General features: G+C 59.6%; 103 protein-coding genes, 1 tRNA gene and 1 pseudogene (2 of these 105 running past the window's edge). 41 read left to right on the top strand and 64 right to left on the bottom strand.

Features of this window, described 5'->3' with window-relative positions:
• The 5 genes from MQW23_RS06385 to betT form a co-directional block, all read right to left on the bottom strand.
• Window positions 1–726: the beginning of a CocE/NonD family hydrolase gene (locus MQW23_RS06385; protein WP_252107013.1), read on the bottom strand. 1,098 nt of this gene lie to the left of the window's left edge; 726 of the gene's 1,824 nt are visible here — the first part of the coding sequence; its start codon is at window positions 724–726; its stop codon lies beyond the left edge, outside the window.
• Between the two features lie 296 nt (window positions 727–1,022).
• Complete coding sequence (locus MQW23_RS06380; protein WP_252107012.1) at window positions 1,023–3,161, bottom strand: TonB-dependent siderophore receptor; 2,139 nt, start codon at window positions 3,159–3,161, stop codon at window positions 1,023–1,025.
• A gap of 221 nt (window positions 3,162–3,382) precedes the next feature.
• Window positions 3,383–4,153: an MBL fold metallo-hydrolase gene (locus MQW23_RS06375; RefSeq protein WP_252107011.1), complete on the bottom strand. Its 771-nt coding sequence runs from the start codon at window positions 4,151–4,153 to the stop codon at window positions 3,383–3,385.
• A 138-nt stretch (window positions 4,154–4,291) separates the two neighbouring features.
• A complete protein-coding gene (locus MQW23_RS06370) occupies window positions 4,292–5,050 on the bottom strand; it encodes an SDR family NAD(P)-dependent oxidoreductase (protein ID WP_252107008.1) in 759 nt (252 codons plus the stop codon).
• Between the two features lie 298 nt (window positions 5,051–5,348).
• Complete coding sequence (betT, locus tag MQW23_RS06365; protein ID WP_252107006.1) at window positions 5,349–7,370, bottom strand: choline BCCT transporter BetT; 2,022 nt, start codon at window positions 7,368–7,370, stop codon at window positions 5,349–5,351.
• Window positions 7,371–7,899: 529 nt separating this feature from the next.
• Between betT and MQW23_RS06360 the strand changes: the two genes are divergently transcribed.
• Window positions 7,900–8,793 (top strand): LysR substrate-binding domain-containing protein, encoded by an 894-nt coding sequence (locus MQW23_RS06360; protein ID WP_252107005.1) that lies wholly within the window; start codon window positions 7,900–7,902, stop codon window positions 8,791–8,793.
• Window positions 8,794–8,857: 64 nt separating this feature from the next.
• Window positions 8,858–9,379 carry a hypothetical protein gene (locus MQW23_RS06355; RefSeq protein WP_252107004.1) on the top strand — a complete coding sequence of 174 codons (522 nt, stop codon included), beginning with the start codon at window positions 8,858–8,860 and terminating at the stop codon, window positions 9,377–9,379.
• Here the strand turns inward: MQW23_RS06355 and MQW23_RS06350 are convergent.
• Window positions 9,376–10,674 carry an MFS transporter gene (locus MQW23_RS06350; RefSeq protein ID WP_252107003.1) on the bottom strand — a complete coding sequence of 433 codons (1,299 nt, stop codon included), beginning with the start codon at window positions 10,672–10,674 and terminating at the stop codon, window positions 9,376–9,378. The two genes, MQW23_RS06355 and MQW23_RS06350, sit on opposite strands and share 4 nt — an antisense overlap.
• Window positions 10,675–10,938: 264 nt before the next feature.
• Here MQW23_RS06350 and MQW23_RS06345 point away from each other — a divergent pair, with 264 nt between their 5' ends.
• From MQW23_RS06345 to nadS, 4 genes are all read left to right on the top strand, one after another.
• Window positions 10,939–12,786, top strand: a complete 1,848-nt coding sequence (locus MQW23_RS06345; RefSeq protein WP_252107002.1) for a 3'-5' exonuclease — start codon at window positions 10,939–10,941, stop codon at window positions 12,784–12,786.
• A gap of 41 nt (window positions 12,787–12,827) precedes the next feature.
• Window positions 12,828–13,937 (top strand): DUF8606 domain-containing protein, encoded by a 1,110-nt coding sequence (locus MQW23_RS06340; protein WP_252107001.1) that lies wholly within the window; start codon window positions 12,828–12,830, stop codon window positions 13,935–13,937.
• Window positions 13,938–14,270: 333 nt separating this feature from the next.
• Window positions 14,271–14,609: a type II toxin-antitoxin system RelE/ParE family toxin gene (locus tag MQW23_RS19510; RefSeq protein WP_252106999.1), complete on the top strand. Its 339-nt coding sequence runs from the start codon at window positions 14,271–14,273 to the stop codon at window positions 14,607–14,609.
• Window positions 14,606–14,890, top strand: coding sequence for a NadS family protein (nadS, locus tag MQW23_RS06330; RefSeq protein ID WP_252106997.1), 285 nt, complete (start codon window positions 14,606–14,608; stop codon window positions 14,888–14,890). Before MQW23_RS19510 ends, nadS begins: the two co-directional genes overlap by 4 nt.
• Before the next feature lie 12 nt (window positions 14,891–14,902).
• Here the strand turns inward: nadS and MQW23_RS06325 are convergent.
• From MQW23_RS06325 to MQW23_RS06275, 11 genes and pseudogenes are all read right to left on the bottom strand, one after another.
• Window positions 14,903–15,028, bottom strand: a pseudogene (locus MQW23_RS06325) (IS630-like element ISHsp2 family transposase); the annotation flags it as partial.
• 86 nt (window positions 15,029–15,114) lie between these two features.
• Window positions 15,115–16,395 (bottom strand): hypothetical protein, encoded by a 1,281-nt coding sequence (locus tag MQW23_RS06320; protein WP_252106995.1) that lies wholly within the window; start codon window positions 16,393–16,395, stop codon window positions 15,115–15,117.
• A complete protein-coding gene (locus MQW23_RS06315; protein ID WP_252106994.1) occupies window positions 16,385–17,623 on the bottom strand; it encodes an AAA family ATPase in 1,239 nt (412 codons plus the stop codon). The genes MQW23_RS06320 and MQW23_RS06315 overlap by 11 nt, the downstream gene beginning before the upstream one ends.
• Complete coding sequence (locus tag MQW23_RS06310; protein WP_252106993.1) at window positions 17,616–18,812, bottom strand: hypothetical protein; 1,197 nt, start codon at window positions 18,810–18,812, stop codon at window positions 17,616–17,618. The genes MQW23_RS06315 and MQW23_RS06310 overlap by 8 nt, the downstream gene beginning before the upstream one ends.
• Window positions 18,809–20,227: a DNA methyltransferase gene (locus MQW23_RS06305; RefSeq protein WP_252106992.1), complete on the bottom strand. Its 1,419-nt coding sequence runs from the start codon at window positions 20,225–20,227 to the stop codon at window positions 18,809–18,811. The genes MQW23_RS06310 and MQW23_RS06305 overlap by 4 nt, the downstream gene beginning before the upstream one ends.
• A complete protein-coding gene (locus MQW23_RS06300) occupies window positions 20,224–21,618 on the bottom strand; it encodes a TRM11 family methyltransferase (protein ID WP_252106990.1) in 1,395 nt (464 codons plus the stop codon). The genes MQW23_RS06305 and MQW23_RS06300 overlap by 4 nt, the downstream gene beginning before the upstream one ends.
• A gap of 275 nt (window positions 21,619–21,893) precedes the next feature.
• On the bottom strand, window positions 21,894–22,391 hold the full coding sequence (gene radC / locus MQW23_RS06295) for a RadC family protein (protein WP_252106988.1): 498 nt from the start codon (window positions 22,389–22,391) through the stop codon (window positions 21,894–21,896).
• 89 nt (window positions 22,392–22,480) lie between these two features.
• A complete protein-coding gene (locus MQW23_RS06290; protein ID WP_252106987.1) occupies window positions 22,481–23,092 on the bottom strand; it encodes a lambda exonuclease family protein in 612 nt (203 codons plus the stop codon).
• A gap of 39 nt (window positions 23,093–23,131) precedes the next feature.
• Window positions 23,132–23,923 (bottom strand): ERF family protein, encoded by a 792-nt coding sequence (locus MQW23_RS06285; RefSeq protein ID WP_252106985.1) that lies wholly within the window; start codon window positions 23,921–23,923, stop codon window positions 23,132–23,134.
• Between the two features lie 62 nt (window positions 23,924–23,985).
• Window positions 23,986–24,180: a hypothetical protein gene (locus tag MQW23_RS06280; protein ID WP_252106984.1), complete on the bottom strand. Its 195-nt coding sequence runs from the start codon at window positions 24,178–24,180 to the stop codon at window positions 23,986–23,988.
• A 124-nt stretch (window positions 24,181–24,304) separates the two neighbouring features.
• Entirely contained in the window at window positions 24,305–25,273 is a 969-nt protein-coding gene (locus tag MQW23_RS06275) for a DUF932 domain-containing protein (protein ID WP_252106983.1), read from the bottom strand.
• A 1,086-nt stretch (window positions 25,274–26,359) separates the two neighbouring features.
• Between MQW23_RS06275 and MQW23_RS06270 the strand changes: the two genes are divergently transcribed.
• Window positions 26,360–27,046, top strand: coding sequence for a YagK/YfjJ domain-containing protein (locus MQW23_RS06270; protein WP_252106982.1), 687 nt, complete (start codon window positions 26,360–26,362; stop codon window positions 27,044–27,046).
• 483 nt (window positions 27,047–27,529) lie between these two features.
• A complete protein-coding gene (locus tag MQW23_RS06265; RefSeq protein WP_252106981.1) occupies window positions 27,530–28,984 on the top strand; it encodes a YfjI family protein in 1,455 nt (484 codons plus the stop codon).
• A 47-nt stretch (window positions 28,985–29,031) separates the two neighbouring features.
• Here MQW23_RS06265 and MQW23_RS06260 read toward each other — a convergent pair whose 3' ends face one another.
• Window positions 29,032–30,111, bottom strand: coding sequence for a hypothetical protein (locus tag MQW23_RS06260; RefSeq protein WP_252106980.1), 1,080 nt, complete (start codon window positions 30,109–30,111; stop codon window positions 29,032–29,034).
• A gap of 440 nt (window positions 30,112–30,551) precedes the next feature.
• Between MQW23_RS06260 and MQW23_RS06255 the strand changes: the two genes are divergently transcribed.
• Window positions 30,552–31,550, top strand: coding sequence for a tyrosine-type recombinase/integrase (locus MQW23_RS06255; RefSeq protein WP_252106979.1), 999 nt, complete (start codon window positions 30,552–30,554; stop codon window positions 31,548–31,550).
• Between the two features lie 39 nt (window positions 31,551–31,589).
• On the opposite strand, the gene MQW23_RS06250 is transcribed toward MQW23_RS06255, so the two are convergent.
• Window positions 31,590–31,666, bottom strand: a tRNA-Ile gene (locus MQW23_RS06250).
• Window positions 31,667–31,793: 127 nt separating this feature from the next.
• Between MQW23_RS06250 and MQW23_RS06245 the strand changes: the two genes are divergently transcribed.
• Window positions 31,794–32,369 (top strand): hypothetical protein, encoded by a 576-nt coding sequence (locus tag MQW23_RS06245; RefSeq protein ID WP_252106978.1) that lies wholly within the window; start codon window positions 31,794–31,796, stop codon window positions 32,367–32,369.
• A 3-nt stretch (window positions 32,370–32,372) separates the two neighbouring features.
• Here MQW23_RS06245 and MQW23_RS06240 read toward each other — a convergent pair whose 3' ends face one another.
• From MQW23_RS06240 to MQW23_RS06225, 4 genes are all read right to left on the bottom strand, one after another.
• Window positions 32,373–33,185, bottom strand: a complete 813-nt coding sequence (locus MQW23_RS06240; RefSeq protein WP_252106977.1) for an ABC transporter ATP-binding protein — start codon at window positions 33,183–33,185, stop codon at window positions 32,373–32,375.
• Window positions 33,182–34,315: a FecCD family ABC transporter permease gene (locus tag MQW23_RS06235; RefSeq protein ID WP_252106976.1), complete on the bottom strand. Its 1,134-nt coding sequence runs from the start codon at window positions 34,313–34,315 to the stop codon at window positions 33,182–33,184. Before MQW23_RS06235 ends, MQW23_RS06240 begins: the two co-directional genes overlap by 4 nt.
• A gap of 96 nt (window positions 34,316–34,411) precedes the next feature.
• Window positions 34,412–35,380: a FecCD family ABC transporter permease gene (locus MQW23_RS06230; RefSeq protein WP_252106975.1), complete on the bottom strand. Its 969-nt coding sequence runs from the start codon at window positions 35,378–35,380 to the stop codon at window positions 34,412–34,414.
• A gap of 56 nt (window positions 35,381–35,436) precedes the next feature.
• On the bottom strand, window positions 35,437–36,411 hold the full coding sequence (locus tag MQW23_RS06225; RefSeq protein WP_252106974.1) for an ABC transporter substrate-binding protein: 975 nt from the start codon (window positions 36,409–36,411) through the stop codon (window positions 35,437–35,439).
• 315 nt (window positions 36,412–36,726) lie between these two features.
• On the opposite strand from MQW23_RS06225, the gene MQW23_RS06220 reads away from it, so the two are divergent.
• The gene (locus tag MQW23_RS06220; RefSeq protein WP_252106973.1) at window positions 36,727–38,940 is read left to right on the top strand and encodes a TonB-dependent receptor domain-containing protein; all 2,214 of its coding nucleotides are present in this window, start codon (window positions 36,727–36,729) and stop codon (window positions 38,938–38,940) included.
• 224 nt (window positions 38,941–39,164) lie between these two features.
• Here MQW23_RS06220 and MQW23_RS06215 read toward each other — a convergent pair whose 3' ends face one another.
• Entirely contained in the window at window positions 39,165–41,153 is a 1,989-nt protein-coding gene (locus MQW23_RS06215; protein WP_252106970.1) for a ligand-gated channel protein, read from the bottom strand.
• Between the two features lie 201 nt (window positions 41,154–41,354).
• Between MQW23_RS06215 and MQW23_RS06210 the strand changes: the two genes are divergently transcribed.
• From MQW23_RS06210 to MQW23_RS06190, 5 genes are all read left to right on the top strand, one after another.
• Window positions 41,355–42,269: a LysR family transcriptional regulator gene (locus tag MQW23_RS06210; RefSeq protein ID WP_252106969.1), complete on the top strand. Its 915-nt coding sequence runs from the start codon at window positions 41,355–41,357 to the stop codon at window positions 42,267–42,269.
• A gap of 109 nt (window positions 42,270–42,378) precedes the next feature.
• The gene (locus MQW23_RS06205; RefSeq protein WP_252106968.1) at window positions 42,379–43,254 is read left to right on the top strand and encodes an AEC family transporter; all 876 of its coding nucleotides are present in this window, start codon (window positions 42,379–42,381) and stop codon (window positions 43,252–43,254) included.
• 69 nt (window positions 43,255–43,323) lie between these two features.
• Entirely contained in the window at window positions 43,324–44,490 is a 1,167-nt protein-coding gene (locus MQW23_RS06200) for a PQQ-dependent sugar dehydrogenase (RefSeq protein ID WP_252106967.1), read from the top strand.
• Between the two features lie 57 nt (window positions 44,491–44,547).
• Window positions 44,548–45,996 carry a sensor histidine kinase gene (locus MQW23_RS06195; protein ID WP_252106966.1) on the top strand — a complete coding sequence of 483 codons (1,449 nt, stop codon included), beginning with the start codon at window positions 44,548–44,550 and terminating at the stop codon, window positions 45,994–45,996.
• 11 nt (window positions 45,997–46,007) lie between these two features.
• Window positions 46,008–47,405 carry a sigma-54-dependent transcriptional regulator gene (locus MQW23_RS06190; RefSeq protein WP_252106965.1) on the top strand — a complete coding sequence of 466 codons (1,398 nt, stop codon included), beginning with the start codon at window positions 46,008–46,010 and terminating at the stop codon, window positions 47,403–47,405.
• A gap of 78 nt (window positions 47,406–47,483) precedes the next feature.
• On the opposite strand, the gene MQW23_RS06185 is transcribed toward MQW23_RS06190, so the two are convergent.
• Together MQW23_RS06185 and MQW23_RS06180 are read right to left on the bottom strand one after the other, a co-directional pair.
• Complete coding sequence (locus MQW23_RS06185; protein ID WP_252106964.1) at window positions 47,484–47,681, bottom strand: hypothetical protein; 198 nt, start codon at window positions 47,679–47,681, stop codon at window positions 47,484–47,486.
• Window positions 47,682–47,932: 251 nt separating this feature from the next.
• Entirely contained in the window at window positions 47,933–48,370 is a 438-nt protein-coding gene (locus MQW23_RS06180; RefSeq protein WP_252106963.1) for a hypothetical protein, read from the bottom strand.
• Between the two features lie 427 nt (window positions 48,371–48,797).
• On the opposite strand from MQW23_RS06180, the gene MQW23_RS06175 reads away from it, so the two are divergent.
• The 4 genes from MQW23_RS06175 (at window position 48,798) to MQW23_RS06160 (ending at window position 53,684) form a co-directional block, all read left to right on the top strand.
• On the top strand, window positions 48,798–50,000 hold the full coding sequence (locus tag MQW23_RS06175; RefSeq protein WP_252106961.1) for a quaternary amine ABC transporter ATP-binding protein: 1,203 nt from the start codon (window positions 48,798–48,800) through the stop codon (window positions 49,998–50,000).
• Window positions 50,000–50,836: an ABC transporter permease gene (locus tag MQW23_RS06170; RefSeq protein WP_252106960.1), complete on the top strand. Its 837-nt coding sequence runs from the start codon at window positions 50,000–50,002 to the stop codon at window positions 50,834–50,836. The genes MQW23_RS06175 and MQW23_RS06170 overlap by 1 nt, the downstream gene beginning before the upstream one ends.
• 161 nt (window positions 50,837–50,997) lie before the next feature.
• On the top strand, window positions 50,998–51,867 hold the full coding sequence (locus MQW23_RS06165; RefSeq protein ID WP_252106958.1) for a glycine betaine ABC transporter substrate-binding protein: 870 nt from the start codon (window positions 50,998–51,000) through the stop codon (window positions 51,865–51,867).
• A gap of 176 nt (window positions 51,868–52,043) precedes the next feature.
• Entirely contained in the window at window positions 52,044–53,684 is a 1,641-nt protein-coding gene (locus tag MQW23_RS06160) for a BCCT family transporter (protein ID WP_396237802.1), read from the top strand.
• A gap of 125 nt (window positions 53,685–53,809) precedes the next feature.
• Here the strand turns inward: MQW23_RS06160 and MQW23_RS06155 are convergent, their stop codons facing one another.
• The 3 genes from MQW23_RS06155 to MQW23_RS06145 all read right to left on the bottom strand — a co-directional run bounded on the left by MQW23_RS06155 (window position 53,810) and on the right by MQW23_RS06145 (window position 57,023).
• Window positions 53,810–54,535: a 3'-5' exonuclease gene (locus MQW23_RS06155; RefSeq protein WP_252106956.1), complete on the bottom strand. Its 726-nt coding sequence runs from the start codon at window positions 54,533–54,535 to the stop codon at window positions 53,810–53,812.
• 10 nt (window positions 54,536–54,545) lie between these two features.
• Complete coding sequence (locus tag MQW23_RS06150) at window positions 54,546–56,447, bottom strand: DUF294 nucleotidyltransferase-like domain-containing protein (protein WP_252106955.1); 1,902 nt, start codon at window positions 56,445–56,447, stop codon at window positions 54,546–54,548.
• A 183-nt stretch (window positions 56,448–56,630) separates the two neighbouring features.
• A complete protein-coding gene (locus tag MQW23_RS06145) occupies window positions 56,631–57,023 on the bottom strand; it encodes a DUF4168 domain-containing protein (protein WP_252106954.1) in 393 nt (130 codons plus the stop codon).
• A 130-nt stretch (window positions 57,024–57,153) separates the two neighbouring features.
• On the opposite strand from MQW23_RS06145, the gene MQW23_RS06140 reads away from it, so the two are divergent.
• Entirely contained in the window at window positions 57,154–58,095 is a 942-nt protein-coding gene (locus MQW23_RS06140) for a DMT family transporter (RefSeq protein ID WP_252106953.1), read from the top strand.
• On the opposite strand, the gene mtgA is transcribed toward MQW23_RS06140, so the two are convergent.
• From mtgA to MQW23_RS06125, 3 genes are all read right to left on the bottom strand, one after another.
• Window positions 58,077–58,793 (bottom strand): monofunctional biosynthetic peptidoglycan transglycosylase, encoded by a 717-nt coding sequence (gene mtgA, locus MQW23_RS06135; RefSeq protein ID WP_252106952.1) that lies wholly within the window; start codon window positions 58,791–58,793, stop codon window positions 58,077–58,079. The two genes, MQW23_RS06140 and mtgA, sit on opposite strands and share 19 nt — an antisense overlap.
• Before the next feature lie 10 nt (window positions 58,794–58,803).
• Window positions 58,804–59,658 (bottom strand): S-formylglutathione hydrolase, encoded by an 855-nt coding sequence (gene fghA / locus MQW23_RS06130; protein WP_252106951.1) that lies wholly within the window; start codon window positions 59,656–59,658, stop codon window positions 58,804–58,806.
• 89 nt (window positions 59,659–59,747) lie between these two features.
• Window positions 59,748–60,857, bottom strand: a complete 1,110-nt coding sequence (locus MQW23_RS06125; protein WP_252106950.1) for an S-(hydroxymethyl)glutathione dehydrogenase/class III alcohol dehydrogenase — start codon at window positions 60,855–60,857, stop codon at window positions 59,748–59,750.
• Window positions 60,858–60,991: 134 nt separating this feature from the next.
• Here MQW23_RS06125 and MQW23_RS06120 point away from each other — a divergent pair, with 134 nt between their 5' ends.
• Both MQW23_RS06120 and MQW23_RS06115 read left to right on the top strand, forming a co-directional pair.
• Window positions 60,992–61,879 carry a LysR family transcriptional regulator gene (locus MQW23_RS06120; protein WP_252106949.1) on the top strand — a complete coding sequence of 296 codons (888 nt, stop codon included), beginning with the start codon at window positions 60,992–60,994 and terminating at the stop codon, window positions 61,877–61,879.
• Between the two features lie 145 nt (window positions 61,880–62,024).
• A complete protein-coding gene (locus tag MQW23_RS06115) occupies window positions 62,025–62,684 on the top strand; it encodes a hypothetical protein (protein ID WP_252106948.1) in 660 nt (219 codons plus the stop codon).
• A 111-nt stretch (window positions 62,685–62,795) separates the two neighbouring features.
• On the opposite strand, the gene rpoD is transcribed toward MQW23_RS06115, so the two are convergent.
• The 4 genes from rpoD to MQW23_RS06095 form a co-directional block, all read right to left on the bottom strand.
• On the bottom strand, window positions 62,796–64,652 hold the full coding sequence (rpoD, locus tag MQW23_RS06110; RefSeq protein ID WP_252106947.1) for an RNA polymerase sigma factor RpoD: 1,857 nt from the start codon (window positions 64,650–64,652) through the stop codon (window positions 62,796–62,798).
• Between the two features lie 321 nt (window positions 64,653–64,973).
• On the bottom strand, window positions 64,974–66,815 hold the full coding sequence (dnaG, locus tag MQW23_RS06105) for a DNA primase (protein ID WP_252106946.1): 1,842 nt from the start codon (window positions 66,813–66,815) through the stop codon (window positions 64,974–64,976).
• A gap of 166 nt (window positions 66,816–66,981) precedes the next feature.
• Entirely contained in the window at window positions 66,982–67,197 is a 216-nt protein-coding gene (rpsU, locus tag MQW23_RS06100) for a 30S ribosomal protein S21 (protein WP_016416934.1), read from the bottom strand.
• 251 nt (window positions 67,198–67,448) lie between these two features.
• Window positions 67,449–68,873: an amidohydrolase family protein gene (locus tag MQW23_RS06095; protein WP_252106945.1), complete on the bottom strand. Its 1,425-nt coding sequence runs from the start codon at window positions 68,871–68,873 to the stop codon at window positions 67,449–67,451.
• Window positions 68,874–69,042: 169 nt separating this feature from the next.
• On the opposite strand from MQW23_RS06095, the gene tsaD reads away from it, so the two are divergent.
• Window positions 69,043–70,089 carry a tRNA (adenosine(37)-N6)-threonylcarbamoyltransferase complex transferase subunit TsaD gene (gene tsaD, locus MQW23_RS06090; RefSeq protein WP_252106944.1) on the top strand — a complete coding sequence of 349 codons (1,047 nt, stop codon included), beginning with the start codon at window positions 69,043–69,045 and terminating at the stop codon, window positions 70,087–70,089.
• Here tsaD and plsY read toward each other — a convergent pair.
• On the bottom strand, window positions 70,086–70,664 hold the full coding sequence (gene plsY, locus MQW23_RS06085) for a glycerol-3-phosphate 1-O-acyltransferase PlsY (protein WP_252106943.1): 579 nt from the start codon (window positions 70,662–70,664) through the stop codon (window positions 70,086–70,088). The two genes, tsaD and plsY, sit on opposite strands and share 4 nt — an antisense overlap.
• Window positions 70,665–70,769: 105 nt before the next feature.
• Between plsY and folB the strand changes: the two genes are divergently transcribed.
• Together folB and folK are read left to right on the top strand one after the other, a co-directional pair.
• Window positions 70,770–71,150 (top strand): dihydroneopterin aldolase, encoded by a 381-nt coding sequence (folB, locus tag MQW23_RS06080; RefSeq protein WP_252106942.1) that lies wholly within the window; start codon window positions 70,770–70,772, stop codon window positions 71,148–71,150.
• Window positions 71,147–71,659 carry a 2-amino-4-hydroxy-6-hydroxymethyldihydropteridine diphosphokinase gene (gene folK / locus MQW23_RS06075; RefSeq protein WP_252106941.1) on the top strand — a complete coding sequence of 171 codons (513 nt, stop codon included), beginning with the start codon at window positions 71,147–71,149 and terminating at the stop codon, window positions 71,657–71,659. Before folB ends, folK begins: the two co-directional genes overlap by 4 nt.
• Here the strand turns inward: folK and MQW23_RS06070 are convergent.
• Entirely contained in the window at window positions 71,656–72,777 is a 1,122-nt protein-coding gene (locus MQW23_RS06070; RefSeq protein ID WP_252106940.1) for a tRNA nucleotidyltransferase/poly(A) polymerase-related protein, read from the bottom strand. The genes folK and MQW23_RS06070 overlap by 4 nt on opposite strands.
• 1 nt (window position 72,778) lies before the next feature.
• Window positions 72,779–73,594, bottom strand: coding sequence for a symmetrical bis(5'-nucleosyl)-tetraphosphatase (locus MQW23_RS06065; RefSeq protein WP_252106939.1), 816 nt, complete (start codon window positions 73,592–73,594; stop codon window positions 72,779–72,781).
• Between the two features lie 221 nt (window positions 73,595–73,815).
• Here MQW23_RS06065 and MQW23_RS06060 point away from each other — a divergent pair, with 221 nt between their 5' ends.
• A complete protein-coding gene (locus MQW23_RS06060) occupies window positions 73,816–74,046 on the top strand; it encodes a hypothetical protein (RefSeq protein ID WP_252106938.1) in 231 nt (76 codons plus the stop codon).
• Window positions 74,046–75,485 carry an FAD-dependent oxidoreductase gene (locus MQW23_RS06055; RefSeq protein WP_252106937.1) on the top strand — a complete coding sequence of 480 codons (1,440 nt, stop codon included), beginning with the start codon at window positions 74,046–74,048 and terminating at the stop codon, window positions 75,483–75,485. The genes MQW23_RS06060 and MQW23_RS06055 overlap by 1 nt, the downstream gene beginning before the upstream one ends.
• Here the strand turns inward: MQW23_RS06055 and apaG are convergent.
• The 5 genes from apaG to MQW23_RS06030 all read right to left on the bottom strand — a co-directional run bounded on the left by apaG (window position 75,482) and on the right by MQW23_RS06030 (window position 81,386).
• Window positions 75,482–75,859 carry a Co2+/Mg2+ efflux facilitator ApaG/CorD gene (apaG, locus tag MQW23_RS06050; RefSeq protein ID WP_252106936.1) on the bottom strand — a complete coding sequence of 126 codons (378 nt, stop codon included), beginning with the start codon at window positions 75,857–75,859 and terminating at the stop codon, window positions 75,482–75,484. The genes MQW23_RS06055 and apaG overlap by 4 nt on opposite strands.
• Window positions 75,856–76,689 (bottom strand): 16S rRNA (adenine(1518)-N(6)/adenine(1519)-N(6))-dimethyltransferase RsmA, encoded by an 834-nt coding sequence (rsmA, locus tag MQW23_RS06045; RefSeq protein WP_252106935.1) that lies wholly within the window; start codon window positions 76,687–76,689, stop codon window positions 75,856–75,858. The genes apaG and rsmA overlap by 4 nt, the downstream gene beginning before the upstream one ends.
• Window positions 76,690–76,747: 58 nt before the next feature.
• Window positions 76,748–77,806 (bottom strand): 4-hydroxythreonine-4-phosphate dehydrogenase PdxA, encoded by a 1,059-nt coding sequence (gene pdxA, locus MQW23_RS06040; protein WP_252106934.1) that lies wholly within the window; start codon window positions 77,804–77,806, stop codon window positions 76,748–76,750.
• Window positions 77,806–78,837, bottom strand: coding sequence for a peptidylprolyl isomerase (locus tag MQW23_RS06035; RefSeq protein WP_396238184.1), 1,032 nt, complete (start codon window positions 78,835–78,837; stop codon window positions 77,806–77,808). Before MQW23_RS06035 ends, pdxA begins: the two co-directional genes overlap by 1 nt.
• 101 nt (window positions 78,838–78,938) lie before the next feature.
• On the bottom strand, window positions 78,939–81,386 hold the full coding sequence (locus MQW23_RS06030) for an LPS-assembly protein LptD (protein WP_252106932.1): 2,448 nt from the start codon (window positions 81,384–81,386) through the stop codon (window positions 78,939–78,941).
• 70 nt (window positions 81,387–81,456) lie between these two features.
• Here MQW23_RS06030 and MQW23_RS06025 point away from each other — a divergent pair, with 70 nt between their 5' ends.
• The 5 genes from MQW23_RS06025 (at window position 81,457) to speD (ending at window position 85,061) form a co-directional block, all read left to right on the top strand.
• The gene (locus tag MQW23_RS06025) at window positions 81,457–82,464 is read left to right on the top strand and encodes an aminoglycoside phosphotransferase family protein (RefSeq protein ID WP_252106931.1); all 1,008 of its coding nucleotides are present in this window, start codon (window positions 81,457–81,459) and stop codon (window positions 82,462–82,464) included.
• Window positions 82,461–83,144, top strand: coding sequence for an N-acetylmuramate alpha-1-phosphate uridylyltransferase MurU (gene murU / locus MQW23_RS06020; protein ID WP_252106930.1), 684 nt, complete (start codon window positions 82,461–82,463; stop codon window positions 83,142–83,144). The genes MQW23_RS06025 and murU overlap by 4 nt, the downstream gene beginning before the upstream one ends.
• On the top strand, window positions 83,141–83,530 hold the full coding sequence (locus MQW23_RS06015) for a gamma-glutamylcyclotransferase family protein (protein ID WP_252106929.1): 390 nt from the start codon (window positions 83,141–83,143) through the stop codon (window positions 83,528–83,530). The genes murU and MQW23_RS06015 overlap by 4 nt, the downstream gene beginning before the upstream one ends.
• A gap of 169 nt (window positions 83,531–83,699) precedes the next feature.
• Window positions 83,700–84,125, top strand: a complete 426-nt coding sequence (locus MQW23_RS06010; protein ID WP_252106928.1) for an OsmC family protein — start codon at window positions 83,700–83,702, stop codon at window positions 84,123–84,125.
• Between the two features lie 144 nt (window positions 84,126–84,269).
• Entirely contained in the window at window positions 84,270–85,061 is a 792-nt protein-coding gene (speD, locus tag MQW23_RS06005) for an adenosylmethionine decarboxylase (RefSeq protein WP_252106927.1), read from the top strand.
• 243 nt (window positions 85,062–85,304) lie between these two features.
• On the opposite strand, the gene lpxL is transcribed toward speD, so the two are convergent.
• From lpxL to MQW23_RS05945, 12 genes are all read right to left on the bottom strand, one after another.
• The gene (gene lpxL / locus MQW23_RS06000) at window positions 85,305–86,219 is read right to left on the bottom strand and encodes an LpxL/LpxP family Kdo(2)-lipid IV(A) lauroyl/palmitoleoyl acyltransferase (RefSeq protein WP_252106926.1); all 915 of its coding nucleotides are present in this window, start codon (window positions 86,217–86,219) and stop codon (window positions 85,305–85,307) included.
• A gap of 14 nt (window positions 86,220–86,233) precedes the next feature.
• Window positions 86,234–87,328 carry an alanine racemase gene (alr, locus tag MQW23_RS05995; protein WP_252106925.1) on the bottom strand — a complete coding sequence of 365 codons (1,095 nt, stop codon included), beginning with the start codon at window positions 87,326–87,328 and terminating at the stop codon, window positions 86,234–86,236.
• A 167-nt stretch (window positions 87,329–87,495) separates the two neighbouring features.
• On the bottom strand, window positions 87,496–88,470 hold the full coding sequence (rpoS, locus tag MQW23_RS05990) for an RNA polymerase sigma factor RpoS (RefSeq protein WP_252106924.1): 975 nt from the start codon (window positions 88,468–88,470) through the stop codon (window positions 87,496–87,498).
• A gap of 162 nt (window positions 88,471–88,632) precedes the next feature.
• Complete coding sequence (locus MQW23_RS05985) at window positions 88,633–89,724, bottom strand: peptidoglycan DD-metalloendopeptidase family protein (protein ID WP_252106923.1); 1,092 nt, start codon at window positions 89,722–89,724, stop codon at window positions 88,633–88,635.
• A gap of 17 nt (window positions 89,725–89,741) precedes the next feature.
• On the bottom strand, window positions 89,742–90,698 hold the full coding sequence (locus MQW23_RS05980; protein WP_252106922.1) for a DUF368 domain-containing protein: 957 nt from the start codon (window positions 90,696–90,698) through the stop codon (window positions 89,742–89,744).
• Window positions 90,695–91,327 (bottom strand): protein-L-isoaspartate(D-aspartate) O-methyltransferase, encoded by a 633-nt coding sequence (locus MQW23_RS05975; RefSeq protein WP_252107660.1) that lies wholly within the window; start codon window positions 91,325–91,327, stop codon window positions 90,695–90,697. The genes MQW23_RS05980 and MQW23_RS05975 overlap by 4 nt, the downstream gene beginning before the upstream one ends.
• A 31-nt stretch (window positions 91,328–91,358) precedes the next feature.
• Window positions 91,359–92,105 (bottom strand): 5'/3'-nucleotidase SurE, encoded by a 747-nt coding sequence (surE, locus tag MQW23_RS05970; RefSeq protein ID WP_252106921.1) that lies wholly within the window; start codon window positions 92,103–92,105, stop codon window positions 91,359–91,361.
• A gap of 88 nt (window positions 92,106–92,193) precedes the next feature.
• A complete protein-coding gene (truD, locus tag MQW23_RS05965) occupies window positions 92,194–93,231 on the bottom strand; it encodes a tRNA pseudouridine(13) synthase TruD (protein ID WP_252106920.1) in 1,038 nt (345 codons plus the stop codon).
• The gene (gene ispF / locus MQW23_RS05960) at window positions 93,231–93,710 is read right to left on the bottom strand and encodes a 2-C-methyl-D-erythritol 2,4-cyclodiphosphate synthase (RefSeq protein WP_252106919.1); all 480 of its coding nucleotides are present in this window, start codon (window positions 93,708–93,710) and stop codon (window positions 93,231–93,233) included. The genes truD and ispF overlap by 1 nt, the downstream gene beginning before the upstream one ends.
• A 5-nt stretch (window positions 93,711–93,715) precedes the next feature.
• Window positions 93,716–94,429: a 2-C-methyl-D-erythritol 4-phosphate cytidylyltransferase gene (gene ispD / locus MQW23_RS05955; RefSeq protein ID WP_252106918.1), complete on the bottom strand. Its 714-nt coding sequence runs from the start codon at window positions 94,427–94,429 to the stop codon at window positions 93,716–93,718.
• On the bottom strand, window positions 94,422–94,778 hold the full coding sequence (gene ftsB, locus MQW23_RS05950) for a cell division protein FtsB (RefSeq protein ID WP_252106917.1): 357 nt from the start codon (window positions 94,776–94,778) through the stop codon (window positions 94,422–94,424). The genes ispD and ftsB overlap by 8 nt, the downstream gene beginning before the upstream one ends.
• Window positions 94,779–94,883: 105 nt before the next feature.
• Window positions 94,884–96,047 carry a GNAT family N-acetyltransferase gene (locus MQW23_RS05945; RefSeq protein ID WP_252106916.1) on the bottom strand — a complete coding sequence of 388 codons (1,164 nt, stop codon included), beginning with the start codon at window positions 96,045–96,047 and terminating at the stop codon, window positions 94,884–94,886.
• Between the two features lie 236 nt (window positions 96,048–96,283).
• On the opposite strand from MQW23_RS05945, the gene MQW23_RS05940 reads away from it, so the two are divergent.
• The 3 genes from MQW23_RS05940 to hexR are packed head-to-tail and all read left to right on the top strand — an operon-like array spanning window position 96,284 to window position 101,498.
• Window positions 96,284–98,890, top strand: coding sequence for an ATP-binding protein (locus tag MQW23_RS05940; RefSeq protein ID WP_252106915.1), 2,607 nt, complete (start codon window positions 96,284–96,286; stop codon window positions 98,888–98,890).
• Window positions 98,887–100,695 carry a GGDEF/EAL domain-containing response regulator gene (locus MQW23_RS05935; protein ID WP_252106914.1) on the top strand — a complete coding sequence of 603 codons (1,809 nt, stop codon included), beginning with the start codon at window positions 98,887–98,889 and terminating at the stop codon, window positions 100,693–100,695. The genes MQW23_RS05940 and MQW23_RS05935 overlap by 4 nt, the downstream gene beginning before the upstream one ends.
• Window positions 100,647–101,498, top strand: a complete 852-nt coding sequence (gene hexR, locus MQW23_RS05930) for a transcriptional regulator HexR (protein WP_252106913.1) — start codon at window positions 100,647–100,649, stop codon at window positions 101,496–101,498. The genes MQW23_RS05935 and hexR overlap by 49 nt, the downstream gene beginning before the upstream one ends.
• Before the next feature lie 8 nt (window positions 101,499–101,506).
• On the opposite strand, the gene MQW23_RS05925 is transcribed toward hexR, so the two are convergent.
• A complete protein-coding gene (locus tag MQW23_RS05925; RefSeq protein ID WP_252106912.1) occupies window positions 101,507–101,866 on the bottom strand; it encodes a RidA family protein in 360 nt (119 codons plus the stop codon).
• A 77-nt stretch (window positions 101,867–101,943) separates the two neighbouring features.
• The gene (locus MQW23_RS05920; protein ID WP_252106911.1) at window positions 101,944–102,435 is read right to left on the bottom strand and encodes an Lrp/AsnC family transcriptional regulator; all 492 of its coding nucleotides are present in this window, start codon (window positions 102,433–102,435) and stop codon (window positions 101,944–101,946) included.
• 186 nt (window positions 102,436–102,621) lie between these two features.
• Between MQW23_RS05920 and MQW23_RS05915 the strand changes: the two genes are divergently transcribed.
• The 3 genes from MQW23_RS05915 (at window position 102,622) to MQW23_RS05905 (ending at window position 105,192) form a co-directional block, all read left to right on the top strand.
• Window positions 102,622–104,313, top strand: a complete 1,692-nt coding sequence (locus MQW23_RS05915) for a 2-isopropylmalate synthase (RefSeq protein WP_252106910.1) — start codon at window positions 102,622–102,624, stop codon at window positions 104,311–104,313.
• Window positions 104,314–104,407: 94 nt separating this feature from the next.
• Window positions 104,408–104,809 (top strand): CrcB family protein, encoded by a 402-nt coding sequence (locus MQW23_RS05910; RefSeq protein WP_252106909.1) that lies wholly within the window; start codon window positions 104,408–104,410, stop codon window positions 104,807–104,809.
• Window positions 104,806–105,192 carry a fluoride efflux transporter FluC gene (locus MQW23_RS05905; RefSeq protein WP_252106908.1) on the top strand — a complete coding sequence of 129 codons (387 nt, stop codon included), beginning with the start codon at window positions 104,806–104,808 and terminating at the stop codon, window positions 105,190–105,192. Before MQW23_RS05910 ends, MQW23_RS05905 begins: the two co-directional genes overlap by 4 nt.
• A 35-nt stretch (window positions 105,193–105,227) precedes the next feature.
• Here the strand turns inward: MQW23_RS05905 and MQW23_RS05900 are convergent, their stop codons facing one another.
• Together MQW23_RS05900 and MQW23_RS05895 are read right to left on the bottom strand one after the other, a co-directional pair.
• On the bottom strand, window positions 105,228–106,079 hold the full coding sequence (locus MQW23_RS05900; RefSeq protein ID WP_252106907.1) for a universal stress protein: 852 nt from the start codon (window positions 106,077–106,079) through the stop codon (window positions 105,228–105,230).
• A gap of 16 nt (window positions 106,080–106,095) precedes the next feature.
• Window positions 106,096–107,583, bottom strand: a complete 1,488-nt coding sequence (locus MQW23_RS05895) for a SulP family inorganic anion transporter (RefSeq protein ID WP_252106906.1) — start codon at window positions 107,581–107,583, stop codon at window positions 106,096–106,098.
• 492 nt (window positions 107,584–108,075) lie between these two features.
• Between MQW23_RS05895 and MQW23_RS05890 the strand changes: the two genes are divergently transcribed.
• On the top strand, window positions 108,076–109,344 hold the full coding sequence (locus MQW23_RS05890) for a methyl-accepting chemotaxis protein (protein WP_252106905.1): 1,269 nt from the start codon (window positions 108,076–108,078) through the stop codon (window positions 109,342–109,344).
• A gap of 154 nt (window positions 109,345–109,498) precedes the next feature.
• Here MQW23_RS05890 and MQW23_RS05885 read toward each other — a convergent pair whose 3' ends face one another.
• From MQW23_RS05885 to MQW23_RS05875, 3 genes are all read right to left on the bottom strand, one after another.
• The gene (locus tag MQW23_RS05885) at window positions 109,499–110,149 is read right to left on the bottom strand and encodes a peroxiredoxin (protein ID WP_252106904.1); all 651 of its coding nucleotides are present in this window, start codon (window positions 110,147–110,149) and stop codon (window positions 109,499–109,501) included.
• Between the two features lie 127 nt (window positions 110,150–110,276).
• Complete coding sequence (locus MQW23_RS05880; protein WP_252106903.1) at window positions 110,277–111,326, bottom strand: CNNM domain-containing protein; 1,050 nt, start codon at window positions 111,324–111,326, stop codon at window positions 110,277–110,279.
• 82 nt (window positions 111,327–111,408) lie between these two features.
• Window positions 111,409–112,086 (bottom strand): haloacid dehalogenase type II, encoded by a 678-nt coding sequence (locus MQW23_RS05875; RefSeq protein ID WP_252106902.1) that lies wholly within the window; start codon window positions 112,084–112,086, stop codon window positions 111,409–111,411.
• Between the two features lie 240 nt (window positions 112,087–112,326).
• Between MQW23_RS05875 and MQW23_RS05870 the strand changes: the two genes are divergently transcribed.
• A complete protein-coding gene (locus tag MQW23_RS05870; RefSeq protein ID WP_252106901.1) occupies window positions 112,327–113,598 on the top strand; it encodes a methyl-accepting chemotaxis protein in 1,272 nt (423 codons plus the stop codon).
• Between the two features lie 119 nt (window positions 113,599–113,717).
• On the opposite strand, the gene MQW23_RS05865 is transcribed toward MQW23_RS05870, so the two are convergent.
• Window positions 113,718–114,745, bottom strand: partial view of an aspartate aminotransferase family protein gene (locus MQW23_RS05865; RefSeq protein ID WP_252106900.1) — the 3' portion only. The gene runs 406 nt beyond the window's last position; only the last 1,028 of its 1,434 coding nucleotides appear in the window; the start codon falls outside the window, past its right edge; it ends in the stop codon at window positions 113,718–113,720.

Raw genomic sequence — 114,745 nt, 5'->3', positions numbered from 1 at the left:
CGCCTCGAGCGCTTCGGCTAGCAAGATGCCGTCGGTATCTTCATCAACTGGCGCTGGGCCATCGTAGTGAGTGCCACTGAAATAGGGAAACTTGTTCCGATCTTCGGCTGCGTCATCGTCCAGTGCGTCCATTAGATTGCCGTACTCTTTGACCAGCCGCCGGCACATGACCCCGCCGGGATAGAGCTGGTTGGACCAGGTATCCCATACCGCCGAGTGAGGCACGATCGCCTTGACTGCCGGGTGCGCCCAGGACGCGGTGAAATCCGCCGCCGCCCCTAGATACGAGATACCCGTAACGCCGATCGACCCACTACACCACGCCTGAGCATTGATCCACTCGACGATTTCCAGGTAGTCCGTGCGCTCCTTGGGCGAACGAAGCCCGGTCCTGACGCCAAAGGATGCACCGCTGCCACGTACGTCGACGGCAACCAGCGCGTACCCGCGCGCCAGCAGCAGCGAACGAAACACGCCGATATTGGGGCAATCCTCCAAATCCTGAGGCGCATCGGGCGTCAGCTTCATGCGCCGGTAATAAGGCGTAAAGAAGGCGACTACGGGAAAGCGTTCGCCGGCTTCTTCATTACCAGGCAGGTGCACATCGACGGCGATCCGCGTGCCGTCTTGCATCATCAAATAGCGAGAAGAAAGGCGCTGGCCCTTAAAACGTGGCGCACGATGCTCGATCCACGCTTCCGGGTGAAACTGAAAACTGTCACTCATTAAAATACCTTCAGGATGTTAGATTTTTTAAGAAGGTTGAATTTATATTTTTAACATGTCAAATATTTTTAAAGACATTTCAAATTAAAAGCACCCTCAGTTTTATCGCGGTACTAAGCCTTGTTGAACGCGGTGGAGCGTAAAAATGGAATGAAAATAACGCCCTGCATGAAAGCCGGGGCTTGGAAGAATAAGTTTTGGAGGAGTAGCCAAAAGGGAGCATCAAAACTTATAGAAATGTCCGCCCACTAAAAAACCCGGCCTGAGCCGGGTTTTTTGTGCACAAGTGAAAAATCCTACCAGCGGTAGCTAATACTTCCGATCACGCTGCGCGAGGCACCGTAGTAGCAGTAGAAGTCGCAGCCGCTGACGTACTCCTTATCGGTGAGATTGTTGACGTTCACCTGGGCGGTCCAGTTCGGGTTGAAGTCGTAGCTGGCCACGGCGTCGAACACGGTGGCCGAAGACACGCTGCCGTCGACGCTGCTGCCGGGGCTTGGCTCGCTTTCACCCACATGGCGCACGCCGGCACCGACGGAGACGCCGGGCACGAACTGGCTGGCGTCGTAGTCCAGGCGCGCGGAGGCGGCGTGGCGCGGCACCAGCGGCACGCGCTCGTCCTGCTGGGCGTCGCTGACGTCATAACGCGCATCGGTGTAGGTGTAGGCCGCGGTGAGCTGCAGCGCATCCGTCAGATAGCCCACGCCCTCCACTTCCAGGCCCTGAGAGCGGCGCTCTCCGGCCTGCTCCTGTACCGGCGCGCCGGTAGAGATCAGCGTGTTGTCCTCTTCCACATCGAAGGCGGCGATGGTGACGTAGCCGTCGATATCGAACGGCGCGATCTTGACCCCGGCTTCGAGCTGGCGGCCTTCCAGCGGCCGGTAGCTTTCACCGCTCGGGCCGCTACCCGCCACCGGCGTAAAGGATTCGCTGTAGCTCACGTACGGCGAGATACCGTTGTCGCCCAGATACATGGCGCCGGCGGTCAGCGACACCTGTTCGTCGTCGTAGCCCTGATCAGAGCGGCCGGTTTTGTCGCTCAAATCCTCGGAGCTTTTCACGTTGTCGTAGCGGGCGCCGGCCAGAAAGATCCAGTTGTCCGCGACGCGCAGCTGATCCTGCACGTAGAAGCCGAACTGACGCTGGCTCAGATCGTGCCGGGTGGGGTCGCCGGTGTCCGGTTCGCTGAACGCTGCGTAGTCCGGCTGGTAGAGATCGACGGTATCGATGTTGGCAAAGAAGCTCGAGCCGTCGCCCAGGGTGCGGAAGCTGTCACGGTTGACGTAGTTCAAATCGAGCTTCTGGTAGCCCGCGCCGAGCAGCAGCGTGTTCTCGGTGTTGTCGGTGTAGGTGCGCGCAATCAGGCGGTTATCCAGGGTGTAGGCGTCGTAATCCCCGTCGCGGTCGATCACCCCGCGGGAAATGCTGCGCGGCGGCGTCACGAAAGAGTTCGGGTAGACGTTTTTGAGCTCCAGATCGAGATGGGCGTAGCGGGCGTTTTGCTGGAACTCCCAGGTGTCGTTGATCTGATGCTCGAGCTCGTAGCCCAGCGAGGTCTGGCGCTGATCGAGGGTATCGAAATCCGGCTGGCCGTAGTTGGTTTCCGGGTCGATGCGGCCAAGCGGCGTGGCGTTCGCGGTGCCCTGAGCCGGAAAGAAGCCGGAGGTCGGCGTGCCGCGGTCCTTCTGCACGCTGGCCAGAAAGGTCACCGTGGTGTCGTCGCTGAAGTCGACGGCCAGGCTCGGCGCGAAGTAGTAGCGCTCGCTGCCGGTGCCGTTGAGCTCCCCTTCGCGGTCGCGATAAAGCCCGACCATGCGGTAGCGCACGTCGTCGCTTTCGCCCACCGGGCCCGAGGTATCGATTCCCACCTGGCGGTGGTCGTGATTACCCGCCTGAAGCTCTATGGTGCCCTGGGGCTCACGGGTCGGGCGTTTGCTGATCGCGTTGATCACCCCGCCCGGAGGCGCCTCGCCGTAGAGGATCGAAGCCGGGCCCTTGAGAAGATCGACCCGCTCGAGGCCAAAGGTTTCGGTGAGCCACCAGAAGTAGCCGCCGGTACGAAACAGGCGCAGGCCATCCTGATAGGTCGCGCTTTCGGCGCTAAAACCGCGCAGCAGAAACCAGTCCGCGTTGTTGTCGTCACCATAAGGCTGGGAGGTAACGCCAGAGCGATACTGAAAGGCCTCATCGAAGGTGCGCACGCCCTGGGTGTCGAGCGCTTCGCTGCTGACGGTGGAGATCGAGCGCGGCGTTTCGATATCCGGTGTGTCGACCTTGAGCGCGGTGGCGGTGACCGTGGTGGTGCCCAAGTTCACCGCTTGCTCCTGGGCAAGCGCCGCCAAAGGCGCTGTAAAAAGCGCCCCGGTCAGAGAAAAGAGTAGCGAGCGGCGAACGGCCAGCGATAAAGGCGCGACGGTAAAGGGCCTGGAATCCATATGATCGGTCTCGTTAAAGAGCAAGGGGCGATTGAGTAAAGCGAATGATAGAGATTTTTATTCACCACCACAAACCAAAGCGCTTAACAAGCGTTGAAAGCGCAACGTCGCGTTGCGTTTGCTCTAAACGCCACCGCTGCTCGCCTATGCCAACCTCGGTCGATGGACTTCACCATGAGCGCCGCCATGCAGTATTCGGCGCCCATACCTGGCTTGTGCTTTCAAAATTCGTAGCCTTCGTTGTCTGCTGGAATCAGCAGTCGGTCGGTCATGTCGTGTTGCGCTGAAAACGCCTGCAGTTCGGCCCGCGTCAACACCGAGTGGTTGACCGTCTCCATGTGACTGGCGATGAGCATCGACTGAGGGGCCGCCGCGTAGACTTTAGCTACGTCTTGCGTGCCCATGATGATCGAGCCAAGCCCGGGTATCTGCGCATCGCCCGCGTTGAGCACGGTAATGTCCGGGGTGTAGTTGTTGAGGTTGGCCGCTACATACTCGTTCCAGATGGTATCGCCTGCCAGGTATAAAACCTTCTCGTCGGGATGCTGGAACACGAGGCCACACACTTGGCCCAGAATCTCTCCAACGGCCGCTAGCGCCTCGTCGCTACCGTGTTGACCGGGCGTTTTGACGAGGCTGACATCGTCGAAGCGCGTCTGCTCACTTAGCACGCGGACGTCAGTAAACCCTTGGCTGCGAATCAAATCGGCGTCCTGCTCGTGCTGAGCGAACAGCGGCAGATCCTTTGGTACGAGACGCTGTGCGGCTTCGTCCCAGTGATCGTCGTGGGTATGCGTCACGATGACGGCATCCACATCGAGGATCTCGCTCATGGGGGTAGACAGCTCGACGCGGGGGTGGCGCAGGTGATCATTGGCAGTTCCTTCGAAGCCGGGATAGGCGTTCTTCTCGGCCAGGTAGGGGTCGATGAGAAACTTTTTACCGGCGAATTCGATAAGCAGCGTGGCGTTACGAACCTGTTTGATGTGCATGATGACTCTCCTGTGGATGAACGTTTCGTCATGTTAGAGGCGTATTAACGTGTTGGCGCGGGCGTGATCGATCGCGGGTCGAGCGAATGTCTGCCGCCCAAAACGCTGGGGGTTTGATCCCATAATGGCCATGGGGCATTAAAACGGTAGCGACAGTTTTGCGGTACGACCGCCATCGACAACGATGATTTGCCCATTGATGAAGGCACTTTCATCGCTTGCGAGAAATGCCACGGTCGCGCCGATATCGCTTGGCCTACCTGTACGCCCTGCCGGGTGCAGGCGCAAGAGATCCGTGCGCGCCTGCTCCGGATCGTCCTGGGCTTCCAGGTATTTTTCGCTGAGATCGGAGTGAATCCAGCCCGGTGCGACGGCGTTGCAGCGAATACCGTCATCCCCAAGGTCCACCGCCAGCGCGCGCGTGAATCCATGGACCGCGGCCTTCGACCCGCAGTAGGCGATGTGCCCGGGGTTCGCGCCGATCCCCTCGATCGAGCCAATATTGACGATGCTACCGCCACCTCGTTGGCGCATCTGTGGCAATAGCGCCTGAGCCAAAAATACCGGCGCTCGCATATTGATCGCCATCAAGCGATCCCAGCGCTCCACGCTCATCTCCTCGAGCGTCTCCTCGAACATCATTCCAGCGTTGTTGACCAGCACATCGACGCCGCCAAACGCGTCTTCCACCGCCTTGGCAATCAGTGCCGGGGCTTCTGGATGGCTGAGGTCGGCCTCTGCCCAAACAACATTGCGGTTCGATGCCAGTTTGCCCTCCAGCGGCTGGCGCTGGGCAATCAGGACAAGCGCGCCCTTTTCGAGTAAGGCCTCGGTAATACCCAAACCGATACCTCGACCACCTCCGGTGACAACGGCAATCTTGTTCGCAAGATTCATGTATTTCCTCATGTTCGTGGATCGGAGTCCGAATGCCTGGCTTTCAAGACCGGCTTTGGACTCAAAGCCACCTTTAGATGACTCCAAACGCATACAGCGTTAGCTGGCTTTGGCTGCTTTGGCCTTGGGTAACCGGGGCTCCGACATCAGCCCCTTAATCAAGCCGTAGCAGCCGATCACCAGCACGATCGTGAACGGCAGTCCGGTGGATACCGCCGCGGCTTGAAGCCCGCCAAGACCACCTCAAGAATCCAGTGATTCGAAAGAATCGTGCATAGGGCCATCACGGCGCCGATGCCTAGCGAATGCGATGCAAAAAGTGCAGGTGTTTCTCGTACTGATCGAGAATGTCACCGATCAACTGATCTGTGCTGTAGCCGACCACGTTGTACTCCTGCCCTCCTTCGCGAAGGAAGACTTCGGCGCGGTAGTGACTACGCTTCTCCGAACGCGAGTTCTGGCGCAAGCCGTTCAGCGTGAAGGCCGGGGCCACGTAAGCGCGCGCTCGAATGCCGTAGATAAAGTCACTTTCATCACCGTGACTGACGCGCAGGTAGCAGCGATCTTCCTCATGCGTAATGGCTACATCGAGAGACTTGTTTTCGAAAACCTCTGCCACGTCGCGCATGGCCGGCTCGACGGTCTGCATTAGAAACGTCATCACCTGCTGGCGCTTGGGCGAAGAGACCAGCGTCTCGAGCCGGTTCTGCCAGCGATAGCCACCGCCGGTGCCCACGCGAGAAACGTTGCTCGGAGTATTGGCGACCTGCTGCAGGCTGTCGCGCTTGAGCGCCTCGATGCGCAGCGACTTGAAAAGCCCCAGCCCGACCAGAATCAGGATCGGCGCAAACGGCAGGGCCGAGGCGAGTGACGCGGCTTGCAGCGCAGCCAGCACGTTCTGACCGCCTGCCAAAATTAGCGCGGCGGCCACTACGCCTTCAGCCACTGCCCAGAAGATTCGTTGCCATACGGGCGACTCATCACCGTCCTTGGAGGTGAGGGAGTCGATGACCATCGAGCCGGAGTCCGCCGATGTGACGAAGAACGTGATGACCAGCAGCGTCGCGATGACCGATGAGATGCTGGACAGCGGCAGCGCATCGAGAAAGTGGAAAAGCGAGGTGGAGCTGTCGGCGAAAACGCGATCGACTAGATCCGGCATCGTGCCCTCAAGCACGCCGTGAAGCGCGGTATCGCCGAAAGCCGTAAGCCAAACCATGGTCACCCCTACCGGCACCAGAAGCACGCCAAGCACGAACTCACGAATCGTTCGGCCTCGCGAGACCTTGGCCACGAACATGCCCACGAACGGCGACCAAGCAATAAACCAGGCCCAGTAGAACAGGGTCCAGGCGCCGAGAAACGCCTCCGTGTCCTCGCTACCGGTATAGGCGTAAACGTTAAATGTCATGTCGACGAGCGACGAGAGGTACGAGCCGACGTTCTGGCCCAGCGATTGAAAGATGAACAGCGTCGGGCCGACGACGATCACGAACAGCAGAAGTACGAGCGCGAGCCAAAGGTTGCACTCGGAGAGACGCCGTATGCCGCCGTCCAGGCCCAGAATGACTGACAGTGTGGCCAGGGCAGTGACCCCCGCTACCAGCAAGAGCTGAACGGAGGTTGTCGTGGGCACATCGAACAGATAGTTGAGCCCCGAATTGATCTGCAGTACGCCAAGCCCTAGTGATGTCGCAATACCAAACATGGTGCCGAACACCGCGAACACGTCCACTGCGTTCCCGATCGGCCCGTAAATGCGCTTGCCGATGAATGGATAGAGCGCCGAGCTAATCCTCAGCGGTAGGCCATGGCGGAAACTGAAGTACGCCAGCGCCAGCGCGACGATGGCGTAGACGCCCCAGACGTGAAGCCCCCAATGAAAGAACGTCAGGCGCATGGCATCGCGCGCGGCGGCCGCACTCCCGGCCTCGCCGACCGGCGGATTGGCCAGGTGAAAGATGGGTTCGGCGACGCCGTAAAAGATCAGCCCGATCCCCATGCCGGCCGAGAAGAGCATGGCGAACCAGGAGAGATAGCTGAAATCGGGCTCGCTATGGTCTGGCCCGAGTTTAAAGTTGCCGTAGCGGCTCAGCGCCAGCACTAGCGCGAGCACCAGATAAACGCCCATGGCCAGCAGATAAAACCAGCCAAAGGTATCGATGATCCAGTCCTGAAGCGAGCCGAAAACTCGCCCTGCCGTTTCCGGTGCCAAAATCGCGAACAGCGAAAACAGGCTGATCAACGCGGCAGCCGGATAAAAAACCGGAGGATTGATACCCCCCGGGCGCGTACTTTTTGAAACGTCTTGACTACTCATACTCACTTTCCACTCGTGTGTTTCATTCGCGACACATCCTGTGTTTGAATTTTTGGGCGAGCCAGCAAAGCAAAGACAAAGCCCGTCGGATGACGGGCTTTTGGGTAGGCAGCGCTATTTGCCACAACGAATGCGCGTCGACGCCAGGTCTAGCGAGATCGCTTGCTTCTCTTCATCAGCCGCGTGATGTGCCGCTTGATCCAAGAGCACATACCCAGCGGCGGCATGGCGGGCATATAAAACCTGTCCAACGATTTCTGGCGCTCGAGCACTTTGGGTAACGCGGGCTTGCTACCCTCCTCTTTCGAATCGTCTGCCGGCATCGCCTCTCTCCGTCGAATTCGTTATTCCCGACGCTACCCACGCTGTCCACCCGCCCAAATTTTCAACGGCGTTATGCCTCAAAGCCAGAACGGCCGGGCGGCCACGCTTGCGGGTCAAGCAGTAGGATGAAAACCTCGACATCCTGACGTCGAGCGCACCATAATGAAAACGAAGATAAACAATACATCCATCATGAATCGTGATAATGCATACCCCCGCTGCTCGTCCGCTGGATCTCATACTGCTTAATACCTTCGTCAGCGTCGTGGAGTCAGGAGGGTTCACCGCTGCCGGCGAAACCCTTCATATCGCGCAGTCGACGGTCAGCGCTCATATGAAACGCCTCGAAGCGACGCTTGGTCAGCCGCTATTGCAGCGCGGGCGCGCCTCGCCAGTACCCACTCCCGCCGGCGAACGCCTGCTCGCCCACGCACGGCAGATGCTGCGCCAAAATGCTCTCGCTTGGCAGGAAGTCACCAACGAACGGCTCGACGGTATCGTTCGGCTGGGCATTCCCGATGATTACGTAGTCTACCTGCCCGCCGCGCTAGCGGATTTTGAGGCGCGCTTTCCCGCCGTCGAGCTTCAGGTTCACTGCGGCTTGAGCGTCGATCTGGTAAGAGAGGTCAGGGTCGGTGCGCTGGATCTAGCGATCACCACGCGCCAACGTAACAGCCCCGGCGGGGAGGTTCTATGCCGAGAAGACACCGTTTGGGCAGGGGCGCCAGGCTACGACACCCAGCGCCGCTCACCGCTGCCGCTGGCGGTCTCGAAGGATGGGGTCTGTAGCTTCAGAGAGCGCGGGATCGCAGCCCTCGACGCCGCAGGCATCGCTTGGCGTATCGCCTATACCAGCGCGAGCCTATCCGGACTCACGGCGGCGGTGAAAGCCGGGCTTGCGATCACCATTCTCACGCCGTCGATGATCGGCGAGGATCTTCGCATTCTTGGCACGCGCGAAGGGCTACCCGAACTTCCTCATACCGACATCGCGCTACACCGCGCCCCCGGCGGGCAAAGCGATGCGAGTCGTCAATTGGCACTTGGGCTCAAGAAGCACGTCAGCGCCCGCTTCCCGGTACGAGAGGAGTCATTGTGATCGCCTAGGCTACCGACAATGGTATTCTTATGATCTCTAAAGAATAAATCTGCGGAACCTGTTTGTGCCGAGCCATCGAACGCTACTCATCATTGCCGCCCTGTGCCTGCCGGTTTGGCTGGCCGCCTGGGGGTTCGCCTATACGCCCTACCGTTGTGCCGATGTTATTTATGGCGCTCATCGCCCGGTGGATTCAACCGTCAAATTGGCCTGCGACCCGCGTTTGAACATGACCTTCTTGTTCGTCGAGGACTCCCTGCACAACTGGCTGGCGGTAGTGGGCTGGGTGGTGCCCTACGCACTGGTGGTATGGGTGGCGATTCGTACCCTGCTGCGCCGCTCCCAGCGCGTGGGCGCGATGCTGTTCACCGCCGTAACCGGGATAGCACTGTGGATAGGGCTGATCGTCTCGCTGGACCGCCAGCCCTACGGCTGTGCCTTCGGCTTCGGAGGCTTTGGCTGTACCAGCGCGCTGGGCGATGCCAACATCAACGTCTTCTTCGGCGGCTGGATGATTCCCCTTGGCATGCTGATCGTAGTGGGCCTGGTGATCGCCACATCGAACCACAAGCGGCCACCGGGTTAACCCTCGCGAAGCATCGTCACCAGTCGCTCGCGTTCGTGGGCTTCGTAAAAGCTCGGGTCGTCGAAGAGATCCGGCTGGGCGTCGTCGAACATCATGCTCAGCACCTCGGCGCTGCCTTGCACCATCGGCTCGAAGTGGGCGGTATGGGTCTTCAGCGCCCGCACCCGGCGGCGGCGGTAGATAGCGTAGAGCCCCAGCAGCAGGAACACGCTGGCGATATAAAGCGGCTGGCCTTGATCCCCGACCAAGTGCATCAGCGTGCCCGCCGCCAGCGGTGCCACGGCGCAGCCGGCGCCGTGCATCACCAGCATGTCCGCCGAGCCTGCCACGATTTCGTCCGGGTGGAGCTGATCGATCAGCTGCGCTACCGCCAGCGGGTAGAGCGAAAATGCGAGCCCGCCCCACAGAAAATAGAGCCCCAGCAGCGCGGGCTGGCTGGGTGCGAAGGGCATCATCAGCGCCACCAGCGCCGCGCCAAGCACTACCCAAGTGAGCACCACCGGCCGGTCGTGCTTATCGGAAAAGCGCCCGATGGGAAGTTGCAGCAGCGCCCCGCCAACGATGGCCGTGCTCATCACCAGCCCCACCCCGGCGATATCGAAGCCCATGTGGTCGGCGTAAACCGGCGTCATCGACCAGAATGCGCCCATGGCCAGCCCCGAGAGCGCCGCCGAGGCCACCGCCAGCGGCGCAAAACCCAGAAGCGCGCGCAGGCTGCTCTTCGGGCGCTCGCTCACTTTCGGCTGCACCCGCCGGGTGAGTGTGATGGGTAGCACCGCCCAACTGATCAACATCGAGATGATGACGAACAGCAAATACCCCTCGATGGAGGAGATCCGCAGCAGCTGCTGCGCCACCGCCAGCGATCCCAGGTTGACCACCATGTAGACGGCGAAGAGACGCCCGCGCTCGTGGCTCGCTGCCTGGCTGTTGAGCCAGCTCTCGATCACCGTGATCAGCGTGATGAACGAAAGCCCGTAGATCACCCGCAGCGGCAGCCACACCCAGGGCGTGACGAATACCAGGTGTAAAAGCGCCACGGTGGCGCAGAGCGAAGCGCAAAAGCCGAAGGTGCGGATGTGCCCCATCCGCCGAATCAACCGCCTGCTCACCCAGGTACCGCAGATGAACCCGACGAAATAGCCGGACATCACCAGCCCCAAAAGCACGGTGGAAAACCCTTCGCTCACCCCGCGCAGGCTCAATAGCGTATTGAGCAGCCCATTGCCCAGCAGCAGCAGTGCCACGCTGTAGAGAATCGATTTCACCGGTCGCAGCATCGTCAATGAACGCATGGGCTCCTCGTTACCGGGCGGCAGCCCGGTCGTGTCAATAAAGCCGGGGGTGGCTTTGGGAAACATCATGCATAAAGGGGGCCAGAGTGGTAATTGCCATCACTTGGGAGGAGTTATAAGGGACGCGCTAAAACCAGCCACGTCTGTTAGTCGCTTCTTTTAACATCGCTTTTAAATTGAAGCGGTTCAGCGGGCTCGCTAGAATGAGGAATCTAATAATATTTTACTAAACAGCCAGCGGCTCGCCTTCGGACACTCGACACCATGGCCACCTTCATTCCCGCGCTTTCCACCATTGCCCGTATGACCAGCGGCGAGCGCCGCGTGGCGCAGCGCCTGGATAGCCTGCTCGAGGACGACTACATCGTCTGGTACGACATACCGCTGGGGCGGCAGCGTCGCTACCCGGACTTCATCGTGCTACATCCCGCCCGCGGGCTCTTGTTTCTCGAAGTGAAGGACTGGAAGCTCGATACCCTGCACTCGATCACGCCGGAAAGCGCGGTCATCGATACACCAAAAGGGCGCAAGACGGTGAGCAACCCGCTGGTCCAGGCGCGCCAGTGCGCCTTTACCGCTCTCAACCAGCTTGAGCGTGACCCGCAACTCACTCAGGGCGATGGCCGCTATCAGGGCAAGCTCTGCTTTCCCTATGGGTTCGGCGTGGTGTTTCCCAACATCACACGGCGGCAGTGGGACGCCGCGATGAGCGAAGAAGCGCAGGAAGCCGTGCTGCCCGGGCGCCTACTCATCTGCAAGGATGAAATGCTCGCCACCGCCGACCCGGAAGCGTTTCAGGAGCGCCTATGGGGAATGTTCGAGTACCGCTTCGGCGACAAACTCACCCTGCCCCAGCTCGACCGCATTCGCTGGCAGCTCTTTCCTGAGGTGCGCATCGATGCCCCCACCGGCAACCTCTTCGATGACGAAGAGCAGAGTGAGGCGCTGGCAACGAACGTGGTACCGGACATCGTGCGCGTGATGGACCTGCAGCAGGAGCAGCTGGCACGCAGCATGGGCGACGGCCACCGGGTGATCCACGGCGTGGCCGGCTCCGGCAAGACGTTGATTCTGGGCTACCGCTGCCTGCACCTGGCCCAAGCCACCTCCAAGCCGATCCTGGTGCTCTGTTTTAACATCACCCTGGCCGCCCGGCTTCGCTGCTTCATTGCCGAAAAAGGCCTGCTCGAAAAGGTGAAGGTGCACCATTTTCACGAATGGTGCGGCCAGCAGCTCAAGACGTACAACGTCGACCTGCTGCCCGGCAGCCGCCCCGCTTATGAGCGCCAGGTGGAAAGCGTTATCCACGCCGTCGATCAAGCGCACATTCCTCGCGCCCAGTACGCCGCCGTAATGATTGACGAGGGCCACGACTTCGAGCAGGCCTGGCTCAAGCTCGTGGTGCAGATGATTGATCCGAATACCAACTCGCTCTTGCTGCTCTACGACGACGCCCAGTCGATCTACCAGAAAGGCGCGCTGAAATTTCCGCTCTCATCGGCCGGGGTGCAGGCGCGCGGGCGTACCACCATCCTCAAGCTCAACTACCGCAACACCCGCGAGATATTGAGCTTCGCCTACGAGTTCGCCCGGGATTTCCTCAAGGCGCACGACGGTGATGACGATCACGTACCGTTGATCGCCCCGGAAGTAGCCGGCGTCAGCGGCCCTCAACCCGCGTTTCGCGCCTTCAAAAGCGACGACGCCGAGGCCAACTACCTGGTACGCTGTATAAAGACCTGGCAGGAACAGGGAAGCGAGCTGAACAGCATCGCGGTGGTTTATACCAGCAACGCCCAGGGAAATCGGTTTCATAAGGCGCTTCAACACGCCGGGATTCCCAGCCGCTGCCTGCAACAATCCTTCGATAAACGCCGCTACGACCCGGACGCCCATGAAGTGGTCCTGCTAAGCCGCCAGAGCAGCAAGGGCCTGGAGTTCGACACGGTACTGCTCAGCGGCCTAGGCGCGCTGGACCCTGCCGAAGAAAAACAGGCCCAGGAAGCCCGGCTTCTTTATGTGGGCATGACGCGGGCACGAAGGCGTCTGTTGGTGACTGGGAGCAAGGTGAACTGGTATACCGAGCGGCTGAGCGAGCTGGCCTCGGCCTAAAAAGCAGCGCTTTTAGTGAGCACCTATACGGGAGACGCCAAATGGCGATCGAGCAAGGCATCTGGAAACTGGCAAGCGATGCCAGCGAGGCACCGCAAAAGCTGCGGCCAATGGGGCTCGCCGACGAGGGCCGGCTCGAAGAGCAAATAATGCAAGACGTCTCGATTCTCAACAGGGACTGGCTGTTGATCGGTCGTCAGGTACGCACCGGCTTCGATAAGCTGATCGACCTTTTGGCGCTGGATGCCAACGGCAATGTCATCATCATCGAATTGAAGCGCGATAAAACGCCCAGAGACGTGGTCGCCCAGGCCATCGACTACGCCAGCTGGGTGGTGACGCTGGCCGACTACCAATTGATCGAGATCTATCTGGCCTTCAATGAGCGCTACCCGCGCCCTCACCCCACCCTCGAAGAAGCATTCTTGGCCAAATTCGGCGTGCCGCTGGACGACATTACCCTCAACGACAGCCACCAGATGGTGGTGGTGGCCACACGGCTCGACGCCAGCAGCGAGCGCATCATCAACTACCTGAACGACCACGCGCAGCTCTCGATCAACGCGATGTTCTTCTCCGCGTTCGAGGACGGCGGCAACCACTACCTGAGCCGCGCCTGGATGATCGACCCGGACGAGCCGCCCCAGCCCGCCGCGCGTAAAGCGCAAAAGGCGCCCTGGAACGGCGAGTTCTACGCCTCCTTCGGCGACGACCGCCCCTGGGAGCTCGCCCGGCGTTTTGGTTTCATCGCCGGCGGCGGCGCCCACTGGTACTCCAAGACCCTCAACCTGCTGTCCGAAGGCGACCGGGTCTGGGTCAATATTCCCAAGACCGGCTACGTAGGCGTGGCGGAAGTAACGGGCGAGCGCTGCCCGGCGGATGAGTTCAAGGTCGAGACGATGGAAGGGTTACAAAGCCTGAAAGCGGTGACCACCCCTGCCGAATATCCTCACCTGCACAACAACAGCCCGATGGACGATGAAGAAACGCTGGAGTACGTCGTGCCGGTACGCTGGATCAAAAGCGTTACTGCTAATGAGTCGTTTCGTGAGGTAGGGCTATTCGGGAATCAAAATACGGTGTGCAAGCCGACCACGCCCAAATGGGAGCATACGGTGGAGCGCTTGAGGCAGGCTTGGGGTGTTGTTTGAGCGCTTGGCTCAAGTAATGGGGATATATCGGCCAAAAGAAATGGTGGGCCCAGTAGGACTTGAACCTACGACCAAGGGATTATGAGTGCAACCAAACAAACTTTGGGATCGCGCCTGCAATGCGGAAACAAAAGCTTTTTAATGAGTTAAGGTTTCCATGATTTACATTACTCTCACTGCTTTCACCCTGTTAGCAGCCAAATGACAACCAAGCGACGACCAGTTGGCAACCAAATCACTGCCAGCTACAGCAAAATATAGGGTGGATAATTGATAACCATAAATGTACTATGTACACTAAATCAATGCATTGGCTAAAGGAAGTGCCCTAACGTGAGTCATGCGATTGAATTTATCGAAACCCCGACGTTCACCCGCCAGATCCAGGCGATTGCGACAGACGACGAATTAAAGGAGCTGCAGCGCACCCTGATTGCCCAACCCGACAAAGGTGACCTGATTCAGGGCACGGGAGGGCTGCGCAAAATACGCATGCCGTTGGGCAACCAAGGCAAGAGCGGCGGTGCCAGAGTTATCTACTTTTTGGCAACGGCAGAGAGAATCTACCTTATACTGGCCTACCCCAAGAGCGTGAAGGACAGCTTAACGCCCGCTGAAAAGGCCGCACTGAAAACACTGACCCACCAATTGAAGGGGGAGGTTTCCAAATGAGCATCTTTGACGAGCTGCAATCATCACTGCAGGAAGCCGTTGAGATTAAACAAGGTAAAGCGCAGGCCAGCCGTATCACTCGCCATGAGGTGGCTGACGTGAAAGCTATCCGCGCCAAGCTTCATGTTTCTCAAGCTGAGTTTGCCAAAGCTATGGGAACCAGTGTAGACACCATCAAGAGCTGGGAAACCAAGCGCCGTAATCCAACGGGGCTAGCCGCTAAGGTACTGGCGACGATTCAGGACAACCCGGCCTTTTTCAACGAGCTTGCTTCGCATTAGTGTTTTTTTGCAGCCTTGATTGCTCAATAGGATGGCATGTGCACGGCGGCATTCAGCACGCTTCTCTCCGTAGTGATAGGCGGAAGATAGCATCTGCTATTCAGAGTCAGTAAGAGGAGTAACGAAACTCCTTAACATGTTTCCATCCGTTAGAGACATCTGACTCCAACATTACACAAAAACTTAAGATCAGGCACTTAGTAGCATTTACAATAATACCGATCTTAGGACTTCCAACTTTTCAACCACTCATTAATTATAGACCGCACATCAGAACTAAAACCACATTTTGTAGGATTCTTAGGGTGAGCGCTTATCAGCTCTAAACGACGCCCGTTATCTGAAACGAGTGTTCGACGAAACAAGTCATTAGAAGTAAAAGCCAATACCCCCCAATTGCTTTTTCCTTTTAAAATACTATTAAAATTTTCAAAATAACCAAGCATCTTATAAGTTTCCTCGGATCTAGTAGAACCGGTCACTAGCCGATTTTTTGCATCAAATATGATATAGTGGACTTCATTAGCTATAACAATTATATCAGGAATAGCTCGTATCTTTGCACTCGTTGAAGTATAAGCCCATCTAGCATTTTCATGAGGTAAAGAACGTTGAAAGAAGACTCTTATACGATCCCCCTCTAATTCAAAATCATAAATAGGATATTTTCTATTTTGATACAGAGCATGCGGCCCATCGAGCAAAGTGGCCCCAAGCGTTGTTAGGGCTTGACCTATTTGACGAATACACCAGATCTCATAGATCCTATCCATAAATGATTGATCTGTGGGAAAGGCAAACATCGAATTGATAAAATGATTTGAAGAAGGGCCTCCTGCAATATCCTCCCCCAATAGCTTCCAATCTTTTATAAACTTAATCAACTCTAAGTATGAGTAGTCATTTCCTGTTTGTCGCCTAGCAGTCCGCCGTGAAGCTTCCAAAAAAAGTCTTTGAATTGAAGATGAACCTGAAACATCTACCCAAGGTTCGCTTCTAAGTCGTGCCCTAATCCAGTTTCTGCAACTTTGCCCAAGCTTTGATTCTGAGTAATTCAATGGGTGTGTATTAGTATGCAATCTAGAAAGGAGTATACGAAACAATTGAACTACAAGACGATTTTCTGGAGTGTTAGGTTTAGTCGTTGTTACCAAAACCGGATAAGTTCTAGGCCAAGTTTTTGTCGATATTCTTCTAGCCATATACCTTTGTATATCCAGTCGTCCGCGGATTTCACCTTTCGTTTCTTTACGTAACGTATCAGTCAAATTGGATACTTGACCTTCAATTTTATGTACTATTGGGATAAGTGACGTACAACTTGCAATTGCATGACGAAACCTGATCTGATCAACAAACTTGAGACTTTCATCATCTGAATCTTGTCCAGCAGGGATATTTACGTTTGCAATTTCAACACTCTCTCCAGAGAAATACGTCGAAAGCAGCGGGAGCGCCTCCTGAAAAAAACGATACTCAGTATGATTTTCATTTTTATGGAACAAAATGCATCCCCGATGCTGAAATAACTAAAAGCTGTCTAGAAAAACGCTGATCAAAAGGAGGCTGCAAAGTTTTTGCAAATTGAATAAGTTGTTCAGGATTAAGTACATCTGATTCAAAAAGAGGGGCCAGCTTAACAGAAGCAGCCCAATCTAATACTTTGTCTACGGCGCCCAGTTCTTGAATTTCATCCTGTCGAATTCTTGTCAAAAACAGCTCGATAGTGTCAATAAGCTGTGCTGTGCCTATAGGTAAGTGTGGGATAAAATCCCCTTCAGAAGCAAACCTAACAGACTCTACTATATCAAATAATATTGTAATTCGTTTAATATGATTCTTAGTTACATCAATAACTATACTTTCTGACACAGTATTTATATCATTCTGACCTAAAGAACACTCCCGACGTGCAATTCGTTGTGCTGCTCGATTTATAACAAAAGAAAATTCTCGAATTGCAGCAGTAGGATGAGACAAGTCGAAAACCCATTTCTCATCATTCTGCTTTCGTCTAGGAATGTCTAACGTAATAAAAGTAAAACGCCTACGAATTGCTTGGCTAAGGCTCTGAACAAATTGCTTATCATAAGAGTTCAATGTAGCAATTATGCGAAAACGTCTCGGGATTACTAGTTCTCGGTTTCCTTCAACTTGATGTGGAAGATTTATTGGCACCAAGCTATCTGTTCCTAGAACAGAGAATAGTTCACCAAACGCTTTATCAAGATGAGCACGGTTTAATTCATCTATCAGAAGCCATTCTGCCTGCTCATGATTCGGATCATCAAAATGTTGCACTACATTATTTCCACACCTGATGACAGATTCAGTAAGTGAACCATTGATTGGTACAATTTCTTCTTTTTTATCTTCAGTAAGCCTAAGCTCAAGCCTACCTATTATATCGTAAGTTGTCCAATCTTCATGTGCTGTTACAGCATAAGTAGAGGCATTAAAAGCTTTTGCTAGTGCGCGAATAAGAGAGCTTTTTCCAGTGCCAGGTGGCCCTTGAAGCACAACATGACCGACACGGATTGCCGCAGCAATTTCTCGAAGAGCCTCTTCAGGAACAACCAGTTCTTCTGTTGCGCGATTTAACCTATCTTCAAAATCTTCTGGAATTTCTAGCTCATAACCGGCAATCTCATTGAGACGCTCAATAGAATCATGAAAATCAGTTGGAGGAATCGCACCACTATCAATAAGCTTGCTCTCATTAATTTCAGACATTGTATTCACCGCGCAAGGATCGAATTGCATGAATATTTGATATTGGCCTAGCACGTCGTATCTTGATTTTGACAGTGTTAGCATCCAATAACTCTTTTTCTTCGACTATATAAGTCCAAGCTTCGTCATAACTAAGAATTATACGCTGCCCTCGAGCAAGCTGACAAAGGGATGCAACATGTCCAGATATATATTGTTGATAGACCAAAAAATGGCTTTCTTTTTCAGTCAGAAAGTAAACTTGCTCTCCTTGCAAAAAAACACTGTCAAGAGAAGCTCTAGATTTAGACAGCATTGAAATTACGGGTGCACCCAAGTAGTCAAAATATTCTCGTTCATCCTGAAACTTGGGAGCTGCAGGTAACCGGGAAATAGCAAATCCTCCTGTTGTACACTGATCCGAATCTCTATTATTGGATAGCGCCTTTCTTACCATTCCAATCCAATCATGTTGAATGAATTGTCTGCGATCTGACTGCTCAACGCCATAGGGGCTGTCAAGATCCTCGCGACCTAATATCAAATGGTTCATCCCAGCATGAACTGCGACCTGATTGAGTGAGTTGTAGAACGCACCTTTTTTCTTAGCTACCGGAAGATCAAGGTGAGAAAGAAGCTCTGGTTGGTTTCTTAAGCGTATAACATCATCAATTGCATCTTTTGCATGAAGAGTTTGGAATACTCTACAAAGAATGTATTCAAGCTCCGTCCACCATAAATAATTATCCAGATCTAAAAGTGCTGAATACAAAAATCGGTAAATTAATAGATCAGCATCTTGATGTGCAGAACTCTTGGGGCGCCTAGGGCCACGAAGCGGATAACGAAACAAAAGATTCAGACCAATCCAAGCAAACTCAACCTTGTTGTTATTATGTGCGGCTTCAATAAGTTGATTGCCCGCTGGTGTAATAGTGATAAGATTGGATCTTGATTCGACAAAAAGAATGCCAAATTCCTCAAAGGTAGCCTTCCAGCTTTCTACAGCATGTGGGCTAAGCTTTCGTGGTGCCATTGGTGATGACCAATAGTCTTTTAGCAAATCATATTGTGAATACTCAAAAAAAGAAAGTAATGTACTCCATGCTTCTTGAGCCTTTGCACTTTCACTAAAAAAGCATGGATACCCATAGCTATTAACTCTCCAAAAGTCTGTAGCTAGTGAAGCTTGTGGAAAGCTAGTTTTCAATTGGCCACCTCATCCGCTCCAATCGTTACATGAGGAAGAGGGAGTCGATCTTCATTATCAGGGATTTCGTGCTTTGTTTTCTTAAGAGTAATAACCCAATCCATCAAAATTATTCCTCCACGCCCTTTCCGTGGAAATTTCATGTAATGACGGCGAATACGATAGGCAAATGCTTTTTCAAGGTGAAGCCCAGCCATCTTAGCTAACCTTAGCAAACAATCATGCACAGGTAGAATGCCCTTTGCAGCCTCGCTATTACCAACTACTAAAACATACCTGCCCTCTTCTTTCATAACACGTGCTGCTTCAAAAAAATGACTCTGCATCATGCTAAAGTAAGATAAAACGGCTTTTCTCCGATATTCAGGGATCTGTTTTGGATCAAACAACTCCAGTATTGTTGAGTCAATACTAGTAGCTGGGCTAATTGGGTTCTTAGACCCTATTGGCATACGTCTTCGGAGATTGTATTCAACTCGACTTGGTACACCTAAGCTTGGCCCAAGCCAAAAATATTCCAGCATAAAGTTATACATATAATCGACGGAATCAAGATATGGAGGACTCGTAACAATCAGATCCACTGAATTATTATCTAAAGGTAAAGATGTAGCTGAACCAGCTAGGACATGTGCCTGCCGCTCACCTCGAACTAAAGAAAGTTCAGTTACTCCTTTAATTGCTTTCCGCAAATATTTTTCGAAAGTTGTCAAAACATCAGGAGGATATTTTTTTAAAGTTCCAGACACGTATGTCTTCTGGGTCTGATTATCAGCATTTGATACCAGACGAAGTATAGAGCTAAATACAGCTAGAAAAAAATTTCGTTCATCACAAGAACAATCGAGCTTTTCTATCGCAAAATAAATCCTACATAGATCCTTCCAGGCACCTTCTGTGAACCAATGTGTTATGTTTTTAACACCGGACATCGGAAGGAAAGGAACAACCACTTCAGGAAGTTTATCTGGTGTCAGAAAGCTAGCAAGTTCTCTTAAGCGATCCAAACTAACATCGCTAGTCTTCGCCTTACTTAATAGGCATGCTAAAGGGTCAATATCAGTGCCAAAAGCGTTATTGACTGAGCGAAGAGCTTCTACTAATGTTGTACCAGACCCCATAAATGGATCCAGTACTACACTATTAGGTGTAGTGAAATTTTTTAACGCCCACTTCGGTACTTGCGGAATATATTTTGCAGGAAATCGATGAAACCCATGAGTCAGGCCTGAGGTTCTCGCTGACAACTTAAGACTTAAAAGTTCACCGTGTTTCACGTCTTCTATTCTAGGGAACTCTTCAACTTCACGGATATTTCCCAGCATCATTTCCTCAGACTTCTGAGATTTCGTCAGTTGCATTTTCTCAAGATCACTTGAATGTGTATTAAACAAATCGTAGTTTAGATCACTCATTCAAGCACCACAATTGATTCACGCATGTATGATTCAAAACCTTTCAATAAATTTCTTTGCTGCGGCGCTACTGTTAAGTGGCGCGTTTCTAGAATTTTAGCTTTTTTAAATCCGACTTTAAGGCCTATAATAGCTGTCAGAACGTCCGTAGGTATAATGACTCCTGCGAATGCTGAATTACCGACTACTATATGACATTTACCCTTTGGGACAGCTGCTCGACATTGTCGAAGAACAATACCTAAATCATGAAAGTATCCACGCATGAGGTCTGGCACTCCCATGCGCCAGCTACTAGCCTCCTGATCCATCAAAGCGATCAAATCCTCCAGTGACTCAGGGGGCGTAGCCGGACGCTTAAGATCTGCATTTAAATGTGATCTCATCGAAGCTTTTCTTAAGCTGCCCAAGTCCGCATAAGACTTTACAAAATTTCCGAACCAAAGCTCAACTTTAAAAGACTCGAAGTAGTCGAATCGATTCGCATAAGGAGGACTAAAGATAACCGAGTCAAAATTATCGCCCCTAGTAAAGTCAGATAGATTAAAGGCGCTCCCCCCAATAACTTTTTGACCTTCCCAAGAACCAGACTCCCAGAGCGCAGAATCCTCAATCATCATACTAAGTTGCTTAGAAAAAGCATCTATGAAAAACTTTTCTTGATCTGAGCCAAACCTTGCTAACTGCCACTCTCCATCTACTCGATCTTCATATTTCCCTTTTTTCCGTCTTTTGTTCCTGTACTTAATCCCATTACCTTCTTTATAATAGCTCCCCACTGTTTCTAGAATAGATAGCCAGGCTAGAAATACAAAATCTCTTGCATCTGTATTGTTTGAGAAACAAAATTCAATAGCAGCCCTTGACCTAAGCACCATATCTAGAACACGAGGCTCGAATACTTTTGTTGCGATACTTAGTTCTGGCTGCGGCCAGCGATCATGACTAAAAATATTTTTAGGCAACTCTTCAAGAAAACTTTTAACATTCTTAATTGAAGACTCATTTAATGGTGTAAGCTTCACCTTTGTAGAAAAAGCAGCAATTGGGTTAAGGTCGATACCAACTGCCTTTTTCCCCCTAGTAGCTGCGCCGATTGGGATAGAACCACATCCACAAAAAGGATCAAGAATCCGACATCCTAATTCTAATTTGTCAATTAACTCTGGTGAATATGCTTCACGATATCGGAACCATCGATGCATTGGCGCTACTGAGTTTCCTTTCCAGTGCACATATGGTGCAAGATCAAAACGCTGTTCTATCAAGAATAGTTCATCGAGTTCCTTTAGTATTTTTTTCAGGCTCCCCCTCCTGCGGTGGCCTTCAATTTCAGCTTTCTCATTTTGATCAATCTCCTTAGGGCATGGAGCAGCAGTGTGATCATTCATGCCATTAGCAGCCAGACTCATCTCTTGTTACCATTTGATATTGATTCAAAAAAAAGAGGAAGCTGGAACGCCAGTTCCTGCTTACACCGCTACCGAAATGCATGATTCTAACACTTCGTTCATGAGGGTGACATGGGCTGCTTCATTACGTATTGTTTTTACTAGCGAACGGGCAGCCCGGTAAACGTTCAAATTGATACACATGAAAAATATAAATTTTATTATTATAATCAATCACTTATGTATAAAAACCATCAGAAAAACTCATTAAGGACTTACAGATCCCCTCGTGCCGCCAAGGATTCAAACCCCTCACTGCCTACTACCACGTGGTCAATCAGACGTATCTCCATTAATTCTAAAACCTGCTTAAGACGCACCGTGATACGTCGATCTTCGTCGCTGGGTTCAGGATCACCACTGGGGTGATTATGAACCAGGATGACTGCTGCGGCGTTGTAGGCCAGAGCGGCTTTCAACACTTCCCTTGGGTACACGCTGGCTGAATCAATGGTGCCGCGAAACAGTTCTTCAAAGCGGATGACACGGTGTTGGCTGTCGAGGAATAGCACGCTGAAGACCTCGTGCTCATAGTCCTGAAGCAGTAGCTGCAGATGCTCAAACGCCTGCGAAGGTTTGGATATTTTGCGGCCTTTGGCGAGCTTGCGGCGTGCGAAGCGCTTGGCCATGGTGATGATGTCAGTTTCCGTGACCGGCGAAGTGACTAAGTAGGTGCCTGCCACTTCACCGGCTTTGAGTTTGGAATGAGTCATAGCTGTCTCCAAAAATATAAAATGCCGGGGTGGTGGCCCCGGCATCTATGTCGTTAATAGTGGATGTGTATTGTGATTCAGTGGGCAAGTCACGCGGCCATCACTTGGCTGATACGCCGCTCCAACTCTTCATGGAACGCGTCAACCCGCTCGGCAATCGTACGAATCATGATATCGTCACGGTAAGCGCGCTTAATAAACAGCGGTATGCCGGGCCAATAGCTCACAAAGTCGATCCATTCCCTTTCACTGACCCATAGACCGCCTTGGCATTGAGCCACGTGCTCGTCGGGTATTTCCCCACTGAGCAGTACCTCAATCTGGAACTTAGGCAGCTTGGTCTTTATCTCCAGCAAGCCGTTTCTGCCAATCAAGCTATCCGGTGAGTAGCCCACGTTGTGGTTGAGAATCAAGCCCACTTCTTTAGGCTTCGGTGCGCCGGTCATATCGCGATACAGCGAGCGTGCGACGCTCTCTAGCTCCTGCCCCCGCTTGGTATGAGTATTGCCTTGAAATGGCTCGGCCAGCTCACCGGTCATACGCTCACCGATCAACTGGTGCATGTAGGTGATGGCTCCGGTACCCAACCCACCGGGGCCTTTACCCTTCAACAGCAATGCCTTGAGTTCCGACATGGTGACGCGCCCAAGACGCGCCGCCAGCCACTCGGGCGAGCCTTGTGGCATGGTGAGTATCTGCATACATATCTCCTGTAGGCGATGAGTGGTCGGGCCGAGCCGCTATTTCACGGCTCGCTTAGTGAGGGATGCGCGGAGTTTGTCGAAATCTGCCTGAGGGACCTGAACCGCAGCGCCGTATTTGCCGCTGAACCACTCCTGGGTAGTAGCTGGGCATTGGCTGATCAAACGCTGAATCTGCCCCGCCTGAAAGGCCGTGACCCTCTTTACAGCTGCACGTGTGCTGGTCTGGCCGTTATCGTCTTGCCCGCGTGTGGTGATGTTGAGCAAGGCGCACAGTACATAGCGCTTGCCGTAGCTGGTGGACGATCCAAATGCCTGGACCGCGTTCTTGTTACCGCTCATGTCCGCAGGCAACAGCATGCTGGTCTCTTCCCGGTGGCCGTCCTTGTGCATCAGCACGCCGGTGACCTGAATACCGCGCTCCTGGGTCTGAATACGGAAGCTCACCGCAAAGCCGTGCTTTTGTAGGATGGGGCGAACGGCATCGACGATATCCTCCAGCGTGGCATAGAAGCCGTTGTTGGTTTGCCCACGCTCTTCAATGCTGGGCAACTCTGTCTGCATCGCTGCCATGGCCGCGCTGTAGGCCATCATGGCCTGGCGATCCATCACCCGTTCCTGCATTTGCAGCAGGCGCTCCATCTTGTCGATATCGACGTCAGGGTTAAGGGCAGCTCGCTCAATCACTTGGATAATGGCGGTGCTACCAGCCGTAGGATGCGCTTCTAGCGCCGCTGAGCTAGGGGAATGTTGAGCGTTGGCGTCTGCTTGGATGGAAGGTACTGGGCCTTTTTGGGGAGACGCATTTACTACATGAGTACGCTGTGCCATGGGGCACCTCCTTTTACGTGAAGAGGGAAATGCGGGCGAGTCAGCCCTGTTCATGGGGTGTGTCATTTAACGGGTGCAGGAACGTCAGGTAAGTGACGCGCAATGTCTGCGGGATCGATACGCTCCAGGCGTATCTCCGCGCGATAGAACTCGCCCTGGGCACACACCAGCGACGTTGCGTTATGGGCGTCGTGTTCTAGCAGTTGTTTGGTTAGTCGAGTGATGGCCATCTCAATGGCGTCGGAAATAAAGCTCATGCAGTTACCTCTCGGCATAAGCCCCACAGCAAAACGCCCAGCCTTTTCAGGGGCTGGGCGTCTATGCAGTGAGGATTAGGATGATCATTAGGTGAATCGCTTGTGGGAATGGGTGTATAAGTAGTTACGACACCAGCTGTAGGGCGGCATCCAAGGCCTCTTGCTTGAGCTGCGCGCCTTGGCCAAACCAGGCTGAGTCCATACGGGTATCGTTACTACGTGCCCGCTTGTCGTGATCGACATACTCAGTCACCGCATTGAGCAAGCCCCAGGCCGTATCTTTGGCGGTAATCAAGTGAGAACCCCGGCCTTCGCCGTGGTAAAGCTTCTGCACCTTGTTCAGCGCCCGGTAGTTGGGCAGTTTAGAGGGATCGTCCAGCGGCTTCTCGGCCCCACAAACCACCGACTGAAGATACTGCTGCGCTTCCTGCCGAGTGATCTTACGCTCCGCTAGGGTTTTCATCCGATACATGAAGTCATTCCATTGCGACACCGAAATGCCAAGCTGACGCTTCACGGCACGCGGATCAAACTCCGAGCGATGCGGCACCTTCACCGCTTGCGACGTGCCATCGACGGCAATTTGCAGTGTGTTGTTGCACACCACCCGCACCGTGGTGGGCGTGGCCATGGTGGCGAGAGTGCCATCACAGGAAGTGGCCAACAGCAGGTAGTCATTGACCTCATCCTGACCTTTGAGCGATGTGCTTAAGCCGCTACGGGCTAACGCCCAGAACTTACGTCCGCCTTTTAGCACGCCAGCGGTTTCTAGCTCATACCCGGCGTACTCGGTCAGGTCACGGTAAAACTCCAAAATCTCTTCAGGCTGTACCACCTTATAGCGCTGTGAAACCACGGACAGCGGTGCTTTGGTATCTGAGCGGTAGAGCACCTTTTGCTCAGGGAACGAGTGAATGCTGCCCAGGTGGCTAGCCCCTTCGGCAATAAAGCGCACCGGCGCTTCTTCGATATGCCAGTTCATACCGGCCTGATGCTGCCAAACCTCCAGCGGTTGATGACGAGACAGCTGTTGCCCCAAGCCATGCCAAGGGGTATCACCAACGTAAGCCATGTGTTCAACGAGATGTGCCATAAGTCATTCTCCAGACATAAAAAAAGCGCCGACCAAAGGCCAGCGCGAGAAAGTGAATAGGCGGATCATTCGCCCCACACAGGGCGAACAACGATAGGTTAAGCGTTAGGTGCTAAAGGCGGTTAGGCGTCGCGGTAGGTGCAGCCGCAAGACAAGCATAACCACGGTGTCCCGCTGCCAACTGGCAGCCACTGCTCAAACAGCGAGGTGGCCATGTGTGAGCCGGTTTGCCCCCCGGCCACGGCACCTATCATGGCAGCAGGCAGTTTTGCCAGCGGAAAGCGAGTCACCGCCAGTGGCAATGGGCCAGTAATGGCCGTCGCGCGCCATGCGCCAATAGCACCGCCGATCAAGGTGCTGCCCATCACGCTCACGCGTTGGGCTGTATCTAGGTTCAACATGCGTGTTGATGCACAACGCTTGCAGGGTGGGGACATATTGAGGCTCCTATGCAAAGGAAAAAGGTTCCAGTGGGGTGGATACATAGGAGTGATATAGGTCTGAATATTTTTTACTGGCGTGACTGATACTGTGAGCCTGACAGATTTCTTATTATCTCATTGATTAAATGGAATTATTTTTTTCATCTTCAGGAATAGTCCCTCAACACATCTATCACTGAACATCATGCCTCTAATGGTGCCGACACCACCATAAGAATAGGAACAATGACGGTAATAGTAATATGCAGTAGCAAATCCATAACTAATAGCAATAAAGATACGAAGGAGGTTGAGAAATAGAGTTACTAGGGAGGAGGCCTTTCGAAGGCTCCGACCATCCCATAAAAGAGGCCAGAGAAGTGCTGTTCCTTACAGTATCAACAGGAAAGATCACACCGACAGCAACATGATGGCGAATAACGCCATGACAATAAGGCCACCTCAGAAGATCGCCTTTCCAAGAGGCGATACACAGACAACCCCTCTGCTGACCAGCCTTTACAGCGCTGCACTTCCTTATTCGCCCAAGGGCACCCCATGTAAGGCCCTTGACGTTCACCCAATGACCATCAATCAAAGCCACCGCTTAACTGGGGAGAGTGCCGTGTACGCGTGTGTCATTAACTACATCTAAGAGACTCTTATGTTCACGAATAAACCAAAACGCCACCCTTACAATCCAAAGCTACGCCTCTATTACGATAGCTGGTACCAAGGGCTACCAGTTCAGCAGCGTCTAGAGGGCCCTCAGATTGAGAACTATCTGGAGACCACTCTGCGGGTACTACAGCACACTACCTACGAGCAGAACCGAACCTTGGCGTTTCGCCTAGACCTGCGCTTCCCCCAAGCAATGCCAGTTGGGCCGATCCACGCTGACAACGCGTGCCTTAACCGGTTTTTCTATGCCTTGCGGAAGGAGCTTGAAGCGGCAGGTACCAAGTATCATACCGAAATCCGCTACCTGTGGGCCCGAGAGCAGGACACTAGCGACAAGCCTCACTACCATATGCAGTTATTGCTTAACTATGATGCCTTTTGTTCACTGGGGTGCTTCTCACCCTCCTTCAGTGGTAAATACGAGCAGGGCAATCTCTACCACCGCTGCGTTAGGGCTTGGAGCTGGGCCATCAACTGGCCGATTTACGACATGGCTGGACTACTTCATGTCGCCACGGACAAGCTGACAAAGCAGCCCTATGTGTATCGCATGCACCGAAATGACGCGGGAACTTTTGCACAGGTTTTCTACGCTGCTTCCTATCTGAGCAAAGCTTACTCAAAGCCAATCGCCCAAAGAATCCGCTGTCACCAAGGCAGTAGCCGGTAAGTCTTTAATTGGAACAGACCCCATACCTGAATCACCTCTAAGTTGCTCCAGGCTGAGAACGTAATTCCATCACCCTCATATCGACTGACTGAAGCAGTGTCTCTACTCATTGGCATGTAGCTCGGCAAGCTAGAAACATCCTACCGTCAACCCATTATCGAATTAATATATAACAAAATAGAATATAACTTTTAACCACCCACACCCTGTAGGTACTCATCGGTATGAGGCATAGCTCCTACTTCCAGTGTAAGAGCCGGTCATTTTGGCTATCCGTAGCCAAAATGACCGGCTAGATTGACTCTTTACCTTTAAATATTCAAAAAACCGATAATTATTTTAATCATTTTGTCAACCCCTCTGCTTATCAGCCGTCTCGTTTGTAAGCAGCGCTAGTTTCATCCCTCTCGACAAGCCTCACTCTCTTCACTGGCACCGAAACAGGCTCGATGGAGCCCAACCACACGAATTAGGAGAGTGACAATGAGCTATCTCTTTAACCCGATACTGCCTGCCCCAGGCAGTTTCAATCCCCAACGCGTCGCATCAACTCTATTGTGGCGATCCAGCAATGAGCTCAGTCAGAATTGCCAAGTGTCGCAAGATCTCACCGCTCTGACCCTGCTAGCAGGGGTCAGTATAGTGGCTCAGGGCCGCTACGATTTGAAGATGCCCTATGGTGCAGTCAAGCCAACCTCAATCAACGTGCTAGGAGTCGCTGGCTCCGGCGAAGGCAAGTCTCCGCTCTTCGACAAAGTGCTACACCCCATTCAAGAAGAACAGCGCAAGCAGCGCAGGGAGTGGCGTAAACGGCTGGATGTCTATCAAGGAGAGTTTGAGGAGTGGAAAACCGAGGAGAAGGTGCTGATCCAATCAATCTATCGCAAACGGACCAAAGGCAGTACAGCGGAGCGTGAACGACAATTGCTGCAAGAGCTGCATCAGCGTCGGCCCCAATTACCCCGTGAGTTCCGGTTACTGTATGACGACACCTCACCAGAAGCACTCTTTTCAGGACTGGACAAAAGGGTGCCAAGCGCCGCCTTGGCGACCGACGAAGCAGAGCTATTCTTCAAGGGCCCCATGAATCGGGCACGCAGCCATATCAACTCCCTATGGAGCGGTGGTAGCACAATCATCACCAGGGCTACTAAAGAAGATATTGCTCTGGATGATGTCCGCCTGATGCTGCTACTGATGGTGCAGCCCGGCATCCTGGACAATTACATAGAAGCACAGGGTAGACAGGCAAGAGACTCCGGCATGCTCGCTCGCTTTCTCGTCTGTGCACCACTATCGACTCGGGGTCAGCGGCTCCACTCGCAACAGTCCGCCTCGACATGGGATGCTTGGGAGCTAGCTGAAGCACGCCTGACGACCCTGATGCGGGAAAACCTGATCCTGACAAACGCACCAGACACACCAAGGGAGGTACTTGAATTCACGCCAGAAGGTGCAGCCTGCTGGATACAGATGGCTAATGAGATCGAGCAACAGATGCGCCCCGGGGGGTACTTTGAAGCGTGTCCCGACCATGGCTCGAAGCTGGCGGAAAACGTGGCTCGCGTCGCGGCATTAATACACTTGTTCGAGGATTATGACGGGGGTATCACACAAGAGATAGTGTTGATGGCAATGGATATCAGTCTCTATTACTCTGGCCACTTCATGCAGGTTTTCATGCCACCTCCCCAAGAGGAGCAAGATGCCCAGCGGCTAAACGAGTGGTTCAATGAGCTGAGGCAATTCAACTGGCGTATTATTCGGTATAACGAAGTACGTCAACGCTGTCCACGCCCTTTGCGTGATAAAAAGCGTCTCAAAGCAGCGCTTGATGTGCTGCTCACCCATCAGCAAGTGGCGGTTTTTACTCTCAACCGCACCCGCCACATCGACCTCGCTCCTTGGCTGGGTCCGCAGAACCCGAACGTTTACTGACAATCGTGGTTTATTGCCGCCCTGACGGGCGGCAAGTGCAATATACATTACTTGTCGTCTCCAGGCACCTGTAGCACGGTTTGCCACGACGCCGCGTCGGGCAATCGATCAATGCAGGCCAGAAGATCATCAATATCAGAAATCAAATTTACTCGTTCCCATCCCTCATCTGGCAATTTGCCGAAACGCTGCTCTAACAAATATACTAGAGTGCACTGAACCCCTTCTCGTTGGCCTCGCTCGCGGATCAGCTCCGTATCTTCAGCGCTGCTAGCGTCATTATTGGAGCTACCATCCTTATCTAAAAGGGCTCGAAGTCTCAAGTTTGCACGCATGTGCCTCTCACTGACACCTTCACTCTTACTACGTTTCTGTATTAACAGATTTAAAACTTCTCCTCGAAACTTATTAAGTCCACCACCCCAGCTAAAAACAGGAATTTTTTTATTAAGCTCGTAAACCTCTTCTGCCCACTTATCTGATACTGCTTTAGTATTTCGCTTAACTCGGCTTGACGCCTCGAGATCTGAGCACATCAACCCTGTTATCATAGTTTTTAGAAGTTTTCGCTGATCTTCTTCTGAAGCAGACCGAGGCAGTGAGTGGCCACCCTTGGCCGCTCGAATGGTATAAATTTCCTTCCTAACATTTTCCAAAACATCTAATGCGGCCAAGTGCCGCTGCGCTTCAACCAGCCAGTTTATCATAAGCCGAAAGGACTCAGCTGATTGTTTTAAAAAGGGTCCCTCAGGGTATAATAGCGAGTTTTTTACATTTCTATTGAACTCTTCCAAAACTGCAACAGCATATCGCATCGCTTGATCAGCACAGAGCTTCCGGAACTCAATACCTTCAACTTCATACTGATTAAACTCGACAGCTTGATATAACTTACGATCCTTCAAACGGATATCAACGATGCTTCTCTCAAGCTTTGATAAATATTCTGCTCGCTTATTTTCATCGGAAATGCTTAAACGCTTGAAAATCTGATTGACAATCTTCTGCGCACAAGCACCTAGCTCTTGGAAAACCCAAAACATGGCCCCGATCGACTTAGGGCGCAATATCTCCTCCCCAAGCGTCTCATCACCCACCATATTTAGCCCCATCTCATCTCCACGCATCCCCCCCCCCCTAATCATTACCAAAGTGCAAGCAAATCAAAATCAATGCAAACTTGAAAACTCTTTATTCAGCCTTAGACGCATCTACCCAATCGATTCAGAGCAGTCACTCGAGTTACTCACGACTCACGACTCACTAAAAAAGTCAATACCACTGCTTATCTGAAAAACTGCCACTCAGCAGACAGTATGAAAAAGCCAATACTTTTCGCAATCATATTTTCGTCAATTTCTTCAGTGGCGAGGATGCTCATGGCTAGATCACTAATAAAACCAGAGCAGGTATCAGAGCAATTGGGTATGAGCTTGAGCTGGGTATACGAGCACAAGCAAGACATCGGATTCGTTCAATTTGGGAGCGCTGTGCGCTTTGATCAGCAAGAGGTTGAGGAGTACGCTAGGAGCTGCAGGCGCGGTCCTCAGCGGAAGGAGGATCGAAAATGGGATACACAGTCTCGAACAGAAAAGACCGCGGCACATGGGTTGTCCGCGCAACCATCAACGGCCAGCGCACTCAAAGAACTTTTCGCACAGAAGGAGAAGCGAGGCAGTACGCGTTAAAGGCAGAAGCCCAGCGCCAAGAAGATGAGTTTAATGGGGTCATGGGCCGCAAGCCCAAATACACCTTCTCAGAGGGGCTGCAGCGAATGGTCAACGAATATGACGTGCGCTCTCAGAAGCAGCACATCCTATTGGTCGCCAGTTGGATGGATGAGCATGCCCCAGGCGTTATCATCGGGCAGGAACTACTAGATGCGGCGCGCAGGATGCAGAAGGCACTAAAAGAAAAGGGATTGGCTCAGTCGACCATCAACAACCGCATACAGGCCGTCAAGCGAGTGCTCTCGCTATCGTATCGCGAATGGGATTGGATCGACTTGCCACTTGACGGAAAGCTACGTAAGCCCTCGCCTAAAAACGAGCGCCATGTTTATCTCTCTGAATTAGAGCTTGCAGAGCTGCTGGAAGCTGTGCCCGAGCGGTATCAGGTCGAACGTGAAGTAATTTTGCTAGCCATGCTAACAGGGATGAGGCGTGGCGAACTGTTGGCTCTGGAGCCGGGGAATGTTTTCAACGGACGTATTGTGCTCAAGCCACACCAAACGAAAAATGGCAAACCGAGGGTCATCCCGCTTTCCGCAGAAGCAATAACGCTGCTTAAAAGCTTACCGTTTGATACAACGGGGGATAGAGTCAGGGGAGCATTTGAAAGGGCTAGGGAAGCAATCGGTCGGCCAGATATCCGTTTTCACGATATGCGACATTGCTATGCTTCATTGCTAGCTAGCAAAGGAGAATCACTAACGAGTATCAGGGATTTGCTGGGGCATTCATCACTGACGGTAACAAGCCGATATGCCCATGCTGATCCGACACGATGGGACAGCGTGGTTGCAAAATTGCCACGCATTAGCAACCAAACGGCAACCAAGCACTAACGAAAACCCGCTCTAATCTCTGTAACCACTTAATTTCATTGGTGGGCCCAGTAGGACTTGAACCTACGACCAAGGGATTATGAGTCCCCTGCTCTAACCAACTGAGCTATAGGCCCGAAAAGCGTGCATATCATAGCGAATGTGGCGGGGCGAGGCTACCCTTGGGGCGCTATCTTGCGATCACCACGGCACTTTTACCCCAGGGGCGAGTCTGCTGTGGAGTCCTTACTGTGGAGACATGCCATGAAAGCCTTGTTTGCTCTTGTACCGCTGATGCTGGCGGCCCCCGCCTTCGCGGATTGGCAACTGGATTCCAGCCAATCCCAGGTACAGGCGAGTATCACGCAGCTCGACGGCCCTTCGCCGCAAACCCACCACCATCAGGTGCGCAACCTTCAGGGCAACATCTCGCCAGACGGCACTCTGACGCTGCCGCTCAAGCTCAACCAGACCGACCTGCTCTCGCGCTTTGGCGACCTGCCGGTGTGGGCGCGGCTTCTGACCGACTCCACCCTGGTCACGCTCACCGCCCAAATGCCGCCGGAGCGTTTGGACGCGCTGGATATCGGCGAGTCGATGGTCGAGACGCTCACCTTCCGCGTGCAGAACGAAGGCATCAATCGCCAGGAAGAGGTGCCGCTTCGCTTCACTCGGGAAGGCTTGAACCAGGTGCGCGTCACCCACGCCGAACCGATGGAGCTGGATGGCAGCACACTGATGGCGAACAACACGGTACGCAGCGTCATGTCGCTGCTGGGCTATCAGCAGATCGCCGATCACGTGCCGGTCACTTTGGACGCGGTGCTGATCAACCGCTAGCCGTCAGGCACTGACCGCTCGGCGCACGTTCGCAATCAGCGGGCTGCCGGTATCCGGGTCGGTCAGCAGCGTGCAGTCGACCTGGTAGAGCGTGCGGACAAGCGCCGGCGTGACGACGCTTGAGGGCGCGCCTTCGGCAACGATGCGCCCATCAAACATGGCGATGAGGTGGTCGGCGTAGCGGCAGGCGCTGGCCAGATCGTGCAGTACCATCACCACGGTGCGGCCCTCGCAAGCGAGCTTTTGCACCAGTTCGAACACTTCGATCTGGTGGCCGAGATCCAGCGCCGAGGTGGGCTCGTCGAGCAGCAAAAGCGGCGTTTGCTGGGCGATGGTCATGGCGATCCAGGCGCGCTGGCGCTGCCCGCCGGAGAGCGCCTCGAGCGGGCGGTCGGCCAGGGCCTCAAGCCCGGCGGCGGTGAGCGCGTACTGCACGATTTTTTGGTCTTCCGGCGACCACTGGCGCAGCCACCCCTGATGGGGCTGGCGGCCAAAGCGAATCAGCTCGGTCACGGTCAGCCCTTCCGGGGCGATCGCCTCCTGGGGCAGCAGCGCGAGCTGTTTGGCCAGGGTTTTGGCGGGAAGCGTCTGGATGTCGGCGCCGTCGAGCAGCACCGCGCCGCTTTCCGGCTTGTGCAGCCTGGAAAGCCCTGCGAGCAGCGTGGATTTACCGCAGCCGTTGGGCCCGACGATCGCGGTCACTTTGCCGCTGGGCAAATTCAGCCCCAGCTCACGGATCACCCGGCGGGCGCCGTAGCTCATGTCCAGCGCCTGGGTCGAAAGCGTCGGCGCCGGCGTGTCGGGGGACGTGCTCATGGGCGGCTCCTTTGTGGGCGCATCAGTATCCATAAAAGCCAGGGGCCGCCAACCACGGCGGTGACGATGCCCACGGGAATCTCGATAGGTGATAAAAGCGTGCGCCCGGCCAGATCCGCCAACACCATGACCAGGGCACCGGCGAGCGTGGCGGCCAGCACCGGCACGTGGCGCGAACTTGAAAGCGAGCGGGCGATTTCCGGGCCGATCAGCGCCACCATGCCCACGGGCCCGGCCACCGCGACGGCCAACCCCGTGAGCACGACAGAAAGGGCGAGCACCTGAATCCGGCAGGCTTTCACCTTCACGCCCAAGCCGCTTGCAACGGCGTCTTTAAAGCGCAGAATCGACAGCGACCGTGCCAGCCCCATCGCCAGCATCACGCCGACGCCTAGCCCCGCAGCCAGCAGCAGTACGGCGCCGGGCGAGCGGGCGTTGAGCGTGCCTATGGTCCAGGGGTAGGCGGCGTTGGCGGTGTCGATCGGCACGCGGGCGAGATAGAACTGGGTCAGCGCGCCGAATACCGCACCCACGCCGATACCGGCCACGATGAAGCGATACCCTTGGGTACCGCTGCCAGCGGAGAGCCCGAAGGTGATGGCGGCGGCGGTGGCCGCCCCGGCCAGCGCCATGGCCGGCGGGGCGATGGTCACGCCGACCCCGATAACCGAGGCGATGGCGAAGGCCGTGGCGCCGTTGTCGATGCCGATGATGCCCGGCGTTGCCAGCCGGTTGCCCGCCAGGGTCTGCATCAGCACGCCCGCCAACGCAAAGGCGGCGCCGGTCAGGCAGGCCGCTGCCAGCCTTGGCAGGCGAAGCTCCTGCACCATGAAGGTGGTCATCATGTCGCCCTGGCCGGCGAGGGCGGGAATGACCTCGCTCACTGACAGCGGCACGCTCCCCAGGCTCAGATACACCACGCCGGCGATCAGCAGTGCAAGCAAAAGCCCCAGGTTGACCGCCACGGCGCGGCGCTCGAGCAGCACGCTAAAGGCCTGCCCCCTGCCCTGCCAAACCAGGCGCCAGTAGCCCGGCGGCGACGGGCAAGCGGCAGGCGCATCACTCACGGCGCGCGTAGGAGAGGCAGCCCCCGAGCGGTACTCGGAGGTGGCGGTGGGTTTCGATGCCATGGTTACAGATTGAGTCGTCACTGAATGAATCGCCGGCAAATAAAAGAGCGTTATGGCTAAGCACGGGTCTCGAGGCACGGCGGCTGAACGCGCGCATTAAAGCATGGGCAAACGCCGCGCGCGAACCACGGCGATCAGCACCGGCGCGCCGCAAAGCGCGGTCAGCACGCCCAGCGGCAGCTCCGAAGGCGCCACCACCACCCGCGAGATGATATCGGCGCTGACCACGATCAAGGGCCCGATCGGCAGGCAAAACCAGAGCGTGCGGCGAATGTCCGGCCCCGCCAGGGCGCGGGCAACGAACGGCACCACCAAACCGACGAAGGTGATCGGCCCGGCAATTGCCGTGGCCGCGCCGACCAGCAGCGCAACGCTGCCAATCACGATCCACCGGATCACGCCGGGGTGATGGCCAAGCCCGGAGGCGGCGCGCTCACCGAGCGCCAGCGCCGCCAAAGGCCGCGCGGTCATCGCGACCGCCACCGCGGCCACCGCCAGGCTCGGCAGCACGCTGACCAGGTCGTCCAAACGACGCCCGGCCAAACTGCCCACCACCCAGAAGCGAATTTCGTCCGCCGCGCGCTGATCGTATAAAAGCAGCAGCGAGGTCAACGAGCCTAAAAGCCCCGAAAACGCCGCACCCGCCAGCACCAGCCGCACCGGGTCGTTGCCTACGCCGCGAAATCGCGCCACGCTCATCACGCAGACACAGCCGATCAGCGCGCCGAGCTGGGCCACGGAAATACGCAGCGTCGCCGCGCTTGCCCCCAGCACCAGCGCCAGCGCCACGGCGAAGGCGGCGCCGGCGCTTACGCCCAGAAGCCCGGGCTCCGCCAGCGGGTTTCGCGACACCGCCTGCAACAGCGCCCCGGCCACGCCCAGCGCCATGCCCACGACGATGCCGATCAGCGTGCGCGGCGCGCGAAGCTCCCACATGACAAAGCGCGCCTCGTCGTCGGCGCTGCCCTGCAAGAACGCCAGAATGCGCGCCGGGCCGACGCTGCCCGCGCCGATCAACAGGCTCAACGCGCTCACCGCCACGAGGGCGGTGAGCAGAGCCAGCATCAAATGGCGTGGCGAGCGGTGCGCTAATGGGCCGCTCACCGCACTGACAAACCCGTTCACGGCAGCAGTGCGTCTTCGATGTCGTCAAGAATGGCCAGCGCCGCCAGCGGGCCGCTGGCGCTACTCCACAGCTGGCCATCGACGGGCACGACCTGCTCCTGCTGCGCCACGTTCAGGCGCGAGAAGGCGGCGCTTTCCCGCGCAGCGTCCAGCGCCTGCTCGCCCTCTTCATTGAGAGTGGCCAGAAACAGCCAATCGCCGTCGACCATGGAGAGATTTTCAAGGCTCAGCACGTCGCTGTGGGCACTGCCCTCTTCGATCAAACCGGCGTCGCTGACGTTCACGCCCACGCGGTTGAGAAGGCCGGTGGCGATCAGGTTTTCGGACATTACCATGGCGCCGCTCGGCATCCAGCGAACGACGAACGCGCTCTCGTTCGGGTGGCGCTCTTCGATACGCGCGGAGAGCGCGTCCACGCGCTCGTCGACGGCGGTGATCGCCTCTTCGACGGCGTCCTGGCGGTTGAGCGCTTCACCGAACAGGCGCGCTTCTCTCTCCCAGCTGTCCGGCGCGAACCCATCGCTCTGCGGTACCACGGTTGGGGCGATGCGCGAGAGCAGCTGGTACTGCTCTTCGGGCAGCTGTGGGGCGGCCAGAATCAAATCCGGCTGCTGGGCGAGCACCGCTTCGGTATTGATTTCACGCACCACGCCCACGACTTCCGGGCGCTCGACGTCGAAGTCCTGAGAAAAGTACTCGGTGATGTAGTGGGCGACGTCGGTGCCGCCGCGGGTGGTCACCGCGCCCAGCGGCATGATGCCGGCGGCGATGGAGGCGTCGAGTGCGCCTTCGTACACCGTGACGACCCGCTCTGGCGTGCCGTCCACTTCAACCTCGCCAAAAGCGGTATCGAGCGTGCGCGCCTGGGCCTGGCCCGTCAGCAGTGCGCCCATCAGCGCCCCGGTCAGCCCTACACGCCACGCCGCGTTGAGCGTCGTCGCTTTCATCGTACCGCGCGCTTTACCCGCCATTTGACTCTCCTGAGAATGCCTGCCGCTTATCGAGGTTGATGATAATAACGATTCTCAAAAGCGATTGCATTACCATCCTGTCGAATGGCTTGTTCCACTTTTAGCAATTCGCACGGCTTATAAGCGCCTGACGTGAGGCCATTTCGATAACGCGCTAAAAGTTCCTTTTTTTGCAACGCAACGTTCCTGAATTTTAGCTCGATATTGGGAACTATTATTTTTAGACTCTCGATCACATTTGATAACAAATCTCATTAATACCACTACATCGATCTCATCGGCCTTCAAGATCGTTCTTCAAGTAAGGGTTGTTTCATGGCTCGTTTCACTCGCACCGCCCTCGCCAGCGCCATTGCGCTGGGGTCTTTCACCGCCACCGCGCACGCCCAGCAAAGCGCGACCAACCTGGACAGCATGGTCGTCACCGCCGCCGGCTACGAGCAAACGCTCAACAACGCCCCGGCGAGCATCTCGGTCGTGACGCGTCAGGAGCTGGAGCAGAACCAGTTCTCCAGCATCGCCGAGGCGATTCGCGACGTGCCCGGAGTGGACGTACGGGCGGGCACGGGCAAAACCGGCGGTCAGAGCATTTCGATTCGCGGTATGCCCAGTGACTACACGCTGATCCTGATCGACGGCCGCCGCCAGAACACCTCCGGCGACGTGACGCCGAACGGCTTTGGCTCGACCTCCACCAGCTTCATGCCACCGCTCTCTTCTATCGAGCGTATCGAGGTCATTCGCGGGCCGATGTCCACACTCTACGGCTCCGACGCCCTCGGTGGCGTGGTCAACATTATTACTCGCCGTGTGGGTACCGACTGGGCGGGCTCGGTCACCGTGGAAAACACCTTCCAGGAGGATCGCGACGCGGGCAACAGCTCGACGCTGAATCTTTACGCCACCGGCCCGCTCATCGAGGACACGTTGGGCGTGCAGCTGCGCGGGCGCGTGTTCGATCGCGACAGCTCCGAGCGGCTGGTGGAAGAGAGCGTCGGCCGCGACCCGCGCCCGTCCGAGGCGCGCATTTATTCCATCGGCGGCCGGCTGAGCTTTACGCCCAACGACACCCACGAGATCTGGCTCGACGCCGAGCGCGCCCGCCAGGTTTACGACAACACCGACTGCCGGCTGGGTAGCCGCGACGGCCTGCGCCGCAACGACTGCGAAACCCCCGCCCCTACTGAGTTCTTTGGCTACGAGGACGAGCTTCGCTTCCAGCGCGACCAGATCGCCATTGGCCACTCCGCGCGCCTGTCGACGGGTACCTGGGACACCAGCATCACGCGTAACGAAACCGAATCGCTTGGCCGCACCCTGCCCGCCGGTAACGCGCCGGACTACGGCTACTTTGCCCTGGGCGGCGAGCCGCGCACGCTGAAAAACCGCGACGTCGTCGTCGATACCAAGTTCGTCGCGCCGCTGGACGCGCACATGGTCACGGTGGGCGGCCAGTACATCGACGCCGACCTGACAGACGCCACCGCCGGCAATGAGGAGTTCAGCCAGTCGAGCTGGGCCCTGTTCGTCGAGGACGAGTGGTTTTTGACCGATGATTTGGCCCTGACGCTGGGCGGGCGTTACGAAAACCACGACGCCTTCGGCGGCCACTTCAGCCCGCGCGGCTACCTGGTGTGGAACACCACCGACGAGTGGACGCTCAAGGGCGGCATCAGCCAGGGCTACAAAACGCCGACGCTCAATCAGCTTCACGACGGCGTGAACGGCTTTGGCAACCAGGGCAACTCCGCGAGCCTGGGTTCGCCGAATCTCGAACCGGAAAAGAGCACCAACTACGAAATCGGCGCGATCTACGACAACCTCGACGGCTTCTCCGCCGGCGCCACGGTATTCTTTACCCAATTCCGCGACCGGATTTCCAGCGGTGACGACATTCCCAACTGCCAGTTCGTCGACAGCGACGGCAACCGGCCCTTCGCCAACGCGGCCAACTGCATCAGCGTGGGCGATTTCGTCAGTCAGGACAGCTTCAACCGCTCCGTCAACGTCGACCGCGCCGAAACCCGTGGTGTCGAGCTAACCTCGAGCTACCAGTTCGACCCGGCCTGGCGCATCAGCGGCGGCTACACCTATACCGACACCGAAGTGACCTCCGGCGATAACGAAGGCCAAGCGCTGACCAACGCGCCCAAACACAAGCTAACTGCGGACCTTTCCTGGGCGATCAACCCGCAGTGGAGCACGACACTCGAGGGCGAGTACTACTCTTCTCGCGAGCGCTTCTCCGGCAACGTATCGGGAAGCTCGGCCGCGCTGGTCGAGCAGCTGGGCAACAAGCTCGACGGCTACGAGCTCTTCAACCTGCGCTCGACCTACCGCTTCACCGATAGCCTGCGTCTGACCGGCACGGTATACAACCTGTTCGACAAGGACTTCGGCGGCTACGACACCTATAACTTCGACGATGACACCTATATCGCCTACGACTACACCCAGACCGGACGCTCGACCAACGGCGTCGCGCTGGATGGCCGCAGCTACTGGCTCTCCGCGACCTACGAGTTCTAACCGACCTCGCGGTGCTCGCTAGCGGTTCGTTTGATATCGCTTGCTGATTCAGCCCCGGCCTTGGCCGGGGCTTTTTTGTCTCGGCGGCTGAATGACAGGCGCGGTGATTATCGGTTTTCGCGCTGTCTCATAAGGCTTTCTCTCACGGGCGCTCTCTCACAAGTGCTAACCAAAAACGGCTACCGAGGTAGCCGTTTTCAATGAGGTGATCACGCGGGGTGGCGTTAGAACTCGATATTCAGGCCCAACCAAAGGCGGCGCCCGTCTTCGATGTAGCCGTACTCCTCGGGGGTGATGCTTTCGTCGAACAGGTTATAGATACCCGCGCTGACCGTTGCGGTGTCGTTGAGGCGGTAGCCAAGGCCGGTGTCCACGAAGGTGTAGGACGGTGCCACCAGCGAGCCGCGAGAAGGACCGCTGGTGGGCTGGCTCTCTTCACCGCGGTAGGTCAGTTTGGTCCACTGGTTGAGACGCCCGTTTACGTCCCAATCGAGCGTCGCCGACACCTGGTGTTTGGGCAGCTGGTTGAGCGGCTCGCCTTGATTCTGACCGCTTTTCTGCTCGGAATCGGTGTAGGTATAGGTTGCCGTTAGCGCCAGCGCATCGCCAAGCGGCGCGCTCAGGCTGGCCTCGACGCCTTGGGTGATGGCATCGTCGACGTTGATGCGCGTATTGGTATTGAGCTCGCCGTTAGCGTCGATATCGAACTGCGTCGCGGCCGGGCACTCTTGCTCGCCCAAGCCGACCGAAATGCAGGGTAGCCGCGTGATCTTGTCCTCGAAGTCGTTATGGAACAGCGTGAGGCTTCCGCTCAAACCGTTTTCATCGGCATACAGCAGCGCGATTTCCTTGTTGAGCGAGGTTTCCGGCTCCAGATCCGGGTTGCCGTAGGTGGTGCCGCCGCGACTGATCGCCCCCCAGTCGGCGGTGATCTCGCGCAGGTTGGGGGAGCGGTAGCCGGTGGAGACACCGCCCTTGAGCGTCCAGTCCGGCGTCATGTTCCAGACGTTATAAAGGCGCGGGCTGACGTGGCTGCCGTAGTTTTCGTCGTCGTCCAGGCGCAGACCGCCGGTGATCGCCCAAGTGGGAGTGATCATCCACTCGTCTTCCACGAACAGCGCCCACTGGCTGCCATCGATGCTAGTGCGATCCGAGACCTGGTTGGTCGTGCTGTCCTCGAGCGACTCCTCTTCGTAGTTTGCCCCCACCGTGAGCATGTGCATGCCCAGCGGTAAAATGGCGCTGGTCTTGACGTTCGTGTTGGTGATTTCGATATCGCGCGAATCGTTGCGGCTGTTTTCGCGCTGCACGAAGGTTTCGGTGGTGCCCCAGTCGAAGCGGCCGCTGTGGGTCAGCGCCACGTGGTCGTTGGAGAAGTCGTTATCGCTGTCCGAACAGCCGCCGCGACATCCGTCCGCGGCGGTCGAGCGTCCGACGCGTGACAGGCGCTGTTGCTCGGTAATGCCCGCCTCGGCGGTAAAATCATGGTTGTCGCTGGCACTCAGGCTTAGGCGCGCGGTGAGGCTCTGCAGGCTTTTATCTTCGTAGCCGCTAACGATATCGTCCTCGTCGCGCTGAGAGGCCTGGCCATACACCTGCAGCCCCAGCCGGTCGTCCACCAGCGGCCCGCTGACATAGAAGTTGGTCTGGCGGCTATCGCCGGAATCGCTGTCTTCCTGCAAAACGGTGTCGAACTGTACGTTGCCGTGCCACGCATCGGCTACCTGGCGGGTGATAATGTTGATGACCCCGCCAATGGCATCGGAGCCGTAAAGCGTCGACATCGGCCCGCGCACCACCTCGATACGCTCGATGGCCTGCAGCGGCGGCAGCCAATCCTGCTCGAACCCGGCGCTGCCGTTCGGGCGCGATTCGCGTGAGTTTTGCGGGCGGCCGTCGACCAGAATCAGCGTGTATTGCGAAGGCATGCCGCGAATGGAGATGTCGTTGCCATTGTCGCCGGCGCCGCCGCCGGTGATGGTGACGCCCGGCACGTCACGCAGCGCGTCGGTGACGTCCCGGTAGTAGCCGCGCTCGATCTCTTCGCGAGAGAGCACGCTGATGGATGCGGGGGCGTTAGTGGTTTGCTGCTCGAAGCCCGCCGCCGTGACGACGACATCGTTCAGGGATGTGCTCTCTTGTGCCCAGGCCGGCGTGACGATCAAAGACGAAATCGCGCTTGCCAGCAGCGTTTTGCGCAAGGGGAATGACATGACGCAGTTCCTATGAAGATCCGGATATCGTAATAGTGTTATTGCTTGTTGAATGCTAATAATTAGCATTCACATGCTCTCACATTCACTACCGGATGCGGGGGAACGCGGAGTTGCTGGAACCGCAACACAAATAGCTCTTATTTTCATTTGTGGCCATTACTGGCACAATGGGCCTCTTTTGCTCGCGGGCCCGATTTCATGTACGACTTCGACGAACTCAACGCGTTTTCGGACGTCATGGCGACCGGCAGCCTGACCCGCAGCGCCCAGCGCATGGGAGTGGCCAAATCCACGCTAAGCCGGCGCATTAGCCAGCTCGAGTCGCGCTTGAACCAGCCGCTTTTGCGCCGCCAAGCGAACCAGCTAACGCCTACCGAAGCCGGGCTGCTTTTTCACGGCTACTGCACGGAGCTTTTGACGTTGGCCCGGCAAAGCCAGGAGGCGCTGTCGGAGCTTCGCGAGGAGATTAGCGGCAAGATCACATTGGAGGTTCACGGCGCGCTTGCCCGCAACTGGGTTTCCAAAGTCGTGGATACCTTTCTCGATCGCCACCCGGGCATCGAACTCACGCTTCAGAGCCGGGAAAGGCCATCCACGACGCTTCAAACCAACAGTGTGCATATCTGGCTTGGCGCGCTCGACGAATGCGGGCTGAACCAGGAGCGCCTTGGGCAGCTCACCCGTGGGCTCTACGCTAGCCCGCGCTATCTGGCCCAGGCACCTGCGCTTACTCACCCGAGCGACCTGGATCACCACGCCTGGATCGACCTGCTCGACACCGACACGACTCGCCTGCCGCTTTATCACGCCAGCGCCCCGGAGTACGTGTTTTCGCCGCCCCGCTCGCGGCTCAGAGTGGATCAAACCCTGATCCACGTGGACGCGATCGCCAACGGCCAGGGCATCGGGCTTTTGCCGCACTGGATCGTCCATCAGCGCGAAATGCACCACCCCGGCGAGCTGGTACCGTGCCTAGCGGGCTGGGAGCCCCAGCCACTGCCGGTGTCGATGCTCTACGCGTTCGGGCATCACTCGCGCCGGGTCAGCGCGCTGCTGGGCTGCCTGCGCGAGCACGTGCCGCACCAGTGGCAGGCGCCGCCGCTGTTCGCCTAGCCTTTTCGCCCGGCATTCACGCTTGGGTGGCCGTACGATCGCCGGGAAACCTTGCCAGCTAACGACCCGATTGATGACAATAGGCGTTTACGCTTGCCAGGAACGCTCCATGCTCGTTGAACTGTTCGCCGTGATGGCCCCGGTGCTGGCCGGTGCCGGCCTGGGTTTTTTCTGGGTGCGCCTGGGCTACCCCTACCCGATCGAATTCGTCACCCGGCTGGTGTTCAACATTGGCACGCCGGCGCTGGTGCTGGCCTCGCTTGCCGGCGCCTCGATCGACGCCCACACCTTCGGCAAGACCATGCTGGCCGCCGCGCTGGTCATCAGCCTGATGGGCGTGGCGTCCTTTGGCGTGGCCAGGCTTTTGCGCCGCGACTGGAAAGTGCTCATCGCGCCCATGATGTACCCCAACACCGGCAACATGGGCCTGCCGGTCGTGCTCTACGCGTTTGGCAGCGCCGGCTTCGTTTACGGCATCACCGTCATGGTGACCGTGTCGCTTTTTCAGTTCACCATCGGCGCCATGCTCTCGAGCCGGGGTAATCCGCTCAAAACGCTGGTCAAAACGCCGACGGTCTACGCCATTTTGATCAGCATGGCGCTGATGCTCTCCGACACGGCGCTGCCTGGCTGGATCGCCAACACCGTTGATTTGATGTCCGGCTTTACCGTACCGCTGATGCTGATCACCCTGGGCGTATCGCTGGCGAGCATCCGGGTCGACAACCTGCGCTCGGGGCTCGGCTTTAGCCTGGTGCGCATTCCGCTGGCCGCCGCCACGGCCTGGCTGGTAGCCGAGCTTTTGAATCTGCCGGCGCTCGCGCAGATGATTCTGGTGCTGCAGATGTGCATGCCGGTGGCGGTGTTCAACTATCTGTTCGCCCAGCGCGCTCAGCGCGAGCCGGTCTACGTGGCAAGCCTGGTGTTCTGCTCAACGCTGTTGGCGCTTTTCTATCTGCCTGCATTGCTGGCGTTTATGATGTAGCGTGTAGGAAACCTTCTCGCGCACGCGCAGTCACTGCTGGGTCGACGTCACCCCTTGGTCGGAGAGCTCATGTTCTACCCCACTGCCCCGTTGTCCTCACCCCTTCGCCGCGCCTCTTGCGTTTTGGGTGGTCTTTTGCTGTTAACCGGCGCCGTTAGCGCCCAAGCCCAGATGATTCACGAGGCGGTTCAAACCGACGCCGTTAGGTTCTCGATCGAGCGTGTGGCCGACGGTTTGACCCGCCCCTGGGCGGTCGCGTTTCTACCCGACGGCCGGTATCTGGTGAGCGAGCGACGCGGTACGCTCAACCTGGTGGATGGCCAAGGCCATATCGAGGCGCTCGAGGGCATGCCCGAGGTCAGCACCCAGGGCCAGGGCGGGCTTCTGGACGTGGTGCTCCACCCGGATTTTGGCGACGGCGAGCACGACTGGATCTACTTCACCTGGAGCAAGCCGGACCAAAACGGCACGCGCACCGCACTTTCACGGGTGCACTGGGAAGGCGACGGTTTGGGTGAAGTCGAGCACTTGTTCGAGCAGGACCGGGCTTCAGGGCCCGGGCGTCACTACGGCTCGCGGCTAGCGTGGCTTTTGGACGACACGCTGGTCATGAGCGTGGGCGATCGCGGCTCCGACCCCACCCGCGCCCAGGCCCGCGACGATCACGCCGGCTCCACCCTGCGCCTGACCGAAACCGGCGGCGTGCCTGACGACAACCCTTTCATCGATGACGGCGACACGCTCGATGAAATCTATACGCTGGGCAATCGCAATATCCAGGGCATGACGGTTCGCGACAACGGCGAGCTCTGGGTATCCGAGCACGGCCCGCGCACCGGCGACGAGCTGAATTTGATCGAAGCCGGGCTCAACTACGGCTGGCCGGAGGTCACTCTGGGCAACGACTACGCCACCAACGAGCCGCTGGGCGTCGATTCCAAGCCGGGGATGACCGACCCGGCCGTCGCCCTTGATGGCCGCTTTGCGCCGTCCGGGCTTGCCGAGGTGAACAGCGAACGCTTCACCACCTGGCAGGGCAATCTGCTCGCCGGCGGTCTTTCCAGCGAAAAGCTCGAGCGCTTCGTGATCGACAGCGGCCGCGTCGTGGATAGCGAAGTGGTGCTCGAGGGTGAAGTCGGGCGCATTCGCGACGTGCGCCAGGGCCCGGACGGCGGCATTTATCTTTTGACCGACAGCGACCAGGGCGGGCTTTATCGCCTGCTGCCAACCGACTGACGCTTGAACGACTTTTTTTAACAGCTTCTATAACCCCTTGGCGGCGACGGACACGCGATGCGCTTACGCAATTTAATGATTCTGACGGTCATCGTGCCGCTGTTCGTGGCGCTGGTGGCGTTCAGCTTCGTAGCGATCAAAGCGCTCGAGGATAACGTGCGTTCCAAGCTTCAAACCGAGGTCGAGATCATCACTCGGGCGCTAAGCACCTCGCTAAGCTACGCCGTCGCCCGCGAAAGCGCCGCTCCCCTGGAAGAGGCGCTGCAGTCGGCGTTCTCGTTTCACCGGATCTACGGCGCGTACGTGTTCGACGTGCAGGGTCGGGAAATCTACGGGCTGGGGCTTGGCAAGAATCTCTTCACCCCGGACGAGATTCAAAGCGTGATCTCGCGGGACGATCTTTATAGCAACTACCGCCAGCACGACGGCTGGACCTACTACTCGGCGCTGATTCCGCTGCGCACCCAGGATGGCACCGTCTACGGCGTGCTGCAGGTCAACCGGCTCAATACCGGTATCGAGAACTACACGGGCTTTATCAGTATCGTGGCGGTGCTGGTGTTCATTATCGGCGCTGGCGGTATCGTACTCAGTATCTGGTGGGGGTTTCGGCGCTACATCGAGCGGCCCTTGAACCAGCTTCTACGCGTGATGCTGCTGGTCGAGGATGGCGACCGGCGCCAGCGCGCAAGCGTTGAGGGGCCGGCGGAGTATCGCCGGCTGGCCTCCGGGCTCAACGGCATGCTCGACGCCATGGCCGAGAAGGACCGCGATATCGACGCCCGGCGAGAGCGTGAAATCGAGCTCGAAAAACGCCTGCGTAAATCCAAAAAGCTCGCTGAGCTTGGCGTGCTGGCGGCCGGGGTGGCCCACGAGATCGGCGCGCCGCTCACCGTCATCAACGGCCAGGCCCAGCGCCTGGCACGGCGCGACGTGATCGGCGACGATGAGCGCGCAAGGCTTGGGCGCATTCGCGGCGAGGTCGAGCGCATCGTCGAGATCGTGCGCCAGCTCATGGAGCTTGGCCGCCAGCACAACGTCGAGAAAGAGAGACAGTCGCTCGATCACCTTATAACCAGCGCCAGCCAGCTGGTAGAAGAGGAGCTGGAGCCCCGCGGCATTCGTCTCGACGTCACGCTCCCAACGCCACCGCTTTGGGTGATGGCCGACGGCCAGCAGGTCGTGCAGGTGCTGACCAATCTGCTGCGCAACGCCGCCCAGGCGATGGATGTTAGCCTTATCAGGGTTCGCGCCCAGCAAAATAGCCGTGAAATAACGCTTTGGGTCGAGGACGACGGCCCGGGCATTCCGGTATCGCACCACCAGCAGGTATTCGATCCGTTTTTCACCACCAAGCCCGTGGGCCAAGGTAGCGGGCTGGGGCTTTCGATGGTACACCGCATTATCAATGATCACGGCGGGACGATTGGCGTGTTCGACAGCGCCCTCGGGGGAGCAGGATTTGAAATCACCCTCCCCTTGAGTGAAGACACCGCATCCGCTTGAGGAAAACGTTTGTGACCGAACAGGAACACGCTTTACCACTTTTGGTCGTCGAGGACGACCCCGCCATCCGCGAGCTGCTCGAAGAGGAGCTCAATGACGCCGGCTATACCACGCTTGGCGTCTCGAGCGCCGAAGAGGCCGTGGCGCTTTTGAGCCACACGCCGGTGGCGATGATGATCACCGACGTGCGCCTGCCGGGCATGTCGGGTATCCAGCTATTGCAACAGCTTCGCCAAAGCGGCTCGGAGCTTGGCATCATCGTGATTACCGCCTTTGGCACCATCGACCAGGCGGTCGAGGCGCTCAAGCTTGGCGCCAATGACTTTCTCACCAAGCCGCTGGATCTGGACGCCATTCGCGAGGCGGTTTTTCGCGTCCTCGAGCGCCAGCGCCTGGCGCTTGCCCACGACGCCGAGCTGACTCACTTTCACGGCATCGTGGGTAAAAGCCCGACCATGCAGGGGCTTTTCCACGACGCCTCCAGGCTTGCCAAAAGCAGCGCGCCGATCCTCATTCTGGGCGAAAGTGGCACCGGCAAGGAGCTTATGGCCCGCGCCATTCACCAGGAGAGCCCGCGAAGTGAGGCCCCTTTCGTGCCGGTCAACTGCGCCAGCATCCCCGCCGACCTGATGGAGAGCGAGTTCTTCGGCCACGTCAAAGGTGCCTTCACCGGCGCCAACGAAGCGCGCAAGGGGCTTTTCCAAAGCGCTCAGGGCGGCAGCCTGTTTCTCGACGAGATCGGCGAAATGCCGATCAACCTGCAGGCCAAGCTGCTACGTGCGCTGCAGGAGAAAACGATTCGCCCGGTGGGCGGCGAGCGCGAAGAGCCGGTGGACGTGCGCATCATCGCCGCGACCCACCGCGATCTGGAAAAGGAGATCGAAGCGCAGAATTTTAGAAGCGATCTGTTCTACCGTTTGGAGACCTTTTCGCTGCGCATTCCGCCGCTTCGCGAGCGCGGCAGCGACATCGAGCATCTGATTTTTGCGCTGATCGACAAACACTCTGATGCCCAGGGCAAGCAGATCGAGCAGATCGAGCCCGAGGCGCTCAATACGCTGCTTAGCTACTCCTACCCGGGCAACGTGCGCGAGCTCGAAAACGCGGTCATGCGCGCCGTCACCCTCAGCGAAGAGGGCGTATTACAGCATGGCGATCTGCCGGAGCGGCTTCGCGATCACGTCAGCGCCCAATCGGAGGCCGAGTTTACCCCCACGCTCAGTGGTGAAGTGCTCTCGGGCACCCAGACGCCCGCCCCGGCGCCCGCCCGCTGGCCAAGCCTCGAGGAGGTCGAAAAGCGCTATATCCGCAAGGTGCTCGAGGCGACCGGCGGCAACAAGCGGCGCACCGCCGAAGTGCTGGGCATCGCCCGCCGCACGCTCTACCGTCGCCTCGAAGACGATAGCTAGCCACGCGTTGATGGCAAAAAAATGGCCAGACAGTCGAGGCTGTCTGGCCATTGAGAGATCAAAACCGCAGGCGCTCGGTTAGACGCCGTCACTCGGCGTTTCGCCGGCATCGTCGTTGGACATTGGGCCAGTGCCCATGGGCTGCTGCTCCTCGGGCTCGGCGTCCGGGTTGGGCGCATCGGTATCGTCGCCACAGCCGGCAAGGCTTAGCGCACCAAAAGCCAGCAGAGCGCTTAGCAGCAGCGCTTTAGAACGGTCGCCACGTTGTTGTGCCATGTGTCTTTCTCCTTGACCTTGTGAAGTCGCGTTCCTTGAAGCGATCTACCCGTGTAGGGCCTTTTAAACCTAGCGCTGGCGCGCGGTTTTTGCCAGTACCCTCAGCGTTTCCAACGCCCTTCACCCTCAAGAGCACAAAAAAACCCCCGCAGGCGCGGGGGTAATGGTAATGAATCATTGAGCGCAGCCGCAGGGAACGGACAGCCCGCTCGATTCATTACCGTAGGGAGCGGTCATCTTACTGATTCAATTTACTGGGTGGTTTCGTCTTCACGCTCGCCGTCGCCAGGTGCGGAGCCGGGCATCGGCTCGGTGCCATCGCCAAAACCGGGATTCTCTTCCGGGTCCTGATCGTTCATGGCGCCTTCGTCACTCGGCATCGGCTCTTGCGAGGTCGTGGCATTACTTTCGAGGCCCGGGTCGCTCATCGCCGGGTCGTCGGCCATTGCCGGATCGTTACTCATGGCCGAATCATTGGCCATACCGGGCTCTTCGTTCATGGCCGGATCATTAGCAGTGCCGCCCTGCTCCATGGTCTCGGGCTGCGGGGCTGGCGGCATCTCGTCTTCATCGTCGCCACCGCAGCCCGCAAGCGTCAATGTGCTGGCGGTCAGCAGCATCCCAAGAGCAATGAGGGATTTGCGTTTGAACGTCGGTTTGCCTTGTTTATCCACAAAATGCTTATCCATAAAACCTGCCTCCATCGAATCCTGCGAAATAGTCAGGCTGCCGTCTCTGGCGCTAGCGTCGAATCCTTCGACCCTGAATTTCAACGCGTGTCGTTGAAAGCGAAGTTACACAACCCGTGCCACTCCAGCACACTATCTATATTTTATTCATAAAATCATAAACTTATAAAAAATTTTCTCACGCTTTTGGATTAATCTATGCTAATGATGAACAGGGGCAAAATGACACATGTAGCGTTAGTTCACCGTACGAGCCGGGCGTTGTGACACATTGATGCCATCTATGTATAATAATTTTTAATAATTCAGCGAGTCATCGTTAATTTACTTTTATGATCTCCAGGAAACCGTGGCAGGCCTTGGCACCAACAGTCTGCGCGTTAGTGAGATAGCCAACGATAAATCACCCCATAAAAAGGTTCGATTAATGGATGAAACACGTCCTGTCAAAATCAAGGTTCGCAATTTAAGCAAGGTATTTGGGAAACAGCCGAAAAAAGCGCTCGAGCTACGCGACCAGGGCCTCAAGCGCCCGGAAATACTCGAGCAGACCGGTCAAACGTTGGGCCTTTCCAATATCTCCTTCGACGTTTACGAAGGTGAACTACTGGTCATCATGGGGCTTTCGGGCTCCGGCAAGTCCACCCTGATTCGCTGTTTGAATCGCCTGATCGATTCCACCGAAGGCGAGATCGTCATCGACGATGAGAACATTCCTTCGCTCGGCGAGAAGAAGCTTCTCGAGTGTCGCCGTCGTCACTTCTCCATGGTGTTTCAGAACTTCGCCCTCTTCCCCCACCGCACCGTTCAGCAAAACGCCGAATTCGGCCTCGAGATTCGCGGCATCGATAAGGCCAAACGTAAAGAGCTTGGCTACAACTCGCTGCAGCAGGTGGGTCTTGGCGGCTGGGAAGATGCCTACCCCAACCAGCTTTCCGGCGGTATGCAGCAGCGCGTAGGCCTTGCCCGGGCGCTGGCAAACGATGCCAGCGTTCTGCTGATGGACGAGGCGTTCTCTGCGCTCGACCCGTTGATCCGCAAGGAGATGCAGCAGGAGCTTTTGCAGCTTCAAACGCGCATGCAGAAAACCACCGTGTTCATCACCCACGACCTGGACGAGGCGCTGTCGATCGGCGATCGCATCGTGCTGTTGAAGGATGGCGAAGTGGTTCAGATCGGCACGCCGGAAGAGATTTTGACCCAGCCCGCCGACGACTACGTTCGCCGCTTCATCGAGGGGGTCGACCGCTCGCGCATTCTGACCGCGGAGAGCGCGATGCGCCCGGTACGCACCAGCATCCGTGACACCGACGGCCCTCGCACCGCGCTTCGCCGCATGCGCGACTATAGTATCGACTCCGTCTACGTGACCGACCGCGACCGCCGCCTCAAGGGGCTGTTGGAAGCGGACGCCGCAAGCCAGGCCATCGAAGCCGGTGACGAAACGCTGAATGCCTACCTGACTCAGGATTTTCGTCAAGTCACCCCCGAGGAGCCTCTACAGCACCTGTTCGCCATGTTTAGCGAAAAAGGCTTCCCGATTGCCGTGGTCGACGAGGAAAAGCGCCTTCTCGGCGTCGTCGTCAAGGGCGCGGTACTGGATGAATTGGCACGAGCAGGAGATCAGTGATGGACAACATTCCCCGCATTCCTCTGGGTAACTGGATCGAAACCGCACTGCGCTGGCTGACCAGCGAATACTCGGTCGTCACACGTGCGATTTCACGCGTGACCCAAACCGGTATCAACAGCCTGAACGACGCTTTGATGTGGCTTCCCGAGTGGGCGCTGATGGCGCTTATCGCCCTGCTCTGCTGGCGCTTGGCGAGCCCGCGCCTGGCGATCGGCGCAGTGGCAGGCCTTGCGCTGATCTGGAACATGGATCTTTGGAACCCGATGATCGAGACGCTGACGCTGGTAGTGATCGCCACGCTCGTGGCGGTCGTGATCGCGCTTCCCATCGGCATCCTGGCAGCACTTTCCGATCGCCTTTACAAGGTGATCATGCCGATTCTCGATTTCATGCAGACCATGCCGGCGTTCGTCTACCTGATTCCAGCGATTCCATTTTTCGGTATCGGCGCGGTATCGGCGATTTTCGCCACCGTGATCTTCTCCATGCCCCCGGCCATTCGCTTTACCACGCTCGGCATTCGTCAGGTCCCGACGGATCTGATCGAGGCCGCCGATGCCTACGGCGCCACGCGCAGTCAAAAACTCTTCAAGGTGCAGCTGCCGCTGTCGCTGCCCACAGTGATGGCCGGTATCAACCAGACCATCATGTTGGCGCTGTCGATGGTGGTAATCGCCGCGATGATCGGCGCCGACGGGCTGGGTAGCGAAGTATGGCGCGCCATTCAGCGCCTGCGCCCGGGCGATGGCTTCGAGGCCGGTATCGCGGTGGTCATTCTGGCCATGCTGCTCGATCGTTTGACTCAAGCGCTGCGTAAATCAAAGCGTCAATGAGGCCATGGGCTTGTCGCGCGGGCGCTCAAAACTTGAAGCCCGCGCTATAAGCCACCATGCTTGGGAAGCCAAAACCGGTGTTCTCGCGCGTTTTGGCCTCTCATAAGATGAAGGCTCTTGCCTTTTATAAAGCGTTACATATTCAAAAAAAGGGAAACAGCATGAAAACTCGTATCAATCGTTCTGTTCGTCTTGCCACCCTCGGTCTCATGACCGGTAGCGCCCTGCTCGCTGGCAGCGTCGCTCAGGCCCAGGAGCAGGGCACGGTCAATTTGGCCTACGTCGAGTGGTCCTCTGAAGTCGCCTCGACCAACGTGATCGCTGCCGTGCTCGAGCAGGAAGGTTATGAGGTGAACATGACCTCGCTTTCTGCTGCGGCCATGTTTCAGGCGCTTTCGACTGGCGACGCCGACGCGATCGTCGCAGCCTGGCTTCCGACCACCCACGCCGACTATATGGAGCGCATTGAAGGCGACGTCGAAGATTTGGGTCCGAACCTGGACGGCACCAAGCTAGGCCTGGTCGTTCCCGAATACACCGATGTTGACTCTATTGCCGATCTTAACGACAACGCCGAGCTGTTCGATAACGAGATCATCGGTATTGACCCGGGCGCAGGCTTGATGAGCCTTACCGAAGAGGTCGTGGATACCTATGATCTCGATCTGAATTTGCGTAGCGGTAGCGGTGCGACCATGACCGCCGCACTGGATAGCGCCATCAACAACGAAGAAGATATCGTCGTAACCAGCTGGACCCCGCACTGGATGTTCGCCCGTTGGGACCTCAAGTACCTGGACGATCCGGAAGAAGTATACGGTGGCGCCGAGCAGATCCACACCGTGGTGCGCAACGGCTTCGAGGACGACATGCCCGGCGCCTACGCCATTCTGGACGCCTTCGAGTGGACGCCAGAGCAGATGGGCGAGGTCATGCTCATGAACCAGGAAGACGGCAGCGACCCCCATGAAAACGCCAAGCAGTGGGTCGAAGAGAACCAGGACGTCGTCGAGCAGTGGCTCGATTCGTAACCACGACCGTTACCCGGTGCATTAAATGCGCCGGGTTTATAAAAGGTTTGTACAAACAGTTTGTGCATGGGGGTTGTTTCTTATACAACTGACGGGCAAGTGCTGTGGCCCCGTCTTGTAGAGCAGCCCTCTGGCCGTGCGCCTAGCGAATTCGATTCAACATGGAGAAAGATCGAGTGGAAAACGAAAAACCCAACCAGCCTAAGGAAGAGCCGGTCGGTGAGGGTATTCCCTCCCCAGACGGGCCAGCGAACCTCATCGATACCGATTACGTTATTGGTCAGGACAACTTCACCGCCGAAAAAATGGGTTTGAGGCTCGACCTCCACGGTAAAGTCTTCACCATTTCCTCCATCGTCGTTACGCTGTTCGTCGTTCTCACACTGGCGCTACAGGACAACATCTCGTTCATTTACGACGCCATCTTCAACTTTTTGACCGGTAATCTGGCGTGGTTCTTCATTCTTACCGCCAATATTTTCGTCATTCTCTGTCTTGGTCTGATCGTCTCGCCACTAGGTAAAATTCGCATTGGCGGTGCCAACGCCAAACCGGATTTTACCTACATGGGCTGGTTTTCGATGCTGTTCGCCGCGGGCATGGGCATTGGCCTAATGTTCTTTGGCGTCAGCGAGCCGCTAACCCACTTTGGCACCTCCTTCGAGGGCGGCAGCGGCGCACCGCTTTCCGGCGCCGAAGGTGACGCAGCGGGTGCGACGGCGCTTGCCATGGCCGCGACCATCTTCCACTGGGGCCTGCACCCGTGGGCAATCTATGCCGTCGTTGCGCTGTCGCTCGCGCTCTTTGCCTTCAATAAGGGCCTTCCGCTCTCCATGCGTTCGGTGTTCTATCCGATTCTGGGCGAGCGCGTCTGGGGCTGGCCGGGGCACTTGATCGATATTCTGGCGGTGTTCGCCACGCTTTTCGGTCTTGCCACCTCACTGGGGCTGGGCGCTACTCAAGCCGCTGCAGGCCTCACGTATCTTTTCGGCGCGCCGGAAAGCGATATCACCATGATTCTTTTGATCGTGGGCATTACCTGTGTGGCCATCTGCTCGATCGTGGCCGGCGTCGACAAGGGCGTTCAGTTGCTCTCCAAGATCAACATCGCCCTGGCCGCCGCGCTTTTGTTCTTCGTCATCGCCGTAGGACCGACGCTGTTCATCGCCACCGGCTTCTTCGAGAATCTTTTCAACTACGTGGTCAATCTGCCCGCGCTCTCCAACCCCTTCGGGCGTGAAGACGTTGGCTTTACCCACGGCTGGACCGCCTTCTACTGGGCCTGGTGGATCTCCTGGTCTCCGTACGTCGGCATGTTCATCGCCCGCGTGTCGCGCGGCCGTACGGTGCGTGAGTTTCTGATTTCGGTATTGATCGTTCCTTCGGTCGTCTCGGTGCTCTGGATGACTACCTTCGGCGGTACCGCGATCGATCAGTACGTCAGTCAAGGCATCGAAACGGTACGCGAAGCCGGCGTCGATCTACAGCTCTTCCTGATGCTGGAGCAGCTGCCGCTGTCGGATATCACCTCCTTCATCGCCATCGTGCTGGTCATCGTCTTCTTCGTGACCTCGTCGGACTCCGGTTCGCTGGTCATCGATTCGATCACCGCTGGCGGCAAGGTCGACTCGCCGATTCCCCAGCGCGTGTTTTGGGCCTCCATCGAGGGGGCGATCGCTATCGCGCTGCTGCTAGGCGGTGGTCTGACGGCGCTTCAGACCATGGCGGTCTCTACCGGCCTGCCCTTCGCGCTTATCCTGTTGGTGTCGTGCTACGCCATCATCAAGGGCCTGATGAGCGAACCCAAGGCCGTATGATTGAAAGAAAGTACGATTAAAAGAAAGTGCGATCGAGCATCGATCCACCGTAGGCAGTATGAAAACGGGCAGCCAAATGGCTGCCCGTTTTTTTATGCTTGAAGGTACTGGCGCCTGCGCCGGTTTTAACACCAAAAGGTCTTGAGCAGCGTATCGCGGGAGTAGCGGTGCGCCACCTGCGCCTGGAAGAGTTCGGCGGTAGCCAGCGCATCGGTCAGCGCGTGGTGGCCCTGATAGGTGGGAAGCCCGTAGCGCTGGCGGCTGGCATCCAATCGAATGGAGACCGGCGGACGGCCCAGCCAGCGGCGAAACCGCGACCAGAGCGTTTGACGGTGGAGCCTTGCCTCCAGCGACATGGTGTCGATCATGGGAAACAGCACCCCTTCGCCGCGGCGTGACTTCACCGCGGCGTCCAGAAACGGCCGCTCGATGTTGCGAAAGTGCACCACGACGAGCCGCCCGGCCAGCTCGTCGAGCAGAGGCTCGAGTATCTCATCCAGATCCGGCGCGTCGCTCACTTCCGAGTGGGTGATGTGGTGATACGTTACCGACTCCTCGCTCAGCGGCCGGGGCGGCTTGACCACCCAGTAGCGCCGGCTGGAAAGCGGGATACGATCGAGGGTGAAGTGAATCAAGCCAATGCTGACGATGGCGTGGCGGCGCTCGTCGAGCCCGGTAGTCTCCATATCCAGCGCTACCATCGGCACTTCCGAAATGGGCGTATCCGGCCCCGGCAGTTCGGTGTCGAAAAAGCGCTTCAAGATGTCGTCCTGGGCGACCGCACCCCGCTTTTTCATGTAGCCATTCCAGTCGGCCTGATTAACGCGCTGGCGCGGGCGTATTCCTTTCATGGTGACGTCCTTAGCGCTGGGCCGGGATGGGGTAGCGGAATTTCAAGAACTTCTGCGCGTTGCTCAGCACCTGGAAGGCGTCCTTGAGGGTGTGGCGCTCGCTGTCGTCGACGTTTTCCGGCTCGATGTTGTTGTCCGGCTCGCGCTCCTCCTGAAGGTCGATCATCTGGTGACGAAGCCGGGACATGTGCAGAAATTCGAGCGCGTAGCTCAGCTTGTCGCTCACGCCCGAGGCGAGCAGCTGGGTGTTGTCGATATCGTTCAAGCGCTGAAAGCTGTTTTGTGCCTTGGAGCCGCAGGCCAGGGCGTGGACGCGAATCAGATCCACCATCGGCGCGGTGCCGCGGCGCTTGAGGTTGATGGAGTTGTTGTGCTTGCCGTCCTTCTCCATGACGATGGTGCGGAAAAACCCCAGCGGCGGCGTGCGGTTGAGCGCGTTTCGCGCCATGGCGGCAAGAAAGCGCGGGGCTTGGGGCGCGCGCTGGGCGATCAAGTCCTGCAGCGTTTCCACGTAGTGATCCTCGCCGTAGATGCTGTCCAGATCGAAAAAGATCGAGCTGTGAAGCAGCTTCTCCGGCGTCGGGTTGGCGATCCACTCCTCGAAATAGCCCTTCCAGACGTGCAGCGGCTGGCGCCACTGACGGTTGGTCGCCATGATATCGCCCTTGCAGTAGGGGTAGCCGCAGGCATCCAGCCCGTCGCTAACGATCCTGGCCAACGCCTTGAAGTACTCGTCGTGCTGCTCCGGGTCGAAACGGTCCGAAAGAATCAGAGCGTTATCCTGGTCGGTGACGATGCCCTGCTCGTTGCGCGCCATGGAGCCGTTGACCATGAAGCAGTACGGCACCGGCGGCGGGCCGAGTTCCTGCTCGCCAAGCTCCAGAAGCCGCCGGGTGAAGCTGCGCCCGATGGTCGACAGCGCGCTTCCGACCATGACCGAGTTGGCGCCCTCCTGAAGCATGCGCACAAAGGCGGCTCGCACGTCTGATGCAAGTCGCGCCAACCCCTGAACGCTTGCCTGATTGAAGATATTGCTCACCAGATAAAGCCCGCTGTGAGTTTCGTAGCGGATGATATCGGAGAGATGCACCACGCCGACCGGGCGCTGGCGGTAGAGCACTGGCAGATGGTGGACGTTGCTGCGCAGCATGATCAGCATCGCCTCATATACCGAGGCGTCGGACTGCACCGTGATCAGATGATCGGAAATCACGTCGCCCACCGAGGTTTGCGGCGATAGCCCCTTGGCCACTACCCGGTTGCGGAAATCGCTGTCGGTGAGGATACCGCACATCTGCCAAGTCTTGCCCTCGCTGTCCTTGAAGCTGTAGCGCGGGTTGTCGCTGCCCTCGTTGATCACCAGTACCGCCGAGGCCTGGGCTTGGCCGACCTGGATCGCTGCGTCCTGAACACTGATGGTCGACTCCACCATGACCGGATAGCGCGTGACCAGCTTGCGAATCCGGGTGACCATCATGTCGTTGGATTTCTTCTGCTGCTGCGCGACGCTTTCAAGGCGCGGGCGCTCGAGCTCGACGAAGTCGGCGAAATCCTCGTCCTCCTCACAAAGGCGCTGAAAAATGTCCTTTGGGATGAAGTACATCAGGGTGTCTTCGATGGCGGTAGCGGGAAAGCGTACGCGATGATTACGCATCAGACTGAAATGGCCGAAGATATCGCCTTCCCCCAAGCGATTGTAAAGCTCGCCTCGGCGTCGATAGACCTCGACCGCGCCGCTTCGGATATAGCAAAGCTCGTCGAGCACTTCGTTGAGTTTCAGGACCTCGGTGCCGGTCTTGAAGTAGCGTATCTCGACGCTTTCAGCGATCGCGTCCAAAAGCTCGTCAGACAGCCCATCGAAGGGGGGAAACTGCCCCATATGCTGGCGTATTTCCCACAGTTCCACATCCATAATGACTCCTCGGTGAAGCGCTCGCCCGTTTGGCACCAAGTTTGGCGGCATATCCTTGGGCGGTAAAGCAGCGCGCACAAAAAAGCCCGGCGAAAAACGCCGGGCTTTTAGAGTTGATAACCTGCTTGACGCCTTAAGGAGCGCGCCCGACACTTAACCGGTCGGGGCTTGGCGTCAGTCCCATCAGGACTGGCTGGCCATCTCTTGAACGCGCTGCATCATTTCCGGATCCTGCTGGATGGACTGGCCGATCGCGTTGAACGTGTCGACGTCCAGACCGCTGCCTTCGACCACTTCGATCATGCGCTCGTTGGCTTCAGCGCGAACTTCCTGTTGAGCGGACTCGTCTTCTGCTTCCTGCAGACGCTGTGTGTACTCTTGCGAGATCACGGCGATTTCTTGAGAAGCATCGGCGAACTGCTGTAGCTGCTCGTCAGAGAAGTCCTGCGTCGGGGCGGCTTGTTGGGTGGCCACGGAATCCTGCGCTGGCTCTTGTTCCTGCTGGGCTTGGGCAGTACCTGCCATCAAACCGGTTGCAAGAAGTGCAGCTGAAAACAAGGCAGTCAATCGTTGCATGATAAGAAACCTCTATGCGCGTTATGTGTGTGGTGACTCAGACGCAGCACGCTCCAACAGGTTCAATTTTTAGTGTAATTATAAGTAACAATAAGTTAACAAATGAAAAACCCATTCTTAAAGGTGAGCCATGCGCTTCTCGACCGATGCCACGCCCCGCGCGCGAATAACGCATGCAGGCCTTACGGCCATGCCGCTTGTGTTCGTACTGCTTTGGAGCACGGGCTTCATTGGCGCCAAATTCGGCCTGCCCTACGCCGAGCCGTTCACCTTTTTATTCATTCGCTTCGTACTGACGCTGTTGCTGCTGGTACCGCTGGCCTTCTTCATGAAAGCGCCCTGGCCGCACGCGCCGGCGCTTTGGGCGCACATCGGCGTTTCGGGATGTCTGGTGCACGGTGCGTATCTGGGCGGCGTGTTTTACGGCATTTATCTGGGCATGCCGTCGGGGCTTGCCGCGCTGCTGGTGGGGCTTCAGCCGCTGTTGACGGCGCTTCTGGCCGGCCCTTTTTTAGGCGAGCGTCTCACGCGCTTGCAATGGGTGGGGCTTTCACTGGGGCTTGCCGGCATCGCACTGGTACTGGGTAGCAAGCTGGAGTTCGGTCGGCAACTTTTTGATGGTTTCGGTTTTGATGCGCTGGCGTGTGTGCTCGTCGCCCTGCTGGGCATTTCGCTGGGCACGCTCTACCAAAAACGCTTCTGTACGCAGATGGCGCTTCTTTCCGGCACGGTGATTCAGTATTTAGCGGCCGGGGCGCTGCTGGGGGGTGGGGCGCTTTTGCTCGAAACCCGCGAGGTGACGCTGGCGCCGACGTTTCTATTGACTCTTGGCTGGCTGGTACTGGTGCTGTCGATCGCCGCCATTCTGCTGCTGATGGCGCTGATACGGCAGGGCGAAGCGTCGAAAGTGGCGAGCCTTTTCTATCTGGTGCCGCCGGTCACGGCGCTACAGGCGTGGTGGCTGTTCGATGAGCGGCTGCCGCTATTGGGCCTGGTGGGTATGGCCGTGGCCATTGTCGGGGTGATGCTGGTGATCCGGCGCTCGCCGCCGGATCAAAGCCGTTCCAGGTAGCCGACCCCGCCCAGGTTTCGCATCTGCCGGCGAATCCACTGGCTGCGCCGCTCGACCTGGGCATCCGGACGAGCGGCGCTTCTGTTACGCGGGTCGGGCAAAATCGCCGCCAACAGGCTCGCCTGGCGCTCGGTCATCGCGCTGCCCGAGGCGCCAAAGTAGTGATCCGCCGCGGCTTCGAGGCCGAAGACGCCGGTATCCCACTCGGCCACGTTCAGGTACACCTCGAGAATGCGGGTCTTGCTCCAAAAGGTTTCGATCAACAGCGTAAACCAGGCCTCGAGCCCCTTGCGCAGCCAGCTTCGGCCGCTCCAGAGAAACACGTTCTTGGCGGTTTGCTGGCTCAAGGTGCTCGCCCCGCGCAGGCGCGAGCCGTCCTGGCTTGCCTGCCAAGCGCGCTTGAGTTCGACAAAATCGAAGCCGCGGTGCTCGGGAAAGCGCTGATCCTCCGCGGCAAGGACGGCGAGCTTGGCGTTGCTCGAGAGCTCGTCGAAGCTTCGCCACTGGCGGGTGATGGTGATCGGCTCGCCGGCGATGATGCTCTGAATCTTGCGCTCGACCATGACCATCGACCCCGGCGGCGGCACCACCTTGAACAGTAGCACCAGCGCGACCGAGAGCACCACGAAGGCCAGCGCGCCACGCCAGAGGATACGCCAGAGTCGTTTAAGCCAGCGGCGCAGCGCGCGATTGAGCATTACAGCATCCTTAGCGTTTCATGAGATGCTGCGCATGATAGCGCAAATGATCTTCGATGAACGAGGCGATGAAAAAGTAGCTGTGATCATAGCCTGGCTGACGGCGAAGCGTTAGCGGGTGATCGTGCTCTTCGCACACCTCCTCCAGACGCTCGGGCATGAGCTGCTCTTCCAAAAACTGGTCGGCATCGCCCTGGTCGATGAACAGGCGCTGGCGCGAGGCGCCGTTGGCTACCAGCTCGCAGGCGTCGTACTGGCGCCAGCTCGATTCATCCTCGCCAAGGTAATTCGTGAACGCTTTCTTGCCCCAGGGGCAGTTCATCGGGTTCACCACCGGCGAGAACGCCGAGACCGAGCTAAAGCGACCAGGGTGGCGCAGCGCCAGAATCAGCGCGCCGTGGCCGCCCATGGAGTGGCCGCTGATAGACTCGCGCCCGTTGACCGGGAAGTGCTGGCGCACCACCGATGGAAGCTCCTCGACCACGTAGTCGTACATGCGATAGTGGCTTTTCCAGGGCGCCTGGGTGGCGTTGACGTAGAAGCCGGCGCCGGAGCCGAAATCGAAGCTTTCGTGCTCGCCGGGCAGATCGGTTTCCCGTGGGCTTGTGTCCGGACAGACGATAGCGATGCCGAGCTCGGCGGCCACGCGGTGAGCGCCGGCTTTCTGCATGAAGTTTTCGTCGTTACAGGTGAGTCCGGAGAGCCACCAAACCAGCGGCACGCGCTCGTTTTCGGCCTGTGGCGGCAGGTAAACGGCGAAGACCATATTGCAGTCCAGCGCCCGGGAGTAGTGGCGGTAGCGCTTGTGCCAGCCGCCAAAGCTTCTGTTGGCCGACACGAGTTCCAGGGTTTCGCTCATGCTCATGAGTAAGCTCCTAAAGATGAAAACGCGGCGGGAGGGCCCACCGCGTTTTATTCTCTCTTTTGACTATAGCGTTAATACACGCAGGTCGCTTAGAAGTGCAGTACGGTACGAATGCTCTTGCCTTCGTGGAGCAGATCGAAGGCTTCGTTGATCTTCTCGAAGGGCATGTCGTGGGTGATGAAGTCGTCGATGTTGATCTCGCCGTTCATGTAGCGCTCTACATAACCAGGAAGCTCGCTTCTGCCTTTGACACCGCCAAACGCCGAGCCTTTCCAGACCCGGCCGGTAACCAGCTGGAACGGACGAGTGGAGATCTCTTCGCCGGCACCGGCCACGCCGATGACGATCGACTCGCCCCAGCCCTTATGGCAGCACTCCAGCGCCGAGCGCATGACGTTGACGTTACCGATGCACTCGAAAGAGTAGTCGACGCCGCCGTCGGTCAGATCGACGATGACCTGCTGAATCGGATCGGTGTACTTCTTCGGGTTGACGAAGTCGGTGGCGCCGAACTGTTTGGCGAGCTCGAACTTATCCTCGTTGACGTCGATGGCGATGATCCGGCCCGCCTTCGCCATGACCGCGCCCTGGATGACCGCCAAACCAATGGCGCCCAGGCCAAACACGGCAACCGTTGCACCCGGCTCGACCTTGGCAGTGTTGAGCACCGCGCCGATACCGGTGGTCACGCCGCACCCGAGCAGGCAGATCTTGTCCATCGGCGCTTCCGGCGATACTACCGCCAGCGATACTTCCGGTACCACGGTGTACTCGCTGAAGGTCGAAGTGCCCATGTAGTGGTGCAGCTTTTTACCGTCGAGGGAGAAGCGCGAGGTGCCGTCGGGCATCACGCCCTTACCCTGGGTGGCACGCACGCTGCCGCACAGGTTGGTCTTGCCGGACTTGCAGAACTTGCACTCGCCGCACTCGGCGGTGTAGAGCGGAATCACGTGATCGCCGGGTTTCAGGCTGGTGACGCCCTCGCCCACTTCCTGGACGATACCGGCGCCTTCGTGGCCCAGCACCGAGGGAAAGAGCCCTTCCGGGTCTGCGCCTGACAGCGTATAGGCGTCGGTGTGACAAACGCTCGTAGCGGCCATCTTCACCAGCACTTCGCCCTTTTTCGGACCCTCGACGTCGATCTCGACGAGCTCGAGCGGTTTACCCGCTTCAAGCGCTACCGCAGCGCGTGACTTCATATCAAATCTCCTGGGATAAAGAGCCAAACGTTTGCTCCATGCCAGCCAGTGTAGCCACCTGTGCGAACGGGATAAACAGGGATATACTCACAAGATTGTTGCTCGTCAGCAACAATCGGCTTTTAAGGAGTGTCATGCAGCGCTGGGATCGTATCGAAGCGTTCATCGAGGTGGTGCGGCTGGGCACCTTTTCTGCGGCGGCGCGCCATCTAAAAGTATCGACATCGCACACCAGCCGGCTGGTCAGCCAGCTCGAAAACCAGCTCGGCGTGCAGCTTTTGTATCGCACCACGCGCCAGATTCGCCTGACCGACGCCGGCTCGCTCTACGTAGAGCACTGTCGCCACCTGTTCGATGGACTGCGCGACGCCGAGCAGATGATCAACAAGCTCCAGGCCAAACCCAGCGGGCTTTTAAAGCTCACCGCGGCCACGACATTCGGCGAGCGCTATGTCGCCCCGCTGGTCAACGACTTTCAGTGCCAGCACCCGGAGCTCGAAGTGCACATGCACTTCACCAACCGGGCGGTGGAGTTGATCGACGAAGGATTCGATATCGCCATTCGCATGGGCGTGCTCAAGGATTCCAGCCTGATCGCCAAGCGCCTGTGCGAACGCCGCGAATACATCGTGGGCTCCAGCGACTATTTCCGCCAGGCGCCGCGCCCGCATACGCTCTCGGAGCTGAGCCAGCACCCGTGCCTGCTGGGCTCGCGCCCGTTTTGGCTGTTCGAGGTCAACGGCCAGCGCCGCGAGGTACGCCTGGAGGGGCGGTGGAGCGGCAACTCCGGCCCGGCACTTCTGGACGCCGCGCTCAAGGGCCTGGGGCTTGCGCAGCTTCCTGATTACTACGTGGCGCCTTACCTGGAAAGCGGCGAGCTGGTCGCGGTGTTAGAGCCGTTTCAGCACCACGATACCGCGGTGTGGGCGGTCTATCCGCGCCACCGCCATCTTTCCCCCAAGATTCGCCAGCTGGTCGACTACTTGGCGGCGCATATCGATACCGGAATGCCTAAACGCTGATTCAAGGCCGCCCTGGCGGCTTTATAGGCTTTCCGAGTACGAGCGCCTCGGGCATTATCTGAGTGCGAGCACAGCGAAGTGACGATATAATGAACATTCAATGCTGAATGTTTATGATCTGCGTCATGCCCTGTAAGGATGCTCAATGTCACTGCCCCCACCCAACTGGTCCATCAACTTCAAAACGAGTCTCATGCGCGCAATACTTTATGTGCTGTTTATCGGTGCCATCGCCCAGGGCAGCTACCTCGAAGCACTCTACATGCCGGAACTTCGCTTCAGCGAATACGGTTTTACCGAACTTGCCCAGACCGCCGTGCTGGCCAGCGCCTGCTTGATGCTCATCTTCGTGCGCCAGGTACTAAAAGTGTGGCCGACGGTCACACTGCTGCTGTTCGCGTTCATCGCCGCCTCACTCGTGCGTGAGCAGGATTACTTTCTCGATGAGTACGTTGCCCGCCATACCTGGAAGATTCTGGTGGCGCTGATCGTTGTGCCGTCGATCACCTGGGTCATCATTCAGCGCCGTCGGTTTCTCGACGAGTTTCGCTACTTCAGCAACACCTTCTCCTTTGGCCTTTTTGCCAGCGGCGTGCTGACCACCTACATTTTCTCGCGCCTTTATGGTCGCAGCGATTTCTGGGAAGCCGTGCTGGGCGAAAGCTTCGAGCGCACCATCAAGGACGCCGCCGAAGAGGTGATTGAGCTGCTGGGCTATAGCCTGATCATGTTCGCCACGCTCGAGCTGCTGCTGATGGCGCGGCGCATTTATCTCGCGCGCAAGGCGGCCAAACCGCTGAGCTGATCGGCCTCTGTGGCGCGGCCTGGTAGACACCGCGCCGGAGCAGCCAACGCAAAAAGCCCCGCCGTTCATAAAACGGCGGGGCTTTTTTATTCACCACACAGGGCGGTCAGCTTACTCGTCGAGGAACGAGCGCAGCGGCTCCGAGCGGCTGGGGTGGCGCAGTTTACGCAGCGCCTTGGCCTCGATCTGACGAATACGTTCGCGGGTGACGTCGAACTGCTTGCCCACTTCCTCGAGGGTGTGGTCGGTGTTCATGTCGATCCCGAAGCGCATGCGCAGCACCTTGGCTTCGCGCGCGGTCAAACCGCCCAGCACGTTGCGCGTGGCTTCGATCAAGCCTTCGCCGGTAGCCAGGTCGATCGGCAGCAGCATGGTGCCGTCCTCGATGAAGTCACCCAAGTGCGAGTCGTCGTCGTCACCGATCGGCGTCTCCATGGAGATCGGCTCCTTGGCGATCTTCAGCACCTTGCGTACCTTGTCTTCCGGCATTTCGAGGCGCTCGCCAAGCTCTTCCGGGGTCGGTTCGCGGCCCATTTCCTGAAGCATCTGGCGCGATACGCGGTTGAGCTTGTTGATCGTCTCGATCATGTGCACCGGAATACGGATAGTGCGCGCCTGGTCGGCGATCGACCGGGTGATTGCCTGACGAATCCACCAGGTCGCGTAGGTCGAGAACTTGTAGCCGCGGCGGTATTCGAACTTGTCCACCGCCTTCATCAGGCCGATGTTGCCTTCCTGAATCAGATCCAAAAACTGCAGGCCACGGTTGGTGTACTTCTTGGCGATCGAGATCACCAGACGCAGGTTCGCCTCGACCATCTCTTTCTTGGCGCGGCGCGCTTTAGCTTCACCAATGGAGAGCTTGCGGTTCACCTCTTTCAGGTCCGGCACGATCAGCTGGACCATGTCTTCCTCGAACGCGATCTTGCGCTGGGCGCGGGCGATATCGGCGCGCAGCGGCTCGAGACGATCAGCGTACTTGGGCTGCTCCTCCTGGAAGCGATCAAGCCAGCCCTGATCGGACTCGTTGCCCGGGAACGACTTGATGAACAGCTTGCGCGGAAGCTTGGCCTTTTTCACGCAGAGCTGCATGATCGCCTTTTCTTGAGCGCGCACCTGCTCGACGCTGATACGAACCTGCCCGACCAGGCGCTCGAAGTGCTTCGGTACGAGCTTGATCGGTGAGAACAGCTCGGCCAAACGCGCCTGCTCCGCCTTGAGCTCGGCGCTGCCGCGACCGTGCTTTTCGAAGGCGGCCTCGACGGCGGCGTTTTGCTCGCGAATTTGCTCGAAGCGTGCGCGGGCCTCTTCCGGGTCCGGGCCGCCTTCGCTGGCCGAGTTGTCGTCTTCGTCGTCCTCGTCATCACCGTCGAGGTCTTCGTCGTCGCCGGGCTCGGCGTCGACGACAGGCTCGGCCACTTCGGCCTCGGCAACGCCGGGAATACCCTCATCAGGGTCGATGAAGCCGGAGAAGAGATCCGACAGCCGCCCGGGCGCTTCTTCGTCCTGGGTGGCATCGTAGGCCTGCAAAATGGAGGTAACCGCGCCGGGCAGGTAGGCAAGTGATGACATCACTTCCCGCGTGCCCTCTTCGATCCGCTTGGCGATTTCGATTTCGCCTTCACGGGTCAAAAGCTCGACCGTGCCCATCTCGCGCATGTACATGCGAACGGGGTCCGTTGTGCGACCCACGTCGCTTTCCACAGCGGCGAGGGCCGCTACGGCCTCTTCCGCAGCGGACTCGTCCGTGGAGTGATCCGACATCATCAAAGTGTCTTCATCCGGCGCTTCCTCAACGACACTGATACCCATGTCGTTGATCATGCCAATGATGTCTTCCACTTGATCCGGGTCGGCGATATCCTCGGGTAGATGGTCGTTGACCTCGGCATAGGTCAGGTAGCCCTGTTCCTTGCCGCGCGCGATCAACTCCTTCAGACGTGACTGCTGCTGCGCATTTCCAGCCATAGAAACCCTATCTCGACGAAGAAGAATGAAACACCTGGGGCGCTGAATCGATAAAACTCAACAAGCCGAACATTATAGCGTAATTTGCTGCGTTTTTCCCAGCGAAACGTATTTGCGCGATGAATCGGGTGTGTTAGGTTATTCGGTTAGGCCGCTTCCCGGCCGCTAATGCTCTCTATATGGCGCCGCACGGGCGTATTTCAACCCCTTTCATTTCCCCCTTTCGCGACGTGCTATTCAAACGCCGTCCCGGCGCTTTTGGTTTTTATACGTTTCCCGCCTGACTTTGCTACTGCCTAACGAGCTTCTGCTTGTGAGCTACTACTTGCGAGTGAGTTCGACCACCAGCGTTGCCAAACGTTGCCGCTGATTTTTGTCCAGTTTTTGCCCCGAACGCTCGAGCGCCAAAAGCGCCTCGTACTCCTCTTGCGGCGAGCGTCTGCGCTCGAGCCCGGCAAGATGCTCGATTAGCCCTAAAAGCTCGGTCTCCCTGGCTGCCGCGGGAATCAACAGCTCGCGGCGGGCAAGTTCGTTGAGTGCCTGCCCCTCTTCGCTGCCCTGAAAGTGCGCCAACACCACTTGCGGGCTTTTGTAGCGCCCGGCGCGCAAAAGCGTGACCAGCTCGCGGCACAGCGCGGCATCCGGGTCGCCCTGCTGTAGCCAGTCGAGATTGTCGGGCACAACGTCGACCAGGCGCGGCTCGAACAACAGCAGCTGGCTGATGCGCTCGACGGTCGACAGCACCTTTCTCGAGGCTTTGGGCTTTTGCCGGGCCGCCTGGGGCGCGGGCGCTGACTCCGGATAGAAACCATCATCGAGCGGCGGTGGCTCATCGCTAGCCGGCGCGGGCTCAATGGCGGGCTTTTCGAGCATCGAAGCGAGCTGCTCCTTGCTCAAACCGCTGCGCTTGGCCAGCGCCTCCAGCAGCAGCGACTTAAGCATGCCCTCCGGCACCCGGTTGATCGCCTGAAGAACGTGGCTAGCGAAGCGCTCGTTGCCCTCAACGGTGTTCAGATCGCGCCCCTGGGCGGCCTGCTCGAACAGAAACTCGGACAGCGGCATCGCGCAGGTCACCCGGTCCTGAAACGCCTGTTCGCCTTCGCGGCGCACCAGCGAGTCCGGGTCCTCGCCTTCGGGCAGAAACAGAAAGCGCGCCTCGCGCCCGTCGATCATCTGCGGCAGCGCCGTTTCCAAAGCCCGACTTGCCGCCTGGCGCCCGGCGCGATCGCCGTCGAAGCAGAACACCACGCGGCTGACCAAGCGAAACAGCCGGTGTAGGTGATCTTCGGTGGTCGCAGTGCCGAGCGTCGCCACGGCGTTGTGGATGCCGTACTGCGCCAGCGCCACCACGTCCATGTAGCCTTCCACCATGATTAGCTGCTCGAGCTTCGCACTGGCCTTGCGCGCCTCATATAGGCCGTAGAGCTCGCGGCCCTTGTGAAACACCGGCGTTTCCGGCGAGTTCAGATACTTCGGCTGGCCGTCTCCCATGATGCGCCCGCCAAAGCCCAGCGTGCGCCCGCGCAAATCGCGGATGGGAAACATCACCCGATCGCGAAAGCGATCATACGTGCGCCCGGTATCCTCGCGGTGGATCAGCAGACCGTACTCGATTTGCACCGCTTCGCTGACGCCCTTGGCACTGAGATGCTGCTTGAGCGCCTCCCAGCCGTCCGGCGCGAAGCCGATGCCGTAGGCGGCGATGACCTCGTCGGAGAGATCGCGCTTTTTAAGGTAGTCGCGGGCGCTCTGCCCCGCCTGCATCTTCAGCCGCTCGCGGTAGAAGCTGCCAGCAAGCTCCAGAAGGCTCACGCCCTCCTTGCGCTTTTGTTCGCGCTGCTGCTCGCGGGGGTCATCGGCGCCTTCGCGGGGCACGTCGAGCCCTAAACGGGCGGCCAACTGCTCGACCGCCTCGGGAAAAGACAGCTTGTCGTACTCCATCAAAAAGCGCAGGGCGTTGCCGTTGGCGCTGCAGCCGAAGCAGTGGTAGAACTGCTTGTCGGCGCTCACCGTAAAGGAGGGGGTCTTTTCCTGATGAAAGGGGCAAAGCCCGGAGTAGTTGCGCCCGGCCTTTTTGAGCTGAACGCGCTCGCCCACCACCTCGACGACGTCGACGCGGTCCAGAAGATCGTCAATGAAACGCTGGGGGATCTGTCCGGCCATGAAGGAGCGTTCCTGCGCGGGGCACGGGTCAATGGCCTAACCCAAGCGCGACTTGGGTTAGATCACTCATTAATGTCGTTGTCTTCAAAAACAAACGGCCACCTGACGGCGGCCGTTTGGCATCCCTCTTGAAACATTCGCCGGGGCGCGTGTTTCTGGGTACGGATCAATAGAGCCGTTCGAAACGCTTACGCTCACGCTGAAGCTTTTTAGCGTGACGCTTCACAGCTGCCGCTGCCTTGCGCTTGCGCTCGGCTGTCGGCTTCTCGTAATGCTCACGACGACGTACTTCAGAGAGAACGCCGGCTTTTTCGCAAGAACGCTTGAAGCGACGCAGAGCGACGTCAAACGGCTCGTTATCACGTACTTTTACAGAAGGCATTAAGCACTCACCACCTTAAGGAGACTTGAGTTCGGATAGTGCGCACACCGCTTAATCCAGCATCTGTAGATACAGTGTACGACCCTTTTTTACAGCGCCGAGTAGTCTAGTCGCGATACGTCTATATTGCAACCGGGCGAAACTTGGCACCGCGCCCGCCTGGCCCTTCTCCCAAGCGCGCTAGGCCTTTGGCGTTCTTCAAATAAGGTTCTTTAAATAAGGTTCTTCGAATAACGCTCTTCGAAACCGGCTCATAGCTTGTCGCGCAGGTGCGAAAGCGAGGCATCGATGCGCGAGGCGATTTGCTCGTCGTCCATGCTCACAAGCTGCCCGCCGCGTTTGGCGATGCGCCCATCCACGGCCACCAGCGAAACGCTTGCCGGTGTCGCGGCAAACACGGTAAAGGCGTAGGGTTCGCTTGGCAGCATGCCAAGGCCCACCTGGTGGGTGTCGAGCATGATCAGATCTGCCTTCTTGCCCGGGCTCAACGTGCCGATCTCGTCGCCAAGCCCGATCGACTCGGCGCCCAAGCGCGTGGCCAGCGCCACCAGCCGCTCGCAGTCGACGCTGGCCTGATTTTCGCTGGCGCCGAGCTCGGTCAACGCGGCGTACTTCATCACCGAAAACAGATCGCCGCTACCGGCCAGGGCGTTGCCGTCGATACCGAGCCCCAGCCGCTCGACGCTTTCAAAGTGCGACAGCCGCGTAAGCCCATAGCCGACCCGGTGCTCGGTAATCGGCGTCAGCGAAAGGCTGGCGCCGGCCTCGTTAAGGGCGCTCAGATGCTCTTCGCTTGCGTTGGTGGCGTGCACGACCTGAAGCTCGGGAATCAAAAACTCGCCGTCGATCAGCGCTTGGAACAGAGCGTCGTGATTTTCGCCGCTGACGTGCACGGAGATCGGCAGGTTCATCTCGCGCGCCGCATCGAACTCCCGTCGCTTGACGGCCATGGCGTTCTGATTGCTTAGGTTATCGGGCAGCCGCCAGCCAAGGCCCAATGAAAGACGCCCGCGCTCGCTAAAGCGCTCCCAGTTCTCTACAAGCTCGCCCAAGTGTTCAAGGTCGATCTGCCCGCCACCGCTCTTGCTCTGGTTGCCAAACATCAGCCGCGTGCGCAGGGGCGAGGCGCCCAGCGCTTCGAGCGCGGCTTGGCAGTGTTCGGGACTTCGGTTGTTGTCGAAAAAGTCGCAGCTGGTGGTCACACCGGCGTTGACGTTCTCCATCGCCGCCAGATACTCGCCGATCCAGATATCGCCGGGGCGAAAGTGTTCGCCCAGCCGCTGCGTCAAAGGAAAGAATAGATTCTGTTCGGTCTGGCCGAACATGCCGCGCATCTGGGTCTGCCACATATGATTGTGGGTATCGACCAGCCCCGGCATGACGATGCAGCCTTCGCCGCTGATCATTTCGCTGTCGCCGGTATCCAGGCTCTCACCCACTGCTTCGATACGCCCGTCCACGACCCAGATATCGGCCTTCTCCAGTGGCGCCTTACCCTCCTCCATGGTCAGGATGGTGGCGTTTTTGATGCACCAGCGCGAGGGCGAGTCACTGGAGGCCTCGTCGCTGTCATCGCTTTCGTCGCTGGCGTAGGCACCGGGCACCAGGCTCGACCCCGCCAGCGCCGACAGGGTGCCAAGAAGCCGGCGTCGAGTGAGGGGGAATGCGTGCCGCATGGCAATGTCCTTGGGTGTATGAACGAGGGTTTTAATAACCCTAGTCGAGCGTTGCCCCGCGTCAACTCAGCAAACGCCGAGGAGGCGGTCCCTTATGAAAGCGCGTACCGGATCGAAGGCCCGGCGTGATAAAATCGCGCACATCCTGAACGCTTTTAAAGAGACGCCCATGAGAGTGCTTGGCATCGAAACCTCCTGCGACGAAACCGGTGTCGCGCTTTACGACACCCGCGCCCCGGCAGGCAAAGGGCTGCTGGCGGATACGCTCTACAGCCAGGTCGCCATGCACGCCGAGTACGGCGGCGTGGTGCCGGAGCTCGCCTCGCGCGATCATACCCGCAAGTTGCTACCGCTGATCGACCAGGTGCTTGTGGAAGCCGGCCTGGATAAGCGTGACCTCGACGGTATCGCCTACACCGCGGGCCCGGGGCTCGTTGGCGCGCTCATGGTCGGCGCCAGCACCGCCCACGGGATGGCGCGGGCGCTGGATATTCCGGTGCTTGGCGTTCACCACATGGAGGGCCACCTGCTCGCGCCGATGCTCGAGGAAAACCCGCCGGCGTTTCCCTTCGTCGCGCTGTTAGTGTCCGGCGGGCACACCCAGCTGGTCGAGGTCAGCGGTCTTGGACGCTATCGGCTGCTGGGCGAGTCCGTCGACGACGCGGCAGGCGAAGCCTTCGACAAGGCCGCCAAGATGCTGGGCCTTGCCTACCCCGGCGGCCCCCAGGTCGCAAAGCTCGCCGAGCGCGGTGACCCGAAGCGCTTTCGCTTCCCGCGGCCGATGACCGATCGCCCGGGGCTCGATTTCAGCTTCTCCGGACTCAAGACCCACACCCTGACCGCGATCAAAAAGCTCGACGCCGAAGGGGCGCTTGACAAACAGGCCCGGGCCGACATCGCCCGCGCCTTCGAGGAAGCGGTGGTGGATACCATGGTGATCAAATGCCGCCGAGCGCTGGATGATACCGGGCTCAAGCGGCTGGTGATGGCCGGCGGCGTGAGCGCCAACGCACGGCTTCGCGAGCGCTTGGCCGTGGAGACCGAAAAGCGTGGCGCCCAAACCTTCTACCCCCGGGCCCGGTTCTGCACCGACAACGGCGCCATGATCGCCTATGTGGGCGCCCGGCGCCTGGAGGCCGGCGAGCGCGACACCACCGGCCTCATGCAGGCGACCCCGCGCTGGCCGCTGGACACCCTGACGCCGCCCAAGCTTTAGCGGCGAAGGCGAGGCTCCTGCCCTTCGCGCAGGCGGCGAATATTGAGCGCGTGGCGCGCCACTACCAGCAAGGTGAACGCGCCGACCACGCCCAGATACCCGGGCGCAAGCCAGAGCGTCAGCAGCGGCGCGGCCAGCGCGCTGGCAAGCGAGGCCGCCGCTGCGGTGCGAAGCCGCCAGGCGATCAGCGCCCAGAGCGCTGCGCACAAAAGCGCCACCCAAGGCACCAGCACCAGCAGCGCTCCGAAGGCGCAGGCCACCGCCTTACCGCCGCGAAAGCCGTACCATACCGGGTAGCTGTGGCCCAAAAGCACCGATAGACCCACCGCCCCCTGCAACCACACCGGTAGCGCCTGGCTTTTGGCCAGCATCAACACCGGCATCGCCTTGGCGGCGTCGAGCGCTAGTGTGACCGCCGCCAGGCGCGGCCCGTGGCTTCGCAGCACGTTGGAAACGCCCGGGTTTTGCGAGCCGCACCGGCGCGGGTCGGCAACGCCGGCCAGCCGACACACGACGATGGCGGCAAGCCAGCTGCCGCTCAGATAGCCCGCCAAAGCCCAGAGAAGCGCATTCACCGGGCACACTCACGCGGATTGGTATCGTTTGCCGGGCTGCTCACGTACACTCTTTTTTGACCTTGATAGGTATTGTGACAAGCACTTGTAACAGGAACAGGGCGCATGGACCGTATTTTAATTGAAGGTTTGACGATTGAAACCGTGATCGGCGTGTACGACTGGGAGCGCACCATCACCCAGTCGCTGCGCCTGGATTTGACGCTTGCCACCGACATTCGCCCGGCGGCGGCCACCGACGATCTGCACCTGACCCTGGATTACGGCGCCGTTTGCCAGCGCATTCAGCAGTTTGCCGACGAGCATCACTTCGCCCTGATCGAAACCTTCGCCGAGCGGCTGTGCGAGTGCCTGCGCCACGAGTTTCCAATCAGTTGGCTACGCCTGGCCGTGCGCAAGCCCGCCGCCGTGCCCGCCGCCCAAAGCGTGGGGCTCGAGATCACCCGCGGCGAGATTCCCGAGGTCATCGAGCGCCCGGCGTCGTGAGCCTGGTCTGCTTGAGCCTGGGCAGCAACGCCGACCCGGCCACGCATCTTGGCGCCTGCTTCGAGGCGCTAAAGCGCACCTTTGATTCGGTGAGAATCTCGCGGGTGTTTGAAAGCGAGCCCGTCGGCTGTCAGGCCGCGGCCAACTTCTTCAACGCGGTGGTCGCTTTTGAGAGCGACTGGAGCCCAGAGGCGCTCAACGAGTGGACCAATGCTCAGGAGGCGGCGCTCAACCCGCGCGTGCCCCGCGAGCGCCACGCCCCTAAAGCGCTGGACATCGACCTTCTCAGCGTAGGCGACACCTGCGCCGACTTCGAGGGTTTCACCCTGCCCCGCGAGGACATCACCCACTACGCCTTCGTCCTCAGGCCGCTCGCCGAACTTTTACCCAACGAGTGCCATCCGCGCTGTAAAACGCCCTACGCCACACTTTTCGCGCGCGCCGATTTCAGCGACCAGCCTCTGTGGCCGGTGGCGTTCAGCTTTCGCGGCATGGCGATTTCGCCCTAGTCTTCAGACGTTTCGAGCGCGCTCGCCGCTGCGCTAAAGCGCCGCTCGCGCAGCGCCTCCCCTAGCGCCTTGCCCTGAAAACCCTCGAGCATCAGCGCCTGCGGGCTTACGTTCCGGGCGCGCTGAAACGCATCATTAAGCGGCTTTTCGAGCTTTGGAGCCAGTATCGCAATAAGGGAGAGCTGCGCCTCGACTTGGACGGGCTTGCGAAAGGCGTCGAGGCGCTCGAGCCATTCGAACGCGCGCGCCGGGCAAAGCGGGCGCTCGACGAGATGGCGACTCAGCGCCACGTGGCGGCAAAGCGCGGCGACGGCGTTGGGCAGTCGAAGGCGCTCGATCAGCGCCTCGCGCTCGGGCTCGCTCAAGGCGCTTGCCAAAAGCGCCATGCGCCAGTGGGCGAGCTCGCCGCCGGAGGGTGCCTTTTCCAAAAGCCCCAGCGCCTCGTCGAGATGGGCCGCCAGGTGCGGCCACCAGCTTTTAAGCGCCTCGGCCTCGTCGAGCGCTTGAAAAAAGCGCGCCGGGTGTGGCTCGGCCAGCGCCTTCTCGGTTTCGACCCACACCCGCTCCGCGGCCAGATGTAAAAGCTCACCGCTTTGCGCGACCCGGCGCATCAGCGCTTGGGTTTGGCTTTCGATAGTGAACCCGAGCCCGGCGTAGCGGGCCAGAAAGCGCGCGGTGCGAAGCACCCGTAGCGGGTCCTCGGCAAACGCCGGGGAGACGTGGCGTAAAAGGCGCCGCTCGAGATCCTTCTGGCCATCGAAAGGGTCGACTAGCGTAGCGTCCGGGCGCTGTGCGATGGCGTTGATGGTCAAATCGCGGCGCAGCAGGTCCTCCTCCAGCGTCACGTCCGGGCTTGCGTGCACCTCGAAGCCGCCGTAACCGTGGCCCGCCTTGCGCTCGGTGCGCGCCAGCGCGTACTCCTCGAAGGTTTCCGGGTGTAGAAATACGGGAAAGTCCCGCCCGACCGGCTTGAAGCCCTTCGCCCGCATCCGTTCGGGTGTGGCGCCGACCACCACCCAGTCGTTGTCGAACACCGGCCAGCCGAGCAGCGCATCGCGCACCGCGCCGCCGACGCGGTAGACCTCGAGCCCGTCGAGCGCCTTATCACAAACGGCCACGTCAGCCCCCTCTCTTTTGGCTGGGTACGCTCACGCACTCGAAAGTCTCGAGATCCATCGCGGTGAGCGACCCGCCCCACACGCAGCCGGTGTCCAACGCGTAAGCGTCGATCTGCGAGCCCGGCGTTTTGCCCTCCAGCGCCGCCCAGTGGCCGAACACCAAGCAAGTGTCGTCGCGACGCGGGTACTGAAACCAGGGGTGAAAGCCCTGCGGGGCGCTGTCCAGGCCCTCCTTGGCGGCGAAATCCAGCGTCTCGTCACCGTCGATAAAGCGCATGCGGCAGAACACGTTGACCAGCGCGCGCAGGCGGTCCATGCCCTCCAGCGACTCGACGAAGCGCGCCGGCTCGTTGCCGTAAAGCGTTTGTAGAAACTGCCCGGCGCTTTCACTTTCAAGCATCGCTTGCACCTCGGCGCTATAGCCCAAGGCGGCGTCCGCACTCCAGCTCGGCAGCACCCCGGCGTGGACCATCAGCGTGCGGCGCTCGAACACCGCCAGCGGCTGAGCCTGCAGCCAGTCGAGCAGCGCCTCGCGCTCCGGGGCGTTCAGAATCGCCTCCAGAGTGTCGTTTTTTTTCAGCCGGCCGCCGCCGCGGGCGGCGACCAGCAGATGAAAATCGTGGTTACCCAGTACGCAGCGCGCCGCGCTTCCAAGTGCCTTGACCTCGCGCAGGCACTCGAGCGAGCCGGGCCCGCGGTTGATCAGATCGCCCACCAGCCACAGGGTATCGCGGGCCGGATCGAAAGCGAGTTTGTCCAGAAGCGCTACAAACTCCGCGTGGCAGCCGTGAAGATCGCCGATGGCATACATACTCATAAAACGTCGATGCTCATAAAAAACCGTCACTCGTAAAAAACGTTGCTTGTAAAAAAGCGTTGCTCGTAAAAACCGTTACGCATAAAAGGCGGCGACAGCGTGAAAAGCGCGGGCGTGGTGGGCCTGTGCGAAGCGTTGAAAGAAATGCCCGTCGAAAGCGTTCGTCCGGCTACTATAGGCAAATAGCACGACCCCGTGTTGGCTTTAGGGTGACCACGACCATGCCAGAACTCCACTCTCTACCCATCGATTCAAAGGCGACGGCCTGCGCGTCGCTTAAGCTTACAAGCCCCGCGCGCCGGGCGCTTTTAAAAAGCCTCTCGCTCGGCGCCGGCGGCGCACTGCTTGCCGGCGTGCCCCACTCCCTGGTACAGGCAGCGTCGACAGCGCCTTCGCTATTGAAAAACGGCTGGCTGTTGCGCCGCACCGACATCGACGGTTCGAGCCGCTAATGTATCAGCCCTTTAGCGCGCTAAGCGAGCAGGAGGTCTTCGATGTCTGCGTGATCGGCGCGGGCGCGGCGGGCATCACCGTTGCCATGACGCTGGCTCAGCAGGGCCGCCGGGTGCTTCTGTGCGAAGGCGGCGAGGCCTCCTTTAGCGAGCGCTCCCAGGCGCTCTACCGTGGCGACACCCTGGGCGATACTTATCTTGAGCTTTCGAGTATTCGGCTTCGCTACATGGGCGGCTCGACCAATCACTGGGGCGGCGTGTGTCGTCCGCTCGACGCCCATGATTTCACCGCCAAACAGGCCGCCCCGGAAACGGCCTGGCCGATCTCCCGTGCGGATTTGGAGCCCTATTTTGAAGCGGCGGCCGCGCTTTTGGATCTGGAGGAGATCGCCCCGGATGCGCCGATCGACGGCGCCGGGCTCGAGAGGGTCTACTTCTCACTGGGCCCGCCCACGCGCATGAAGGACAAGTTCGCCGCGACCTTCAACGGTCTTGAGACGCTAACGTATTGTCTGACCGCCAACCTGGTGGATCTGAGCGTGGGCGATGGCCGGGTCGAGACGGCCACCTTCAGCGATTTCGACGGCCAGCGTAAAACGATCCGCGCGCGCAGCTTCGTGCTCGCCTGCGGCGGTATCGAGAACTCCCGGCTGCTGCTTTGGTGCAACGCGCAAAGCGGCGGCCGGCTGGTGCCCGATACCACCACGATCGGGCGCTACTGGATGGAGCATCCGCACGCTACCATCGGTCAGGCGCTGCTGTTCGATCCGGCCCGTCTGGGCCTTCACACCGACTACAACGTCTACCTGTCGCCGACCCCACGCGCGATGGCCGAGCGCGGCATTCTCAACTGCGGGCTTCGCCTGCACCGCATGGCGCCGGAAGCCACCCAGGCGCTTGCCGCCGCGCTTGGCCGCGAAGCCCCGGGGCTTGAACAGCAACTAACCCAAAGCGCCGGTAGCGCCCATGGCGTCTATCTGCGCGCCGCTTGGGAGCAGGAGCCTCGTTTCGATAACGCGGTGGAGCTCATGGAGGAGCGCGACGAGCTGGGCGTGCCGCGAAGTCGACTGGTGTGGCAGCAGTCGGCGCTGGATCGCCACACCATCCGCGAAAGCCTGATGCTACTGGGCGAGTACCTGCTCGAGGAGAACATCGGCCGGGTGCAGTTTGCCGACTGGCTGGCACAGGAGCCGGTGGCGCTCCCCGAGGAGGGCGAGATTGCTGGGCGCCACCATATGGGCGGCACGCGCATGAGCGACGACGCCCGCCGCGGCGTCGTTGACCGCAACTGTCGGCTTTTTGCTCAGGCGAACATGTTCGTGGCCGGCTCCAGCGTGTTCGCAAGCTCGGGCCACGCCAACCCGACGCTGACGATCGTTCAGCTCGCCCTGCGCCTTGGCGTGCATCTCAACGAGGCGCTGGAGCAGCGGCGCGTCTAGTGGAGCTGGCTGGGCGCGGCCAGGCGAAACGGGGGAATGGCAACGTCAAAAGCGCGCTGGGTGTAGGTGTTGAGGAGTGTGTACGCTCCTTCCATCACGCCGACCGGGGTTTGCAAAATCGCCCGGCTGGTGTAGCGAAAGCGCTGGCCGGGGCCAATCAGAGGCTGCTGGCCCACCACGCCCTTGCCGCGCACTTCCTGGGCGTCGCCGCTGCCCTGAGTGATCTTCCAATAGCGCGCCATGAGCTGAACGCTGTGCGGGCTCTGGTTGTGCACCGTGACCGTGTAGCTGAACACGTAGCGCGACTCGCTCACGCTCGACTCCTCCAGGCAGTACTCGGGCGTGACGCTCACGTCGATATCGAGCTGGCTCACGGCTCACCCCGCTCGGCGCTCGCCTGTTCGGCGTCCAGACGGGCGACGTGGTTGGCAATCATCACGTACTCCGCCACGCTCAGGGTTTGCGGGCGCCGCCCCGGGTCGATCGAAAGCGCTTCCAGCGTCTCGGTGCTGACCCGGCCCTTGAGGTTATTGCGCAGCGTCTTGCGCCGCTGACCAAAGGCGAGCTTGACCAGCTCGAACAGCAGCGCCGGATCATCCGCCGGGTGCGGCAGCGACTCATGCGGCGTCAGGCGTACGATGGCCGAGTCCACCTTGGGCCGCGGTACGAACGCCTCCGGCGGTACGATGAAAAGCTGCTCGACCTGGCAGTAGTACTGCGCCATCACCGACAGCCGCCCCCAGTCGGTGCCGCCAGGTTCGGCGGCGAGGCGCTCGACCACCTCCTTTTGCAGCATGAAGTGCATGTCGGCCACGGCGGTGCCCATGCCGAGCAGGTGCACGATCAAGGGCGTGGAGATGTTGTAGGGCAGATTGCCCACCACTCGAAGCGCCGGGCCGTCGCCCTTAAGCGCGTTGAAATCGAACTTCAGCGCGTCGCCTTCGTGGATCACGAACCCGGGATAGTTGAAAAACTGCACCCGCAGCCCCGGGATCAGGTCGCGGTCGAGCTCGATGACCTCAAGCGCACCACCGGCGTCGAGAAGCGGCTCGGTCAGCGCCCCCTGGCCCGGGCCGATCTCGATCAGCCGGTCGCTCTTCGCGGGGCCGATCGCGCGCACGATGCGCGAAATGATGCCGGGGTCGCGAAGAAAGTTCTGGCCGAAGCGTTTTCGGGCGCGGTGTTGAAGGGGCGCTTGAGACATCGAACGAAAGTCCTTGAGTAGGATAAAGCGTGTAACGGGGTGGCGAATGAACCGGCGGCTAGCGCGTCGAAGCAGTATGGACGGCGCGCTGATCGCCAAGGCGTCGGGCCAGGTCGATCGCGACCAGCAGGCTCTCGGGGCTCGCCACGCCCAGGCCCGCCAGATCGAGCGCGGTGCCGTGATCCACAGAGGTACGCACCAGCGGCAAGCCAAGGGTAATGTTGGCCGCTTGGCCGAACCCTGCATACTTTAGCACTGAAAGCCCCTGGTCGTGATACATCGCCAGTACCGCGTCGACCTCACAAAGGTGGCGCGGGGTGAAGAGCGTATCCGCTGGGTACGGGCCGCGAACGTCGATTCCCTGCGCTTTCAGATACTCGATGGCCGGCGTGATGGTCTCGATCTCTTCAAAGCCCAAATGCCCCTCTTCACCGGCGTGGGGGTTGAGCCCGCACACCGCGATGCGCGGCGAGGGAATCGCGAACTGGCGGGTCAGGTCCTCGGCGAGCAGCGTAATGAGGCGCGTTAGCCGCTCGAAGGTGATGGCGTCCGCCACCTGGCGAAGCGGCAGGTGCGTGGTGGCCAGCGCCACGCGCAGATCACGGCTTCCCTTCCAGCCGTCTCGCTGGGCGTGCAGGGCGCGGTCGGTGGCCAGCATCATCACCACCTCATCGACGCCGCAGGCGTCACGCAGCCACTCGGTGTGGCCGGTGAAGCCGGTAAAGCCGCCGTCGATGATCACGCCCTTGTTCAGCGGCGCGGTGACGATGCCCGCCGCCCTGCCTTCCCGGCAGGCGGCAACGGCGACGTTAAGCGTCTCGATCACGTAGGCGGCGTTGGCCGGCGTCAGCACCCCGGGCGTGCAGGGCGCGCCGAGGGGGACCGGCCACACAGCAAGCGTAGCCCTCACGGTATTTTCCGGCGGTTGCTTGCCGGTCACGATCTCCACTTCAAGCTTCAAGCGCGCGGCGCGCTCGGCCAGCATCTGCGGGTCGCCGACGGCAACGGTATCCGGGGGCAGGCGCTTTTGTGCGGCCAGCATCAGCGTAAGCTCCGGGCCGATGCCCGCCGGCTCGCCGGTGGTGACCAGCAGCGGTAAACGAGGCTCGCCGGTCATTACTGGCGGATGTCCACGAAAGCCTCTTCGCGAATTTCGCGCTGCCAGTTTTGCAGCTCTTCATTGGCGCGGCGCTGGAAGATCGCCTGGCGCACCTGCTCGCGGCGGCTCTCGTCGGTCACGTCCTGACGCCGGCGATCGAGCACCTCGATCACGTGGTAGCCGAACTGCGACCGCACCGGCGCCGAGATCTGGCCCGGGCTCAGGCTATTCATCGCCTCTTCGAACGCCGGCACGGTTTGGCCCGGGCGTACCCAGCCCAGGTCGCCGCCGTTCATGGCGCTGCCGCTGTCGTCGCTGAACTCGCGCGCCACCGCGGCGAAGGATTCGCCCTGCTGCAGACGCGAGCGCACCTGCTCGGCGCGAGCGCGGGCCTGGCTTTCATCGCGGGTCGGCGTCAGCGCGACGAGAATGTGGCGCGCTTGGCTCTCCTCGATGAAGGACTGGCCTTGCTGGCCGGGCTGCTGCTCGATAAAGCGGTCGACCTCGCGCTCGCTGACGTTGACGCGCTGCTGGATCTGACGCTGCTGCACCTGACGCATCAGCATTTCGCGGCGCACGTCCTCGCGCACCTCGGCCAGGCTCAGCCCGTCGGCCTCAAGGGCGTCGGCGAAGCCATCAAGACTCATGCCGTTGGATTCGGCAATGCTGCGCAGCTGACGGTTGAGTTCGGTGTCGTCGACATTGAGATTCGCATCACGCGCCATCTGCAGCTGGATTTCGTCGAGCACCATGCGCTCGAGCACCTGCTGGGTGAGTTGGCGCCGCGGCGGCAGCTCGCCGCCCTGGGCTTGGGCCTGCTGCTCGATCTGATTGACGCGATCATCTAGCTCGCTTTGCATGATCACGCCGTCGTTGACCACCGCCGCGACGCTATCGAGCGTCTGGCGCTGGCTGTTTTGAAAGCTCTGGGCCAGCACCTGGGTGCTGGTTAGCGCCGCGCCGGCGCCCAGGCTAAGCGCCAGCGCCCCGACCGTGGTCAGCCGCGAAAGCGTTCGTGTAAAGCGGCCCTGGGCCCGAATTTTGTGCATCATCATGGAAAAACTCTCTTCGTCGCTTAAAAATAGCCGCGCGTTACGCTAGCCACGCATCGCCGCAGTGGCAAATGCTATTGGCAAATGACAGTGGCAAGTTACAAAGGCGAAGGCGTGTAGCCTGGAATCGCCCGGTCGAAGTAGGTGTTCGCGCCTTGACCAACGCCGCCCAGCCCCCGAAAAACGAAGCGCAAAAACAGGCCGCGGTCGCTGAAATCGTCGGCCACGCGGGCAGTGTCGTTATCGTCGATCCATTCGCGCCACACGAGCTGAACGCCGTAGCAGCAGTCGTTCCACTGCACGCCAGCCAGCTGTTCCAGCGCTCGGTCGTTGGTCTGGTCATACAGATAGCGCCCGATCAGGTCGATCTGCGGGGCGGCCTTGTACCCCACCGAAAGATCCCACTCTTCGCGGTTGTAGTCGCGAAAGCCGTCATCACCCGGCACGACGCCGGGATCGAAGCCTTCGATCTCCCAACGGTAGCCAAGGTTCACTACGTGGCCCTCGGGATGGCGGTAGCGAACGTCGATGCTGGAGCGTTCGGTCTGCTGGCGCTGGTCGTCGTAGAGCCACTCATAGCCGGTGCTAAAGCGGTCGTTGATCTGCCAGTCCAGGCGCGTCACCAGCGGCGAGCGCTCGCGGGTCGCCTGGTAGCGGCTTTGCGGATTGACGAAGGGGTTCTCCTCCGGGCGATCCGGAAGCGTGTCCGGATCGCCGTTTTCGTCGATGCGCCGCTCGGCGAAGTAGGCGCTCTGGCCCACTCCGAAGGTGAGCCGGTCGCGCCCGGCGTCGTCCTCGATCAACCGCGACTGCACGCCGTAAGAGATCCGGTTGAGATCGCCCACCCGGTCAGCGCCGGAGAAGCGCAGCGGTGACCAGAGCTGGTCCCAGGAGAAGGCGCGCTCGTAGCTGTCGAACTCGGGCAGATCGGATTGGTCGGTGCGCGGCACGAAGGCGTAGTTGAGGCGCGGCTCCAGGGTCTGGCGATAGCCGTCGCCGCCGAGTTCCAGATCGCGCTCGAAGATCAGGCCGCTGTCGATGGAGGTGATCAGCAGGCTTCGCGTGGGCGACGTGGCGCGGTCGGTATCGCGGCTGCCGTAGTCGAGCTCGTAGGCGGTGTTCCAGAACTCGGTGCGCGGCTCGATGTAGCCCCAGGGCTTCTCGAAGCGCCAGCCCACCGCCGGGGTCAGGTGAAGGCGCGAGCCGTTGGCCGCTTCGCGCTCGGGCACCAGATTTTCGTTCACATCGCGCCAGAAGTAGGTCGCATTCGAGCGCCACTGGCCGTAAAAGCCGCCGCCGAGATCCCAGTTCGTGGTGTTGGCGGTCAAACTCGGCAGCCGGTAGAAGGGTTTGTCGCTGTCGGCCAGCGGGTCCTCGAGGCGCTGGAACCCTTGGGCGCGGGCGTCGAGCTGCCAGCGCTCGCCGCGGTAATCCACCTGCGCCAGGCGCTCCATGCCGGCGCGCTCGCTGCTGCCGAACTCGGCGCCGAAGTCATCGAAGTAGCGCCCGTCGCTGGCGCCGCCGTAGCGCAAATTGTAATTGCTGCGCGCGTTGATGCGCCCGCGGTGCTGGGCGTCGATGTACCAGCGCGCCTCGCCCTCGAAGCGGTTGTCGCCAGAGCTTCGGCCGCCGTCGTCGGCGAGGTAGCCGCCTTCGATGAGGGTGCGGGTCTGCTCGCTCATGTGGCGGTATTCGCCGTTGAGCAAAAGACCTCGGTCGGTCATGAAGCGGGGCGTGATGGTCGCGTCCTGGTTGGGCGCGATGTTCCAGTAGTAGGGTTGGGCGTAGTCCAATCCATCGTTGGAGAAGCCAAGCGTTGGCCACAAGAAGCCGCTTTGACGCCGGTCGTCCAGTGGAAAACGCACCCAGGGCCAGTAGAAGACCGGTACGTCCTTGACGTGCAGGCGGGCGTTGCGGGCGGTGCCGAAGCCCTCGGCCTGGTTCAGGCGGATGTCGCTACTCAAAATCTGCCAGGTGTTTTCGCCGGGCTCGCAGGTGGTGAAGCTGGCGCTTCGCAGCCGGTACTGATCCTCGCCGGTCTGCTCGAGCCGCTCGGCCTGGCCGCGCAGGCGCGGCTCATAAAGCACGTAGTGGCTGTTGTCGATGGTGGCGCGATCTTCGTTGAGAAACAGCGTGGCCTGATCGCCGCGCACCAGCGCCTGACCGTCTCGAAGCGCAAGCTCCCCTTCGGCATCGACCTGCTCGCGCTCGGCGGGAAGAAAAATCTGCGCGGCCTGAAGCTCGCTATCGCCCCGGCGCAGCACCACGTCGCCGCGCAAGAGCGCCTCACCGTTTTGGGCGTAATCGGCGCTTTGCGCCTCCACCGAGAGTGTTTCCGGGTTCTGCTCGGCGGGCAAACGGTAGCCGGGCATTACGTAGCGGCCGCGGCATAGCTGATTGGATGCCTCGTCCGGCCGGTAGGGCTGCCAGTCCAGCGCACTGGCGGGCAGCGGCTCGCTTTGCGCCACCGCCGACGTCGCCGTGAGCGCAAAAATACCCAGCAGCGTATGCCCCGCCAGCGCCGTCCCCGTACATCGCTTGCCCATGTTCGTTATCCTTGGCATTCAGAATCGGTATTATACAGCTCGCATGATGCCCGACCAGCAAGGAGCTTGCATGTCCACATCCAGGTTTGACGCCCTCACCAAGTGGGTCGCCGACCAGCACGGTCTCGATTCGACCGCCCTTACCCTCGCCCCCGCCGGGGGCGATGCGAGTTTTCGCCGCTATTTTCGCCTGAGACTTCCCTCCGGCGAAACACAAATTGTCATGGACGCCCCGCCCGAGCAAGAGGACTCCGCCCCGTTCGTGGCGATCGGCCGGCGGCTTCACGCAGCCAACCTGCCGGTACCCGCCATTTATCAGGCGGACCTGGACCAGGGCTTTCTACTGCTCGAGGACCTGGGCGACACGCCGCTTCAGGCCAGATTCACCGATGCCGCGAGCGTGCGTGAGCACTCGGCCCAGGCGCTCGGGCTTGTGAGCGCGCTGCAAAACGCCATGGATCCGAGCACGTTGCCGGCATTTGATGAAGCGCTGGTGCGCCGCGAGCTCGCGCTCTTTCCCGAGTGGTGCCTGAAAGGCTGGCTCGGTATCGCGGTGCCGGCCTCGCTCGCCGCCCTGGAGGACGACCTGACGCGGCGGGCGCTCGAGCAGCCGGTGGTGAGTGTACATCGAGACTTCGACGCCATGAACCTTATGCCCCACGCGGGCCGCCTTTACATGATCGATTTCCAGGACGCGGTGGCCGGCCCCGTCACTTATGACGTCATTTCGCTTCTTTGCGGGCGCTACTGGCGCTTTAACGCGGATGATTTCGACGCGCTGGCGCTGGAATTTCACGCCCGGGCGCGCCAGGACGGGCGCCTGCCGGCAAGCATTGATGCAGCGACGTTTTTGCGCTGGTGTCGCGCGATGGCCGCCCAGCGCTCGCTGAAGGTGCTGGGCATTTTCTGCCGCCTGACCCTGCGCGATGGTAAAACCGGCTACCTCGAGCGGCTGCCCCACTTTCTGGATCACCTCGAGGACAGCCTGGCCGGGCTTTCAAACCACGACGATTTCGCCCGCTGGACGCGCGACACGCTGCGCCCGGCCATCGCCGCCAGGCTGGAAGATTCGCCATGAAGGCGATGATTCTGGCCGCCGGGCTCGGTACGCGCATGCGCCCGCTGACCGACACCTGCCCCAAACCTCTGCTACCGGTCGGCGGCAAGGCGCTGATCGAACATCATCTGGCGCACCTGGCCCGGGCCGGCATTTTTGATGTAGTGATCAACGTAAGCTACCGCGCCGAGCAGATCATGAAGGCACTTGGCGACGGTGCGCGCTATGGGCTCTCGATCACCTACAGCGTGGAGCAGACGCCGCTGGAAACCGGCGGCGGCATTTTCAACGCGCTGCCCCTTCTGGGCGAAGCGCCGTTTTTGCTGGTCAACGGCGACGTCTGGTGCGACGCCCTGCCCACCCCGACGCTCGGGCCGCAGGCACTCGCCCACCTGATGCTGGTGGACAACCCGCCCCAGCACCCAAACGGCGATTTCTCGCTCGAAAAGGGCCAAGCGGGGCTCAATACGCCGGCGCTCACCTACTCGGGCATTGCCGTCATTCATCCGGCGCTGTTTCAGGGCTGCTCCCCCGGGGCCTTCGCGCTGGCGCCGCTTCTAAAAGAGGCGATTACCCGCGGGCAGGTCAGCGCCGAGCACTTTACCGGCCACTGGGTGGATGTCGGCACGCCGGCGCGGTTAACGGCGCTCGAGGATTTTTTGGCGTCATCGACACACCGCTTTACCAGGGAGTCACCGTGAGCCTTGCCGACGATATCGCCGTCACGCCTCTGATCGCCGTGTACGGCACGCTGAAAAAGGGACTCAATAATGCCTATCTATTGGAGGGCGCCGAGTTCGTCGGCGCGGATACCAGCCGCGTGCTTACGCTTTACGACGTGGGCCCCTACCCCGGCGCCAAACAGCGCGAATCCAAAGGCATTGCGCTGGAGGTCTACCGCATCGACGAGGCAATGCTCGCCCGGCTCGACGTGCTGGAGGATCACCGACTCGACGCCCCGGGCGAGGGCGAGTATCAGCGCGTCACGCTAACGACCCGTTTTGGCCAGGCGTGGGTCTATCTCTACAATCCGGACATCGTTGACCTCATCGCCATCGATGAAGGCGGCTGGCCGCTGCCGCGCTAGGCGGTCTCGACCGGCAGGCGTGTTATCCTGCGCGCATCGGTAGTGGGCCCGGCGCCCTTATCCAACGCGCCAACCGCCTTTGGAACATACTCAAAAACTTATTTAAAAACGCATTCAAAACGTATCTAAAACGTATTCAAACCCCAGCATCAGTCGAAAGGAGAGCCGCGTGAAAGCACGAGTGAAGTGGACAGACGGACGCCAGTTCGTGGCGGAATCGGGCAGCGGCCACAGCGTAGTGATCGACGGGCCGCCGGATCACGGCGGGTGCAACACCGGCCCACGCCCGATGGAAATGCTGCTAATGGGCATGGGCAGTTGCACGGCGTTTGATGTACTGAACATTCTCGACAAGGCGCGAGCCGATGTCACCGACTGCGTGGCCGAGATCGACGCCGAGCGCGCCGACGAGGTGCCTTCGGTGTTCACCCGCATCCACGTGCATTTCGTGGTCACCGGGCGCGGGCTCAAGGAGAAGCAGGTGCAGCGCGCCGTCGAGCTCTCGGCCGAGAAGTACTGCAGCGCCTCGATCATGCTGGTCAAGGGTGGCGTCGACATCACGCACTCCTTCGAGATCCAGGACGCGGCGGCGTAAAAAAATGGCGAGGCGGGATGCAACGCGGGCCGCGGGGGGGCATAATAGCCCGCCCTCGCGCCCGACGCGGGGCGCTCAACATTTGCCAATCGGTTCCGGCGCTGGCTCGTCGGGGTGTTTTCACTGCCATCAGGAGGCGCGGAATTGCCTGATAATCTCCGACTCCACGGGTTTAACAACCTCACCAGCTCGTTAAGCTTCAACATTTACGATATCTGCTACGCCAAGACCGAAGAGCAGCGCGGCGCGTATATCGACTATATCGATGAGCTGTACAACGCCGAGCGTCTTACCCAGATTCTCAAGGATGTGACCAACATCATCGGCGCGCACGTGCTCAACATCGCGCGTCAGGACTACGAGCCCCACGGCGCTAGCGTGACCATTTTGATCGCCGAGCACGAGCTCGACGAACCGGCAGCCCAAACGACGCCGGGCCCGGGCCCGCTTCCGGAAACCGTAGTAGGGCACCTGGACAAGAGCCACGTGACAGTGCACAGCTACCCCGAGTCCCACCCGGACAACGGCATCAGTACCTTTCGCCTGGATATCGACGTCTCCACCTGCGGCCACATCAGCCCGCTCAAGGCGCTGAACTACCTGATCCACAGCTTCGATTCCGATATCGTCACCATGGATTACCGGGTGCGCGGCTTCACCCGCGACGTCGACGGCAAAAAGCTCTTCATCGATCACGCCATCACCTCGATTCAGGACTACCTGGCCGAGGATACCAAGCAGGCGTATCAGATGATGGATGTGAACGTGTATCAGGACAACATGTTCCACACCAAGATGCTGCTCAAGGATTTCGAGCTGGACAACTACCTGTTCGGCACCTCGCGACGCGACATCACCTTCGAGGAGGCGCGCGACATCGAAAGCCGCCTGCGCAAGGAGATGCTGGAGATCTTCTACTCGCGCAATCTCGATTGATGATCAAACGATCGAAAACGACAAAGCCGACGCCTGTGCGTCGGCTTTTTTGTAGCCCATGATTCTACCCCAAATGCAGTCTTGAGCGCCCCGTAGCGAGGGTCTTTCGCCAAGCCCGAAAAACGTTCCCTACGTTTTCAGCATTTCCACCTTCCATGGTGGCCAGATGGCGAAAGTAGCCTACAGGGGCGTATTCATGGCGCCCTCGCGTAGGGGCGCTCAAGACGGCCTCAAGGCTCGAGGCTAATAAACCTTCTCCTCGCCTTCCGGGCGCGTCTTGAAGCGCCGGTGCAGCCACAGGTACTGCTCCGGGTGCTTGCGGATCGCCCGTTCGATGAACTGGTTCACCCGCGTGGCGTCCTCGACTTCGTCCTTGCTTGGAAAATCCTCGAAGGCCGGCAGGCACTCGATGGTGTAGGTGCAATCGTCCGGGTTGCGGTGGAACATCAAAGGCACTACCGGCGCGCCGGTCATGCGGGCGATTTTCGAGGTCAGACGGATGGTCGCCGCTTGCTGGCCAAACAGCGGCGCAAAGACGCTGACATCGCGGCCGAAGTCCTGGTCCGGCGAGTACCAGACGATATGGCCCGCCTTGATGCGACGCACAACTCCACGCAGGTCGTGGCGGTCGATCGCCTGGCCGAAAATCCGCGAGCGCGCCCGGGTCATGAAGCGCTCGAACAGCGGGTTATTATGCGGCCGGTAGACCACGTCCGCCGGAAAGAAGAGCGAGTGCAGCGCCCCGCCCAGATCCAGAGTCGAGAAGTGAATGCCCACCACCAGCACTCCCTTGCCCTGAGCCTTGGCCCGAGCCAGGTTCTCCTCACCGTGGTAGGCCACCCGGTGGCGAAACCCCTCGGCGCGGCGGCACCAGCCGGTGGCGGTCTCGACCAGCCCGATACCGTTGGCGATGAAGGTCTTTTTGACCAGCTGGCGCTGGGCATCAACGCTTTTTTCCGGAAAGCAGAGCGCGATATTGGTTGCGGTGATATGGCGCCGGCGCTTGATCAGCGCCCAGGCCATCAGCCCGATGAGCTTGCCGATGGCAAGCTTCAGCCGCCAGGGCAGCCAGGCCACGATGTACATCGCACCGATGGCAAGCCAAGTCGGCCAGTAGCGCGGGTGAGCGAACGAACGGGGAAAGGGTTTCTTCGACATTCCGATAACCTTGATCAAGCGCCGTGATAGCGGCGCGGCACCCGGGGCAGCACCCCGGTCAAAAGCGTATAGCTGATCGTATCGCAGTGGCGGGCGACCTCGTCCACCGACAGAAGCGCCCCACAGGCGCTTTGGCCCCACAGCGTCACTTCGCTGCCGATCGCCGTCCCCACCACCTCGGTCACATCTACCGTGAGCATATCCATCGACACGCGCCCGACGATCCTGCAGCGTTGGCCGTTAACCAGCACCGGCGTCCCGTCTTCCGCGTGGCGATCGACACCGTCGCCATAGCCCGCGGCGACCACGGCAATCAATGAGCGCCGGGGCGCGCGCCAGCGCCCGCCGTAGCCCACCGGCTCGTTCGCCTCGATCTCGCGCAGCGCGATGATTTCCGAGCGCAGGCTCATGACCGGGCGAAGCAACTGGGTAATGGCGTTGTCTACCTCCAGCGGGTTGCTGCCGTAAAGCATTACCCCGGGCCGGTTCCAGGCGCCGTGGGCGGCGGGATAGGCAAGCGTGGCCGGCGAGTTGGCCAAGCAAAGCGGCGCGCCGAGGGCGTTTCCAAGCGCCGTGACGCGTTGAAGCTGGCGCTCGAAGTAGCCGCTATCGCCGGCATCCGCCGTGGCGAAGTGGCTCATCAGGTGAAGCTCGCCCACCCCGGGGGCGGCCTCGAGCCGGCGCCAGATCGCTTCTACCCGGTCGGGCTCGAACCCCAGCCGGTGCATGCCGGAGTCGACCTTGATCCAGACGGGGATCGGTGCTTTGGGTTCAAACGCCAAAAGCGCTTCGATTTGCCAGCCGCTGTGCACGCTGGTCCACAGGCCGAGGGCATCGACCAGAGTGAGCTCTTCGGCGTCGAAGAAGCCCTCGAGCAGCACGATGGGGGCGGTGACGCCGCCTTCGCGAAGCGTAATCGCCTCCTCGATACACGCCACCGCCAGCGCCGGGGCGAGCGGCTCAAGCGCACGAGCGCAGGCGAGCGCGCCGTGGCCGTAGGCGTTGGCCTTGATCACCGCCACGGACTGGCTTTGGGGCGCGCAGCCGGCGGCCACGCGGTAGTTGTGACGCAGCGCGTCGAGATCGATATGGGCCGCCAGAGGGCGCATTGCTCTTCTCACTTACCAGGCGCTGACACGGCGCCTGTGGGTTTCATTCGGGTATAAAAAAGCCCAACGTATTGGGCCGGGTCATCTGCTTGAATGCCGGCGCACCGGCTGGCCGGTGCGCCCTGTCTTGCCGTGGGCAAGTCTCGCGGGAAGCAGTGCGTTAAGGCTTAGTTCTCGAAGATGGCGTCGAGAGAAAGGCCCTGTTTTTCCAGCGAGCGGCGAAGCTTCTTTAGCGCTTCGACCTGGATTTGACGAACCCGCTCACGGGTTAAGCCGATTTCAGCGCCGACTTCTTCGAGAGTCGCCGACTCGTGCCCACGAAGGCCAAAACGGCGAACCACGACTTCGCGCTGCTTTTCACTGAGCTCATCGAGCCAGTGATCGACGTGCTCACGCACGTCACCGTCGACCAGAAGCGATTCCGGGCCAGAGACGTCGTCGTCGGCCAAGGTATCGATCAACGGCTTGTCGCTTTCGCCGCCCATGGGATAATCCACCGACGACACGCGCTCGTTCAAGCCCAGCATTTTCTTGACCGTGCTCACCGGTTTATCAAGGTGCTCGGCGATCTCTTCGGCGGTCGCCTCGTGGTCGAGCTTTTGAGTCAGCTCACGAGCGGCGCGCAGATAGATGTTGAGCTCCTTGACCACATGGATGGGCAAACGAATGGTGCGCGTCTGATTCATCAGCGCCCGCTCGATCGTTTGGCGAATCCACCAGGTGGCGTAGGTCGAAAAGCGAAAACCGCGCTCGGGGTCGAACTTCTCCACAGCGCGAATGAGCCCCAGGTTGCCCTCCTCGATCAGATCGAGCAGCGTCAAACCCCGATTGAGGTAGCGTCTGGCGATCTTGACCACCAGGCGCAGGTTGGATTCGATCATCCGCGAGCGACCCATCGGGTCTCCCTTGCGCGCCAGCCGGCCGTAATAAACCTCCTCTTCCGGCGTCAAAAGCGGCGAAAAACCGATTTCGTTGAGATAAATTTGCGTAGCGTCCAGGCTCTGGGTCGACTGTCGATCTTCACGCCCCAGTGCTTTTTCGAAGGCATCTTCCTCTTCGTTGGCGGTCTCGTCGGCATCATCCAATGCCTCCTCCGCAGTCTCAAGGTCAACCTCCTGCAGGTCCTTCTCCAGCATGCTCATGATCTTACCCCCGTTGTCTTGCCTAACCGCCATGTAAAAAAGTGTGGGTGGTCGTACTGTCTGTACGCGCTCACCGTTATTGTTATATGACGCTCTTATCAAGCTGTTCGGGTTTTTTTAAAGGCGCGGGGCGCCTTGGCCAAGCCGTTCAAAGAGAGTGCTTTAACGCGATGGTAAAAAGTCCAAGGGGTTTTCGGGTTGGCCATCGCGGCGCACCTCGAAATGAAGTTTGACGCTGTCGGTGTCGCTATCGCCCATGGTGGCAATGACTTCTCCTGCCTCGACCACATCGTTTTCGCTGACGCGCAAACTGTCGTTGTGCGCGTAAGCGCTAAGAAACTGGTCGTTGTGTTTGAGTAGTATGAGGTTGCCATAACCCCGTACTCCGCTGCCGGCGTAGACCACGATGCCTGGACCGGCGGCTCTTACAGGTTGCCCCTTTTGTCCCGTGATATCAATCCCGGCGGTGATCGTTTCGCCCTCACCAAAGCCACCGGCGACCTGGCCATCCGCCGGCCAGCGCCAGTTGATGGTCTCGGCCGGAGTGAAGGTGCGCGAGGAGCGGTCTGGAGCCGCGGGCGCCTCAGACGCAGCGGCGTCGGGCGTCGATTCCACCGGTTCGGGCTGCGGCTCGGGTTCAGCGGGTGCCTCCGGTTCCGGCGTGGCGGCGGGCGCCTCCTCTGTTGAAGTCTCGGCCGCGGACGCCTCTTCACGCGCCGGCGCCTGGTCGTCACTACCGTCGTCTTTACCGTCGCTATTGGTGTCGCCGCGCTCGGCGGTGATGCGCTGATTGCGCTCGATGGCGCTCTCATCCGGCAATAGCCAGTCCATCTGCTGCTCGCTTGACGAAACGGTGTTTTGGCCGCCGGCTTGCGCGCCATTCTCGTTGCCGACGACGGCCATGCCACCGCCCAGGCCGGTGGCTACCGCGCCGCCCTGGCGCGCCGGCGACTGATCGGCCGGGCTCGGCCCCTGGGCATTCGCACCGCCGCCCTGGCGCAGCGTGATGGTCTGGCCGGGTTGAATCTGATACGGCGGGGCGATGTTGTTCATCGCCGCCAGCTCCCGGTAGTCCAAATTGTATTGCCAGGCGATGCCATAGAGCGTGTCGCCTTGGGCGACGGTGTACTGGGGCGAGCTTTCCACCGCGCGGCGCGCTTCGCTCAAATCTCGTACCTGGGGGGCGTTTGACGGCTGATTGACGCAGCCGCTTATGGCCAACGCCACTAAAGAGAGTGTAAAAACCTTACGCATGCAAACCCTACTCCTTTTCAACGCCGCGCGCTTTGTGTCGAACTGCGTGGCCCTTGAGCGGCCCGCCGGCTAAGTACCACCACCAGCACCGCGCCAACGAGCATCATGACCACGACGCCCACCACCTGGGCGCTACCGTCGGTCAGGTTAGCGTAGTCACTTGGCAGCAGATAGCGGTGGGACAGCGGAATGATCTGCCCTTCGGGGCCCATTTGATAGCTAAGAAGTTCGCGCCAGGGCCACAGCACCGGCAGCGAGCCGACGATGAAGCCTAAAAGTAGCTGCATCGTGGCGTTGTGATGGCGGTTCAAAAGCCACCAGAGAAATCGTGAAAAGAGCATCAGACCGGTCAAACAGCCCAAGCCGAACCACATGATAATACCGATATCGAGGCTTTTGATAGCCCCCATGATGGTGCCATAAAGCCCCATGGTGAGTAACAAAAAGCTTCCGGAAACGCCGGGCAGTAGCATTGCGCTGATGGCGATAGCGCCGGCCACGAAGACGATCAGCGCCTCGTTACCCAACAGCAGCACCAGCGGCATCAAGGCCGGAAGCGCCTGGGCAAGTACCAGCCCGGCTAACAGCGGCAGCACGTATAAAAGCCGCCAGCGCCCACTTGCCCGGCCCACTACCAGCGCCGAGGCGGCAACCAGCCCGAAGAAGAAGCCGTCGAGCAGCAGCGGGTGCGCTTGCATCAGCCAAAGTGCCAAGTGCGCCACGCTGACCAAACTCAGCGCGATACCGGCCAGAAGTGGCACCAAAAACCCGAGATTCAGGTGCGCAAAAAGACCCCGCCAGCCGCCCCGGCGCCAGGCGGGCCAGGCGCTGGGGCCGAACTGTTTGATGGTATGGATCAGCTCTTCATAAATGCCGGTGATGAAGGCGATCGTGCCTCCCGAAACGCCGGGCACCGCATCGGCGGCGCCCATCCCGGCGCCTTTTAAAAATACGCCCAAGCGTCGATGCTTCAATCCACCACTCCTTGCAATAAAGGGACGAAGCGTACCGGCTCCAGGCGGCGCTTCTCGAACGCTCCCCCGATACGCTTGACCTGTGTTAGCCACTGGCTACCGTCCGGCGCTTCCAGTGGCGCAATCAATACGCCGTGATGGCCCAGCTGCTCCAACAGCGCTTCGGGCAGCGTTTGCGCGCAGGCGGTCAGAAGGATCACGTCAAACGTTGCCCCTCCCGGCCAGCCCTCGCCGCCGTCGGCAATGGCCAGATTCACGCGGGCATCAAGACTCGAGAGCCGCCCGGCCGCGCGCTCGCCAAGCGTAACGATTCGCTCGACGGAATAAAGCGTGGGCACCAGCCGCGCCAGCACCAGCGCCTGGTAGCCCGACCCGGTGCCCACTTCGAGCACCCGCCGGGGGTTGGCCTTGAGCACGAGCTCGGTCATTCGCGCCACGATAAACGGCTGCGAAAGCGTTTGGCCATAGCCAATCGGCAGCGCCGTGTCCTCGTACGCCCGGTGCGCCAGCGCCTCGTCGACGAACAGGTGGCGCGGCTCGGCGGCCATGACCTCGAGCACCCGCGCGTCGACAATGCCCTGGTCGATCAACCGTTCGACCATACGATCTCGCGTGCGCTGGGAGGTCATTCCCCGCCCACGGCGCTCCTCCTGAAAGAGATCAGGCAAAAGCGTCCAGCCAGGCTTGCACGTCGCCCCGCGCCGGGTGGCGCGTCAGGTCGGTCTGTAGCGGCGTGATCGAGACGAACCCTTCGTTGATTGCGGCGAAATCCGTGTCCTCGCCGTCATCGGCGTTGGCCGCCACCGGCGCGATCCAGTAGCGGGTGCGCCCGCGCGGGTCCTTGATCGGTACCGCCTTCTCCGCCGGGCCGCGATAGCCAAGTCGAGTCACGCGAACGCCCTTGATCTCCTCCCAGGGTAGATCCGGCACGTTGACGTTCAAAAGGGTTCTGGGCGGCAGCGACAGCGTATCGGCGGCGCCGACGAGTGTCGCCGCCATTCGCGCGGCGCTCTCGAAATGGCGCTCGCCGCAAAGCGACATGGCGATCGCGCTCATGCCCAAATTGCGTCCTTCCATGGCCGCCGCGACGGTGCCGGAGTAAAGCACGTCGTCGCCCAGGTTGCTACCGTGATTGATCCCGGCGATCACCAGGTCCGGGCGCTCATCCCACACCCCGTTCACGCCGAGATAGACGCAGTCGGCGGGCGTGCCGTCGACGCTGTAAAAGCCGCCGTCGAGCGCGGTGAGCGATAGCGGGCGCGACAGCGTCAGCGAGTTGCTCGCCCCGCTGCGGTCACGGTCCGGCGCCACCACGCGCAGTTTGGCGTGCTCGACTAGCCCGTCGTGTAGCGCGCGAAGCCCCGGCGCGTACACGCCGTCGTCGTTGGATAAAAGCAGTCGTCGCATGGGCCTCTCCCTGGGCAGTCGGTGTGGCGTAATTCCCTGATCGTGTTCACGGTCTCTAATGTATGAGTCCGCTCGCGCAAGGGCACCATCAAAAATCCGGGTGGTCGATCAGCTCGCGCAAAATCGCGGTGGCAAAGCCGCCTCGCGCTAAAGAAAATTCGAGCACCGCGGCATCGGCCTCACGCGTCAGTACGGGCTCGATGACGCGCATCCTAAGCGCCCGGTGACTTTTTTTCACCCCCGCACGGCTCAAACCGTCGCAAAGTGCGGGTTCGCGAGCGTAAAGCGCCTGCTCGAGCGCACCGGCCTTGCCAAGCGCGCCCTCGCCAACGCCCCAAAGCGGGCCCGCCGGGTGAAGGTCGAGCGCTTCGGCGCGCGCGATCAGCGTCTCATCGACGCCGTCAATGTCAAACACGCTTTGGGTGCCGTCGAGCATCAGCGTATCGCCCGGCACCGGCGAGTGCCAGCTTGCATCACTTACCCGCGCGCTCAAAAACTCGTTGAACAAAAAGGCGCGAGCCGTGGAGAGCAGCATGCCCTGGCGGTCGTCGCGCTTGCGCCAACCCTTTTGCAGCACCGCGCGCGCCTTTTCCAGGTTGCGCCCCTGGGCGCCGAAGCGCTGGGGGCCGAAATAGTTGGCCACGCCTTCACGGCACAGCGCCTCCCAGCGCCTGGCGAACGCCTCGCTTTCGACAGCCTCGCCGCTTACGCGCAGGCGAAAGCGGTTGGTGCGGTGCACGCCGCGCTTGAGTTTACGCGGGTGGCGCCCCTGCTCGACCAGGCGAATGCCCTGGGCCGCGAGCGCCTCGTCAAGCCCTTGGGGCGACGGCCGACCGGGCAAATGGACGCTGAGCCACTGGCGCGTTACCGCGATTTTGTCCTTCATGCCCGAATAGCCAATGGCGCGCGGCGCGACCTCACACAGCCGAGCCAAACTTTTGACCACCTCGAGCGTGGTCAGGCCGCGTTTTTCAAGACGTAGCCACAAATGCTCGCCCTCACCTTCCGGGGTAAAGTCGAGCTGCTCGTCGACGAAGAAGTCCTCCGGGGCCTGGCGGTACTGGCCCGGCGCGCGGGGGCCAAAGCGGCTCTCAAGCGCGCGGGGCCAGTCCGGCAGCGGGTTCATCAGCGCGCCCTGGGCGTGAGCAGCACCACCGCTTCGGCGGCGATACCCTCACCCCGGCCGGTAAAACCGAGCCGCTCGGTGGTGGTCGCCTTGACGTTGACCTGGCCCACCGCTACGCCGAGATCAGAAGCGACGACCTCGCGCATGGCGCCGATATGCGGTGCCATTTTCGGCGCTTGGGCCATAATCGTGGCGTCCAGATTGCCCACGTCGAAGCCGGCCTCGCCCACCAGCGCGACCACGTGGCGCAAGAGCGCGCGGCTGTCCGCGCCTTTCCACTCCGGGTCGGTGTCCGGGAAGTGGTGGCCGATATCGCCAAGCGCGCAGGCGCCTAGCAGCGCATCGCTGATCGCGTGGAGCAGCACGTCGCCGTCGGAGTGGGCAACGAAGCCCTGCTCAAAGGCAAGCCGAACCCCACCGACCATCAAATGATCCCCTGGGCCGAAGCGGTGTACGTCGAATCCATGGCCAATACGCATGAGCACTACTCTTTGCTGGTGTCGTTGCTGTTGCCGGCCTGCAACGAAAGAATCGCCGCCGCCAGGGCAAGATCATCGGGATGAGTGATTTTCAGATTGTCGCGGCGAGCGCTGACGAGCTTCGGCGAAAGCCCCTGCGCCTCGACGGCGGAGGCTTCGTCGGTGACCGCCATGCCCTGCTCCACCGCGCGAATCAGCGCGCGCTTTAACAGCGCGAAGCGAAACCCCTGGGGCGTTAGCGCGTGCCAGAGCCCGTCGCGGGGCTCGGTGTGCGCGCTGTGCCCTGCCTCGGTTTCGCGCTTCATGGTGTCTGCCACGGGCATGGCCAGAAGCGCGCCGCCCGGGTGAGCGCGGGCGTTATCGACCAGCGTGCGCAGATCCTCGACGCTCACGCAGGGGCGCGCCACGTCGTGCACGATGACCAGATCGTCATCCTCGGCATCGATCGCGTTCAGCGCGTTCTGGACACTGTCGACCCGCTCGCATCCGCCGTCGACACGCTGCCAGTGTTCAAACGCCACGAAGCGCGGGTCGAAAAATTGGTCGTTGGCATCCAGGCAGAGCACCAGCCGCGCCTCTGGAAAAGCGGCGTGAAGACGCGTTAATGTGTGGGCCAGCACCGGGCGGCCGTCGATTTCGAGATACTGCTTGGGCCGGTCGGCGCCCATGCGCCGCCCCTGGCCCGCCGCCGGCACTACCAGCCAGAGGCGATCACTCATCGGCGGCCTCGTGCTCGGCGGCGACCGGGTTGGCGACCATCGCCGCGTTCAAGCCAATCAGCTCGTTTTGAATCGCCACGCCCGGCACCCAGAAAAACTGCTCGTCGCTTCGCACCATGCCCATATCGCTGCGGGCGCGCTCTTCGATGGCATCCAGCCCGGTCTTGAGATCGGTGACCTCGGCGGCCAGGCGGGCGTTGCGCTCGCGCATCGGCACGTTCGCCGCCTCCTGTACCGTCACGCGCTGCTCGACGCGCTGCAGATCCTGCCAGCCGCCGTTACCCAGCCAGAGCTGATACTGTAAAAATCCCAGAACGCCCACCAGGGCGATCGTAAGCCATCGATGCATCGAAGCTTCCTGTAATCGAGTGCCTTTTCAAGGCGTGAACGGCGCGCATTATGCCAGCAAGCGGGCCAGGCAGCGAGCCGTCTCTTGTCGCGTTAGGCATATGGCCTAGCTCTTGAACGGCAGCGCCTCCAGCGCCGCCTGGCGGTAAGCCTTGACGTGTTCGCCTTCCCGAGCGCAAAACTCGGCAACGCCGGCGGCCAAACCCTCGTGGGCCAGGTAGTGAAGCGAACGCGTGGGCGTCGGGGCGAAGCCGCGCACCAGCTTGTGCTCGCCCTGGGTGCCAGGGTCGAAAAGCGCAAGGCCCCGCTCCAGACAGACCTCGATGCCCTGGTAGTAGCAGGCCTCAAAGTGCAGGCAGTCGGCGACCACTTCGCTGCCCCAGTAGCGCCCGTAAAGCGTGGTGGCGCCGCGAAAATAGAGCGCGGCGGCCACCGGGCGGCCGTCCACCAGCGCCTGCACGAGCAGCATCGACTCTGGCATGTCCCGGCAAAGCGCCTGAAAAAACGCCTCGTTGAGGTACGGCGGGCGACCGCGCTCATGGTAGGTGATCGTGTAGCAGCGAAAAAAGTGCGCAAGCGCCTCATCGTCGATCGCCTCGCCTTCCAGGCGTCTGAGCGTGATGCCCTGCTCGGCGACCAGGCGCCGCTCGCGCTTGATCGTCTTGCGCCGCTTGGCGGTGAGGCTTGCCAAAAAACCGTCAAAATCATTAAAGCCGCGGTCGCGCCACTGAAACTGCACTCCGTGACGAACGATCAGCTCCGGGCACTGGTCCTGCCAAGTGTCGACCTCATCGTCGCCAGCAAACAGCAGATGCCAGCTCGAAAGCCCAAGCGCCTCGCACTGATCCCGCCAGCCGTTGGCGAGCAGAGCAAAGGCGCTTTGGGCATCGATATCGTGCGCCACCAATGTGCGCTGGCCCGGTACCGGCGTAAAGGGTACGGCGCTCAGCGCCTTGGGGTAGTAGTCACCCCCGGCGCGCTCGAAGGCCTCCGCCCAGCCCCAGTCGAACACGTACTCGCCGCTGGAGTGGCTTTTCAAATAAAGTGGCAGCGCCGCGACCAACCGCTCCCCCTGCCAGACGCTCAGATGGCGCGGCTGCCAGCCGGTCGCCTCGCTTGCCGAGCCGCTTTGCTCCAGCGCACTCAAAAAGGCGTGGCGTAAAAAAGGCTGCTCCGAGCTTACCAGCGCATCCCACTGCGCCCGGGGCACGCGCTCGATCGACGAGAGCGTGACCAGACTCAACGCCTGTGAAGACTTGCCATCCGTCATGAGCACCTCGCATTGAATGACGACCGATCACGTGACCGCTTGCGAATAACGGCTATCGTTTGACCGCTTTGCCCCCGAGTATCGCGCAATCAATCGCCCACTAGAACCCGGCTGAGGCTTTTATCATCCTGCCAGATCAGCGAGAGTTAAAAAAATTGGCCACCAAGCCGGCGAATCGTTAAAGCCTGGCTAAAAACGACCGATAAAGAAGGGATTAGCCCACTCCTGGAAAGATTATGCAAGCCGCCGAGATACCCAAAAACGAACCCCAGCGACTAGCGGCCCTGCACCACCTGGAGATTCTGGACACTCCGCCGGACGACGTCCTCGACCGCTTGACCGAGCTTGCCTGCGATATTTTCGATGTCCCCATTGCCCTGATTACGCTTGTGGACCAAAACCGACAGTGGTTCAAGTCACACACCGGTCTGGAGATCCAGCAAACCCCGCGGGAACACTCGTTCTGCGCGCATGCCGTTTATAAAAACGACACACTGGTCATCGAGGACACGCTCAAGGACTTGCGTTTCCTGGACAATCCATTGGTGCTAGGTGCCCCCCATATTCGCTTTTACGCCGGCCACCCGTTACGCCCAACCGATGGCCTTGCCATGGGTACGCTGTGCCTCATCGATCAGACCCCGCGGTACTTTAGCGATCGAGAGCGGCGGCTTTTAGCCAATCTCGCCGCTCAGGTCGAGGACCTTTTCCACCGTCATAAGCGAGAGGCCATGCTTTTCCGCGATGCCGAACGCTTCGAGGCGCTGTTCAGCAAAAGCGCAGTGGCCAAGGTCCGTATCGGCCGCGATGGGTACATTAGCGCCATCAACCCGTCGGCACTGAATCTACTGGGCCTCAAGGCGGATGACGTTTTGAATCAAAGCATCGACATGCTGACGCCGCCAGAGATTGCCGCTGAGCATCACCGCGCCATTAAAAACTACCTGGCTGGCGAAGCGCAGACGGTGATCGGCATTGGTCGCGAAATGGAAGCGCTTCACCGCGATGGCCACCGCGTGCCGGTTCACATGACGCTCAACGCCATTCACGACGCCCAACACAACGTCGTCGAGTTTCTGGCCGTCATGACCGACCTGAGTAGCGTCTACGCCGCCAATCAGCGCATTCTTAAGGAGCAGGGCCTTTTAAAGGTGCTTCACCAAGGGATCACCGACTACCAGGCGCTGATGTCCGGCCAGCGGCTCTGGGTATTTTTGATGGAAGCGCTAAGAGAGCTGACCGACAGCGATTACGCGCTGATCGGCGAAGTGCTGCCCACCGACACGACCAACGCGCTCAAGATTCACGCCATCACCGACCTTTCCTGGAGCGAAACCTCCCACAAGCTGATGGAGCGGCTGCGAAGCGGCGACATGACGCTGACCAATGCCGACACGCTGCTCGGTCGCGTCTTTGCCCATGGCGAGGTAGTGATTACCGAGGATGTTTATGGGCACAAGAGTCGAGGCGGCTTTCCTGCGGGCCATCCTCGGCTCGATAACTACATGGGCGTACCAATTCTCAGCGGCGATCAGGTCATCGGCATGTACGCGATCGCCAACAGCCAGCAGCCGCTCAACCAGGCACTAATCGACTGGCTTCAACCCTTTACCGACACCTGCGCGCTTTTAATCAACCTCTACCGGCAGATGGCCGAGCGCGAGCACGTGCTTCAGGCGCTGGCCGTGGCCCGCGATCAGGCCGAAGAGGCCAACCAGGCCAAGAGCGAATTTCTCTCATCGATGAGCCATGAGCTGCGCACCCCCTTGAACGCGATCATCGGCTTCGCGCAACTGCTGGACAAGGGCCGCCGGGACCCGCTCAGCGACAAGCAACAGCGACAGGTGCAGCAGATCGAAAAAAGCGGTCAGCACCTGTTGGGCCTGATCAACGAAATTCTCGATCTCGCGCGGATCGAATCCGGACATTTGGCGCTATCGCTGGAGCCGATCTCGGTGAGCGCGGTGCTCGACGACGCCTGTGCAACCCTCGAGGCCAACATCGAAGCGGCGGGCATCACGCTAGAGCGCGCGCCGCTGGCGGCGGGCTGGCGGGTACAGGCGGACTACACCCGCACCAAACAGGTGCTTTTAAACCTGCTCTCCAACGCCATCAAGTACAACTGCGAACGCGGTCTCATCGAGATACGCGCCGCCGCCCAGGCCAATGCGCTCAAAATCAGCGTGCGCGATACCGGCGCCGGTATCGCCAAGGAGCGCCAAAGCGAGCTGTTCGAGCCGTTCAATCGACTGGATGCGGAGTACGGCGCCATCGAGGGCACCGGCATCGGGCTTGCCATCACCCGGGAGCTGGTGCATCGCATGCACGGCAAAGTGGGCGTCGAGAGCGCCCCCGGCCAAGGCGCCACATTCTGGTTCACGCTTCCACTGACCGACGAGAGGGTTGAAACCGACCCTGAAAGCGACGCGCCGTTCAACCACCGCGCAAACGTTGCTCAACGTCGCATTCTGTATGTCGAGGACAACTCGACCAACCAGCGTCTGATTCAGGATATTCTCGAAGAGATGGATACGGTGGATCTGGAGGTGGTGGGCAGCGCCGAGCTTGCGCTGGAGATACTGCGCCACAGCCGTTTCGACCTGATGATTTTGGACATCAACTTGCCCGGGCTTAACGGCTATCAGGCGCTCAAGACGCTGCGCCAAAACTCGGCGCTCGACGCCATGGGCGTGGTGGCGCTTTCCGCCAACGCCACGCCAGAGGACGTCGAAAAAGGGCTCGCCGCCGGGTTCGACGAGTATCTCACCAAGCCTTTAGACATCGATAAACTCACGAAGGCGCTCGATGAGCATCTTCACCCAGCCTCTGGGAGTGATCTATGAAACTGGCCCAAAAGCACCTGTTGGTCGTGGATGACAACGCCATCAATGTCGAGCTGCTGACCGACCTACTCGAGGAGCACGGCTACGACAACGTACACGGCCTGAGCGATTCCCGCGAGGTACTCGGCTACTGCCAACGCCACTGCCCTGATCTGGTTTTGCTCGATATTCGCATGCCGCACCTGGACGGCTACGCGGTGACTGAAGCGCTCAAGGCACATTGTGGCGAGGCGGCACCTCCCATCATCGTGCTCACCGCACAAATCGATGACGATACGCGCCACCGCGCGCTGGCCCTGGGCGTTAGAGATTTCATCACCAAGCCGTTCAAGCACGTCGATGTACTCCAGCGTATTCGCAATACGCTGGAGGTCGAGCAGCGCTATCAGCGACGCACCCGTCAGGCGCAAAGCTTCAAACGCCTGGCCGACGAGCATTCTCAGGCGCTGGATCAGCAGTTGCGCACGGACACCATCACCCGACTGCCCAACCGGCGGGCGATGACCCATGTGCTCGAGCGCGCCGCCCGCGATAAGGCGCCGACCGGACTTTTGTTCATCGCCATCGACCAGCTCGACGATGTCGTGCGCCTTCACGGCTACGCCATCGCCGACAAGCTACTGCTCCACGTTAGCCAACAGCTTCAGGGCCAGTTGCAAAGCGATGCCACCCTCGGTATCTGGGGCGGCAGCGAGCTTCTGGTCATCCTGCCCGAGACGAGCCACGAGCGGCTGACCGGCCTTGCCATTGGGCTACTGGAGTGCTTCAACCAGGATCAGGCGCTGGAGGATCTGCTGCTACCGCTTGGGGCCAGAATCGGTGTCAGCAGGGCCGATCAGGGTTTTGATCCGGAGCGGCTGGTGCACATGGCGGCGCTGGCGCTGCCACACAAAAACGCCCCCGTGCGCGTGCAAAGCTATAACGAAGAGCTCGAAACCCTTCAGCGTCAGCGGCTGCGCCTGCAGCAGTCGATTCGTGGCGCCACCGAGCGCGGTGAGATCAGCTTGGCCTTTCAGCCCAAGATCTCGCTGTCGGACAACCGCGTGATCGGCGCCGAGGCGCTGATTCGCTGGGACCATCCAGCGCTTGGACGCGTCTCGCCGGCGGAGTTCATTCCGCTGGCCGAGGCCAGCGGCGATATTCTCGCCATCGGCGAATGGGTCATCGAAGAGGCGCTTCGCCATATCGTGGCCTGGCGCCACCAGGGGCTTTTGAACGATCACTTTCATATCGCGGTCAACGTCGCAGCCCGTCAGCTCGCCCGGCGCGACTTCGCCGACACACTGTTGAAAACGCTCGAAACCTACGAGGTACCGACGGACTTTCTCTCGCTGGAGGTCACCGAATCCGGGCTTTTGAGCGACATGCACAACGCCCGCCTGCAGCTTGCCAAGCTCGCCCAGTTCAATATCGCCGTGGCCATCGACGACTTCGGCACCGGCCACTCGTCGCTTGCCTATATCAAAACGCTACCCTTCTCGACGCTGAAGATCGACCGCGCCTTCGTCATGGATCTCGAGGACATGGAGGTCGACCGGCACCTTGCGCTGGCGATCACGCGGCTGGCCCACGCGGTGGGGTGCGACGTGGTCGCCGAAGGCATCGAAACCAAACCCCAAGCGGATTACCTGCGCTCCATTGGTTGTGAGGCGGCGCAAGGGTATTATTATGCCCGCCCCCTGCCCGCCGATGAGTTCTTCGACTGGTGCGCGCAGTGGGCAGACGCCCACCCTTCGACGAACGCTCTGGAACCCACATGGCCCACGACCTGCTCGACCGCCTGCGCGAACGGCTCAACGATCTAAATCGCTCGGAGTTCAAGGTGGCCAACGTCATCATGGACGACCCGGTGGCCGCCACGAGTTTGAGCATCGCAAGCTTGGCCCAGGCCGCAGGGGTCAGCGAGCCGACGGTGAACCGGTTTTGCCGTAACTTCGGTGCCAAGGGCTATCCGGACTTCAAGATCAAGCTAGCCCAGAGCCTGGCCGGCGGCACGCCCTACGTGACCCGCGCGGTCGAGCCCGGTGACAACGCCACCCAGTACACGCCGAAGATCTTTGGCGCTACCATCGCCGCGCTCAAGGAGGCCGAACGCCAGGTTGACATGGCCGCGATCGAGCGCATGGTCGACTACCTGACCCAGGCCAAGCACATCCACTTTTTTGGCCTTGGCGCCTCCGGCGCGGTCGCCCAGGACGCGCAGCACAAGTTCTTTCGCTTCAACCTGCCGGTCATGGCCTATATCGACGTGCTGATGCAGCGGATGGTGGCCGCGGCCTGCCACACCGGGGATGTGATCGTGATCATCTCCTATACCGGGCGTACCCGAGAGCTCGTCGATATCGCCAGACTCGGGCGCGCCGCCGGCGCGGTGGTGCTGGGCATTACCGCGCCGGATTCGCCGCTGGCAAAAGAGTGTACGGCAACGCTTGACGTTGCTACCCCCGAGGACACCGACCACTACATGCCGATGACCTCGCGGGTCATCCAGCTCACGCTGATCGATGCGCTGGCCACCGGCGTGACGCTGCGCCGCGGCGAGGATTTCCTGCCACATCTCAAAAAGATCAAGGAGAGCCTGCGCGAGACGCGCTTTCCGCTGGAGTAGCCGCCCCGCTACTGGCTCACGGCGGCCGTCACGGTGATTTCGACCTTGAGCTCCTCGGCGGGCAGCGGCGCGCAGACGCAGGTGCGCGCCGGCGCATAGCCTTCCGGCACCCAGGCATCCCACACCGCGTTCATCGCCGCGACGTCGCCGCCCTCCTTGAGGTAAACCGTGGCGCTCAACAGCTGCTCACGGCTGGAGCCGATCTCCTCGAGCAGCGCGTCGACGCGCGCCAGCATGCTCTTCGTCTGCTCGGTGATATCGCCGTGGCGCGCATCGACCCCGGCAACCTGGCCACACAGGTAGGCCACGCCCTGATGAATGACGGCGCGACTCATGCGCGCTTTAGTGTCGTGACGCTGGATGGACATGCGTTCTCCTCGTTGTATAAGCGTATTAAAGAAGGATTAAAAAAAGAGTATTAAAAAAGAGCATTGAAAAGGGTGCCTTAAAGCGCCTGACGGCGCGTAGGCATGGGGCGATGCTCGAAGACCCGGCGCAGCACGAAGCTCGTGTGCGCGCCGGTGACACCTTCGATACGGTTGATGACGTGCAGCAGCAGGTGCTGATACTCGTCCATATCGCGAATCAGGATCTTGAGCTGAAAGTCCGCCGCCTGGCCGGTGATGATCAGACACTCGATGACGTTGGGAATCTCGCGCACCTGGCGCTCGAAGTTATCAAAACGCTCCTGCGTGTGCTGATCCATGGCGATATGCAGAAGCACCGTCAAATCGAAGCCGAGCTGGCGCGCGTCGACCTCGGCGCGGTAGCCCGCGATCAGGCCGTGCTCCTCGAGCGCGCGCACCCGGCGAAGACACGGCGACGGCGAGAGCCCAATGCGCTCGGCGAGCAGCTGATTGCTGATGCGCCCGTCTTCCTGCAGCACATCGAGAATGTGGCGATCATAGCGATCGAGTTCCAGCGGAACGGGCAGCATCGGCTACCTCCTGCCAAAATTTCATATTTTAACGATAGTTTCTGCCAATTATTGCCGCAAGATTCGAGTATTAGCAATAATCTTCTGGCGATCCATGGGTATACTGGTGCTACCGTCAGATGACGAGACGCGCTCAAAAAGCCGACAATACGTCTCAACGTCCCATTAACGTCAGGAAGCCTTTTTATGTCTGCCTTCGATCATCGCAAGTACCGCCCCGCTCCCCGCGTTCCCGCGTTCAACCGTACCTGGCCGGACAAGGATCTCGACCGCGCCCCGATCTGGGTGAGCGAAGATCTGCGCGACGGCAACCAGGCGCTGCTGGAGCCGATGACCGTCGAGCAGAAAAAACGCTTTTGGCACCAGATCGTTAAGGTGGGCATCAAGGAAGTGATGGTCGGGTTTCCCTCGGCAAGCCAACCCGACTATGACTTCGTGCGCTGGCTGATCGACGAGAATCAAATTCCCGAAGACGTGACCATCGCAGTGCTGGTGCAGTGCCGCGAGCACCTGATCGAGAAGACCTTCGAGTCACTGGTCGGCGTCAATCGGGCGATCATCCACCTTTATAACTCCACCTCCACCGTGCAGCGCGAGCGCGTCTTCGAGATGGATCGTGGCGGCATTACCGATATCGCCGTGCAGGGCGCGACCTGGGTCAAAACCTACGCCGACAAGTACCCGGACGTCGAGTGGCGCTTTGAGTACACCCCGGAGAGCTTCTCGAGCACCGAAATCGACTTCTCGCTGTCGATCTGCGAGGCGGTCATGGACGTATGGCAACCGACTCCGGAAACCCCCTGTATCCTGAACCTGCCAACCACCGTGGAAGTCGCCGGCCCTCATCACCACGCCGACCAGATCGAGTACTTCTGCCAGCACATTAGCCGCCGCGATAGCGTGATCATCTCGGTGCACACGCATAACGACCGCGGCGGCGCGGTGGCTTCCGCCGAGCTTGCGCTGCTGGCCGGCGCCGACCGGGTCGAGGGGACGCTCTTAGGCAACGGCGAGCGCACCGGCAACATGGACATCGTCACGCTGGCCATGAACCTATACAGCCAGGGCATCGACCCCGAACTCGATTTGTCCAATCCGGACGAAATCGTGCAGGTGGTGCAGGAGTGCACCGGCATCACCATGCACCCGCGCCACCCCTGGGTCGGCGAGATGGTCTACACGGCGTTTTCGGGAAGCCATCAGGATGCGATTCGCAAATCGCTCAAGCACCAGAAGGACGACGAGCCCTGGCAGGTGGCGTACCTGCCGATCGACCCGCGCGATATCGGCCGCGACTACCAGGCGGTGATTCGTGTCAACAGCCAGTCCGGCAAGGGCGGCATGGCGTTTTTGCTTGAGCGCGACTACGGCATCAACCTGCCGCGCTGGATGATGCTGGCGCTTGCGCCCTACGTGCAGCAGGAAAGCGAGAAGCGCGCCAGCGAGCTTTCAAGCGAAATGGTCCGCCAGGTGATGTTCGATCACTTTAGCCATCAGGCGCCGCTGGCGCTGGCCGACTACCGCCTCTCGAAGGGTCAAAACGAAGGCATCGAGGTCACGCTGACGCAAGGCGACGATACGCTGCGCTTAAAAGGCACCGGCAACGGCGCCATGTCCGCCTTTACCGACGCTTGGCGCCAGCACACCGGTAGCCACGTGGCGATCGTCGACTACAGCGAGCACTCGCTGGGCGGCGACAGCGAAGCCAATGCCATTGCGTTTGTGCAGCTCAACGTCGACGGCCAGCGTATCTGCGCGGTCGCCGAGGACAGCGACACGGTGAGCGCCTCGCTCAAGGCGCTGCTGTCGGGCATCAACGCCGCCCAGACTCAGGCAAGCCAGGACACGCTAACACGCAGCGAAAACGCGACCGCCTAAGGTGTCGCGCTCTTCCCGCCTCGCCTAATCCTCAAGGCCCGCCCAGCGGGCCTGTTATACTCCCCGCGATGGTCAAACAAGGTGAAAGGTACCGATGGGTCACGGGGTCCTCCAAACAGTCATCAATATCGCGCTTTTGGCCCTTGGCGCCGGGTTCGGCGGCATGAGCCGTTTGGCCGTTACACGGCTGGCCGCCCGGCATCTGGCAACGGAATTTCCCTGGGGAACGCTGGCGATCAATTCAAGCGGCGCCTTGGCCGCCGGGGCGCTGCTGGGCCATTACGGTTTCGCGCCGCTGTCGAACTCCCCGATCGGGCTTTTGCTAATCGGCGGGCTGCTCGGCGGCTACACCACGGTCTCTTCGCTCTCGCTGCAAACGCTCACCCTCTGGCAAGACCGAAAGCTACGTGAGGCGATTGTGTATCTGGCGGGCACGCTCGCCGCGGGTACGGCACTCGCCGCGCTGGGATGGCACCTGACGGGGGGGGCGTTATGAAGGGAATAGCGGCGTACCTGGCGGTCGGCGCTGGGACCGCGCTTGGCAGCGTGTGCCGCTACGCGGTGTCGCTACTGGCGCTGGCCGGTCTGGGCAACGCTCTGCCTTGGGGGACGCTTCTGGTCAACGCACTGGGCTCGGCGCTGATCGGCTGGCTCTCGACCCGAATGGCGCAACCACCTAACAGTGGCTGGGCGCGCTGGCAGCCGTTCTGGGTGACCGGCTTTTGCGCCGGGTTCACTACCTTCTCGCTTTTCAGCCTCGAGCTTCTCACGCTTCTCCAGCGTCACGGCGGGCTTGCCGGCGCCTACGCCCTAATAAGCGTGGCGCTTTGGCTGATGGGTGTCTGGCTTGGCCAGCGGCTGGCCAACGCGCAGGGTTAATACACAAATCTATCGCACAGAGCCAATACACAGGACTAGCGCAGCACCAGTACCGGCGTGTTGGCACGGCGCAGCATTTTCGTCGTGGTGCTGCCCATCAGCAGGTGCTTGAGCCGTGAATGGCCAAACGCGCCCATCACTAAAAGGTCGATGGCGTGCTCGGCCATGTAGCTCTCGAGCGTCTGGTCGATATCGCCGGCGCGAATCGCGCCTTTCGCCTGGTGCTCACCGGCGGTGAGCGTCTCGAGCGCCCAGGCGAGCTCGCTGGTGTGCTCGCCGGTCGCCGCGCCCACGATCAAAACGTGGCACTCGGCGCCGCTAAAGAGCGGCGAACGTGCCAGCATTTCGACCCCCTTGCGCGCCGTCTGGCTTCCATCGAAAGCAATCAACACGCGCCTGGGCGGCGTAAACGTGGGCGGCACGATCAGCACCGGGCGATGGATACGGCGAACCAGCGCCTCGATATGCTCGCCAAGCTCCTCTAATCGGCTGTGAGTAGCGCCCTGCTTGCCCAGCACCAGAAGCCGCGTTTTGCTTTCGAGCTCCAAAAGCGTTTCGACGAAGGTGCCGTTGAGCTGGCGCGCATTGGCCTGGGCGCCCTGCGCTTTCGCCCACGCGCCGGCCTGTTCCAATAGCGCCTTGCTGAGCTTGCGGTTTTCCTGCGCGCGCCGCTCATCGAAGCTCGAGAGCGTTTCCATCAGCTGATCCTGAGAGCCCAGCGACAGGTTGCCGGAAAGGTCCTGCTCGCCGGGCACGCCGGAGTGATTGTCGATCACGTGCAAAAGACTCAGCGGTGCCTTTAGCGCAAGGCTCGCCCAGGCACCGTACTCGCTCACGCTCTGGGCAAACCGCGAGTCGTCGATGGCGGCAAATACGTGCTCGGTCATGACTTTCTCCTTTTGCTTAGTGGTCGCCCATCAGTTTTTCGACCGCTTCCGGGTCGTCATGAACGGCGTAGCGGTCGACCACGGTCGCGCTTGCCTCGGAGAGCCCCTTGAGCTCCACCCTCGCCCCTTCGCGACGAAACTTGATCACGACCCGATCAAGCGCCTGTACCGCGGTTATATCCCAAAAATGGGCGCGCGATAAGTCGATGACGACGTGATCGAGACTCTCCTTGATATCGAAGGCGGCGATAAAGCGCTGCGACGAGGCGAAAAACACCTGGCCGATGACGCGATACTCTCGCGCTCCTTCATGGGTCTTGGCGCTCGACACGGCCATGATATTGCCCACCTTGTTGGCAAAGAACAGCGCCGCCAGCAGCACGCCGACGAACACGCCAAGCGCCAGGTTGTGGGTGCCCACGGTGACCGCCACGGTGGCCAGCATGACGATATTGGTGCTCATGGGGTGTTTTTTCAGATCGCGGATCGAGGCCCAGCTAAAGGTGCCGATGGAGACCATGATCATCACCGCGACCAGCGCCGCCATGGGAATCTGCGATACCCAATCGGATAAAAACACCACCATGATCAACAGCACGACCCCGGCAATCAGCGTGGAGAGCCGCGTGCGCCCGCCGGATTTGATGTTGATCACCGACTGACCAATCATCGCGCAGCCCGCCATGCCGCCCAAAAGGCCCGCGCCGATGTTCGCCGTGCCCTGGCCCTTGCACTCGCGGTTCTTGTCGCTGGGCGTGTCGGTCAGGTCATCGACGATGGTCGCGGTCATCATCGACTCCAAAAGCCCCACGACGGCCATCATCACGGCGTAAGGGAAGATGATCGCGAGCGTATCGAGATTCAACGGCACGTCAGGCCATAAAAACACCGGCAGCGTATCGGGCAGCTCGCCCATGTCCCCTACCGTTCGAATGTCGATGCCGCTGACCAGATAGACAATGGTCAGCACCACGATGCAGACCAGCGGCGATGGCAGCGATTTGCCGATCACCGGCAGATAGGGAAAGAGATAAATGATGCCAAGACCCGCCGCCGTCATGGCGTAGACGTGCCAGGTCACGTCGGTGAGCTCCGGCAGCTGCGCCATGAAGATCAGAATCGCCAGCGCGTTGACGAAGCCCGTCACTACCGAGCGCGAAACGAAACGCATCAGCTCGGCGAGCTTCAAATAGCCCGCCGCGATCTGCAAAACGCCGGTCAAAAGCGTGGCCGCCAGCAGATACTCGAGGCCGTGCTCGCGCACCAGCGTCACCATCAACAGCGCCATGGCGCCGGTGGCCGCCGAAATCATGCCCGGCCGCCCGCCGGTAAAAGCAATGATCACCGCGATACAAAACGAAGCGTAGAGCCCGACCTTGGGATCGACGCCGGCGATGATCGAGAAGGCGATCGCTTCGGGAATCAGCGCAAGCGCCACCACGATGCCTGAAAGCGTATCGCCCTTGATGTTGGAGAACCATTCGTACTTGTTGAAAAGCGCCATGCCATATCCCGTAAAACGTTGATCGATCTTTCATACACCCCCAGCCGCGCAAAAACGCGCGCAACGGGTGCGAGGATAGCGGCGAAAAGCCGCAGAGTGAGGGCACAGCGCTAGGGTGGAAGCATCGTCCAGAGAGAGGTGAGGAGCATGAATGACCGCTGCCTTGCGAGTGTGATCGAGGCAAAAGCCGTATGAAGCGGCTTTTAAGAGAGCGCGATTATAGCAAGCACGCTCTCGAATGCCACCCAAGTCAAGTTCATCGATAGCGCAATTTTAGCGCGCGTTTATCGCACTTGATAGCGCGTCTCAATCGTTAAATGGGCAGGACACAATTGTTTGCAACGTATTAGTACGCAAAAAAATGAGGCGAGCTTATTTTAATCAAAACGCATGACAAACAACGCTTGAAAAAGCAAAAAACTAATACATAATTTGTACAAAAATAGAAGCAAAGAATTAACACAGTACAAGCCTCACCCACTGAGAACGCCCATGCTCACCTTCATTAAGCACGACGCCTTACCCTTGGCGCTTCAGGAACACACCGCCAGCATTCAATTCTCGCCCGACGGCATCATCCAAGGGGCAAGCCCCATCTTTTTGCAAAAGATTGGCTATCAGCTGGACGATATCGTCGGCCAGCACCACAGCATTTTTTGCCCGGTGGAGGAAACCTCCTCGGCGAACTACCAGCGTTTCTGGAGCGCGCTCGCCAACGGTGAGCCGCAGCAGGGCAGTTTCCGACGTATCAGCGCCGCCGGCGAGGACATCTGGCTGGAAGCGATCTACCTGCCGGTGAGAAATCGTCGCGGCAAGGTGGAAAAGATCGTCAAGATTTCCAGCGATATCTCTACACGCCATCAATCCGCTCAAAGCCATGGCGCCGTGCTCCGCGCGCTCGATAGCTCCATGGCGGTCATCGAGTTCGCTCCCGACGGCACCATTTTGAACGCCAACGCCAACTTCGAGCGCGTCATGGGCTATAAAAATGAGCAGCTCAAGGGCCAGCACCACCGCATTTTCTGTACGCCGGATTTTATCTCTCAGCTACCGGCCTTCTGGGCACAGCTCGCCAGCGGCCAGTTCAAGCAGGGCAAGTTCGAGCGCATCGACAGCCACGGCCAAAGCGTATGGCTTGAAGCCACCTACAACCCGGTTTATGACAGCCACAATAACGTCGTGAAGGTCGTCAAATTCGCCACCGACATCACGCGAGCCGTCAAGGAAGGCGAAGCCGCCCGCCGTGCGGTGTTGAACGCCCAAAGTACCTCCAGCCAGACCGAGCAGATCGCTCAAAACGGCCTGACGCATCTGCACCGAGTGATCGAGGAGTCACGCCAAGCGGCCCAGACCCTGGCCGACGCCCAGCAGCTCATGACCGCGCTCAACAAGCAGGCGCAAACGATCAACAAGATCACCGCCTCGATCGCCAAAATCGCCAATCAGACCAATCTTCTCTCGCTGAACGCGGCCGTCGAAGCGGCGCGGGCGGGGGAACGGGGGCGCGGTTTCGCCGTGGTCGCCAACGAGGTGCGCCAACTGGCCAAGGGCTCCAGCGAAGCGGTCGACGAGATTACCCGCGTGCTGAGAGAAAACAGCGAGCTGGTCGAGCGCACGAGCCTCGCCGTCTCCCAAGTGGTCGAACAGGGCAAAACCAGCCAAGCGAGCGTGAGAGAGATCGAAACTATCGTCAACGAGATTTTGGCCGGCGCGCGCGGCGTATCGGACTCCGTCGAACAGTTGACGCTTCAGTCGGTGTAATAAATGCCGGCCGGCTGGATATAAAGAGGGCCAGCGTCGCGCGGTAAACGCCATTGACGAAAAAGGCGGCCAGCGGCCGCCCTCTTCACCTTCCCATCTTACACTCTTGTTCGACGCGCTTGTTCGACGCTCTATAGCAAGCGCCTGAATCACATCACTTAAGGCGCGTTTTACGCAGGTAAGGCAGCACCGCGTCGAACTCGCCGAATTTCTCTTTGGCATCGTCATTGGACACGCTCGGCGGGATAATCACATCCTGACCCACGGTCCAATCCGCTGGCGTTGCAACACCGTGCTTTTCGGTGGCCTGCAGCGCATCGAGCGCCCGCAGGATCTCTGCGAAGTTACGCCCTACGGACATCGGGTAGGTCATCGACAGCTTGAGCTTTTTGTCCGGGCCGATGATGAACACCGAACGCACCGTGGCGCTGTCGGCCGGCGTGCGGCCATCCGGCAGGTAGGCGTCTTCCGGCAGCATGTCGAAAAGCTTGGAGACTTCCAGACCTTCGTCGGCGATGATCGGAAAGCCGACTGAGCTGCCACTGTAGGTTTCGATATCTCCCGCCCAGCGCTTGTGATCCTCGACGCCATCCACGGAGACACCGATCACTTTAGTGCCGCGCTTTTTCCACTCGTCGTTGAGCCTGGCAACCGCGCCAAACTCGGTCGTGCACACCGGGGTGAAATCCTTTGGGTGTGAAAACAGAATCGCCCAGCTATCGCCGATCCAGTCGTGAAAGCGGATGGCGCCCTGGCTGGTCTCGGCGTCAAAATCCGGAACGACGGCGTTGATACGTAGTGACATGGTGCCTCCTTTGCGGGTGATCGAACTTTTAATACCTTAAACCACGCTCTATCAATTCTCTATAGAACGTTTGGTTTTAAGACACTGCCTAACGCCCCTGTGTTCCACCATTTCCGTCCGCTTGCGCTTACTCCTTGTGCGCCGCAACCGGATCGACCGGCTCGCGACCACGCTTGACCCGAGAGAGCCAGCGCTGCCTAGCGTGATGGCGCAGGTTCGTCACGCTATCGGTTTCATCGACGATGTCCTGACCCAGAATGGTTTCGAGAATGTCCTCGAGCGTAATCAGCCCTACGAACGTGCCGTGCTCGTCGTATACCACGCGCATGTGCAGATGATCCTTGAGCATGGACACGAAAACCTGCTCGACGTGGTGATCGACATCCACCCGGCCGATCGAGTGCATCAGCTCGCGCATGCTCTTGTCGTCGTCGGCGTGATAGATATCGGCCTTGTGAACGTAGCCAAAGGGCTGCTCGGCACTGTCCATAACCGGAAAGCGGGTGAACGATGCCTTGCCGTGCTGGCCGTCGAATTCGGCCACGGTCATGTTGGGAGTGACCGTCACGCATACCGTGCGCGGCGTCATCGCCCGGGACACGGCGATCTCGTGCAGGTTGAGCATGTTGACGATAGTGCGCGACTCGTCGTCGTCCAGCACCTTCTCCTCGAGCCCGACCCGCGCCAGCGCTTTGATCTCCTCGCGCAGGTCGACGTCGTGCTCGGCGCTTCCCAGCCGGCGCGTGATCTGCTCGGAAAGCCAGATGAACGGCAACAGCACCAGGATCATCGGCTTGAGCAAGCGCGGCAAAAGCGGCGACAGCGCCCGCCAGTAGGTCGCGCCGATCGTCTTGGGAATGATTTCGGACAGCACCAGAATCAATAGCGTCATTACCGCCGAGACGATCGCAATCGAGGCCTCGCCGAACACGACCGCCGCCTGAGCTCCCACCGCCGTCGCCCCTACCGTATGGGCGATGGTATTGAGCGTGAGAATCGCCGCCAGCGGCCGGTCGATATTGGTCTTAAGGGCGTTTAACGAGGCGTGCAGGCGCGGATTTTCGTTTTTCAGCCGGGCAATATAGCTTGGCGTAATCGACAACAGCGCGGCTTCGAGAATGGAGCAAAGAAACGAGAAAAAGATGGCAAACGTCGCGGTAACGATGAGCAGGAGCATGAGCGCTTGGCGGTGAGGGATATAACGTGTTTATAGGAGCGCGGCGCGGGCTTGTCAATGAAGCACCGCGCCCATGGGCGCCCTACCCCATGATGCGTTCCGAAAACGACTCGAGGTCAGTGACGGTCATGTCCGGCTCGATTCCCCAAGGGTCGAAGGGGGCATCGCTTCGACGGCGCACCCAAGCACTTTTGAGCCCGGCGTGCTTGGCGCCGATCACGTCAAACGCGTTGCTCGACACGAGCCAGGTGTGCTCGGGGCGCACATCCAGCCGGCTGCGAAGATAGGCGTAGACCGCCGGGTCAGGCTTGAAGCGCTTGATGGCATCGACGCTGACCCAGTCGTCGATGTAGGCCGAGACGCCGGCCCGGCCCAAAAGCCCCGCTACCGCTTCTTCGGTGCCGTTGGAGAACGCCACGCAGCGAAAGCCGGCCTCCTTGAGCCCGGCCAGCGCCGGACGCACGTCATCAAAAGCGGGAAGCTCCCCGTAAAGCGTCATCAGGTGATCACAGTCGTTGTCGGAAAGCCCGGTCTGCAGCGCCCGGTCGGTGAAAATCAGCGCACTTCGAGTACACTCCCCGAACGCCACGTAGGCGCCCATCAGACCGAAGCGAAAGCTGTACTCGAGCTGCTTTTCGCGCCAGCGCCTTGCAAACTCCTGCGCTCGCGAGCCGTCCGCCAGACGCCGCTCGAGCTCCTCGGTAACGCCCTGAGTGTCGATTAGCGTGCCGTAGACGTCGAAGGCTAAAACCGGTTGCATCGTGCACCTCGTTTTCAAAAATCAAAGGGGGTGCTCTTAGCGTAGCCTGCCCGGCGCAAAACAAAAACGCCGCGGCGGGTCAGCTCGCCGATGATGCAAATGCCACGTCATCGCTGTGTCCAAACACTCAAGACGCACACTCCCATTCTCAAGATTCTCATGATGCGGCCGATATAGGCAGGCAAGACAATCATATTGAATCAAAGTCTTGACGATAGAACGCGATCAAGGGAAAACAGCATGCTCAACCTCCAATGGTTCGATACGCAGCACTATGCGCTCATGCGCCATACCGCCTGCATTCTCTTCTCGCCTTCCGGCGAGATAGAGGAGGCAAGCCCGCAATTTCTGGCAGCCATGGGTTACTCGAGCCTTGAGCAGGTTAAAGGCAAACATCACCGGATTTTCTGCCCGTCCAGCTTGACCCAGTCGCCAGCCTATACGAAGTTCTGGCGCGATCTGGCAAGCGGTATCAGCCAGCAAGGTACGTTTCACCGCCTTGATGCAGACGGGGGCGATGTCTGGCTGGAGGCTACCTATATTCCGATCGAGAACCGGCGCGGCAAGGTAACCGCCATTCTAAAGATCGCCAACGATGTCACCCGTAACCACCAGCGCTCCGAGAGCCGCAGCGCGGTACTCGAGGCGCTCAACAGTTCAATGGCGGTCATCGAGTTCACCCCCCAGGGCGAGATCGTCGACGCCAATGAAAATTTTCAGCAGACCATGGGCTATCGCCTTGATCAGATCAAAGGCGCCCAACACAGGATGTTCTGTAAAGAGAGTTTTTACGCCGATAACCCGAACTTTTGGCAACGGCTGGCGCAGGGCGAATTTCGCTCCGGCAAGTTCGAACGCCTGAACGCTAGTGGCGATAGCGTCTGGCTCGAAGCGACTTACAACCCCGTTCGCGATACCCAAGGACACGTCATCAAGGTCGTTAAGTTCGCCACCGACATCACCCGCTCGATGGAAGAATCCTTTGCGGCCATCAGAGCCGTCGAGTCCGCCCAGAGCACCTCCACGCAAACCGAGCAGATCGCCCAGAGTGGTCTCAATCATCTGCATCAGGTGATGCAGGATGCCCAGCGCGTGGCGCAGACCATGAACGAGGCTCAACAGCTGATAGGCGCGTTAAACGAGCAGGCCAAAAGCATCAACGGCATCACCGAATCGATTTCCAAAATTGCCAATCAGACCAATCTGCTGTCGCTCAACGCCGCCGTGGAAGCGGCGCGCGCCGGCGAGCAAGGACGAGGCTTCGCCGTCGTCGCCAACGAGGTTCGCCGTTTGGCCCAGGGCTCAAGCAAAGCGGTCAGCGAAATCACCGAAGTGCTCAAGAACAACAACGAGCTCGTGACCCGGACCACCGTCGCCATGCAGGAAGTGATTTCGCAGGGGGCTTCCAGTCAGCAAAGCGTCACCGAGATAGAAACCATCGTCGATGAAATACTCAAAGGCGCCCGTAACGTTTCCGCCTCCATCGACAGACTTTCCCACAAGCCTCATTAAGCACTCAAGACTCATTGGACGCTATAACGTCGGCGCCGCTATGGATGCCTCCCAACAGTTATCCTTGAATGCCCCTACTCGAGCGCCAACGCGGGCGTGGCGCTCGAGCAACTAGTGCCTCAAATCGTGAAGGCGGCTTCCTGATCGCCGGTCTTGAGATCCCCTGAGCGGGTCAGCTCGTCGGTGACGCGGTCGACGGCGCGCCTAGCGCGGCCGATCACTTCGTCCACCTCAGCACGATTGATGGTCAAGGGCGGCGCGAAGCCGAGGATATCGCCCTGGGGCATGGCGCGGGCGATCAGGTTCTCCTCAAGCGCGGCCGCGGCGACCCGCGGGCCGACCTTCAGCGCCGGGTCGAAGTGCAGGCGCTGTTTCGCATCCGGCGAGAACTCCAGCGCCGCCATCAGGCCCACACCGCGCACATCGCCCAAAAGCGGGTGACCCTCGAAGGTCGCCTTCAGCTGGCTCTGGAAGTAGGCGCCGGTTTCCGCGGCGTTGCCGACCAGGTTCTCCCGCTCGATGATGTCCAAGTTGGCAAGCCCCGCCGCGCAGCCCAGCGCGTGGCCAGAGTAGGTCCAGCCGTGGCCGATCGGACCGAACTCACCGGTGCCGGCTTCGAGCACTTTCCATACTTTGTCACCGACGATCACCCCGGAAAGCGGCTGATAGGCGCTGGTGAGCCCCTTGGCAATGGTGACGAGATCCGGTTTGATATCGTAATAGTGGCTGCCAAAGGCCGCCCCGGTGCGGCCGAACCCGCAGACCACTTCGTCGGCGATCAACAGCACGTCGTACTTGTTCAAAACCGCCTGAATCGCTTCCCAGTAGCCTTCCGGCGGCGGCACGATGCCGCCGGTGCCAAGTACCGGCTCGCCGATGAACGCGGCCACGGTGTCCGGGCCCTCTTCCAGAATCATCGTCTCGAGCTTTTCGGCACAAAACGCCGAAAACTCACGCTCGGTCATGCCGTGCTGCTCGGCAGCGCGCAGGTAGTAATGCGGCGCTTCGGTATGGCGAATGGTGTCGATCGGCAAATCGAAATGATCGTGAAACGCCTTGAGCCCGGTGAGCGAGCCAGAGGCAATGCCGGAGCCGTGATAGCCACGCATCCGCGAGATCACCTTCTTCTTCTGCGGGCGACCCAGCA

The organism is Halomonas sp. S3-1-1 (assembly GCF_023757625.1).
Lineage (GTDB): Bacteria > Pseudomonadota > Gammaproteobacteria > Pseudomonadales > Halomonadaceae > Vreelandella.
This window is presented reverse-complemented; position numbering and strand designations above follow the sequence as displayed.

Coding starts and splice junctions, on each gene's coding strand:
- folB (WP_252106942.1), top strand. CDS start 70,770: ATGGACCGTATTTTAATTGAAGGTTTGACGATTGAAACCGTGATCGGC.
- MQW23_RS05885 (WP_252106904.1), bottom strand. CDS start 110,149: ATGTCACTACGTATCAACGCCGTCGTTCCGGATTTTGACGCCGAGACC.
- alr (WP_252106925.1), bottom strand. CDS start 87,328: ATGCGCCCTCTGGCGGCCCATATCGATCTCGACGCGCTGCGTCACAAC.
- MQW23_RS06210 (WP_252106969.1), top strand. CDS start 41,355: ATGTACGACTTCGACGAACTCAACGCGTTTTCGGACGTCATGGCGACC.
- tsaD (WP_252106944.1), top strand. CDS start 69,043: ATGAGAGTGCTTGGCATCGAAACCTCCTGCGACGAAACCGGTGTCGCG.
- radC (WP_252106988.1), bottom strand. CDS start 22,391: ATGACTCATTCCAAACTCAAAGCCGGTGAAGTGGCAGGCACCTACTTA.
- MQW23_RS06375 (WP_252107011.1), bottom strand. CDS start 4,153: ATGCACATCAAACAGGTTCGTAACGCCACGCTGCTTATCGAATTCGCC.
- MQW23_RS06235 (WP_252106976.1), bottom strand. CDS start 34,315: ATGGCATCGAAACCCACCGCCACCTCCGAGTACCGCTCGGGGGCTGCC.
- MQW23_RS06245 (WP_252106978.1), top strand. CDS start 31,794: ATGAAAGCCTTGTTTGCTCTTGTACCGCTGATGCTGGCGGCCCCCGCC.
- MQW23_RS06255 (WP_252106979.1), top strand. CDS start 30,552: ATGGGATACACAGTCTCGAACAGAAAAGACCGCGGCACATGGGTTGTC.
- MQW23_RS06220 (WP_252106973.1), top strand. CDS start 36,727: ATGGCTCGTTTCACTCGCACCGCCCTCGCCAGCGCCATTGCGCTGGGG.
- MQW23_RS06065 (WP_252106939.1), bottom strand. CDS start 73,594: ATGAGTATGTATGCCATCGGCGATCTTCACGGCTGCCACGCGGAGTTT.
- MQW23_RS06170 (WP_252106960.1), top strand. CDS start 50,000: ATGGACAACATTCCCCGCATTCCTCTGGGTAACTGGATCGAAACCGCA.
- MQW23_RS05945 (WP_252106916.1), bottom strand. CDS start 96,047: ATGACGGATGGCAAGTCTTCACAGGCGTTGAGTCTGGTCACGCTCTCG.
- MQW23_RS05925 (WP_252106912.1), bottom strand. CDS start 101,866: ATGTCCATCCAGCGTCACGACACTAAAGCGCGCATGAGTCGCGCCGTC.
- mtgA (WP_252106952.1), bottom strand. CDS start 58,793: ATGCTCAATCGCGCGCTGCGCCGCTGGCTTAAACGACTCTGGCGTATC.
- MQW23_RS06125 (WP_252106950.1), bottom strand. CDS start 60,857: ATGAAGTCACGCGCTGCGGTAGCGCTTGAAGCGGGTAAACCGCTCGAG.
- MQW23_RS06230 (WP_252106975.1), bottom strand. CDS start 35,380: ATGCTGGCTCTGCTCACCGCCCTCGTGGCGGTGAGCGCGTTGAGCCTG.
- MQW23_RS06270 (WP_252106982.1), top strand. CDS start 26,360: ATGTTCACGAATAAACCAAAACGCCACCCTTACAATCCAAAGCTACGC.
- MQW23_RS06165 (WP_252106958.1), top strand. CDS start 50,998: ATGAAAACTCGTATCAATCGTTCTGTTCGTCTTGCCACCCTCGGTCTC.
- MQW23_RS05895 (WP_252106906.1), bottom strand. CDS start 107,583: ATGGCGCTTTTCAACAAGTACGAATGGTTCTCCAACATCAAGGGCGAT.
- MQW23_RS06140 (WP_252106953.1), top strand. CDS start 57,154: ATGCGCTTCTCGACCGATGCCACGCCCCGCGCGCGAATAACGCATGCA.
- MQW23_RS05890 (WP_252106905.1), top strand. CDS start 108,076: ATGCTCACCTTCATTAAGCACGACGCCTTACCCTTGGCGCTTCAGGAA.
- MQW23_RS06380 (WP_252107012.1), bottom strand. CDS start 3,161: ATGGATTCCAGGCCCTTTACCGTCGCGCCTTTATCGCTGGCCGTTCGC.
- ispD (WP_252106918.1), bottom strand. CDS start 94,429: ATGAGTGATCGCCTCTGGCTGGTAGTGCCGGCGGCGGGCCAGGGGCGG.
- hexR (WP_252106913.1), top strand. CDS start 100,647: ATGGCCCACGACCTGCTCGACCGCCTGCGCGAACGGCTCAACGATCTA.
- MQW23_RS06030 (WP_252106932.1), bottom strand. CDS start 81,386: ATGGGCAAGCGATGTACGGGGACGGCGCTGGCGGGGCATACGCTGCTG.
- dnaG (WP_252106946.1), bottom strand. CDS start 66,815: ATGGCCGGACAGATCCCCCAGCGTTTCATTGACGATCTTCTGGACCGC.
- MQW23_RS05905 (WP_252106908.1), top strand. CDS start 104,806: ATGAAGGGAATAGCGGCGTACCTGGCGGTCGGCGCTGGGACCGCGCTT.
- MQW23_RS06280 (WP_252106984.1), bottom strand. CDS start 24,180: ATGAGCTTTATTTCCGACGCCATTGAGATGGCCATCACTCGACTAACC.
- MQW23_RS06215 (WP_252106970.1), bottom strand. CDS start 41,153: ATGTCATTCCCCTTGCGCAAAACGCTGCTGGCAAGCGCGATTTCGTCT.
- MQW23_RS06370 (WP_252107008.1), bottom strand. CDS start 5,050: ATGAATCTTGCGAACAAGATTGCCGTTGTCACCGGAGGTGGTCGAGGT.
- MQW23_RS06240 (WP_252106977.1), bottom strand. CDS start 33,185: ATGAGCACGTCCCCCGACACGCCGGCGCCGACGCTTTCGACCCAGGCG.
- truD (WP_252106920.1), bottom strand. CDS start 93,231: ATGAACCCGCTGCCGGACTGGCCCCGCGCGCTTGAGAGCCGCTTTGGC.
- MQW23_RS05935 (WP_252106914.1), top strand. CDS start 98,887: ATGAAACTGGCCCAAAAGCACCTGTTGGTCGTGGATGACAACGCCATC.
- MQW23_RS06185 (WP_252106964.1), bottom strand. CDS start 47,681: ATGGCACAACAACGTGGCGACCGTTCTAAAGCGCTGCTGCTAAGCGCT.
- surE (WP_252106921.1), bottom strand. CDS start 92,105: ATGCGACGACTGCTTTTATCCAACGACGACGGCGTGTACGCGCCGGGG.
- MQW23_RS05975 (WP_252107660.1), bottom strand. CDS start 91,327: ATGACCTCCCAGCGCACGCGAGATCGTATGGTCGAACGGTTGATCGAC.
- MQW23_RS06275 (WP_252106983.1), bottom strand. CDS start 25,273: ATGGCACATCTCGTTGAACACATGGCTTACGTTGGTGATACCCCTTGG.
- lpxL (WP_252106926.1), bottom strand. CDS start 86,219: ATGTCGAAGAAACCCTTTCCCCGTTCGTTCGCTCACCCGCGCTACTGG.
- MQW23_RS06025 (WP_252106931.1), top strand. CDS start 81,457: ATGTCCACATCCAGGTTTGACGCCCTCACCAAGTGGGTCGCCGACCAG.
- rpsU (WP_016416934.1), bottom strand. CDS start 67,197: ATGCCTTCTGTAAAAGTACGTGATAACGAGCCGTTTGACGTCGCTCTG.
- fghA (WP_252106951.1), bottom strand. CDS start 59,658: ATGAGCATGAGCGAAACCCTGGAACTCGTGTCGGCCAACAGAAGCTTT.
- MQW23_RS06290 (WP_252106987.1), bottom strand. CDS start 23,092: ATGCAGATACTCACCATGCCACAAGGCTCGCCCGAGTGGCTGGCGGCG.
- murU (WP_252106930.1), top strand. CDS start 82,461: ATGAAGGCGATGATTCTGGCCGCCGGGCTCGGTACGCGCATGCGCCCG.
- MQW23_RS05985 (WP_252106923.1), bottom strand. CDS start 89,724: ATGCGTAAGGTTTTTACACTCTCTTTAGTGGCGTTGGCCATAAGCGGC.
- MQW23_RS06155 (WP_252106956.1), bottom strand. CDS start 54,535: ATGAAAGGAATACGCCCGCGCCAGCGCGTTAATCAGGCCGACTGGAAT.
- MQW23_RS06115 (WP_252106948.1), top strand. CDS start 62,025: ATGTCACTGCCCCCACCCAACTGGTCCATCAACTTCAAAACGAGTCTC.
- MQW23_RS05870 (WP_252106901.1), top strand. CDS start 112,327: ATGCTCAACCTCCAATGGTTCGATACGCAGCACTATGCGCTCATGCGC.
- rpoD (WP_252106947.1), bottom strand. CDS start 64,652: ATGGCTGGAAATGCGCAGCAGCAGTCACGTCTGAAGGAGTTGATCGCG.
- MQW23_RS05880 (WP_252106903.1), bottom strand. CDS start 111,326: ATGCTCCTGCTCATCGTTACCGCGACGTTTGCCATCTTTTTCTCGTTT.
- MQW23_RS05875 (WP_252106902.1), bottom strand. CDS start 112,086: ATGCAACCGGTTTTAGCCTTCGACGTCTACGGCACGCTAATCGACACT.
- MQW23_RS06300 (WP_252106990.1), bottom strand. CDS start 21,618: ATGAATGATCACACTGCTGCTCCATGCCCTAAGGAGATTGATCAAAAT.
- ispF (WP_252106919.1), bottom strand. CDS start 93,710: ATGCGTATTGGCCATGGATTCGACGTACACCGCTTCGGCCCAGGGGAT.
- MQW23_RS06360 (WP_252107005.1), top strand. CDS start 7,900: ATGCATACCCCCGCTGCTCGTCCGCTGGATCTCATACTGCTTAATACC.
- MQW23_RS05940 (WP_252106915.1), top strand. CDS start 96,284: ATGCAAGCCGCCGAGATACCCAAAAACGAACCCCAGCGACTAGCGGCC.
- pdxA (WP_252106934.1), bottom strand. CDS start 77,806: ATGACCGGCGAGCCTCGTTTACCGCTGCTGGTCACCACCGGCGAGCCG.
- MQW23_RS06035 (WP_396238184.1), bottom strand. CDS start 78,837: ATGCACAAAATTCGGGCCCAGGGCCGCTTTACACGAACGCTTTCGCGG.
- MQW23_RS06055 (WP_252106937.1), top strand. CDS start 74,046: ATGTATCAGCCCTTTAGCGCGCTAAGCGAGCAGGAGGTCTTCGATGTC.
- MQW23_RS06345 (WP_252107002.1), top strand. CDS start 10,939: ATGGCCACCTTCATTCCCGCGCTTTCCACCATTGCCCGTATGACCAGC.
- MQW23_RS06205 (WP_252106968.1), top strand. CDS start 42,379: ATGCTCGTTGAACTGTTCGCCGTGATGGCCCCGGTGCTGGCCGGTGCC.
- ftsB (WP_252106917.1), bottom strand. CDS start 94,778: ATGCATCGATGGCTTACGATCGCCCTGGTGGGCGTTCTGGGATTTTTA.
- rpoS (WP_252106924.1), bottom strand. CDS start 88,470: ATGAGCATGCTGGAGAAGGACCTGCAGGAGGTTGACCTTGAGACTGCG.
- MQW23_RS06195 (WP_252106966.1), top strand. CDS start 44,548: ATGCGCTTACGCAATTTAATGATTCTGACGGTCATCGTGCCGCTGTTC.
- MQW23_RS05920 (WP_252106911.1), bottom strand. CDS start 102,435: ATGCTGCCCGTTCCGCTGGAACTCGATCGCTATGATCGCCACATTCTC.
- MQW23_RS05910 (WP_252106909.1), top strand. CDS start 104,408: ATGGGTCACGGGGTCCTCCAAACAGTCATCAATATCGCGCTTTTGGCC.
- MQW23_RS06120 (WP_252106949.1), top strand. CDS start 60,992: ATGCAGCGCTGGGATCGTATCGAAGCGTTCATCGAGGTGGTGCGGCTG.
- rsmA (WP_252106935.1), bottom strand. CDS start 76,689: ATGTCTCAAGCGCCCCTTCAACACCGCGCCCGAAAACGCTTCGGCCAG.
- MQW23_RS06175 (WP_252106961.1), top strand. CDS start 48,798: ATGGATGAAACACGTCCTGTCAAAATCAAGGTTCGCAATTTAAGCAAG.
- betT (WP_252107006.1), bottom strand. CDS start 7,370: ATGAGTAGTCAAGACGTTTCAAAAAGTACGCGCCCGGGGGGTATCAAT.
- MQW23_RS05915 (WP_252106910.1), top strand. CDS start 102,622: ATGTCTGCCTTCGATCATCGCAAGTACCGCCCCGCTCCCCGCGTTCCC.
- MQW23_RS05900 (WP_252106907.1), bottom strand. CDS start 106,079: ATGACCGAGCACGTATTTGCCGCCATCGACGACTCGCGGTTTGCCCAG.
- MQW23_RS06060 (WP_252106938.1), top strand. CDS start 73,816: ATGCCAGAACTCCACTCTCTACCCATCGATTCAAAGGCGACGGCCTGC.
- MQW23_RS06305 (WP_252106992.1), bottom strand. CDS start 20,227: ATGAGTGATCTAAACTACGATTTGTTTAATACACATTCAAGTGATCTT.
- nadS (WP_252106997.1), top strand. CDS start 14,606: ATGAGCATCTTTGACGAGCTGCAATCATCACTGCAGGAAGCCGTTGAG.
- MQW23_RS06095 (WP_252106945.1), bottom strand. CDS start 68,873: ATGCGGCACGCATTCCCCCTCACTCGACGCCGGCTTCTTGGCACCCTG.
- MQW23_RS06150 (WP_252106955.1), bottom strand. CDS start 56,447: ATGGATGTGGAACTGTGGGAAATACGCCAGCATATGGGGCAGTTTCCC.
- MQW23_RS06340 (WP_252107001.1), top strand. CDS start 12,828: ATGGCGATCGAGCAAGGCATCTGGAAACTGGCAAGCGATGCCAGCGAG.
- MQW23_RS06180 (WP_252106963.1), bottom strand. CDS start 48,370: ATGGATAAGCATTTTGTGGATAAACAAGGCAAACCGACGTTCAAACGC.
- MQW23_RS06145 (WP_252106954.1), bottom strand. CDS start 57,023: ATGCAACGATTGACTGCCTTGTTTTCAGCTGCACTTCTTGCAACCGGT.
- MQW23_RS06315 (WP_252106994.1), bottom strand. CDS start 17,623: ATGTCTGAAATTAATGAGAGCAAGCTTATTGATAGTGGTGCGATTCCT.
- MQW23_RS06260 (WP_252106980.1), bottom strand. CDS start 30,111: ATGCGTGGAGATGAGATGGGGCTAAATATGGTGGGTGATGAGACGCTT.
- MQW23_RS06265 (WP_252106981.1), top strand. CDS start 27,530: ATGAGCTATCTCTTTAACCCGATACTGCCTGCCCCAGGCAGTTTCAAT.
- MQW23_RS06350 (WP_252107003.1), bottom strand. CDS start 10,674: ATGCGTTCATTGACGATGCTGCGACCGGTGAAATCGATTCTCTACAGC.
- MQW23_RS06285 (WP_252106985.1), bottom strand. CDS start 23,923: ATGGCACAGCGTACTCATGTAGTAAATGCGTCTCCCCAAAAAGGCCCA.
- MQW23_RS06225 (WP_252106974.1), bottom strand. CDS start 36,411: ATGGCGGGTAAAGCGCGCGGTACGATGAAAGCGACGACGCTCAACGCG.
- MQW23_RS06200 (WP_252106967.1), top strand. CDS start 43,324: ATGTTCTACCCCACTGCCCCGTTGTCCTCACCCCTTCGCCGCGCCTCT.